This is a genomic window from Cryobacterium sp. TMB1-7 (assembly GCF_004402435.1).
GTDB lineage: Bacteria > Actinomycetota > Actinomycetes > Actinomycetales > Microbacteriaceae > Cryobacterium > Cryobacterium zongtaii.
Genome location: NZ_SOFZ01000005.1, coordinates 1 through 115,343 on the forward strand (window position 1 = coordinate 1; position 115,343 = coordinate 115,343).

At 62.2% G+C, this 115,343-nt stretch carries 104 protein-coding genes, 1 tRNA gene and 5 pseudogenes (1 of these 110 running past the window's edge); 51 read left to right on the plus strand and 59 right to left on the minus strand.

Annotated elements, in window-relative coordinates; genetic code table 11:
- Positions 1–122: 122 nt before the first annotated feature.
- Positions 123–971: an endonuclease domain-containing protein gene (locus E3O60_RS00360; RefSeq protein WP_134496741.1), complete on the minus strand. Its 849-nt coding sequence runs from the start codon at positions 969–971 to the stop codon at positions 123–125.
- Positions 972–1,089: 118 nt separating this feature from the next.
- Positions 1,090–2,451 (minus strand): DUF2254 domain-containing protein, encoded by a 1,362-nt coding sequence (locus E3O60_RS00365; protein ID WP_255455305.1) that lies wholly within the window; start codon positions 2,449–2,451, stop codon positions 1,090–1,092.
- A gap of 206 nt (positions 2,452–2,657) precedes the next feature.
- Between E3O60_RS00365 and E3O60_RS00370 the strand changes: the two genes are divergently transcribed.
- A complete protein-coding gene (locus E3O60_RS00370; protein WP_088455842.1) occupies positions 2,658–3,935 on the plus strand; it encodes a sodium:proton antiporter in 1,278 nt (425 codons plus the stop codon).
- A gap of 107 nt (positions 3,936–4,042) precedes the next feature.
- On the opposite strand, the gene E3O60_RS00375 is transcribed toward E3O60_RS00370, so the two are convergent.
- Complete coding sequence (locus tag E3O60_RS00375) at positions 4,043–4,852, minus strand: hypothetical protein (RefSeq protein ID WP_134408575.1); 810 nt, start codon at positions 4,850–4,852, stop codon at positions 4,043–4,045.
- Positions 4,853–4,968: 116 nt separating this feature from the next.
- Here E3O60_RS00375 and E3O60_RS00380 point away from each other — a divergent pair, with 116 nt between their 5' ends.
- A complete protein-coding gene (locus E3O60_RS00380; protein ID WP_088455840.1) occupies positions 4,969–5,346 on the plus strand; it encodes a hypothetical protein in 378 nt (125 codons plus the stop codon).
- Between the two features lie 184 nt (positions 5,347–5,530).
- Here E3O60_RS00380 and E3O60_RS00385 read toward each other — a convergent pair whose 3' ends face one another.
- Positions 5,531–6,277, minus strand: a complete 747-nt coding sequence (locus tag E3O60_RS00385; RefSeq protein ID WP_103461063.1) for an SDR family oxidoreductase — start codon at positions 6,275–6,277, stop codon at positions 5,531–5,533.
- A 101-nt stretch (positions 6,278–6,378) separates the two neighbouring features.
- Here E3O60_RS00385 and E3O60_RS00390 point away from each other — a divergent pair, with 101 nt between their 5' ends.
- Positions 6,379–7,248: a helix-turn-helix domain-containing protein gene (locus E3O60_RS00390; RefSeq protein WP_134496745.1), complete on the plus strand. Its 870-nt coding sequence runs from the start codon at positions 6,379–6,381 to the stop codon at positions 7,246–7,248.
- Positions 7,249–7,558: 310 nt separating this feature from the next.
- On the opposite strand, the gene E3O60_RS00395 is transcribed toward E3O60_RS00390, so the two are convergent.
- A complete protein-coding gene (locus E3O60_RS00395; RefSeq protein ID WP_166788931.1) occupies positions 7,559–8,764 on the minus strand; it encodes an NAD(P)/FAD-dependent oxidoreductase in 1,206 nt (401 codons plus the stop codon).
- 207 nt (positions 8,765–8,971) lie between these two features.
- Here E3O60_RS00395 and E3O60_RS00400 point away from each other — a divergent pair, with 207 nt between their 5' ends.
- Positions 8,972–9,853 (plus strand): RNA polymerase sigma-70 factor, encoded by an 882-nt coding sequence (locus E3O60_RS00400; protein ID WP_240632429.1) that lies wholly within the window; start codon positions 8,972–8,974, stop codon positions 9,851–9,853.
- A gap of 31 nt (positions 9,854–9,884) precedes the next feature.
- Entirely contained in the window at positions 9,885–10,619 is a 735-nt protein-coding gene (locus E3O60_RS00405; RefSeq protein WP_134496749.1) for a DNA alkylation repair protein, read from the plus strand.
- Between the two features lie 167 nt (positions 10,620–10,786).
- Here E3O60_RS00405 and E3O60_RS00410 read toward each other — a convergent pair whose 3' ends face one another.
- Genes E3O60_RS00410 through E3O60_RS00420 form a run of 3 tightly spaced genes read right to left on the minus strand, consistent with a single transcriptional unit; the run spans position 10,787 to position 13,447 of the window.
- Positions 10,787–11,182, minus strand: a complete 396-nt coding sequence (locus tag E3O60_RS00410; RefSeq protein ID WP_134408569.1) for a VOC family protein — start codon at positions 11,180–11,182, stop codon at positions 10,787–10,789.
- A gap of 9 nt (positions 11,183–11,191) precedes the next feature.
- Positions 11,192–12,874, minus strand: coding sequence for an AarF/ABC1/UbiB kinase family protein (locus tag E3O60_RS00415; RefSeq protein WP_134408568.1), 1,683 nt, complete (start codon positions 12,872–12,874; stop codon positions 11,192–11,194).
- 27 nt (positions 12,875–12,901) lie between these two features.
- Positions 12,902–13,447, minus strand: a complete 546-nt coding sequence (locus E3O60_RS00420; RefSeq protein WP_088455833.1) for a PadR family transcriptional regulator — start codon at positions 13,445–13,447, stop codon at positions 12,902–12,904.
- Positions 13,448–13,578: 131 nt separating this feature from the next.
- Between E3O60_RS00420 and E3O60_RS00425 the strand changes: the two genes are divergently transcribed.
- On the plus strand, positions 13,579–14,202 hold the full coding sequence (locus E3O60_RS00425; RefSeq protein WP_134496751.1) for a LysE family transporter: 624 nt from the start codon (positions 13,579–13,581) through the stop codon (positions 14,200–14,202).
- 49 nt (positions 14,203–14,251) lie between these two features.
- Positions 14,252–15,160 carry an isoprenylcysteine carboxylmethyltransferase family protein gene (locus tag E3O60_RS00430; protein WP_134496753.1) on the plus strand — a complete coding sequence of 303 codons (909 nt, stop codon included), beginning with the start codon at positions 14,252–14,254 and terminating at the stop codon, positions 15,158–15,160.
- 1 nt (position 15,161) lies between these two features.
- Here E3O60_RS00430 and E3O60_RS00435 read toward each other — a convergent pair whose 3' ends face one another.
- On the minus strand, positions 15,162–15,515 hold the full coding sequence (locus E3O60_RS00435; RefSeq protein ID WP_134408566.1) for a VOC family protein: 354 nt from the start codon (positions 15,513–15,515) through the stop codon (positions 15,162–15,164).
- A 114-nt stretch (positions 15,516–15,629) separates the two neighbouring features.
- Here E3O60_RS00435 and E3O60_RS00440 point away from each other — a divergent pair, with 114 nt between their 5' ends.
- Positions 15,630–16,523: a DUF808 domain-containing protein gene (locus E3O60_RS00440; RefSeq protein ID WP_134496755.1), complete on the plus strand. Its 894-nt coding sequence runs from the start codon at positions 15,630–15,632 to the stop codon at positions 16,521–16,523.
- Between the two features lie 97 nt (positions 16,524–16,620).
- On the opposite strand, the gene E3O60_RS00445 is transcribed toward E3O60_RS00440, so the two are convergent.
- The 5 genes from E3O60_RS00445 to E3O60_RS00465 all read right to left on the minus strand — a co-directional run bounded on the left by E3O60_RS00445 (position 16,621) and on the right by E3O60_RS00465 (position 20,958).
- Complete coding sequence (locus tag E3O60_RS00445) at positions 16,621–17,601, minus strand: SRPBCC family protein (protein ID WP_134496757.1); 981 nt, start codon at positions 17,599–17,601, stop codon at positions 16,621–16,623.
- 14 nt (positions 17,602–17,615) lie between these two features.
- On the minus strand, positions 17,616–17,969 hold the full coding sequence (locus tag E3O60_RS00450; RefSeq protein WP_134496759.1) for a helix-turn-helix transcriptional regulator: 354 nt from the start codon (positions 17,967–17,969) through the stop codon (positions 17,616–17,618).
- Positions 17,970–18,124: 155 nt separating this feature from the next.
- Positions 18,125–18,574, minus strand: coding sequence for a hypothetical protein (locus E3O60_RS00455; protein WP_134496760.1), 450 nt, complete (start codon positions 18,572–18,574; stop codon positions 18,125–18,127).
- Between the two features lie 57 nt (positions 18,575–18,631).
- Positions 18,632–19,288, minus strand: coding sequence for a response regulator (locus E3O60_RS00460; RefSeq protein WP_088455825.1), 657 nt, complete (start codon positions 19,286–19,288; stop codon positions 18,632–18,634).
- On the minus strand, positions 19,288–20,958 hold the full coding sequence (locus tag E3O60_RS00465) for an ATP-binding protein (RefSeq protein ID WP_370294264.1): 1,671 nt from the start codon (positions 20,956–20,958) through the stop codon (positions 19,288–19,290). Before E3O60_RS00465 ends, E3O60_RS00460 begins: the two co-directional genes overlap by 1 nt.
- Positions 20,959–21,174: 216 nt before the next feature.
- On the opposite strand from E3O60_RS00465, the gene E3O60_RS00470 reads away from it, so the two are divergent.
- Positions 21,175–22,653, plus strand: a complete 1,479-nt coding sequence (locus E3O60_RS00470; RefSeq protein ID WP_240632485.1) for an SLC13 family permease — start codon at positions 21,175–21,177, stop codon at positions 22,651–22,653.
- Positions 22,654–22,696: 43 nt separating this feature from the next.
- Here E3O60_RS00470 and E3O60_RS00475 read toward each other — a convergent pair whose 3' ends face one another.
- Complete coding sequence (locus tag E3O60_RS00475; protein ID WP_241980088.1) at positions 22,697–23,359, minus strand: DUF1801 domain-containing protein; 663 nt, start codon at positions 23,357–23,359, stop codon at positions 22,697–22,699.
- A gap of 85 nt (positions 23,360–23,444) precedes the next feature.
- Between E3O60_RS00475 and pdxY the strand changes: the two genes are divergently transcribed.
- Positions 23,445–24,296 carry a pyridoxal kinase PdxY gene (pdxY, locus tag E3O60_RS00480; RefSeq protein WP_088455823.1) on the plus strand — a complete coding sequence of 284 codons (852 nt, stop codon included), beginning with the start codon at positions 23,445–23,447 and terminating at the stop codon, positions 24,294–24,296.
- Between the two features lie 15 nt (positions 24,297–24,311).
- Here pdxY and E3O60_RS00485 read toward each other — a convergent pair whose 3' ends face one another.
- The 5 genes from E3O60_RS00485 to E3O60_RS00505 all read right to left on the minus strand — a co-directional run bounded on the left by E3O60_RS00485 (position 24,312) and on the right by E3O60_RS00505 (position 27,867).
- Positions 24,312–25,811 carry a sodium:alanine symporter family protein gene (locus E3O60_RS00485; RefSeq protein WP_103432370.1) on the minus strand — a complete coding sequence of 500 codons (1,500 nt, stop codon included), beginning with the start codon at positions 25,809–25,811 and terminating at the stop codon, positions 24,312–24,314.
- A 70-nt stretch (positions 25,812–25,881) separates the two neighbouring features.
- Positions 25,882–26,538, minus strand: coding sequence for a histidine phosphatase family protein (locus E3O60_RS00490; RefSeq protein WP_103479024.1), 657 nt, complete (start codon positions 26,536–26,538; stop codon positions 25,882–25,884).
- Positions 26,539–26,633: 95 nt separating this feature from the next.
- Positions 26,634–27,155, minus strand: coding sequence for a ClbS/DfsB family four-helix bundle protein (locus E3O60_RS00495; protein WP_088455820.1), 522 nt, complete (start codon positions 27,153–27,155; stop codon positions 26,634–26,636).
- Positions 27,156–27,284: 129 nt separating this feature from the next.
- Positions 27,285–27,665: a hypothetical protein gene (locus E3O60_RS00500; RefSeq protein ID WP_134496763.1), complete on the minus strand. Its 381-nt coding sequence runs from the start codon at positions 27,663–27,665 to the stop codon at positions 27,285–27,287.
- A 4-nt stretch (positions 27,666–27,669) separates the two neighbouring features.
- A complete protein-coding gene (locus tag E3O60_RS00505) occupies positions 27,670–27,867 on the minus strand; it encodes a helix-turn-helix transcriptional regulator (protein ID WP_088457937.1) in 198 nt (65 codons plus the stop codon).
- Between the two features lie 302 nt (positions 27,868–28,169).
- Here E3O60_RS00505 and E3O60_RS00510 point away from each other — a divergent pair, with 302 nt between their 5' ends.
- The 3 genes from E3O60_RS00510 (at position 28,170) to E3O60_RS00520 (ending at position 30,580) form a co-directional block, all read left to right on the plus strand.
- Positions 28,170–29,027, plus strand: a complete 858-nt coding sequence (locus tag E3O60_RS00510; protein ID WP_134496765.1) for a pentapeptide repeat-containing protein — start codon at positions 28,170–28,172, stop codon at positions 29,025–29,027.
- 56 nt (positions 29,028–29,083) lie between these two features.
- Complete coding sequence (locus E3O60_RS00515) at positions 29,084–29,545, plus strand: ATP-binding protein (RefSeq protein ID WP_198415674.1); 462 nt, start codon at positions 29,084–29,086, stop codon at positions 29,543–29,545.
- A 405-nt stretch (positions 29,546–29,950) separates the two neighbouring features.
- Positions 29,951–30,580: a hypothetical protein gene (locus tag E3O60_RS00520; protein WP_166788932.1), complete on the plus strand. Its 630-nt coding sequence runs from the start codon at positions 29,951–29,953 to the stop codon at positions 30,578–30,580.
- 75 nt (positions 30,581–30,655) lie between these two features.
- Here the strand turns inward: E3O60_RS00520 and E3O60_RS00525 are convergent, their stop codons facing one another.
- The gene (locus tag E3O60_RS00525) at positions 30,656–32,056 is read right to left on the minus strand and encodes a sugar porter family MFS transporter (protein ID WP_088455816.1); all 1,401 of its coding nucleotides are present in this window, start codon (positions 32,054–32,056) and stop codon (positions 30,656–30,658) included.
- A gap of 432 nt (positions 32,057–32,488) precedes the next feature.
- Between E3O60_RS00525 and E3O60_RS00530 the strand changes: the two genes are divergently transcribed.
- The 4 genes from E3O60_RS00530 (at position 32,489) to E3O60_RS00545 (ending at position 37,987) form a co-directional block, all read left to right on the plus strand.
- Complete coding sequence (locus tag E3O60_RS00530) at positions 32,489–34,390, plus strand: ABC transporter ATP-binding protein (protein WP_134496769.1); 1,902 nt, start codon at positions 32,489–32,491, stop codon at positions 34,388–34,390.
- Between the two features lie 1,653 nt (positions 34,391–36,043).
- On the plus strand, positions 36,044–36,529 hold the full coding sequence (locus tag E3O60_RS00535; RefSeq protein WP_198415675.1) for a dihydrofolate reductase family protein: 486 nt from the start codon (positions 36,044–36,046) through the stop codon (positions 36,527–36,529).
- A gap of 229 nt (positions 36,530–36,758) precedes the next feature.
- Positions 36,759–37,193: a hypothetical protein gene (locus tag E3O60_RS00540; RefSeq protein ID WP_134496771.1), complete on the plus strand. Its 435-nt coding sequence runs from the start codon at positions 36,759–36,761 to the stop codon at positions 37,191–37,193.
- 419 nt (positions 37,194–37,612) lie between these two features.
- On the plus strand, positions 37,613–37,987 hold the full coding sequence (locus tag E3O60_RS00545; protein ID WP_134496773.1) for a hypothetical protein: 375 nt from the start codon (positions 37,613–37,615) through the stop codon (positions 37,985–37,987).
- Positions 37,988–38,155: 168 nt separating this feature from the next.
- On the opposite strand, the gene E3O60_RS19040 is transcribed toward E3O60_RS00545, so the two are convergent.
- From E3O60_RS19040 to E3O60_RS00560, 3 genes are all read right to left on the minus strand, one after another.
- Positions 38,156–38,641, minus strand: coding sequence for an HXXEE domain-containing protein (locus E3O60_RS19040; RefSeq protein WP_370448627.1), 486 nt, complete (start codon positions 38,639–38,641; stop codon positions 38,156–38,158).
- 320 nt (positions 38,642–38,961) lie between these two features.
- A complete protein-coding gene (locus E3O60_RS00555) occupies positions 38,962–39,375 on the minus strand; it encodes a hypothetical protein (RefSeq protein ID WP_134496777.1) in 414 nt (137 codons plus the stop codon).
- A gap of 287 nt (positions 39,376–39,662) precedes the next feature.
- Entirely contained in the window at positions 39,663–40,292 is a 630-nt protein-coding gene (locus tag E3O60_RS00560; RefSeq protein WP_134496779.1) for a LysE family translocator, read from the minus strand.
- Between the two features lie 257 nt (positions 40,293–40,549).
- On the opposite strand from E3O60_RS00560, the gene E3O60_RS00565 reads away from it, so the two are divergent.
- Positions 40,550–41,062 (plus strand): GNAT family N-acetyltransferase, encoded by a 513-nt coding sequence (locus E3O60_RS00565; RefSeq protein ID WP_134496781.1) that lies wholly within the window; start codon positions 40,550–40,552, stop codon positions 41,060–41,062.
- Between the two features lie 293 nt (positions 41,063–41,355).
- Here the strand turns inward: E3O60_RS00565 and E3O60_RS00570 are convergent, their stop codons facing one another.
- The gene (locus E3O60_RS00570; RefSeq protein ID WP_134496783.1) at positions 41,356–42,576 is read right to left on the minus strand and encodes an MFS transporter; all 1,221 of its coding nucleotides are present in this window, start codon (positions 42,574–42,576) and stop codon (positions 41,356–41,358) included.
- A gap of 61 nt (positions 42,577–42,637) precedes the next feature.
- Here E3O60_RS00570 and E3O60_RS00575 point away from each other — a divergent pair, with 61 nt between their 5' ends.
- The gene (locus E3O60_RS00575) at positions 42,638–43,651 is read left to right on the plus strand and encodes a LacI family DNA-binding transcriptional regulator (protein ID WP_134480558.1); all 1,014 of its coding nucleotides are present in this window, start codon (positions 42,638–42,640) and stop codon (positions 43,649–43,651) included.
- A gap of 1,102 nt (positions 43,652–44,753) precedes the next feature.
- On the opposite strand, the gene E3O60_RS00580 is transcribed toward E3O60_RS00575, so the two are convergent.
- Positions 44,754–45,209: a hypothetical protein gene (locus E3O60_RS00580; RefSeq protein WP_134496785.1), complete on the minus strand. Its 456-nt coding sequence runs from the start codon at positions 45,207–45,209 to the stop codon at positions 44,754–44,756.
- Between the two features lie 827 nt (positions 45,210–46,036).
- Between E3O60_RS00580 and E3O60_RS00585 the strand changes: the two genes are divergently transcribed.
- The 9 genes from E3O60_RS00585 (at position 46,037) to E3O60_RS00625 (ending at position 54,381) form a co-directional block, all read left to right on the plus strand.
- The gene (locus tag E3O60_RS00585) at positions 46,037–46,438 is read left to right on the plus strand and encodes a hypothetical protein (protein ID WP_134480556.1); all 402 of its coding nucleotides are present in this window, start codon (positions 46,037–46,039) and stop codon (positions 46,436–46,438) included.
- Positions 46,439–46,557: 119 nt separating this feature from the next.
- Positions 46,558–47,016 (plus strand): hypothetical protein, encoded by a 459-nt coding sequence (locus tag E3O60_RS00590; protein WP_134496787.1) that lies wholly within the window; start codon positions 46,558–46,560, stop codon positions 47,014–47,016.
- A 282-nt stretch (positions 47,017–47,298) separates the two neighbouring features.
- Positions 47,299–47,586, plus strand: coding sequence for a hypothetical protein (locus E3O60_RS00595; protein WP_134496789.1), 288 nt, complete (start codon positions 47,299–47,301; stop codon positions 47,584–47,586).
- Positions 47,587–48,284: 698 nt separating this feature from the next.
- Positions 48,285–48,638 (plus strand): hypothetical protein, encoded by a 354-nt coding sequence (locus tag E3O60_RS00600; protein ID WP_134496791.1) that lies wholly within the window; start codon positions 48,285–48,287, stop codon positions 48,636–48,638.
- Between the two features lie 895 nt (positions 48,639–49,533).
- Positions 49,534–49,851, plus strand: a complete 318-nt coding sequence (locus tag E3O60_RS00605) for a hypothetical protein (RefSeq protein ID WP_134496793.1) — start codon at positions 49,534–49,536, stop codon at positions 49,849–49,851.
- 207 nt (positions 49,852–50,058) lie between these two features.
- On the plus strand, positions 50,059–51,186 hold the full coding sequence (locus tag E3O60_RS00610; RefSeq protein WP_134496795.1) for a hypothetical protein: 1,128 nt from the start codon (positions 50,059–50,061) through the stop codon (positions 51,184–51,186).
- Positions 51,187–51,542: 356 nt separating this feature from the next.
- The gene (locus tag E3O60_RS00615; protein ID WP_134496797.1) at positions 51,543–52,199 is read left to right on the plus strand and encodes a hypothetical protein; all 657 of its coding nucleotides are present in this window, start codon (positions 51,543–51,545) and stop codon (positions 52,197–52,199) included.
- Positions 52,200–52,656: 457 nt separating this feature from the next.
- Positions 52,657–53,691 carry a LacI family DNA-binding transcriptional regulator gene (locus E3O60_RS00620; protein ID WP_134496799.1) on the plus strand — a complete coding sequence of 345 codons (1,035 nt, stop codon included), beginning with the start codon at positions 52,657–52,659 and terminating at the stop codon, positions 53,689–53,691.
- Positions 53,692–53,781: 90 nt separating this feature from the next.
- A complete protein-coding gene (locus tag E3O60_RS00625; protein ID WP_134496801.1) occupies positions 53,782–54,381 on the plus strand; it encodes a DUF1349 domain-containing protein in 600 nt (199 codons plus the stop codon).
- Positions 54,382–55,704: 1,323 nt separating this feature from the next.
- On the opposite strand, the gene E3O60_RS00630 is transcribed toward E3O60_RS00625, so the two are convergent.
- Both E3O60_RS00630 and E3O60_RS00635 read right to left on the minus strand, forming a co-directional pair.
- The gene (locus E3O60_RS00630; RefSeq protein ID WP_134496803.1) at positions 55,705–56,088 is read right to left on the minus strand and encodes a hypothetical protein; all 384 of its coding nucleotides are present in this window, start codon (positions 56,086–56,088) and stop codon (positions 55,705–55,707) included.
- A 241-nt stretch (positions 56,089–56,329) separates the two neighbouring features.
- Positions 56,330–56,830, minus strand: a complete 501-nt coding sequence (locus E3O60_RS00635; protein ID WP_134480553.1) for a hypothetical protein — start codon at positions 56,828–56,830, stop codon at positions 56,330–56,332.
- A gap of 430 nt (positions 56,831–57,260) precedes the next feature.
- Here E3O60_RS00635 and E3O60_RS18780 point away from each other — a divergent pair.
- The 3 genes and pseudogenes from E3O60_RS18780 to E3O60_RS00645 all read left to right on the plus strand — a co-directional run.
- Positions 57,261–57,356: pseudogene (locus E3O60_RS18780) on the plus strand (sigma-70 family RNA polymerase sigma factor); the annotation flags it as partial.
- Positions 57,357–57,417: 61 nt separating this feature from the next.
- Positions 57,418–57,693 carry an RNA polymerase sigma factor gene (locus E3O60_RS18785; protein ID WP_134496805.1) on the plus strand — a complete coding sequence of 92 codons (276 nt, stop codon included), beginning with the start codon at positions 57,418–57,420 and terminating at the stop codon, positions 57,691–57,693.
- 140 nt (positions 57,694–57,833) lie between these two features.
- Positions 57,834–58,457: a hypothetical protein gene (locus tag E3O60_RS00645; protein ID WP_134496807.1), complete on the plus strand. Its 624-nt coding sequence runs from the start codon at positions 57,834–57,836 to the stop codon at positions 58,455–58,457.
- 273 nt (positions 58,458–58,730) lie between these two features.
- Here E3O60_RS00645 and E3O60_RS00650 read toward each other — a convergent pair whose 3' ends face one another.
- Together E3O60_RS00650 and E3O60_RS00655 are read right to left on the minus strand one after the other, a co-directional pair.
- Positions 58,731–59,825, minus strand: coding sequence for a CU044_5270 family protein (locus E3O60_RS00650; RefSeq protein ID WP_134496809.1), 1,095 nt, complete (start codon positions 59,823–59,825; stop codon positions 58,731–58,733).
- The gene (locus E3O60_RS00655) at positions 59,788–60,381 is read right to left on the minus strand and encodes an RNA polymerase sigma factor (RefSeq protein WP_241993178.1); all 594 of its coding nucleotides are present in this window, start codon (positions 60,379–60,381) and stop codon (positions 59,788–59,790) included. The genes E3O60_RS00650 and E3O60_RS00655 overlap by 38 nt, the downstream gene beginning before the upstream one ends.
- 480 nt (positions 60,382–60,861) lie before the next feature.
- Between E3O60_RS00655 and E3O60_RS00660 the strand changes: the two genes are divergently transcribed.
- From E3O60_RS00660 to E3O60_RS00705, 10 genes are all read left to right on the plus strand, one after another.
- Entirely contained in the window at positions 60,862–61,314 is a 453-nt protein-coding gene (locus tag E3O60_RS00660; RefSeq protein WP_134408947.1) for a hypothetical protein, read from the plus strand.
- A gap of 314 nt (positions 61,315–61,628) precedes the next feature.
- Complete coding sequence (locus tag E3O60_RS00665; RefSeq protein WP_088455423.1) at positions 61,629–62,030, plus strand: hypothetical protein; 402 nt, start codon at positions 61,629–61,631, stop codon at positions 62,028–62,030.
- Positions 62,031–62,263: 233 nt separating this feature from the next.
- Positions 62,264–62,857 (plus strand): RNA polymerase sigma factor, encoded by a 594-nt coding sequence (locus tag E3O60_RS00670; protein WP_134408949.1) that lies wholly within the window; start codon positions 62,264–62,266, stop codon positions 62,855–62,857.
- A complete protein-coding gene (locus E3O60_RS00675; protein ID WP_134496811.1) occupies positions 62,854–63,363 on the plus strand; it encodes a hypothetical protein in 510 nt (169 codons plus the stop codon). The genes E3O60_RS00670 and E3O60_RS00675 overlap by 4 nt, the downstream gene beginning before the upstream one ends.
- Positions 63,364–63,520: 157 nt before the next feature.
- Positions 63,521–64,222, plus strand: a complete 702-nt coding sequence (locus tag E3O60_RS00680; RefSeq protein ID WP_134496813.1) for a hypothetical protein — start codon at positions 63,521–63,523, stop codon at positions 64,220–64,222.
- 542 nt (positions 64,223–64,764) lie between these two features.
- Positions 64,765–65,394, plus strand: coding sequence for a hypothetical protein (locus tag E3O60_RS00685; protein ID WP_134496815.1), 630 nt, complete (start codon positions 64,765–64,767; stop codon positions 65,392–65,394).
- Between the two features lie 137 nt (positions 65,395–65,531).
- Entirely contained in the window at positions 65,532–66,287 is a 756-nt protein-coding gene (locus E3O60_RS00690; RefSeq protein WP_134496817.1) for a hypothetical protein, read from the plus strand.
- Positions 66,284–66,808: an RNA polymerase sigma factor gene (locus tag E3O60_RS00695; protein WP_134496819.1), complete on the plus strand. Its 525-nt coding sequence runs from the start codon at positions 66,284–66,286 to the stop codon at positions 66,806–66,808. Before E3O60_RS00690 ends, E3O60_RS00695 begins: the two co-directional genes overlap by 4 nt.
- Before the next feature lie 9 nt (positions 66,809–66,817).
- Positions 66,818–67,237 carry a hypothetical protein gene (locus E3O60_RS00700; protein ID WP_206750849.1) on the plus strand — a complete coding sequence of 140 codons (420 nt, stop codon included), beginning with the start codon at positions 66,818–66,820 and terminating at the stop codon, positions 67,235–67,237.
- Positions 67,238–67,247: 10 nt separating this feature from the next.
- Complete coding sequence (locus tag E3O60_RS00705; protein ID WP_134496823.1) at positions 67,248–67,802, plus strand: hypothetical protein; 555 nt, start codon at positions 67,248–67,250, stop codon at positions 67,800–67,802.
- Between the two features lie 220 nt (positions 67,803–68,022).
- On the opposite strand, the gene E3O60_RS00710 is transcribed toward E3O60_RS00705, so the two are convergent.
- The 5 genes from E3O60_RS00710 to E3O60_RS00730 form a co-directional block, all read right to left on the minus strand.
- On the minus strand, positions 68,023–68,691 hold the full coding sequence (locus E3O60_RS00710; protein ID WP_134496825.1) for a response regulator transcription factor: 669 nt from the start codon (positions 68,689–68,691) through the stop codon (positions 68,023–68,025).
- The gene (locus E3O60_RS00715; protein WP_166788933.1) at positions 68,688–69,866 is read right to left on the minus strand and encodes a sensor histidine kinase; all 1,179 of its coding nucleotides are present in this window, start codon (positions 69,864–69,866) and stop codon (positions 68,688–68,690) included. The genes E3O60_RS00710 and E3O60_RS00715 overlap by 4 nt, the downstream gene beginning before the upstream one ends.
- Positions 69,867–69,951: 85 nt before the next feature.
- On the minus strand, positions 69,952–70,731 hold the full coding sequence (locus E3O60_RS00720; RefSeq protein WP_134496829.1) for an ABC transporter permease: 780 nt from the start codon (positions 70,729–70,731) through the stop codon (positions 69,952–69,954).
- A gap of 10 nt (positions 70,732–70,741) precedes the next feature.
- Positions 70,742–71,494, minus strand: a complete 753-nt coding sequence (locus E3O60_RS00725; protein ID WP_134496831.1) for an ABC transporter permease — start codon at positions 71,492–71,494, stop codon at positions 70,742–70,744.
- A complete protein-coding gene (locus E3O60_RS00730) occupies positions 71,491–72,384 on the minus strand; it encodes an ABC transporter ATP-binding protein (RefSeq protein WP_241993179.1) in 894 nt (297 codons plus the stop codon). Before E3O60_RS00730 ends, E3O60_RS00725 begins: the two co-directional genes overlap by 4 nt.
- 611 nt (positions 72,385–72,995) lie before the next feature.
- Here E3O60_RS00730 and E3O60_RS00735 point away from each other — a divergent pair.
- A complete protein-coding gene (locus tag E3O60_RS00735) occupies positions 72,996–73,889 on the plus strand; it encodes a DNA/RNA non-specific endonuclease (protein ID WP_134496835.1) in 894 nt (297 codons plus the stop codon).
- Here the strand turns inward: E3O60_RS00735 and E3O60_RS00740 are convergent.
- Together E3O60_RS00740 and E3O60_RS00745 are read right to left on the minus strand one after the other, a co-directional pair.
- Positions 73,886–74,523 (minus strand): annotated as a pseudogene (locus E3O60_RS00740) (recombinase family protein). The gene E3O60_RS00735 and the pseudogene E3O60_RS00740 sit on opposite strands and share 4 nt — an antisense overlap.
- A gap of 213 nt (positions 74,524–74,736) precedes the next feature.
- Entirely contained in the window at positions 74,737–75,123 is a 387-nt protein-coding gene (locus tag E3O60_RS00745; RefSeq protein ID WP_134496837.1) for a hypothetical protein, read from the minus strand.
- A 653-nt stretch (positions 75,124–75,776) separates the two neighbouring features.
- On the opposite strand from E3O60_RS00745, the pseudogene E3O60_RS00750 reads away from it, so the two are divergent.
- A pseudogene (locus tag E3O60_RS00750) lies at positions 75,777–76,032 on the plus strand (recombinase family protein); the annotation flags it as partial.
- Positions 76,033–76,255: 223 nt separating this feature from the next.
- Here E3O60_RS00750 and E3O60_RS00755 read toward each other — a convergent pair.
- The 3 genes from E3O60_RS00755 to E3O60_RS00770 form a co-directional block, all read right to left on the minus strand.
- Positions 76,256–76,462: a hypothetical protein gene (locus E3O60_RS00755; protein WP_134496839.1), complete on the minus strand. Its 207-nt coding sequence runs from the start codon at positions 76,460–76,462 to the stop codon at positions 76,256–76,258.
- Between the two features lie 1,696 nt (positions 76,463–78,158).
- The gene (locus tag E3O60_RS00765; protein WP_134496841.1) at positions 78,159–78,665 is read right to left on the minus strand and encodes a hypothetical protein; all 507 of its coding nucleotides are present in this window, start codon (positions 78,663–78,665) and stop codon (positions 78,159–78,161) included.
- Entirely contained in the window at positions 78,662–79,267 is a 606-nt protein-coding gene (locus E3O60_RS00770; RefSeq protein WP_166788934.1) for an RNA polymerase sigma factor, read from the minus strand. The genes E3O60_RS00765 and E3O60_RS00770 overlap by 4 nt, the downstream gene beginning before the upstream one ends.
- A 1,763-nt stretch (positions 79,268–81,030) precedes the next feature.
- On the opposite strand from E3O60_RS00770, the gene E3O60_RS00775 reads away from it, so the two are divergent.
- The 5 genes and pseudogenes from E3O60_RS00775 to E3O60_RS19050 all read left to right on the plus strand — a co-directional run.
- Positions 81,031–81,600 (plus strand): dihydrofolate reductase family protein, encoded by a 570-nt coding sequence (locus E3O60_RS00775; protein WP_134496845.1) that lies wholly within the window; start codon positions 81,031–81,033, stop codon positions 81,598–81,600.
- Between the two features lie 131 nt (positions 81,601–81,731).
- Positions 81,732–81,980 (plus strand): hypothetical protein, encoded by a 249-nt coding sequence (locus E3O60_RS00780; RefSeq protein WP_134496847.1) that lies wholly within the window; start codon positions 81,732–81,734, stop codon positions 81,978–81,980.
- Between the two features lie 273 nt (positions 81,981–82,253).
- Positions 82,254–83,420: a hypothetical protein gene (locus E3O60_RS00785; protein ID WP_134496849.1), complete on the plus strand. Its 1,167-nt coding sequence runs from the start codon at positions 82,254–82,256 to the stop codon at positions 83,418–83,420.
- Positions 83,421–83,575: 155 nt separating this feature from the next.
- Positions 83,576–83,786, plus strand: a pseudogene (locus tag E3O60_RS19045) (leucine zipper domain-containing protein); the annotation flags it as partial.
- A gap of 55 nt (positions 83,787–83,841) precedes the next feature.
- A pseudogene (locus tag E3O60_RS19050) lies at positions 83,842–84,119 on the plus strand (transposase); the annotation flags it as partial.
- A 383-nt stretch (positions 84,120–84,502) separates the two neighbouring features.
- Here E3O60_RS19050 and E3O60_RS00800 read toward each other — a convergent pair.
- The 6 genes from E3O60_RS00800 to E3O60_RS19055 form a co-directional block, all read right to left on the minus strand.
- Entirely contained in the window at positions 84,503–85,855 is a 1,353-nt protein-coding gene (locus E3O60_RS00800) for an ATP-binding protein (protein WP_134496853.1), read from the minus strand.
- Positions 85,852–88,032 carry an AAA family ATPase gene (locus E3O60_RS00805; RefSeq protein WP_134496855.1) on the minus strand — a complete coding sequence of 727 codons (2,181 nt, stop codon included), beginning with the start codon at positions 88,030–88,032 and terminating at the stop codon, positions 85,852–85,854. The genes E3O60_RS00800 and E3O60_RS00805 overlap by 4 nt, the downstream gene beginning before the upstream one ends.
- Positions 88,033–88,818: 786 nt before the next feature.
- On the minus strand, positions 88,819–90,135 hold the full coding sequence (locus E3O60_RS00810) for a hypothetical protein (protein ID WP_134496857.1): 1,317 nt from the start codon (positions 90,133–90,135) through the stop codon (positions 88,819–88,821).
- Between the two features lie 182 nt (positions 90,136–90,317).
- A complete protein-coding gene (locus E3O60_RS00815) occupies positions 90,318–91,208 on the minus strand; it encodes a hypothetical protein (RefSeq protein WP_134496859.1) in 891 nt (296 codons plus the stop codon).
- Entirely contained in the window at positions 91,205–91,987 is a 783-nt protein-coding gene (locus E3O60_RS00820) for a hypothetical protein (protein WP_134496861.1), read from the minus strand. The genes E3O60_RS00815 and E3O60_RS00820 overlap by 4 nt, the downstream gene beginning before the upstream one ends.
- 12 nt (positions 91,988–91,999) lie before the next feature.
- Positions 92,000–92,194, minus strand: a complete 195-nt coding sequence (locus E3O60_RS19055; RefSeq protein WP_134496895.1) for a phage major capsid protein — start codon at positions 92,192–92,194, stop codon at positions 92,000–92,002.
- Positions 92,195–92,657: 463 nt separating this feature from the next.
- On the opposite strand from E3O60_RS19055, the gene E3O60_RS00830 reads away from it, so the two are divergent.
- Positions 92,658–93,989, plus strand: a complete 1,332-nt coding sequence (locus E3O60_RS00830) for a hypothetical protein (protein ID WP_134496863.1) — start codon at positions 92,658–92,660, stop codon at positions 93,987–93,989.
- Between the two features lie 317 nt (positions 93,990–94,306).
- Here the strand turns inward: E3O60_RS00830 and mobF are convergent, their stop codons facing one another.
- The 6 genes from mobF to E3O60_RS00865 form a co-directional block, all read right to left on the minus strand.
- Complete coding sequence (gene mobF / locus E3O60_RS00835; RefSeq protein ID WP_134496897.1) at positions 94,307–97,792, minus strand: MobF family relaxase; 3,486 nt, start codon at positions 97,790–97,792, stop codon at positions 94,307–94,309.
- 391 nt (positions 97,793–98,183) lie between these two features.
- A complete protein-coding gene (locus E3O60_RS00840; protein ID WP_134496865.1) occupies positions 98,184–98,726 on the minus strand; it encodes a hypothetical protein in 543 nt (180 codons plus the stop codon).
- A gap of 315 nt (positions 98,727–99,041) precedes the next feature.
- Positions 99,042–100,907, minus strand: a complete 1,866-nt coding sequence (locus tag E3O60_RS00845; RefSeq protein ID WP_134496867.1) for a UvrD-helicase domain-containing protein — start codon at positions 100,905–100,907, stop codon at positions 99,042–99,044.
- A 3-nt stretch (positions 100,908–100,910) separates the two neighbouring features.
- Entirely contained in the window at positions 100,911–103,046 is a 2,136-nt protein-coding gene (locus E3O60_RS00850) for an ATP-dependent endonuclease (RefSeq protein ID WP_134496869.1), read from the minus strand.
- 1,225 nt (positions 103,047–104,271) lie between these two features.
- Positions 104,272–105,141 (minus strand): hypothetical protein, encoded by an 870-nt coding sequence (locus E3O60_RS00860; RefSeq protein ID WP_134496871.1) that lies wholly within the window; start codon positions 105,139–105,141, stop codon positions 104,272–104,274.
- Positions 105,142–105,404: 263 nt separating this feature from the next.
- Entirely contained in the window at positions 105,405–106,004 is a 600-nt protein-coding gene (locus tag E3O60_RS00865; RefSeq protein WP_134496873.1) for a hypothetical protein, read from the minus strand.
- Between E3O60_RS00865 and E3O60_RS00870 the strand changes: the two genes are divergently transcribed.
- Complete coding sequence (locus E3O60_RS00870) at positions 105,999–106,412, plus strand: hypothetical protein (RefSeq protein WP_134496875.1); 414 nt, start codon at positions 105,999–106,001, stop codon at positions 106,410–106,412. The genes E3O60_RS00865 and E3O60_RS00870 overlap by 6 nt on opposite strands.
- Positions 106,413–106,592: 180 nt before the next feature.
- Here E3O60_RS00870 and E3O60_RS00875 read toward each other — a convergent pair whose 3' ends face one another.
- The 3 genes from E3O60_RS00875 to E3O60_RS00885 form a co-directional block, all read right to left on the minus strand.
- A complete protein-coding gene (locus tag E3O60_RS00875) occupies positions 106,593–107,780 on the minus strand; it encodes a site-specific integrase (protein ID WP_134496877.1) in 1,188 nt (395 codons plus the stop codon).
- Positions 107,781–107,786: 6 nt separating this feature from the next.
- On the minus strand, positions 107,787–108,041 hold the full coding sequence (locus E3O60_RS00880) for an AlpA family transcriptional regulator (protein ID WP_241993180.1): 255 nt from the start codon (positions 108,039–108,041) through the stop codon (positions 107,787–107,789).
- A gap of 178 nt (positions 108,042–108,219) precedes the next feature.
- A tRNA-Pro gene (locus tag E3O60_RS00885) sits at positions 108,220–108,296 on the minus strand.
- A 327-nt stretch (positions 108,297–108,623) separates the two neighbouring features.
- Between E3O60_RS00885 and E3O60_RS00890 the strand changes: the two genes are divergently transcribed.
- The gene (locus E3O60_RS00890; protein WP_134496879.1) at positions 108,624–109,094 is read left to right on the plus strand and encodes a hypothetical protein; all 471 of its coding nucleotides are present in this window, start codon (positions 108,624–108,626) and stop codon (positions 109,092–109,094) included.
- 100 nt (positions 109,095–109,194) lie between these two features.
- Here the strand turns inward: E3O60_RS00890 and E3O60_RS00895 are convergent, their stop codons facing one another.
- From E3O60_RS00895 to cmk, 4 genes are all read right to left on the minus strand, one after another.
- Positions 109,195–110,805: a chitinase gene (locus tag E3O60_RS00895; protein WP_134496881.1), complete on the minus strand. Its 1,611-nt coding sequence runs from the start codon at positions 110,803–110,805 to the stop codon at positions 109,195–109,197.
- Positions 110,802–113,126 (minus strand): glycosyltransferase family 2 protein, encoded by a 2,325-nt coding sequence (locus E3O60_RS00900; RefSeq protein WP_134496883.1) that lies wholly within the window; start codon positions 113,124–113,126, stop codon positions 110,802–110,804. Before E3O60_RS00900 ends, E3O60_RS00895 begins: the two co-directional genes overlap by 4 nt.
- Positions 113,127–113,757: 631 nt before the next feature.
- The gene (gene der, locus E3O60_RS00905; protein ID WP_088455769.1) at positions 113,758–115,278 is read right to left on the minus strand and encodes a ribosome biogenesis GTPase Der; all 1,521 of its coding nucleotides are present in this window, start codon (positions 115,276–115,278) and stop codon (positions 113,758–113,760) included.
- Positions 115,271–115,343: the final stretch of a (d)CMP kinase gene (gene cmk, locus E3O60_RS00910; protein ID WP_088455768.1), read on the minus strand. The gene runs 614 nt beyond the window's last position; the window shows 73 of its 687 coding nt (coding positions 615–687); its start codon lies off the right edge, out of view; it ends in the stop codon at positions 115,271–115,273. Before cmk ends, der begins: the two co-directional genes overlap by 8 nt.

A 115,343-nucleotide genomic window follows, 5' to 3' on the forward strand; every position in this document is an offset into this window, starting at 1 on the left:
AATCGCTGTCCAGAACACCCGACGCACAGCACGGGAAACAGGAATACGCATCATCACTCCAAGAAGTCAGAGTGTTGCGCTGACCCCTTGAGCCCGCGGCTCAAAGCATCCTATTAATCTCACTATCTCCTAACTTGCGTCGGGGCGAGGTGAAGACCCTGGGCCATGGCGTGGAGGATCTCCGCCTCGACCCGTGGCCAGTCGAAGAGGATCTGCCGGTAGTCGTAGCGCAGAACCGTGAAACCGAGGAGGGCGAGCCTCCGATCGTGCGCGATGTCTGCCCGCCGCTGCTCGGCCGTGGAGTGGGAGCTGAAGCCATCGCTCTGCAGTACGAGCCGCTGCCCGATCAGACCGTCGACGCGGTGCCCCGCGAGCATGACCTGCTGGCTGACCCGGATGTTGATGGCCGCGAGCCGGGAAACGGGCAGCGTCTCCAGGCCCGAATCGGCCAGCCCCGACGCGACCTCTCGCACGGCACGGGCCGCGGCACTGCGCAGGTGCAGCCTCGCGAGCGAGGCCTGGGTCACGAGCTTCTTGTTCAAAGCGGAGTCCCAGACGACGAGAGCGTTCTCGAACGGTTGGCACTCGGCGATGTGCACGAGGGCGTTCTCGATAGGTTCCACAAGTGCGAACCGGGCAACCGGTACCGGTCCCATACTCCAATGCACCCGCAGGGTTTCGGATGCCGGCACCGCCGTGTTTCTCGGCATGCTGACGTGGTTCATCCCGTCAGAGAGGTGCCACAGCTCAAGCTGCCGGGCAACGCTGAGGCACGCCACCCGCCCGCCGAGCGCAGCCGCGGCGCGCAGATCGGCTGGAGCCGTCGGCAGAGCGAGCCAATCACGGCGGATGCGTTCGCACTCGCCGCCGGCGATGCTCTGCCTAATCGAGTACCGGGTGAACCCCGCACGCAGCGCCTGAGCTGAGTGCGCAACGCCGTGGTGCCGGGCGAGCCAGATGCCGAGGTCCATCCGTATAGTGTCGTGGCGGCATCAGCTCCCGCGCAGAAACGATCTCGGCTGTCGAGAACTCGCCCCGTCGCGCCCCTGTGCACAACACGGCATGGCGCCGAAGGATGCGGTGTTCCGTCTAGGTCGCGCGGACGGGCGAGTCGGCGATGCGCGCCGTGACCTCGGCGACAGCGGCGCGCATCTCTCTGACCGAGGCGGGATCGTCGCCCTGTGCCTGCAGTTGCAGGTCCAGTGCGGCCAGCTGCTGCTGAAGGGCCGTCTGCACCTCCCCGGCCGAGCAGGTGTAAGCCAGATCGCTGACCAGTTGCAGAAACCTTCTCACCACCGAGGGGTCGTTGGCGCCGTAATGCCGCATCGGGGACAGCGCATCATGGATAGTGTCTGCCGCTGTGCGGGTAGCCGTCACCACCCGCAGGTTCCCGTCCGCATCGGCGAGGGCGCTGGGAAGCGCCGGCATCTGGAGCGTGCTGGCCACGATCGCGCTGAGGTGCCCGAGGGCATTCACGGCGGTGGTCGGGTCGTTGATGCCCGGCGACAGCGCGCGCACGCCGATGTCCACGATCTGCTGCACCCCGTAGTCGATGTCCTGCGCCGCGGTGCGTTCGTAGGCAATTGAGTACGCGCCGCGCACCGCATCCGCCACGTCGTCCGCGTCCGCCGGGTCCGTACCGTCCCCGGCCGGCCACCACACCATCAGTGGCGTGCCGGCGACGACGTTTTCCCCGACCCGCCTGACCTCCTGGAAGACAAGCGAGTGCGGGGCGGCGTAGGCCACCAGTGCCGCGTGGTCGCGGCCGGTGATGAAACCGCTCACCGCAGCCGTGACGGTGTGCGTCCCGACCGGGATCTGCATCGGCGAGGTATACGCCTGTGCGGCCTCATTGCCGGCACCGACGAGGTCGATGGTGCGGTTCGTTTCGGCGTGGATGTCCTTCAGCATCGTCTCCACCCGCAGCTGGGCGGCTAGGTGGGCGAGGAAGAAGACCAGCATGATGACGCTCACCAGGGTGAGCACGAACGCCGTCGTCACGGCGACCCGGGGTACGAACTCGGCGGCGTCATCCGTCGTCGCTCGCACCGACCGCAGCACCGTGATCGAGTATGCGAAGGTGCCGAGGAAAACAGCCAGGGTCGCGTGCACCTGCCGGTCCCTGGCGAACAACCGCAACACGCGGGGCGACGCCTGGCTGCTGGCCAGCTGCAACGCCACCACCGTGAGAGAGAAAGTCAGCGACGTCGCCGTGATCAACGAGCCGGCAATCGACGACAGCACCGACCGGGCCGTCTCTGCTCCCCCGTTGAATATCACCGAGTCCACGGCGGTGGGCAGTTCCGCGTCGATGAGCAGGTCAATGCGCGGAAGCACGAGCCCCAGCACCACAGCCAGTAGAATCGCCGCCACCGGGAGCGGCCACAACCGTGATTCCACCGACTCGGTCAGGCGCGCCCACCGGGCTCGACCAGCGCCTGAACCCCGCATCTCAGCCACAAATCACTCCCGCCGGGTCGGTTCTTCGGTGCACGTCCGGTCAGCATAGCAACCAGGTCTGATCGGGATTCCGGCCGTCGTAAGCCCGAAACGGGCGGTCTCGGCGCCCGCCCAACATCTAGGAACCAGGCGCATTCGGGTGTAGACGTGGTGCAGGGCAGCCAGATGCAGGCGCCACGATCGAGAGCAGGGTTCGGATGGTTGCGGCCACAACGGTGCTGGCGATCATCGTCATCTGGAGTGTGTTCTCGAGGCCGTTGGATCGACGGGGCATTACGTCGGCCCTCTTCTTCACCGTCGTGGGTTTCCTCGTCGGCACGTCGGCGCTCGGCTGGCTCGACATTGCCGTGGAATCCGAGGTCGCCGAGCTTGTGGCCGAGATCGCATTGGTGCTGCTCCTCTTCAGCGACGCCTCCCGCATCGACCTGCGGGCGCTCCGGCGAGAGCTCTCCTTGCCGACCCGCCTGCTGCTGATCGGGCTGCCGCTCACCATGATCGCCGGATCTGTGGTCGGTGCGCTCGTCTTCCCCGACATGGCGCTGGCCTCCGTGGTGCTGCTGGCCACGATGCTGGCCTCCACGGATGCGGCGTTAGGCCAGAAGGTCGTGTCCGACCCGGCCGTCCCCGGGCGGGTGCGGCAGTCCCTCGACGTGGAGAGCGGACTCAACGACGGCCTCGCCGTGCCGTTCTTCCTGGTCACACTCGCTATCGCCAACGCTGAGCTGGAGACCGACGTGCCCTCGGCGGTGATCAGCAGCATGGCCGCCCAGATCGGTTGGGGGCTCATCGGGGGCTTGGTCGCCGGCGCGCTGGGCGGGCTGTTGTTCCGCGCCGCCGACCACCGGGACTGGATCGGCCGGGAGTGGCGCCAGATCGTTCCCCTGGCGGCGGCGCTGCTGGCGTTCACCATCGCCGTGACACTCGGTGGCAGCGGATTCATCGCCGCCTTCGTGGGCGGCCTCGTGTTCGGCAGGTTCTCCGGCACGCGCGGGTCGGCCGTCACCTTGCTGGCCGAGGACTCTGGCGGCTTCCTCGCCGCCGTCACCTGGATCGGGTTCGGCGCGCTGGCCCTCACCCTGGCCTTCCCGTACATCACCTGGCAGGTCGTCCTCTACGCCGCGCTCAGCCTGACGCTGGTACGGATGATTCCGGTCACGATCGCCCTCGCCGGTCAGGGGCTGAAACGGCCCACGGTGGCGTTCATCGGCTGGTTCGGTCCGCGCGGGCTGGCTTCGCTGGTGTTCGCGCTTCTCGCCTTCGAGCGTGGTGTGCCCGAGGGGGACGTCGTGCTCACGACGGTTTTCGTCACCGTTGCGCTGAGCGTGATCCTGCACGGCCTCACGTCGGTTCCGCTGGTCGCCGCCTACCACCGCTGGTACACGGCGCACAGTGCGCAACATCCGGGCGCAGCAGAGGCGGTGCAGGCGACGATGTCCCGCCGCCGACGCCACCTCCCCGGTGCCCACGACGCCTAGCAGGGCCCCACCTTTTCCTCCACCGTCATGCGGCCGAGGAGGTCGGCGATGCGGTCGCCGATGAAACGTCACCGGCGTGTCAACGAGTATCGGCGCGCGGTGGGCCGTCAGCGAGCGGGCAGGCCGGCCAACGGAATCAGCTCCTGAATCCAGGCTTGGTACTGGCGAATCGTCTCGGCGTAGTCCTCTGCCACCCGGTCCAGGTCACTCTGGGAGGCGGCACCCGACGCGTCCGCGGTCATCAAATGCCGCCAGGACTCGAGCAACAGAACGATCTGGTCCGCCAGCGGCCAGCCACGGGCCAGGTGTTCGTTCGCTCCCGGCACGGCCACCATCACGGGCGCCCAATCAGCCATGGCCGTTTGCAGGCGCCGCCGGGCAGCCGATGTGGTGCGAAACATGTGTTGCGGGAACCCATGTTGCGCACAGAGCGCCATCAGGTTCGCCGTCACCTTGTCACGACTCACGGCGTCGTCCCAGACGCCGCTTTTCGGCGCGAAGTCGGGCTGTATCGACAGGGCGCGGAGATTCGCCAGATTTTCCTCATGATGCTCCGGGGTGAACCCGGGAATTCCAGCGGCATAGAGATCGGCTCCGACTACAGGGGCGAGGAGCATCCGTCCCACATCGTTCACGGTCTGGGCGAGACTGCGAAACGCCACCTTCGACATCCCGTCGTAGCGCAGCCTGTCCCGCGTCTCGGCACGTCTCTTGCTCCACGAATTGACGAGGCCGGCCGTCACGAACGCACCGACAACGCCGTACAGCGCGTCCCGGGAATTGCCGAAGTCCGCGGTGGCGTCTCGCAGCCAGCGCAGGTCGAAGAGGGCCGGGCTCAGCAGCAACCCGATTGCCGCGATGAGAAACCAGGTCTCGCGCCGGAATGCCCCACTCTTCACTGCCGTTTTCTCCCCCACGGTCGGCTCTTTTCTCATCTGTGCTCGTCACGGCCCGCTCCGCCCTGCCTGGGCACTCGCAGCCTACCGGCAGGTGGCAGCTATCCGATCGGCGCAAACCCGCGTACGGTCGCTCCATGGCGAACCTCATCGAGAAACTAGCGGAATCGGTGCCCTCCTGGGGTGCGAAACTGGCGTACGGCGAGAAGACCACGCTGGGCGGGCACGACCTGATCCCCGTCGCGCTCGTCGGCTTCGGCTTCGGCGGCGGCGAGGGCTCCAGCGAGATGCCCGACGGCGGCTTCGGCCCAGCCGGCATGGGCGTCGGGGAAGGCAGCGGCGGTGGTGGTGGCGGCTACGCGGTGCCGATCGGCGCCTATGTCGGCGGACCCGACGGGCTGGAATTCCGGCCCAACCGAATCGCCCTGATGGTGGTAACCGTGCCCGTGGTGGCGGCCGCCGGGTTGGCGCTCGCGCAGATCATCCGCGCGCTCAGAGGTGCCGCCCCGAGTTGAGCCGGTCTACGCCGGCGATTCGCCGAGCATCACTCAAGACCTCGCGATCTCCGCCTGACCCGGCGCATCCATCGCTGGGCCTTGTCCGGGGCGTGCGCGGCGCTCACTGCGCCCCCTGTCGGCGACCGCTACCGCTATAGCGGGCGCGGCCGCCCGTAGGAGGTGCAGTGAGCCGCCTGCCCTGTCACGCGGCGGGGTTCAGCGCCGCAATGGTGGCGGCGTAGCGCCCCTCGACCTCCGCGAACCGCAGGAACTTCACGGTATCAACGAGAATCTCCTGCGCGTCGGGCTGCGCTTCCAGAAGAGCCATAACCTCGTCGGCGAAGGCGTCCAGAGGCATGAAGTGCTCGTTCACCGAGTTGCCGGCCATCAGTTCGGTCTGCACGGCCGGCGGAACGAGCTCAATGACCTGCACGGATGTTCCGGCCAGCTGCATCCGAATGGTCTCGCTGTACTGGTGGATGAAGGCCTTGGTGCCGTTGTAGGTGGGGGTAAAGGCCAGCGGGGTGAAGGCGAGCCCTGACGAGACCGTCATCAGGGTGGCGTCTGGGCGGGTCTGCAGGTGCTCGATGAATGCGGCGACCAGCCGCAGCGGCCCGTTGATGTTGGTCTCGACGATGCGTTCAGCTACGGCCAGGAAACCAGCACCGCGCACATCCTCGGCGTTCATCACCCCGGCCATGGCGATGAGTACGTTCAGGTCGCTGTGCTCGGCCAGAATCTGGTCGCGGGCGGCCAGCACGGAGGCGGGGTCGGTGGTGTCGATGGTGACGCCCGACAGCCCGTGCTCGGCGGCGAGGCGCTGCAACACGTCGGCGCGGCGCCCGCCGATCACGACGGTATTGCCGGCGGCCCGCAATCGCAGGGCCAGGGCGAGTCCGATGCCCGAGGTGGCGCCGGGGATGAAGATGGTGTTTCCGGTGATGTTCATGACTCGAGTGTGTGCGGCGGCGACCGGATGCGGGAGAGGAGCCGTTGTCGTAGGACTGCCGGTCCCTGGAGAGCGGCGCGTCGGTGGCGGATGATGGACGCATGGACCAACCTGCTCTCGCCGATTTTCTCCGCTCCCGCCGGAGCGGGCTCCGCCCTGAGGACGTCGGCCTCCCCGCTGGGCCGCGTCGATTGGTCCCCGGGTTACGCCGCGAGGAGGTCGCCGCGTTGGCCGGGATGTCCGCGGACTACTACGTGCGGATGGAGCAGGCCCGCAGCCCGCAACCATCCGAACAGATGTTGGCGGCCCTGGCCCGGGCGCTGCGCCTGAGCAACGACGAGCGGGATTACCTGTACCGCCTCGCCGACCACAACGTGCCGGCGCGCACGCCACTGGACACGCACGTTGCCCCCTCCCTGATGCGGGTCTTCGACCGGCTCGAGGAGACCCCGGCGTTGATCCTTTCCAGCCTCGGTGAGACTCTGGCGCAGAACTGGCTGGGCGCGGCGCTTCTCGGCGACCACTCCCGGCACACCGGGCTGGCTCGCAGCAGCGTCTACCGGTGGTTCACCGACCCCACCGATCGGGAGATCTACCCGTTTGCCGACCGGCAGCGGCAGAGCCGGGCCCAGGTGGCCGGCCTCCGTGCGGCCTTCGGAGCGGCGGGCCAGCGCTCACGAGCGGGTGCGTTGGTGCGAGAGCTGAGCCGGGTGAGCGCAGAATTCACCGAAATCTGGGAACTGCAGGATGTGGCCACCCGCTTCCAGGACCACAAGACGCTGATCCACCCGGAACTGGGTCCGATTGAACTCGACTGCCAGACGCTCCTCACCGAGGACCGTGGTCAGGCGTTGCTCATCCTCACCGCGGCGCCGCGGAGCGAGGCCGCCGAGAAGCTGGCGCTCCTGGCCGTGCTCGGCCATCAGCGCTTCGCGCCGGCTCCCCCGACCGGCGGGCCAGCCCCCGAGTAGTGGTTTCGTGAGCTCGTTGGCGCTCACTGCGCCCTGTATGGCCGGGTGCACCTGCTGTAGAGGGCGCAACGGGCCATACGAGGTGCAGTGGTGCTCTCCACCGACGCCGACATGGACCGGCCGGTGTCAAAACCCCACCACCGCGTGTACCGTCATCGCCAACAGGAGGCTCGGTCGAGTCGTGAGGTAAGAGCGGAAGCACAGGGTTTCAGGCGGCTTTGTCCGAGGTTGCGCCAAGCAGACCGCGACTGGTCCCGACCGCCGCCGAGTCCCCGGTTGGCCCGACGACGCACCAACCTTGCGCACGGGACTAGTTCCTGAGGTCGACGGGCATCCTCTTCGGGCCAGAGGCCAGCATCAACGATCCGGGTCGGGTCCGCTCTCGTCGGGGCGAACCGGTCGCGAGGTATGCGCAGACGAATTCCTTCACCAACGCCCCGGCCCGGCCGGTGATGCGAATCGACCGAGGCCGGTCCGCCTTAGTGAGGAGCTGGATGATCGCCCTCTTCCGGCCGATGCTGATGCACTGAGCGCTGAAACCGACATCGAGCTTCGTCAGGCTCCCACCGCGCAGAACTGCCAGAACGTTGTCCGCCGCGTGGCCGCCAAGGGGCATGGCGATGGCGCAGCCCATCCGCAGGTGAGAACCCACGGACGACGGCGGGTGCACGGCGTCGCCGGCTCCGAAGATTTCAGGGTACGCAAGCGCACGGAGTTCCTCGTCGACCAGCAACCGGCCGATCGGGTCGACGTCGAGCCCGCTGCGTCGGGCTAGGTCGGGGACGGCGAAAGAGGCGGTCCAGACGGTGACGTCGCTGGGAAGAAGCGTGCCGTCAAGGAGTTCAACGGCATCGGCCTGGACCCGGCTGGCGCCGCTTCCTTCCATCACCTTGACTCCGAGCCTATTCAGCGAACGGAGGACGGACTTGCGGGAGGCCGCGGGGAGATGCGCGAGCACGGCGCCTCTCGACACCAGGGTGACCGACGCTGTCGGGTGCTGTTCCGCGAACTCAGCGGCGGCCTCCACACCCGTCGCCCCGCCCCCGACCACGACGATGCGCTGGCCGTCCGGGCCGGTGGCAAGCGCAAGGCGCGCGGTCTCCGCCCCGTCAGCGTTGCTCAGCAGGTGCGCGAACTCGTCCGCACCGGGTACTCCGAGCGCGGCCGTGCTCCCCACGGCGTAGACCAGGGTGTCATAGGGTTCGCTCGTGATCCCACCGCTGGTCGCGACGGAGAGCACCCGGGCAGGAGCGTCGATCCGCAGCACCGTGCCCAGGACGATCTCGATGCGGTCGTGCAGCATGTCGTCCAGTGGAATCGCGGCGCTCGTGCGCACCCCTGCGGCCACTTCGTGCAGGCGCACGCGTTCGATGAAGTCGGTGCGGGGATTCACCATTGCGACGCGCACCCGGCGGCCCTCGGCAGCCGTCAAGGACGCTTGCACCCGGTTTGCCGCGAGGATTCCGGCATAGCCGGCCCCGATGACGACAACCCTGTGCTCGGAACGTGTACTCATGCGGTCTCTTTCTCGAAAACGGGCGGGGTCACAAGTAATGACCGCCGCCTCCGCCGAAACGTGACACCTGGCGGCACTCGCGCGGGGCCCGTCACGAATCACCATTGGAAAGGGCGTAGCGGTAAGTTGATGCCGGATTGCACACCGAGCAGCACCGAACAGAGGATGCCGATGGGAGTTCCCAGTCGCGACGTTACCGCAGCAGAAATGGATGAGCTGGCGGCCGGGTTTGAGTCGATGCGCCCCCGGCTTTTCGGTATCGCCTACCGCATGCTCGGCAGCGCAGTGGAAGCAGAGGATGTCGTGCAGGACGCCTGGGTCAAGTGGCAGACGACCGACCGCTCGGGCATCCGCAGCCATCCCGCATTTTTGACGACGATGACGACCCGCCTCACGATCAACGTGGCGACGTCGTCGCGCATGCGTCGGGAGACCTACATCGGCCCGTGGCTGCCGGAACCGGTGTTTACCGGCGCCGATCCCGAACTGGGAGCGGAAAACGCGGAGGCCCTCGAAGTCGGGCTCCTGTTACTGATGGAACGACTGACCCCACAGGAGCGCGCCGTCTATCTGCTCCACGAGGCCTTCGGTTACACCTTCGGTGATATCGCCGCGGTAGTTGAGACCACGGAGGCCAACGCCCGCCAGCTCGCCCGGCGTGCCCGCCTGCACCTCAAGGAGCACAGCGATAACCGCGTAACCGTCGCGCAGAAGAACCGTCTGCTTCGCTCCTTCCTCGCCGCCGCTCAAGCCGGCGACCTGGAGGGCCTGCAGACTCTGCTCGCCGACGACATCGTCCTGTACTCGGACGGTGGTGGGAACGTCACCGCCGCGCGCCGGCCGGTCGAAGGTCCCGACCACGTGGCACGGTTCCTTCTCGGTACGGTTCAGAAACTACAGATGCATGTCGAGCTCCATGTCGCCGCAGTCAACGGCTCCGACGCCTTCGTGCTTCGAATGGATGGCGAGCCGTTCCTCGTCGGGGCCATTGGGGTCAGCACCCGCGGCATCGACCGGATCTTCTTCATCATGAACCCGGTGAAACTCGGCGCCGTGCGCAACGTCCCACTCGAGAGGCACCGGTCGTAGGCTGACAGCACGCGATGGAAAGGAGACCGCCATGGTCCAGACGACATCGGCAGTGACCCCGGCAGTGGCCGAGGTGATGGCCGAGCTGGCCGCGCTCGAGGACCCGCAGATCCGCGCGGTGAACCTCAACCACGGTGACGACCACGGGGTGAACCTCACCAAGCTGCGCGCGGTCGCCAAACGGCTCAAGACCCAGCCGGAGCTGGGCAGCGAGCTGTGGGCTACCGGGGACACCGCGGCGCGTCTGCTCGCCCTGCTGATCTGCCGGCCGAAGGCGGTCGAGCGGGATGAGTTGGATGCCATGCTGCGCGAAGCCGGCACACCCAAGGTGCAGGACTGGCTCGTGAACTATGTGGTGAAGAAGAACTCGCACGTCGAGGAGCTGCGCGTGCTCTGGTTCGCCGACGCCGACCCCGTGGTCGCCAGCGCCGGTTGGGCGCTGACCACCGAGCGGGTGGCCAAGTCCCCCGAGGGCCTCGACCTGGATGGGCTGCTCGAGCTCATCGAGGCCGAGATGAAGGATGCGCCGGAGCGCCTGCAGTGGGCGATGAACCACTGCCTGGCGCAGATCGGGATCGAGCATCCCGAGCACCGCGCTCGCGCCCTGGCCATCGGCGAGCGCCTGGAGGTACTCAAGGACTACCCGACGCCCCCTGGCTGCACCTCACCGTTCGCACCCATCTGGATCACCGAGATGGTCAGCCGCCAGAAGGCCAGACGACAGCCGGCTTCGAGTTGCGAGTCGAGCCGGCGGCAGCCCGGTTAGCGCCGCTCGACACCGATCGATCAGCCGCAGCGGTCCTGGGCTTGGGCGGTCTTCTTCCGGACTCGATTCCACGCGCTGCCGGCCTGGTGCGAGTGCAGCCGCACTGCACGTGTGGCACCTGCCGTCACCTGGAAGCTACCACCGCAGCTGAGCCGTGGGGATCGGGTTCAGAGTTCGTACCCGATGAGCCAGTGCAGTCCGTACCGGTCGATGACCTGGCCGTCGGACGCGCCCCACGGCTTGGGGGCGAGGGGATCAACTATCCTGCCGCCGACCGACAGTTTGTCGAACCAGTCGTGGAGAACCGCTGGTTCGGCAGTGCCCAGAAGGGCGAGGCTGGCGCCCTCGATCCGAAAGCTCTTCTCGCTCTCGGCCGCGTCGGAGCCGGCGAGAGCGACCCTGCCGCTGAGAACTCCGTGGGCTATGGCGTCCTCGGGGCCGTCACTCCGCCCAAAGTCCTGGTAGGTGTGCAGAGTGAGCTCGCCACCGAACACATCCGCGTAGAAGCCGAGAGCTTCACGCGCCGTACCGGGAAAACTCAGATAGAGCAGTGGCCCTGACATGCGCAGATCCTATCTACGCCCCGCGAACAGGGCGTGCAGCAGCGGAATGACCGACCCGATCATCAGGACTGCGCCGAGAACCGCATCGTCACCGCGGAGCACCGCGCCGGCGATGAGCAGGGCTCCGAACAGCACCGCCGACACCACTCGGCCGGCGGTGCGCTCCAGGCGCGCGACCCGCCGCTCGAGGCCCGGGCTCGTCACCGCCACAGTGCCGTCCCCGAGGCGGGTGACGATCGCGTCCAACCGCTTCGGCAGTGCCCAGGCGATACCGGCGTTCTCCAGCGCCTGTTTGCCGAAGTCCTGCACCACGTTGCCGCCCTCGTCGCGGATCAACTGCGACGCGTAGGGCTCCACCGAATCCCAGAGGTTGAACGCGGGGTTCAGCGAACTGCAGACCCCGGAAGTGAGCGACATCGCCCGGATGATCAGCAGAAAGTTCTCCGGCAGCTGGAACGGCAGCGCCCGCACGACATCCCCGAACTGGATGGCGAAGTCGCGGAACTCCCGCGGGTCCACCTCGCGCAGCTCAGCGAAGCCCATGCCGCCGAAGCGGGCGAAGAGCTGCTTCATCGCCTTCTCCAGCTCGGAGGTTTCGGCCGAGGGCAGCAGCACGCCCAGGTCGCGGGCCGCATTGACCATGCCCGTGCCGTCGCGCGAGGCGGCCGCGATGAGCATCTTCCGCAGTCCGCGGCGGGTGCTCGTGGGGACCTCACCCATCATGCCGAAGTCGATGAACGTCAGTCTCCAGCCGCGGCCGCTCGGATCGTCCGGCATCGGGGTGACGAAGATGTTGCCCGGGTGCGGGTCGGCGTGGAAGAACCCGTTGGTGAACAGCTGGTCGAACATCACGGCGGCGAAGACCGGAGCCACCTGCGCCGGGTCGATGCCCGCAGCGTCCAGCGCATCCGTGTCGGTGATCTTGATCGCCGTCACGTCTTCTAGAGTGAGCACGCGTCGGGTGGTGCGCTCCCAGACGATCTCGGGCACGCTCACCCGCTCGTCGTCGGCGAAGTCCTCCGCGAACCGCACGGCGCTGGTGGCCTCGTGCAGGTAGTCGATCTCCTCGAGGCAGGTCAGCGCGAATTCCTCGATCAGTGCCGGCGCATCCACCCGGTCGGAGACGAGGCGCACGTGGCTGAGCCAGCCGCTCACCCTGCGTAACGCCGCCAGGTCGACGTCGACGATGGCGTCGATGCCGGGCCGTTGAACCTTGATCACCACACCGTGCAGGCCGGTGTCGGCGGCATCGAGCGGGGCGAGCCGCGCACGATGAGCCTGACCGAGCGATGCCGCCGCCACCGGCGTCTCGTCGACCCACGCGAACGCCCGTTCCAACGGCATGCCCAGCTCAGCCTCGGCGAGCGCCCGGATCGCCGGGAAGGCAACCGGCGGCACCTCGTCCTGCAGTCCCTCGAGTTCGGTCGTGATCTCAGGCGGCAACACGTCCAGCCGGGACGACAGGAACTGGCCGACCTTGATCATCAGCCCGCCCAGGTCCACGGCGAGCACGTGGAAGCGTTGCGCGAAGCGGCGCATCCGCTTGGCGCGGGTGCGCTCGGCGACCCGCGCGAGCCCGATACGCGGCAGCAGCAGCTCGTAGAACCACGTGACGGCGAGGTTCCAGCCGGCGAATCGAAGGATGCGGCGGTACCGCGCACGGGTGTCCCCCGCGCCGGGGTTCACGCGCATTCGGACCCGGCGACCCGGCGTCACCCGCTAGTCCTGGGCGAGGATTGAGTAAATCCGGCGACGTGCCTCGTCGATGGCCGCAACAGCCTGCTGGATCTGCTCCGGGGTGCCGGTGCGACCGACCTGGGCGGCGGCCTGCGCGAGTTCGAATCCGGCCTTGGGCAGAGCGGTGAACTTGGCGTCCTCCGCCTCGGTCTCCGGCGCCCACGGCGCCTGGCCGGCAGAGGTGGTGGCCTCGGCGCGGCCCGCGTCGGTGAGCGAGTAGGTCTTGCGACCGTTGGACTCCTCCGCGCTGATCAGCCCCTCGTCGGCCAACAGCTGCAGCGTCGGGTACACCGAGCCGGCGCTGGGCTTCCAGGAGCCGCCGCTGCGTTCCTCGATTTCGTGGATGATCTGGTAGCCGTGCATCGGCTGTTCGACGAGCAGAGCGAGAACCGCAGCACGCACGTCACCGCGGCCCATGCGGGTGCCCGCGCGCTTCTCGAACTTAGAGCGCAGCTGCTCCATCGCTTGCCACATGCCGTCGACGGGATTGCCGCCGCCGAACCCGCCAGTGGGGAATGAATTGCCCATGATGACCTCCTCAGTGAAACGCTAACGATACTCAACGATATAGTCAGGCGCGGGCAACCGATAGGGATCGGAGGGTGTCAGACTCGACTCTCAGCGAACTCTCGCATAAGCGCAGAATCTAGGATGGTCGGATGCAGTTCTCCCTGTGGGTGGCCCTTGTCGGCGCGGGCGCCTTGATCAGCTTCACGCCTGGCGCGGGGGCCATCAACACCATGAGCAACGCCCTGAATGCGGGCTTTCGCCGTTCGATCTGGGGCATCCTCGGCCAGCAGGCCGCGTTGCTCATCCACATCGTGATCGTGGCACTCGGTGTGGGTCTGCTCGTGGCCAGTTCGCCGCTCGCGTTCAACGTCATTCGTTACGCCGGTGCCGCCTACCTGGTTTACCTGGGCGTCCGGCAGCTTCTGGCGAAGCCGGAGCTCGATTCCGCACAGACCAGAGCTTTGAGCGATGAGCCGCGTTCGTCGATGTTCCGACGCGGGCTGTGGGTGAACATGCTCAACCCCAAGGCGATCGTATTCTTCTTGGCGTTCCTGCCCCAGTTCATCCGGGTCGATCGGCCGTTGCCGGCCCAGTACCTGATCGTGGCCGCCACCGTCGTTGTGATCGACATTCTGGTGATGTGGTTCTTCTTCGCCGTTGCGGCGCGCTCATTCCAGCGATTCACCCGCGACGCTCGGGGTCAGCTGGTGGTGAACCGGGTCTTCGGCGTGCTCTTCATGGCCGTCGGCGTGCTGCTCGCGGTCATCCACTGAGGTCTCGGGCCGTCGGCGGTTGATGCCGGCCCGCCGTTAGGGTGAGCACATGCGATGGGGTCGAACCTATTTCGCCGTGCAGGCGATTGCCGGTGCCGCGTGGTGGTTCGCCGTGTTCGCGTCTCCCCCGGTGCGCGACGTGACCCTCGGCGGCCTCAACCCGATCCTTGTCGCCGCCGTCGACATCCCTATCTTCGTCGGAGCCTCGGCGCTGGCGGCGCTGGGCGTGCGGGGCGCCGCGGTGGTGAGCACTGCATGGACCGGCATCGTCGCCATCGCGCTCGCGGGGTATGCCACGGTCAGCACCGAAGCCGGCTGGGGCGTGGCCATCATGGCGGCGGCCACCGCCGGGTCCGCGTTCGCGCTGTGCCTCGTGGCACTCGGGCGCATCCCCACCGAGTGGATGATTCGGGGCCCGTTCGCCTTCCGGCCCGCCGCCGTGCGCTCTGCCGCGGCGTCCCACGTGGTCTCGACCTTCTCGCAGATAGCGGTCTTCTGGGGCCTGTTCCTCGTGGTGATCCCGCTCATCGCCGCGGTCCTCGAGCGCCGCTGGGCAATCGCCCTGCAGTTCCCGGCGTTCACCGTCCCCCTCGGCGTAGCCGTGTTGATGGCCGCCAGTGCTCTGGGCATCTGGTCGGCCATCGTGATGTCGACGCTGGGAGACGGCACACCGTTGCCCTCGGCGATGCCGAACAGCCTGGTCATCGCCGGACCGTACCGCTGGGTGCGCAACCCGATGGCGGTCTCCGGCATCGTGCAGGGTGTTGCGGTCGGCCTCATCCTCTCGTCGTGGCTGGTCCTTGTCTATGCGGTCGCCGGCTCGCTGCTCTGGAACTACGCCATCAGGCCGCACGAAGAGGCCGACCTCGAACAGCGCTTCGGCGCCGAATTCCGCCGGTATCGTGATGCGGTGCGGTGCTGGCTTCCCGGAGCGCCGGTGTCGCCGTCCCGCCCGTGAGTTAGGAAGGACGGGCGGCGAGTACGCAGAATTCGTTGCCCTCGGGGTCGGCGAGGACTACCCAGGAAGCACCATCCTGGCCGACGTCGGCACGGCTCGCACCTAGCGCGATCAGCCGCTCGACCTCAGTCGTCTGGTGGTCGGGGACGAAGTCCAGGTGCAGGCGGTTCTTCACGTTCTTCTCTTCGGGAACGGCGGCGAACAGCAGCGTGGGATGGGCTCCCTCCGCGGGTGCGATCTCCAACTCATCGTCGTTCTCGCCCACCACAACCCAGCCCAAAGCGTCTCGCCACCACAGCCCAAGCGCCTTCGGGTCGCGGCTGTCGATGACGACTTCTTCCCACATCAGTGACATGCCCATAGAGTACCCGGGCGATTACTCGACGCACCGGCGCCCCGCTGCGCAGTAATGTGGACTCCATTGCCGTCGCCCTGCACCAGGACGACACCCCGATCCAAGGAGAACCAGATGTCGGTCGGCTTGCTCGCCGTAGTCGATGACATTCTTACCGCCGCCCTCAAGGCGAGCGCTAAGACCGCCGGCGTCGTCATCGACGACGCGGCCGTCACCCCGCAGTACGTTCAAGGGCTGACGCCGGCGCGGGAGCTGCACGTTGTCTGGCGGATCGCCCTGGGCAGCCTGTTCAACAAGTTCGTCATCATCATCCCCCTCGCGCTTCTGCTCTCCGCATTCGCGCCCTGGGTGTTGCCGTTCCTGTTGATCCTCGGCGGCACCTACCTGTGCTTCGAGGGTGCGGAGAAGGTCACCGAGTGGTTCGGCGTGCATCACGCCGTCGCCGAGACCGAATCGCGGGACGAGAAGAAGCTGGTCTTCGGCGCCATCCGCACCGACCTCATCCTCAGCACCGAGATCATGCTCATCGCCCTGGCCAGTCTCGACCCCGACTTCGGCATCTGGATGACGCTCGGCGCTCTGGTGGTCATCGGCCTTGGCATGACGCTGCTCGTCTACGGCGCTGTCGCGCTGTTGGTGAAGATCGACGACATCGGGCTGTCCATGATGAAGAACTCCGCACGCCAGGTGCGCCGCACCGGCGCCCGCATCGTGGCAGCGATGCCCGCCGTGTTCAAGGTGATCAGCATCATCGGAACCGTCGCCATGCTGTGGGTGGGTGGTCACCTGGTGATCACCAACCTGGCCGAAACCTTCTGGCACGGCCCCTATGACGTGCTGCACGCCGTGACGCACGCTGCCGAAGCCGCTGGACCCGTCATCGTCTGGGTCACCGACACGGCGATGTCGGCCGTGTTCGGGGTCATTCTGGGCATGATCGTTGTCGGAATCGTTCTCGGCGTGTCGCGCCTGCTCAAGCGAAACCAGCCGGAGAGCGCCGCGCACTGAGGCGAGGCCACAACCTCGAGGTCGGCCTGTTCGTCCTTGCCCCTTATCACGCGGGTCTCACGCAGGAGAGTCGAAGCCGGCCGGGCACGCTAGCCGGCTAGGCCAGCGTCGGCTGCAACAGCCCCTCGAGGCGCCGGTAGCTGGTCTCCATGCCGTCGGTCATGCCGGTCGCCAGAACCGCGTCACGCTGCTCAGCGTTGGCGTAGGTGATGACGAGTGCGAGCAGGGTTCCGCCCTCCACTTCCGTGAGGGTCAGCTCGTTGAGCGTTGGCGGGAAGTCCATCCCGATCATCGCTTCGGTCGTGACCGCGCGGTACGGCGCCTCCGACTCGAGCAGCTCGCCGGTGAAGCCGAATCGCTCGTCGCCACCATCCCGCTGCCACTCGTAGCGGTAGCTGTCGCCGACGGTGGTCGCGATCTCGCACACGGGCATCGACCAACCGTCCGGACCGAGCAGCCATTGCTGCATGAGGGCGGCATCGTTGTGCGCACGCCACACCTGGTCGACGGTGCCGCGGATGACCCGAGCCACCCGCACCTGGGTGTCGCTGAGTATCTGCGCCTGCGCCCCGCACTCGGCGGCGAAGGATGCCAGGTCGGCCAGCACCTGGTCGATCTGGGCCATGGCCTCGCGGGTGCCCTCGAGCATGCCCATTTCGATGAGCTGCTGCATCTGCTCGAGCGAGTCGAAGCGCGACGTCGTCGTTAGGCGGCTGCCGCTGCTGGTCTCCTCGAACGCGAAGTCCATCCGGGTGGTCGGGAGGTCGGGGTTCGGCACTCCTGCCGCATCCGAGAACCTGTCGAGCACCTCGAACGTGTGCGGAGCGTCGGCCGAGGTCCAGTCCCAGCAGCCGTAGTGCACGTCGCCTTCTGGCCCGGTCATGGCATAGACGCTGCGTCCGCCGGCCACGGCGTCGTGCCGGAGGAACGTGGCCGGATAGGTCGGTGGACCCCAGAACCGCTCGATCTGGCGCGGGTCGGTGTAGGCATCCCAGAGCCGGCGGAGTGGGGCCGTGAAGTCGGCGACGATTGTGATGGTGAGCTGGTCGAGGTCTTTCTCGACAGTGGTGACGGGCATGATGTTCCCTTCGTTTAGGTGTCGGGTGGAGCCGGGTCGTCTTCAGCGAGCAGGATGTCGAGGCGGTCGATGCGCGACCGCCAGAGGTCTTCGAAGCGGTCGAGCAGGCGCTGCGCCTCGCGGATGCGGTCGGGGTTTCCCCGCACCCTCCGCTCACGACCACGCGGTTCTTTGGTCACGAGCCTGGCCTCCTCCAACACTGCAACGTGCTTCTGAACTGCCGCGAACGACATTTCATAGGAATCCGCCAACTGCGATACCGAGACATCGGCGACCAGCGTGCGCCGCACGATATCCCGCCGCGTCGCGTCCGCGAGGGCGCGGAAGAGGCGGTTTACGTCCTGATCGGAATACTCTAATACAACCATTTGATTGTATGATATGCGACGAAAACGAATCCCGCAACCACTCGGGCCTGCTGAGCCGGATCGGACGGTCCGCTTCGATTTCGGCCGCGAGGTCCAACACCCGTGCGAGAATTTTTTTCCTGTCGGATGTGTCAGGAATATCGACCAGTGCTTGCCTAGCCGCCGGTGAACATCTCCACGGCCGTCTCGGCATTCGCCTCTGAGCAGGCGTCCGACATGTCCTCGAGAGCACTGACCCATTCCGCGGACCCGATTCCAGATGTTCCCATGGCACCTAGGTCGATCGCCGGCGCAACGTTCTTCAGCGCGTCGGCCGCTTCGCTGACCGCGCCATCTCCGCTGGTGGGCACGCCATCCAGTACCCGCGTGGCAAGCCGGTACCAACCTTCTTGTTCCTGGGCCGCAATCCGACCGTCGCGAAGTCCAGCATCGGCGTTCGAGGTAATCGTCAGAACGTCATTGAACCCGGTACACGTCATGGTGTCGGTAGTGGATGTCGCGGAGGGCTGCGCCGCGGAAGGGGCCGTTTCAGAGCCGGTGCAACCGGACATGGCCAGCGCACCCACCAGTGCTGATGCTGCGATGACAATTTGACGACGACGCATCGGGCCTCCCCAGGACTCACGAACAACGTCACCCTACCGGACCTGCGAACGCTACGGTCAGCGTCGGACGCTGTACTGGTGCTCGGGGCGCCCCGTCGACCCGTAGCGGAGGGTCACTTCGACTTCACCGCGGGTTGCCAGCGCCGCGAGGTGCCTCTGCGCCGTCGCGCGAGACAGACCGGCGCGACCGGCGATCACGCTGGAGGACGATTCGCCGTCCTGGAGCATTTCAATAATCAGCTTCTCGGTGGTGGAACGCGAGGTGGAGGCCACTCCCCCGTCCCGGCCATGCAGCACCCGCTGAGCCCGTTCGATGGCGTCCTGGTCAAGTTGGCGGTCTTCTGCCACCAGGTTGCGAAACCGGCGATAGGCATCCAGCCGCTCGTTCAGCCTGGCGGGCTCGAACGGTTTGATGAGGTAGTCCAACGCCCCCGCGCGGAACGCACGGCGGACGGTGGCGCCATCGGACGCCGCACTGATCATGACCGCGTCGACGTCGATCTCGGCGACGAAGGCGATGCCTTCGCCGTCGGGGAGGTAAACGTCGCAGAGGACGAGGTCGGGCCGAAAATCACGCATCGCCGCGCGGGCGGCGCGCACTCCCCGCACTGGTTCAAGAGCGGTATAGCCGGGGCGCGCCGCGACGATGTCGCGATGAAGGCCACCGACATGGAAGTCGTCGTCGACGACGAGCACGTGAATCGTATCGGGCATCAGTCTTCTCCTTGTCGGGGGCGGGTCGGTGCCCGCATGACCCCGGGCAGTCGGGCGCAGAACACGGCACCGCTTCCGTCGTGACCGCCGGCGTCGGCAAGCCATACCTCTCCGCCGAGACGCGCGGCGATGTCGCGGACCAACGGCAGACCGATGCCCCGCCCATGCACCGCGTCCGGGTCGAGGTCGGTTCGCGGAACGTCGCTGAACACGCGAGCGCCGTTCGCCACCCCCTGCCCGGAGTCGGACACCGTCATGACGAGAGTGTCGGCGTCGTCGAGCAACTCCACGTCTACCCAGCGCGGCTGCTGACCGTACACAGCCGCGCTCACGGCGTTGTCCACGAGGTTGGCGAGCACGGTGGCCACATCCTCGGGCAGAGAGACGACTCCCCGCACCAGCGAGTCCGCCCCCACGGTCAGGTGCACGCCCCGTTCACCGGCTTGCGCGGTCTTCGCTTCCAGAAGCGACACCAGGAAGGGCTCGGTCAGGTGCTCACCGGTGGACGGACCGCCGGCGGTGCGGGACGCCTCCAACACGTCGTCGAGGTAGTCCCGTGCGTCGGGCACGCGGCCCGCATCCATCAGACCGGCCGTCACGTGCAGCCGGTTCGCGAACTCGTGGCGCTGCACCCGAAGAGCATCCGTCATCGACGCCACGGTTTCGAGGCGATCCGTGAGGGTCACGACGTCGGTCCGGTCGCGGATCACCGCGATCAGGCCCAGGTCCCGATTCGCGTGCGACACCGGGTGGGTGTCGATGTAGACCACATGGTTGGCGAGCACGACCGGTTCGGCCGCATCCGGTCCCCGGCCACCCGTCGCCGACAGCTTCCGCTCCCCGGCCAGGGCAGCGATCACCGGCCCGGGCAGGGCGAGGTCGTGGATCCGGCGTCCGACTAGGTCGGGGATGCCCAGCAATCTCGCGGCCGTTGTGTTGGCGACGGTCACGACGTCGTCCGGGCCCCACGCGAGCACCCCTTCCCCGACGCCGTCGAGCACCGCAGCCTGGTTCTGGACCAGCGCGGACAGCTCTTCGGGCTGAAGGCCGAGGGTGAGGTGCTCGAGGCGGCGGCGGAGGACGAACGACACGACAGCGCCCAGTGCCAGGGCAACGACGGCGGCCAGCGCGACGCCCCCGAGCAGGAGGGGAAGCTCTTTGAAGACACTGCTCGGGGCGAACCCGACGCTCACCTCACCGGTCGGTTCATCGGTGACGGGGTCGCGAACCGGCACTTTGGCGCGAGCGGACTCGCCGAGGGTGCCGGCTTCCCAGGACACCGTCTCGCGTCCGGCCAGAGCTTCGGCGAAGCTTGTGCTGACCTCCGCTCCGAGCAGCTGCGGATCGGGGTGTGCGAGCCGGATTCCGTGATCATCGGTGATCACGATGAACAGCGCGCCGGTATTGGCCTCCGCGGCTGCCGCCAGAACGGAGAGCGGTCCGCCGCGGAGGCTCGCGTTCGTCGGCGTTCCGGTGTCGGCAGACGCGCGGGCGACATCGGCGCGCACATCGGAGTCGGCGGCGACCGTGCGTGCGATCGACAGCGCGGAGGTCTCGGCTTCGGCCCGGAGCTGTTGCACGCCGATGGCGACGAAGACACCGGTGCAGATCGCGACGATGACGGTCACGCAGGCGAGCTGCCACAGCAGCATCTGCGTCGAGAACCGCACCTTCGCCTCCTTGCGGCGCATCGAGCACAATGCGCAGAACTAACGATATGCGCAATACGTGCAGCAAAGCGACTTACGGCGCGTGGCGCCGGCGGCCTACCTAAGCTTCACACTCATCGTCATACGCTTCGGCAATGACCGCCGAGTGGGATTCGCCCGACTCGGCCGCACAATTCAGACAAAGGAGTCGATGTGCTTGTCATCCTCGGATTCACCATGATCCTCACCTTCATGGTGCTCATCATGACCAGGCGGCTCACGCCGATGGTCGCCCTCATTCTCGTCCCCACGATTTTCGGTCTCTTTGCCGGCGCCGGTCTGGGTCTCGGCGACATGATCATCGAGTCGATCGGGGATCTCGCTCCAACGGCGGCGCTGCTCATGTTCGCGATCATGTTCTTCGGGATCATGATCGATGTCGGGCTGTTCGATCCACTCATTCGGTTCATCACCCGCTTCCTCGGCAATGACCCGGCCAAGGTCGTTCTGGGCACGGCGATCCTGGCCGGCGCAGTGTCGCTCGACGGCGACGGGTCGACGACCTTCATCATCACCACCTCGGCGATGCTGCCGATCTACCTGCGGATGGGCATGAGCCCGGTCGTGCTCACCTGTGTTGCCGGCCTGATGAACGGCACTCTCAACATCGTGCCGTGGGGTGGCCCCACCGTGCGGGCCGCCTCGGCTCTCGGCGTGTCACCGACCGACATCTTCGTGCCGATGCTGCCCTCCCTCGCGACGGGCCTCATCATCGCGCTGGCGTTCGCCTGGTTCCTGGGGCTGGCCGAGCGCAAGCGCATCGGCTCGCTCGAGTACTCCCCCGCAGCGCAGGCGGATGCCGCACCGACGGCGTCACCGACCTTCTTGCGCGGTATCTTCGGCGGCAACCGCATCGTGCGCGGCACAGACGTGCGGCCCGGAGCGGCCGCAACACTCGATACCACGGGCATCCTGACGGTGCGACCGGGCCAGCGGATGCCGGCGGGCCGGGCGACCCTGGCCAAGCAGCTGACGATGGAGGACGAGCGCGACACGGCGATGGCCGACACCATGCTGAGCGCGGACCGCCCGACGCTGCGGCCCAAGCTGATCTGGGTGAACTTCGCGTTGACTGTCGCCGTCATGGTGCTGCTCGTGCTGGATGTCATGCCGCTGGCCTACATCTTCATGGTCGGCACCGGCGTGGCCCTGATGATCAACTTTCCGAAGCTCCGCAGCCAGGCCGACGAGATCGTCGCGCACGCCCCCAGCATCGTCGGCGTCGTCTCGATGGTGCTCGCCGCCGGCGTTCTCGTCGGTGTGCTGAACGGCACCGGAATGGTGACGGCCATGGCCGACTGGGTCGTGCAGGTCGTGCCGGCCTCGATGGGTGAGTACCTGGCGGTCATCACCGGAGTGCTCTCCATTCCGATGACCTTCTTCATGTCCAACGACGCGTTCTACTTCGGCATCCTCCCCGTGCTCGCCGAGAGCGCGGCGACCTACGGCATCGACCCGGTGGAGATGGCCCGCGCCTCGATCATCGGTCAGCCTGTTCACCTGCAGAGCCCGCTGGTGCCGGCCATCCTGCTGCTCGTCTCGCTCGCCAACGTCAACCTCGGCGACCACCACAAGAAGGTGCTCTGGCGAGCGTGCGTGGTGTCGCTGGTGATGCTGCTCGTCGGCGTGCTCGTCGGCGCAGTTCCGTTCGGTTAGGGGCCCCTCCCTGCGGCGGGCGGGCGTCGTGCAAGCCCCAGGATCAATCCAGGCTCTTTCGCTCCGAAACCGGGGGTGTCTTCACTCGATGCTCGCTGTGATCCTCAAGGTCTGGCTCGGCCCGCAGAGCGTCGGCGATCTCCTCCTCCGGACGCGGCGCGATGGTCTGGTCGGCCTCGAGCTCCGGGACGGACGGCTCGTCGGGGCTGGGAATGTGAGTCTTCTTGCCTCCCAGACCCGGCACCGACGTGACTTGTGTCATCCAGGCCGCGATCTGGTGTTCGTCGAGGTCGTCCACGGTCTCGAGTTCCACACCCCGCGTTGACTTGCCCATCCCTACCGGCGTCACCGGCGGTACCGGCTCGAGCGCCGCGCCATTGATGAACATGAGCTTCACATGGCCGGCGAAGCCACCGGAGCTGAAGCACCAGCCGTCGCCGACGCCGTAGTACGCCATGCCCCACTTCACGGAGCGCTGGAGGTTGGGCAGCGTCGTGGCCGCCAGCGCGTCGACTGCTTCGGCTATGCCGCGCTGTGGCTGCGGCAAGCTGGCGATGTAAGCGAACACAGGTTTGTCGCCGACCACCGCTTTGGCGGGGCTGGCCCGGCCTGTCATGGCATCCGGGAGTGTCCAGGCGGACTCGTCGTGTGCCGACGTGCCCGTCGCTGGTTGATCGTCGCTCGTGCCAGAGCCCTCACTGTCCATGGCGCGATGATAGTCCTCCCATCAACGGCCATACCGACGAGCTCCCCGGCGGCCCGGACTGTTCGAAGGGAGGAAGATTGACGTTGTGAAGATTCTCTCGATTCAGTCGGCCGTCGCGCACGGCCACGTTGGCAACTCAGCGGCCGTGTTCCCACTTCAGCGCATCGGGGTCGAAGTACTCCCGGTCAACACAGTGAACTTCTCCAACCACACGGGGTATGGCGCGTGGCGCGGATCCCTCATCACACCCGAGGATGTGCATGATGTGATCCTCGGCATCGAGGAACGTGGCGTGCTCCCCCAGATCGACGTGGTGCTCTCGGGATACCAAGGCGGCACCGGGATCGGCGACGTCATCGTGGATGCGGTGCAGCGGGTGAAAGCGGCGAACCCCTCGGCCATCTACGCGTGTGACCCCGTGATGGGCAACGCGAAGTCCGGGTGCTTCGTGGCGCCCGAGATCCCCCACCTCCTGCGGGATCGTGTGGTCCCCGTGGCCGACATCATCACTCCGAACCAGTTCGAGTTGGGATTCCTCACCGGCACCGAGCCATCGACGATGGACTCGACCCTCGACTCCGTCGACCTCGCCCGGGCCATGGGACCGAGCACCGTGCTCGTGACGAGTGTGGAGCGGCCCGACCGCGAGGCCGGCACCATCGAGATGCTCGCAGTGGATGCTGCGGGCGCGTGGGTCGTGCAGACTCCCCATTTGCCTTTCAAAGCGAACGGATCGGGTGACGTCACCGCGGCACTCTTCTCGGCGCACTACCGCGCGACAGGTGATGCGGCTGTGGCGCTGGAACGGACCGCGTCCAGCGTGTTCGATCTCATCGAGCTGACGTATCAGTCGGGCGAGCGAGAACTGCAGCTCGTGCAGGCGCAAAGCTTCTACGCTCATCCGCGCATGCAGTTCTCCGCCCAGCGCGTGCGCTGACGAGGCGCACAGGCTCTATCGCGGCGTGCGGATGCCGTCGCGGCGCTTGGTGGTCTGGCCGCCGGTCGGGTACACGCGGATCGGACCGGTGACGCTGAACTCGTCCTCCCAGCATTCGATGCCGGCCACGTCGGGAAAGAGCGCGCGGGTGAACACCGGGTCGCGGCCTTCTCGTCGTTGGCGGGTGTAGTCCTTGAGCAACCGGAACGCGATGCCGGAGAGCAGGCCGATGGCGATGAGATTCGTGAGTGCCATGAGTCCCATGACGCCGTCCGCGAAGTTCCAGATCAGGTCGGCGCCCGATACCGATCCCACGAGCACCGCGCCCACGACGAGCACTCGGTACGCGGTGAGCACCCCGCGCCGCTTGGTGATGAATTGGATGTTCGACTGGCCGTAGTAGTAATTGCCGAGGATCGAGGAGAACGCCAGCATGAAGATGATCACACTCAGCGCGATGTTCGACCACGCGCCCAGAGTGCCCACCAGCGCGCCCTGAGTGAGACCGATCCCTCGTTCTGCTCCCGCCAGGTCGGGTACCGACACGAGGATGATGAACGCCGTGATGGAGCACACCAGGAAGGTATCGAAGTAGACCCCGAGGGTCTGCACGAGTCCCTGCTTCACAGGATGGGTGACCGCGGCACTCGCCGCCGCGTTCGGCGCAGACCCCAGGCCCGCCTCGTTGGAAAACATGCCGCGCTTGACACCGGTGAGGATGATGTACCCGAACGCGGCACCGACGACCTCGTTGAACCCCCACGCCGACGTGAAGATCTCGGCGAAGACCGGGCCGACTCGGTCGAGATGCAGAGCCACCACCACGAGCCCGAGCAGCAGATACGCGAGCGCCATGATGGGCACGAGCACCTGGGTGACGTGGGCGATCCGCCTGACTCCACCGAAGACGACGAGGCCGGTCAGTACCGCGATCCCCACGCCGATCGCCCACGGCAGCCAGGGCACATCCCCGCCGATGCTCGCGGTCACCGTCGCCGAGATCGTGTTGGCCTGCAACGAGCTGAACGCGAATGGGAAACAGACGATGAGGATGACCGCGAACCACACGCCCAGCCAGCGGGCCTTGAGTCCACGTTCCATGTAATAGGCGGGCCCACCGCGAAAGCCCTCGGCGTCCCGCACCTTGAAGAGTTGTGCCAGCGAGGACTCGATGAAGCTCGACGCTCCCCCAACGAACGCCATCATCCACATCCAGAACACCGCCCCGGGTCCTCCGACCGCGATCGCCGTGCCGACACCGGCGATATTGCCGACCCCCACTCGCGACGCCGCCGAGATTGTGAAGGCCTGGAATGCCGAGATCGACTGCGGCTCACCCGCCGCCGTCTGGGGCGTCTTATCGGTCAGCGTCCGGAACATGTCCGGAATGAGCCGGAACTGCACCACCCCTGAGCGGACGGTGAAGTAGATCCCCAGGCCCACCACGACCGGCAACACGATCCAGGTCCACAGGTTGTCGCCCCAGGTCAGCAGCCACTCGTTCACAGAATCCATCTGGCAAGTATGGCGAACATGCCCCCCAAACGGGAAACCGGTTCCCAACCAGTGGATTCGGTGGAACGTGCTAGGACTCCGATGGCTCCATGGGCAGTTCGGCTCCGTAGTTCCACGACAAGATGGCCGGCTGCTCGCGGTAGTAGCTGAGCACGGAGACCGATCCAGCATCCAGCGTGATTTGAGCACCGAATCGAGGGGCCAATCTCAGGTACACGGCGGTCAGGATGCGCAGGAAATGGCCGTGCGCGATCAGGGCGACATCTCCCTCCACCATCGCAGGCAGTACCCGCGTGAGCACCCGCGATGCGCGGGCGGCGACCTCCTCGACCGTCTCACCGGGCGTGTCACCACGAATCACGCCGTGGGTGAATGCGCTCCAGTTGTAGCCGAGCTCGCTGCGGATGTCGCGCGTCGTGCGCCCCTCGTACCCGCCGTAGTCCCATTCGACGAGTAGCGGATCGACATCGGCATGCAGGCCCGCGAGCTCGGCAGTGCGTCGCGCACGCTGCAGCGGCGACGTCAGCACGAGCGAGAAATCGTAGTCGGCCACCAACCTGCCCGCGCCGCGGGCAAGTTCCTCTCCCCGGGCCGTGAGCGGAACATCCGTGAGCCCAGTGTGTTTGCCGCTCTTCGACCACTCCGTCTCCCCGTGGCGCAAGAGAATCAGCTTCCCGGACGGGTTATCCGGAGCGGGGTGGTCGGGCAGCGGATCGATTGTAGACATACGGCCACAGTAGTATCGCTCCCCGGATTTGATGCCGAGCTGGTGCATTGTGACTTGGGACAAGCGTTTCAACGGCCCAAGCAGGAGCCCGGCGCCTAGCTCGGGGGCGTGAGGGGTGCAGCCCGGAGCCAAGCACGAAGGCGTCCGCGGGCGTTCACGTAGGGCGAGGATGAGTTCAGCGAAATCATGCGTCCCATGGTCCATTTGCCGTACCACGGGCGCCCGTACAGCTCGGCGTCGGTGTAGTCCTCGATGAGTGCCAGGAGATTGTCCTTGGCACCGACTAGGTGGGCCCTGAGCTCGTCCCACGTTTCGTCGCGGTAGGCGTCGTAGTAGCGCTGGGCGAGCAAGCCAAGCTGGTTCCATTTAAGGCCGGCGGCGGGCAGCTCATCGGGTAGCCCGGCTGCGCGGCGTGCGTGCCAGGTGGCGACCTGCTCGTTCCAGCCGATCAGGTAGGAAACCAGTTCAGCAGGACTCATCATGGTGTTTTTCGCATGCCCCGGAAGGACCTGGTCGTAGACGAGCGACGGTGGGATCCGATCGAGATCGGCTTCGAGCTGGGCGAACGTGGTGCCGATCGCGGCCACAAGGTCTGTCTTGGAGCTCGGGACGGCCATGGATTCCCTCTCGCAGATACGCCTGCGGTCAGACGGTAAAGAGTTGCAACTGCACTCTTTCACGAGAATTCGCCGTGGCGAGAGGGTCTAAGGACCCGCTGCGTGCCGACTTGACCGCCTCGGCAGCGTCTAACTGCGCCGCACGGCGATCGAGTTGGCCATGCCCCACACGATGCACAAGGCGACCACATGTGCGGCGGCCAGTGCAACCAGCTGGTTGAAAACCAGGGCCAGCACAAACTCAAGGAAGGAGAGGATCAAGGCAGCGGCACCGACAGCGGCAAACCCCTGCTTGGCCAGGAGGCGGTCTCGTTCGTCTCGGTACTCGATGGCGTTCAGCCGGGTGATGTCGCGAGACTCCGGGCGGCGCGCGTAAAGCGCAGCACCGAGGCCCGCGGCGCCGCCGGCGACGAAGACAAACGCGGCGAACCAGTTGTGTGTGAGAGCGGTCGCGATCGCCCCCGCGAAGAGCGTGAAGGCCAAGGCGATATTGACGGTCGAGATGGGCAAGCGCTTAGTGGGATTCAATGTGGAACACTTCCTCAACGGTGGACTCGAAGAAACGGGCTACGCGAACGGCAAGACTTAGCGACGGATCGTAACGCCCTGTTTCGATGGCGTTGATGGTCTGACGAGAAACCCCCAAGGCTTCGCCAAGGGCGGCCTGGGAGAGGCCAGCGGCTTGACGCCTTGCTCTTACCTGGGATTCCATATGACAAGCGTGCTTTACTATCTGGTTTGTGTCAAGCGGGCTTGTCATATGTCCCCATTCGATGCAGCAGCCCGTCATGGACGATCGGCTTACCGGCGTCCGCGTCTCCGCCAAGGGCGCAACGCGTTAGCCTGTCCTCAGTGATACTTTCTTTCTCTCTGTGACCCAGAGCCCTTTCAGCGACACCAGTTCGCTCCTCGAACGAGGGACGGTGATTTCGTGCGCCCGGAAGGGGAGCTCCTTGCGGAGTTCCCCTGCACCCTGGCCCCCTCTCGAAACCACCTTAGAAAGACCGTTCACTCATGACGTCCACCGACTCTTCCGACGCGAGCACTGACGACCGCTCAACCCTCCGCGCGAATTGCGCTGACTGCTTCGCACTTTGCTGCACAGCTTTCGGCTTTCAAAGGTCCGCCGACTTTCCGATCAACAAGCCGGCGGGAACCCCGTGCCTGAATTTGGCAGACGATTTTTCCTGCTCCATCCACCACTCCTTGAGAGCACGAGGCTTTCGCGGGTGCACCGTATTCGATTGCTTCGGTGCGGGCCAATACGTGTCGCAGAAACTGTTTGGCGGAACAAGCTGGAGGGAACGCACCGACACGAGCGCCGAGATGTTCAGTACTTTTGCCGTCGTCCGGCAGCTGCACGAGATGCTCTGGTACCTCGCCGAAGCCGCCGAACGGGCAACCGCCTCGGAGCTCTCAGGGCCGGTGGCCCAACTTCGACGCGAAATCCTGCGAGCCCTGGACGGCGATGCGTCAGAGATACTCGCGACTGATGTCGATCGGATTCGCTTAGAGGTCCGGCAAGCGTTGATCGATGTGAGCGAGGAGGCGCGCGGCGGCTATGCCGCCGGTGCCGAAGCCGACGTGAGCGACGACCTGCATCCGTCAGCGGACCTGGTCGGCCGCGACTTGCGATCGATTCGTCTGTGCGGAGCTGATCTCCGCGGCGCCTACCTCATCGCCGCGGATCTTCGACGAGGCGATCTGGCGGGGGTCGACTTGCTCGGTGCGGATTTGCGCGACGCGCGGCTCGAGGGTGCGGACCTATCGAGTGCTCTGTTTCTCACACAATTACAAGTCGATGCAGCTCAGGGCGACGACACTACCGTCCTGCCGGCTGTCCTCAATCGGCCGCGGCACTGGCTCGCCTAGGCGCTCGGACGTATTGCGCCTCTGAGGAGTGGGGTGGACGACATAGGATCGACGGCATGACCCGTGTCATCTTCATGTGTGGCCCGGCTGGGTCGGGCAAGTCCACGGTTGCTCGCCAACTAGAGTCCGGCGGCATGTCACGGCTGTCCTTCGACGAGGAGGCTTGGCGCCTGGGAATTCGTTCCCAACCCTTGGCCGAGGATGTCAGGCGCGAGATCGAAAGCCACCTGGTGCAGAAGCTTCTCGACCTCGTGATGACCCGCTCAGATGTGGTGCTGGATTATTCCTTTTGGTCGCGGCGCATGCGCGAGGAATACCGTGCCATCATCCGTCCGTTGAGTGTCGAGCCGGAGACGTTCTATTTCGCGACGCCACGAAGTGTGGTCCTGGCTCGTGTCTGTGCTCGAGCGGGACAAGAAGCGAATGACGTTCAGCTGCCCGATCATTTGGCGGCCGCCTACTTCGATAACTTCGAGATCCCCACCCCTGATGAGGGGCCCTTGACCGTCAGCACATAGTCGAGGGGGAATTAAGCGCACTTGTGACTTCCTTCTCACAGACCACGGTAGCTAGGCCGCGTCGTCATGACGATCAGTGTTCGAGTGTGAGCAGCGCCTTCTCCCAATGCGGGCCGAGGGGTTGCCAGCAAGCCCGTTCTGGCGGCGCGCAGTGTGCTGTCGGGTGCGCCTGGTCTAGTCCACCGATCATAGGCGGCCCACCCCCTGAAGCGGGGATGGTCGGAGTCGCTATGAAGCCATCGGCCTCTGCCAGTCTTGGTGCATGGAGATTCGCGCTGGCTGGTACGTACGAAGCGAGGAACCCGGCCGGGAGGTTGAGTGTGGGACGGCGAATGGTGGACGGGTGCGAGCGCCACGTGAGCACGGAGGCGTCCTGTGAACGTGTACGGACACCCTCCTGAGATCGTGGGGGTTTTCGAGCCGGAGTTCGAGGAGTACATGCACTACATGTATCTCCCGATCCGAATGCCGGAAGGGAACGGGGTCTGGGACGTGCGCGTTCCCCGCCGGCTAGGGTTCGCATCGGAGATGATCGCACGCGCGATCGCGATCGAGGAGGAGCGGAACAATCGGTGGGACTACATCTATCTCACCGCGCGCCGCGGGTGGGCCACCCCGGGCAACCCGCTGAACCGACCCGGCTGGCACTCCGACGCGTTCGGCAAATCCGACATCAACTACGTCTGGACTGACCGTTTCCCAACCGTGTTCGCCGAGGGGCCATTCGAGCAGATCAGCGACGACCACGTCCGCTCGACCGAACAGTTCGAGGAGCAGGTCCGCAGCAACGACGACATCCGTCTGGTGACCTACGGCGACCGGGTGCTCATGCGCCTGGACTCGTCCGTCATCCACACGGCGCCTGCGATCCCAGCTCCGGGAGACAACCGATCCTTCATCAAGGTGTCGTTCTCGAACGAGCGATGGAACCTGGGCGGCAACAGTCACAACTACCTCTTCGAATACGAGTGGCAGATGTTCGATCGCGCCCCGATCCGCAACGATCCGGCGCGAGCGAACGCGGATGCAGTATGAAGGTCCGCGCCGTGCGTGACCGCACTCTCGCGGGCTCCGCCGACCGCGAATCGTGGCTGACCTGAGTCACCTGATTCACCGGCTCCTCTCCTGAGAAGCGAAGACATTCTGGGTCGGAATACTTTTGGTTTCGATGTCCTCCAGCGTGCGGCCACGAGTTTCGGGAACACGAGTCCGGATGAAGATGACACCAAGAATGCAGATGGCACCGAAGATCGCGAACACCGCGTCCTGGCTCATCAATGCGGTCATGATCGGGAACAAGAGACCGACAGCGAACGATCCGATCCAATTGAAGGACGATGCGATACCAGAGGCCCTGCCGCGAATCGCCATTGGGAAGATCTCTCCAACGATCACCCAGGTGAGTGGGGCCCACGTGAACGAATAGGCGGCCACGTAGATGCTCAAGAACACCACGATCATCATCGGGTTCGCGTCCTCCATCACCGTATTGAGTATCGCGGGCAGAAGGAAGGACACACCCATGATCGTGCCGCCCACGGTCAGCAACAGGCGTCGGTTGAACTTGTCCGCGATCACCAGGAACAGCAAGGAGCCGAGCACGAGGATCACGCCCTGGATGATGGGCCACAGCAGCGCCGAACTTGCCGAATTGCCGGTGGCTTTTTCCACGATCAAAGGGATGTAATAGAAGATCGCGTTGGCACCTTGGAGCTGCTGGAACGCGGCGACACCGACCCCCGCAATGACGAGATACCGGTACTTGCTGTCGAACAACGTTGCCAGTGAGGTGTTGCCTGCCGTCCTCTTCTCGACTTGAGCCGTTTCCTTGATCGATCTGAGCTCGGCATCGACCTCGTCGGGGCGGCGAATGTAGCGAAGCACCGTGGCTGCCTCGTCTTCCTTGCCGACTTTCACCAGAAACCGCGGCGATTCGGGCAACCGCAACACGCCCAAGTACAGAATCACAGCCGGCACCGCGGCCGTCGCCAGCATCACTCGCCACGCCCACGCTTCGGGCAGATCCTTCAGGGAGAAATCCAAGATGTATGAGATCAGCATGCCGGAGACGATCATTGTCTGATTCAGGCCGGACAAGCGTCCACGCAGCCGCGCGGGTGCAAGCTCGGACATGTACGCGGGAACCGATGCGGAGGCCGCGCCGACCGCCAGGCCCAAGAAAATTCTGGCGATGACCAGATAGGTGACGCCATCCGGCGGCGCTAGGCCGCAGAGAATGGATCCGAGCATGAAGACAACCGCTGCGGCGAGAATCATCTTGCGCCGTCCGAATCGATCGGAAAGCTGTCCGGCCAGAGCGCCACCAAAGATGGCGCCGAACATTACGCCAGAGGTTACCCAACCGATGATGGCGGCATCGTCAAGGCCCCAGTCGCTTTGCAGGAACGGCAGAGCTCCAGTCATGACTCCGATGTCGTAGCCGAAAAGGATGCCTCCGAACGATCCGAAGAAGTATATGAATTTGCTGTCGATCTTTTTTTCATTGTCCATGATTCACTCCGAGTGAGGAACTGGTTTCAGCCCCTGGTGATCACTAGGAAGGATGGCTGGCCGGGACGGTCGTCTCGGGCCAATGCCGTCGTGCGAATGAGCGCGTCCTCGGCGATGACATGGAGCGCGGCACATTGCAATGTGCTGAGTTATTCTCTATCGCAGCTGTCCACTCTGACGCATGCCTTCCCGGCTATGGGACTTGGATGCAACACAGGTGGGCTCTCAGACCCAAAGTGAGCGCTAACATCAAGCTGTTTTGTAGCCTAGCTCACAAAATTTCGGCATCGTGACGTTGACCGGCTTGGGTCGAGGCGCTGGTTCTTCACCCGCCGGCTGGTCATCACCCGCAGCGATGGCATCGCCCACCAACACGCAGAGCTCGGGCAAGCCGCCATCTAAGCTGGACTGTTGCCCACGGAAGGAACCTCAATGAGCATGGAAGGCGCGGCCTGGAGCTCGCTGTACAAGATTTCTACCGCCAGGGACGGCAAGCACGGCTTCTCCCGTGAGTCCGTTCGGCGGATCTTGACGTTCGCGGTGCCCTACCGGTCCAAGCTGCTGATCTTCATCACCCTCTCCACCGTGGGAGCTTTCCTCGCGGTCGCGACGCCGGTACTCGCCGGCCAGGTGGTCGACGTCATCGTCGCCCAGGGTGCGGTCAGCACGATCGTTTGGCTCGCCGTCGTCATCGCCCTCGTGGCCGTGGCCGACGCCGCCGTGTCCCTCGTGACGCGCTGGTACTCGGCGCGGATCGGCGAAGGCGTGATCCTGGACCTCCGCACCGCCGTCTTCAACCACGTGCAGAAGATGCCGATCGCGTTCTTCACCCGCACGCGGACGGGCGCCCTCGTGAGCCGCCTCAACAACGATGTGATCGGCGCTCAGCAGGCCTTCAGCGGCACACTGTCCGGCGTGGTCACGAACCTCGTGGCGCTGATCCTCACCCTGATCGTCATGCTCAGCACGTCCTGGCTCGTGACGGTTCTCGCCGTGATCATGCTCCCCATCTTCCTGGTACCCGCGCGCCGCATGGGCAGCCGCCTCGCCGCGCTGCGCCGCGAGGCCGCCGATCACAATTCCGCCATGAGTACGCAGATGACCGAGCGCTTCTCGGCGCCCGGTGCCACCCTCGTCAAGCTGTTCGGCCGGCCCGACGAAGAGGCCGAGGAGTTCCGCGTCCGCGCCGCCCGTGTCCGCGACATCGGGGTCCGGACCGCGATGCTGCAGTTCGTCTTCTTCACCGCACTGATGCTCGTCTCCGCTCTCGCCCTCGCGCTCGTGTATGGGCTCGGCGGCTCCCTCGCACTCGCCGGCCAGCTGAATACCGGTGACGTGGTCACGCTGGCGCTCCTCCTCACCCGCCTCTACGCGCCGCTCACCAGCCTCGCAAACGCACGGGTAGAGATCATGAGCGCGGTGGTCAGCTTCGAGCGCGTCTTCGAGGTGCTGGACCTCGACCCACTCATCAAGGAGAAGCCCGACGCCGTCGCCGTCCCCGAAGGCCAGGTGTCCGTCGAGTTCGACAACGTCCGCTTCGCCTACCCGTCCGCGGACAAGGTGTCCCTCGCCTCTCTCGAGGAGGTTGCCACGCTGGACACCCGCGGCGGCGAGGAGGTGCTGCACGGCGTGTCCTTCAGGATCGAGCCGGGGCAGACCGTTGCCCTCGTTGGTACGTCTGGTGCCGGCAAGTCCACAATTGCGCAGCTCCTCTCGCGCCTGTATGACGTCGACAGCGGCGCCGTGCGCCTCGCGGGGACAGATGTCCGCGATGTCACTTTCGCCTCCATGCGGCACAGCCTGGGCATGGTGACGCAGGACGGCCACCTGTTCCACGAGACCATCCTCTCCAACCTGCGCCTCGCGAGGCCGGAGGCGTCCGACGACGAGGTGTGGGACGCCGTCCGCCGTGCGCGGCTCGAGCCGCTCATCCGGTCCCTGCCGGACCAGCTGGACACCATGGTCGGAGAGCGGGGCTACCGGCTGTCCGGAGGTGAGCGCCAGCGGATGACCATCGCGAGGCTGCTGCTGGCCCAGCCGCGCGTCGTCATCCTCGACGAGGCGACAGCGGCGCTGGACTCGACGTCTGAGGCCGCCGTGCAGGCGGCGCTCAGCGAGGCGCTCGAGGGACGGACGGCGATGGTGATCGCGCACCGCCTCTCCACCATCCGCAGCGCGGACCTGATCCTCGTGGTTGAGGACGGCTCGATCGTGGAGCGCGGTACGCACGAGGAACTGCTGGCTGTGGGTGGGCGGTACGAGGAATTGCACCGGACCCAGTTCGCCGTGCAGAAGAATGTTGCGGCCGATGAGGAAGCGTTGAGCCGGACCTAGTCGCTGAGCACCCGAGCCATGCACTTGCTTCTTTTGAACCAGCGACCCCCTGAAGGCTACAGCCTCAATTCGGTTGGAGCCGAAATTGTCCGGAAACCCTCGGATTCCCTTGTGTTTACAGGGAACCGGGCGGTTCGCTACCTACGATTGTACTCGGTCAGATTGGGTCCCCTGGATTTGAAAGTGATGGGTAAATGATGGCCATTTGAACCGCTTTTTGGACCTCCGATCGAGGCGCTGAAGCCACCGAGGGGCGGCCTTCACCGCTGTCTACATCCTGGTCGGCAACCGTCTAAGCTGCCGATACGTCGCCTTGACGAGGATTTCCCGTCACCACCGCTATAGCGGGATCATGGAACCAACAGGAGCTAACCGGCCTTGGAGTGTCGATGAGAGAAATCATGAGACTTCTGAGTGTGGACATCGTGTTCACTCTCATAAGCGGAGTTGCACTCCTGATCGTCCCGGTCATGCTGACGTGGTGGGTGATCGCACAGATAGTGAATGCCCAACGCAAGAATGCAGGACTACAGCGATTCGCAGGAAGATGGCACTTTCTCCGCTTCGGCCCTGCGGCTCCGCTACTAAGCCTGAGCGCCTTCATCTGCGGAGCGGTGCCAGTCGTAGTTGACCGGTCCAGCAACGTTTCAAGCTCAATTCTCTTCCCGTGCATCGCCTTGAGCTTCACCGGCTTGATGGCGTTTCTCATGTGCATGCTTCTTTGGTCTTACGCCAGTGACCCTGCAGAATCAGCGGTAGCGGATTAATCGCTCCGATCCACCGGTCGTTGGGTTGCCCGCGATCCGATCAGCGTGCATGGGCATAGGTCACCGCAGATATCGAGAACAGCCCCCAAGAAAGGGAAGTTTGAATGGCCAGGATGTTCAAGTTCAGCGAGGGTGACCGCGTAGATTGCCTCGACTACCATGGCCCACTCGGAGCGGCCGGCACGATTCTCAAACGGTGGGAAGAGAAGGGTTTCCTCGTCTATCGGGTTGCATGGGACGGTGGGAATCCTGACGGCCACGTAGAAATCGAAAGCACTTTGGTGCCCCTCGAATCACCCCAGGAGTAGCCACCGTCTCGATAACTTGTCTCACTGGCGGCATCGTCCAGCGGGCGCAAGCTCAGGTTCGTCCGACACAGCGAGTTGCGCTCGTCCCTCGGGCGGACAGAATGCGCGAGTTGGATCGAGCGAATCTCACGAGCCACCGGTTTGCGAAGGCCACGGAACCAGCCGACGTGGCATCAGCTGCGATCGGACTTGAACCGGCGCCCGGCTGAAGTTCTGGCCTTAATTTGGTCGTTGCCGAATGTCTCCGAAAACCCTCGGATTCCCTTGTGTTTACAGGTAACCAGGCGATTCGCTGGTTCCAATTGTAGGTCATCGTTTTGGGTCAAATAGAGATGAATCATATGAGTAAATGATGACCCCGTGAGCCGACTTGAGCGCTCTCACAAGCCCTCTCAACCTCTCCCCCGGAGGCCGCCGCGAGTGATCGCGCACCGGACGGTGATGGTGATTAGTCGTGCGCTCGGTCGGCGGTCTGGTTCGCATCACGGGCGGCGCAATATACTGGGTGCGATTTCGATCAACGTCACGCTCGACGGCTGCTGCCATCACGAGGCAGGACTCCCCCGGACGAGGAGTCGATGCGCTACTGGACTGCTCAGCTGGAGCGAGCCGATGCCCTGCTGTTCGGCCGGGTGACCTACGAGATGATGGCGTCGGCGTGGCGGAAGCCGGCCACGGGCACGTGGCCTGACTGGGTGGATGAGTGGCAGAAGCCGTTTGCCAAGACCATCGACCGGGCGCAGAAGTACGTCGTGTCGAGCACGATCAGCGGGGTCGATTGGAATGCCGAGCTGATCCAAGGCGACTTGGGGCAAGCGGTTCAGCGGCTCAAGCAGGAGTCAGGCGAGGGCCTGTGGGTCGGTGGCGTCACTCTCCCCCTGGCGCTGGCAAATCTGGGACTGATCGACGAGTGCGAGTTCCTTGTGCAGCCAGTCATTGCCGGACACGGACCGACGCTGCTCGCCGGCCTGCATGAGCACATCCAGCTCGAACTCGTGGACCGCCATGAGTTCCGGTCGGGGGCAGTCGCCGTGCAATACAGGCCCACGCGGCGTCCTGATTGACGCGACGTGTCCCGGCACGAGGCGCCTCCGCGGCCGAGTACCGACCGACCCTGCCGGCCCCACGACCCGCCGAGGTGGCCAACAGCCTCCTCGAAGAGCTCGTCAGCTCGTATCGGCATGCCTGTGTCTACCAAGTAGCCGCCGGAGCCGGCCCCGACAACAGGTTGGGGTCCTCTAACTGATCGCGCCGCAACTACGTGATATTAGTCTCACACCGAGAGGAGGACCCATGAAGAAGCAGGCAAGCCAGGCCGAAATAGACAAGGAAATCAGGGCACTGCGGGGGCAAGCGGTCCGCCTATGGACCCTCCGCAAGTCACGACTCACCCTGAGTCTGTTACTCCCGATCACCGCAGTCCTTGTGATGTCGGCGGGCGTCTACATCACTGATATGGCCGTCGATATTCCTGCGGGCCCCGGATTGCTCTCTGCTTTTCAGGGGCTCCAGACGGTACAAGGGCTCCTGAAGATCGCCTTCGCCGTCGAGGCGGTGATCATTCTCTCTTGTGGAATCTGGGTCTACATCGAAAGCGTACGGCTTCGGTTCAAGCTCAAGAACATCGGCCTTACGATGCGCAGACTCGACCCGAATGCAGGGCTACTAGCGACGGGGCTGGAAGAGATTTTACGCAGCGAGAACCCTCTCAGCGAGCTCCGCAGCTGACCTCTGCTCGGCCCTAGCACCGGAGCGCAACCACGCACCCACAAGGCTTTCAAAGCGCCAAGTATCCGCTGGGCGGTTTCAACCGGACGACGCAACAAGGGCTATTCTTCTCACGCGGGATGAGACGTGCGTGCCTCAGCTTCTGTGCGCGGTCCCCCAGCCAGCCCCTGAACCCACGGCCGCGTTGATTCCGGCAACCACGGATGCGCACCGGGTGATCATCGCTAGGAGCAGTCCCCACAGCGCCCCCAGAAGGGGGCTGAAGCACCATCCGTCTCCAACACCGTAGGGCCAGGATGCGAGACAAGTCGCCCGCCGCTCGTCGTGTCTCGAGGAACGTCGGTCACGTCTCGAAACCCATGGGTTGCGATGCACCTAGGTTACGAGACGGCTGTCAGCGGCCTGCTACCTTCATGGGCATGGTGGACCCTGTGCAGTGGATTGAACATCGACGTGGCGGCGACGGGGAACTGATCGGATGGATGGTACCCGACGGCGAGGGATTTGTTGTCGTCGATCTTTTGGGCCGAGAACGCTCTGCTGTTGTGGACTGGCTCACCGCCGAAGAAACGCTTGACGAAATTGGATTGGGGTTTCTCGCCGATCCCTTCGAACTTCAGCTTCCTGATGGGCGATGGCTGCAGGTTCGCATCGCCGAGCTCTCCCCTGAGGGGATCCGGGTCACGCGCGATGATTGGGGCGCCACTGACGTACAGGATCGCGAATTCGAGCTGCCATTCCCGATGCCAATAGAGCTACGTCCACGAGCCGACTGGCCGTCAATCGCGGAGTGAGCGGCGGTTCCCTGAAGAGTGTGGACTCGCATAGGTCGTTGCGAAGCTCTAGGGCGTCGAACCTTCAACCGCCGCGGCTCCAGGAATGCTCCCACCGTCTCGTATCCGATGGGTTGCGAGGCGCTCAGGTTACGAGACAAACGCTGTTGGGTGGTGGTCCCGTGACAGTCACGATGAAGTTCGGGACCCGGGGCATGCAAGTCTGGCGAAGAAATGAGATGCAAGAGCTGCGCTCAACATCAGGGCAGCTCCTCGCGCGGTGTCGCCCGCGGTGAGAGGCGTGGCACTGCGCCTGAGGGAGGCGCGGGAAATCCGGGCCCCGGGAAGCATTACGAATGGTGCGGTAACCAGTCCGGCGGTGTATCGCTTGAGAACAACGGAGGCCAGGACGTGGGTGGCCACATGCGCTTCTAAGCCCGCTGTGACAGCGCGATACAGTCGTGACTTGCCGTTGGTCTGTATACCCCGAGCGCACGCCCCTCCGACGAGCAAGCCCATTAAAGCAATGGCGATCGCGGACTGGGCCGGAGTTACCAGAATGCGGGAGGATCCCAACCGCGCGGCGATGATCCTTGATGTAGCCGGGAACGTGAACGCTTCCTCCGCATCGTGTATCAGCCACGCAATGAAGAGCGATGCTGCGGGGGTTCGCATGCCAACGGGTGTTCTCTTCACGGGGGAATCGTACTGCGCAACAGGAGCAACCCAAGCACGAACGATTCTGGCTGTCCGAGCCAATCAACGACGATTCAGACGGTTTCTGGTGCCGCATATCCCATAGGTTTCAACACATTGAAGTTACGCGCCACGTCGCATGTAGATGGATGCTTTGGGTGAGCTGCTTGGCGCCCAGTTCCCCGCTGCGAATAGCCGGTCTGCCAGGCATCCATCCGACTTCCGCCAAGTCATCCGCCCCTGCGTATTCGAGACGTGTCTCGACCTCCTTCTGGTCGGCAAGGGGCGACTGTGGAGCCCTACTTCTTCAGTGCGAGGTTGTCTGCTACCTGGTCCCACTCGTCTGACGACGGAAAGTCTGACTCGGCATTCAACTGAGCTTCACGGCCGCCATCCACAAAAAGGGTAATTGGTAGCGAGGTGGAACAACTTTGCACCCAAGCTTCATCAGAGACGTGGATGGTCAAACAGACTTCTCCATCCACAGGTGATTCGGAAGCGAAGTACCGAGCGCTCTCCTCTTCAAACAAAAGGCGAGAGGAGCTCGGGATCGTGGCTGCAGGGCCGGCAGGGAGCTTGTCCGTCTCGGCCTGGGGTCGATCGAACGCCGTCACGTTGGCGCTCGCCTGGGCGCTACAGCCGGACAATAGCGCGAATGAGGCGGTCGCTATCAGAAAAAAGGCTGTGCGTCTGTTCAAGAGCTGCTTCTCCATGACCTCATCATGGCAGCACGAACACCTGATTGATCCCCAAAAATTCTCCCTGTGCGGCAGAAGTCAGGTCGCGCCACCATCCAGGCCCCCGGGTGGCAGAACAGGCGATGCCTAGTCTCGTAACCAATGGGATATGAGGCAGCTAGGTTACGAGACACACACCATGTTGGATCGCTTCGACCAGTGTCGTTTTCCGTGCACGGCTGCACGAATCTTGATACTCGTTTGCACAGCTCGCCGGGGCCGCGGTTTGGTCGAGGCCCAGGAGAAGCGGCCGGCTCGTGGCTTTAGGCGCGGCGCGCAGTGAGCGAATATGCCGCTAGCCCGAATAAGACAGTTCCAGAAAAGCGCTCCATGGTCTTCATTTTGAAGCCAGGTAGGAGACGTCGGACTCCGCTGCCGGTTAGAGCCCAGATCAGGTCTGGGAGCGATGCCATTGCGATGAAGATTAATCCGAGGACGCTCATCTGCACCCAGGCTGGGCCGGCACCTTCCTGCACGAACGGTGGCAAGAACGAAAGGAAGAACACAGCTGTTTTGGGATTGAGCACCCCGACGAGCAGGCCGCGTTGGAAGGCCTTCGCGGGTTGGACCCTTCCACCGGCGGCCGCGAGGTCCGCGAGCAACGTGTTATTGCGAGAGCGCCATGCTTGAATGCCCAACCAGATCAAATAGCCCGCCCCCACGACCTTGACAACGGTGAAAGCCGTCGCGCTGGCGGCGATAACCGCGGAGATGCCGATGACCGCTGCCAAGACGTGCGCGACGTATCCCAGCTCGACACCCGCGACTCCGCTCAGTCCCGCTCGACGCCCCGAGCTCAGCGTGGTGGTCAGGATGAACGCGACAGAGGGGCCAGGTGCCAGGGCTAAGGGTAGGCAGGCTGCCATGAAAAGGAGAAAAGTGCTCGTTTGCATTAGGTGCTCTCCATCCGTCAGATGGGGCGAGGCTATCAGCACAGTGGGTCGGCAGTGTTTCGGGCCGCAGCCCCGACGTTGCAGTCGCCAGAAGGGGTGCTGCCGGCCGTCTCATTACTCATGGGTTTTGAAGCACTCAGGTTACGAGACGCTCCTGCGGGTGAGACCCAACGTGAGGCCGCACAGGCACTTAGTCGAGGCGCGATAGAATTACCCAGTACCGAATCCTCCGCCCCGCCAGGTGGAGGTTTTTTAGTATGACCACTTCTCAGCCAGGCCCTGCCACCGTGTCTCTGGCGCACGAGGGCGATCGGCCCACTCTCGAACGACTTTGGACCATGTTCCGGCACGAAATGTCCGCCCACTCCGGAGTGCTCCCGAACAATGACGGCCGCTTTCGACAAGAGCGGCTCGATGCCGCCCTCAGCAATCCGGAATGGGCCGGCTTCGTCCTCAGGCTGGGTGGCGCGCCTATCGGCCTGGCTATCGTGCGCGGCACCGAATCCACGGAAAGGATTCTGAGCAGCTTCTTCCTCGTCCACGGCGCGCGCAGAGCTGGTCACGGGCGAACTGCCGTGCGGGCAATTGTCAGTCAGTATCCCGGGCGATGGGCCGTCGCGTTTCAGGACGTGAACTTTCCTGCCGCCGCATTCTGGCGGGCTATCGCTTCCGAGTTAGATGAGGGATGGACGCTGGATCATCAGGACGTACCAGGCCGCCCCGGCTTCGCACCCGATTCGTGGGCCCGGTTCCGCGTACGCGACATGTAGACGGGCACTCATATGTCGCTCGGCAGAACCCTACCTTCATGAGACCAAAGTCCACGGGGCCCTACGTGTCGCGTAACACATGGGTTAAGCGACGAGTAGGTTTCGAGACACTTACCGTTAAAGTCCAGATGCTTCATGCATTCGTGAAAACAGGACTTTTGGATCTGGCCGACGCCGCAGCGGGGGAACTCCCAGTTAGCGTGGAATGCACCGAGCGAGGGATAGCGGAGACGGCCACGCGTTTCGACGCGTCGCCACTGCGGGAGGCTTCACTGCGAGCCCGCCCCTCTGGCCTAGTTCTTGAGCCGCACTCTGAGTTTCTTCCGACGGGCGTACCCGGACAGGTGGAGCAGGGGTAAGGACAGGGCTGACAGGACGACGCCGAGTGCGGCGACTGCGACCATAGCGCCGCGCAAACCCGTCGCTTGTGACCAAACGCCGACGTAGACCGGTCCGAGGAGAAATCCGATGTAGGAAACCGTGGTCACAATGGCGGTGGCTCTGCCGCGATACGCCTCATCCACCCCCCGGGACACGAGGCTGAGCATCGTTGGGTACAGTGCCGCTGTGCCGGCCGCGGCCACGATCAGCCCGAGGATGGCGATCGGAACGGTCGGGGACGCAGCGAGAATCAGCGCGCCCGTGGCCGCTGCAAGGGATCCCAGAATCAATATAGGTCTCTCGTTGCTCTGTTGGATGCGCCCCAGGGCAAACCGCGTGACGGCGACGACACCGGCGAAGACGGCTGGCCCGACGGCGCTGAACCCGGGGCCGGCGCCGAGCTGGTCCTCGAGGAAGACCGCACCCCAGCTCTGGTGGGCATTCTCACTCGCGAACGCGAGTGCGCCCAACACGCCGACAAGCAAGAGCGGCGTGTAGCGCAGGCGTAGGCCGCGGCCGGAATTAGGTTCAGCCGCCCACGGGGCCGTGCGAGCCGGGTTAGCCGCGCCCTGTGGTGCGAGGGAGCGCAGAACGCTCACGCTGGCTATAAGTGACAGGACAGCCACGACCAGGAAGGGGGTGAATACTGGTGCTCCGATCCAGGAGGAGAGTCCTGTCGCGATACTTGCCAGCACGACGAAGCTCGAGAACACGCCTCCTGAACGCATGATGATTGCGCTCCCCGACGCTTGCTCGGCACGGCCGGCGATCGAGTTCATGGCAACATCGGTGGCCCCACTAGCCAGGCCAACCACGGCGAGCCCCACACAGAGGGCAACGAACCCGTGTGCGGTCAGCGACACACCGAACCCGGCCAAACCGAGGGCGACGATCGCCGCCACCGCGAAGCGGAGCCCCCACTTGTCCAACGCCCGCCCGGTGACCAACATGGCAGGCAGTGCCCCGGCACCAATGAAAAGAAGAGCGAGGCCCAATTGGCCATCGTCGACATCCGCTTGCATCCGAAGGCGAGGGACGCTCGCTCCCCACGCACCCCAGAAAGAGCCGAAGGAAGCGGCAGCGAGATACGCGGCGAACACCAGTTTGCGCACGGGTAACGTTTCGGAAGACATGTGTGTGACGTTACACAGTTACAATGGGGTTATGCAATCACTCCCGCAGCGTCGCCCCACAATGAGCCAGGTTGCCGCGCGAGCCGGAGTGTCGGTGATGACGGTTTCCTACACGTACAACCGCGCCGACAGAGTCTCGGCCGAGAGCCGGGACAAGGTGCTGCAGGCTGCCGCCGAGTTGGGTTACGCGGGCCCTGATCCTGCGGCACGGTCCCTGCGCTACGGCAGTACCCGCACACTTGGAGTCATCCTGGGCGAGCACCTCACCTACGCGTTCGACAACCCTCAGGCCGTCACATTCCTGGCCGGCATCGCAGAGGTCTGTGCGGATCGAGGATACGGAATGCTGATCGTGCCCACTGCCGGAGGCGCCGAAGACAGTCTCCGAGTCAGCGAGGCCGCCGTCGATGCATTCATAATATGGACAACGACCGACGACGACCCCGTGCTCGACGCAGTTTCAGGAAGCGGTCGGCCTGCGGTCATCCATGGTGGGCCTGCCCGCGCGGGCTTCAAGCTCGTGAGCATCGACAACCGAGCGGCCGCCTTTGCAATGGGCATGAAGACCTTCGCCGGTGCCCACCGCCCCGCAATCCTCAGCTTTCCCCTGGATTCCTCGCGAAAGACAGTGCTCGCTGCGGGCATCGACCCCGACGCCGTGCGGTTCCCCGTGACCAGGCAGCGCCTCCTCGGGTACAGGGATGCAATTGAAGCGCTGGGGCTTGACTGGAACGACGTGATTGTAGGCGCCGCGGCAACCAACAACGAGGGCGAAGCCCGCTCCCTCGCCGAGCGAATGTTCGCCCTAGAGCACCCTATCGATGCAATCGCGGCGATGAGCGATGACCTGGCACTCGGCGTCCTGGGCGCTGCGACAAGCGCACAGCTCGCTGTCCCCGAGACTCTCTCTGTAAGCGGATGGGACGATTCACGAGCGGCCGCTCTCCACCAGCTGAGCTCGGTTGCCCAAAACCTGAGAGCCCAAGGGACGCTGGCGGCCAGGCTGGCTCTCGGTGAGGAACCCGAACCAGCCCCAGATGACTGGTCAGTAGTCGTCCGAGCGTCAACTGGGTAGCCAGCGACTCAACGGACCGAGCACGGCCATACCCTGATCAGACGGATGGGCGTCAACCGTGAGCCGTTTTTGCGATCTGACGACCTCTCGTAACCCGTTGGTTGTGAACCGTCTTAGGAGTTGAAGACTGGGGCAATGGACGGTGCTTTTGGTCCCAGTGCTAGCAACTACTCTTTCAGCGGCAGCGTGTCCCCACTGTCCGCAAGATACTGGGTCGCACCCCTTTGCTTTGACCAGCCGAATCGATAGGAGCCTTGTGTCATTCATCGTTCAGACCGGCAGGGTAGTCGACCCGGGGCCTATTCAGGATGACGACGGGTTCCTTTACGGTGGGTGACCATTGTGTCTGGCACGGAGAGTCTCGCCGAGTTCGAGGGAGAAATCTCTTATCGGGTACTAGTAATGGGCGACCACACAACTGTTGTTGGCAGGTTGACCGAATCGGGCGACCAGCCGATTCTGGTCTTCGCGGGTCGGTATACCGCAGTGGCTGACGCGGATGGGAAGGTGACCCACCAGGTCGACGCGAGCCATGTAGGTCTCTCGTTGAGTGACCCGGCGTTCGAAAGTACGGGGTCGAGCGCCGCTCCGCCTTGGTATTGAGCTGCTCGGTTCGATGACTCGAAAAGCATGGGATTTGAGGCAGTTAGGTTACGAGACAGCTCTCGTTCTGGCTACATGCGATCGAGTGGATGAGCGCGCCACCCCCATCTACGTGAAGCCTGCGCCCATTATGCTTGATTGTCTCACTAGCTCGGGGCGACCGCCCAAAGCGGTCCGTCGCCACAACGGTCCGGGACGTCAGCGGTCGAGACGTCCCGACTCGTTTCGCCGCCACCAACATCGATTGTGTCGCCCATGTGGTATGTGACCCCGTTCAGGACTCAGAACTCTCCGTCCCCAGAGATTTCGTCTTCCGGGAAGACAGGGATCGTGCCGTTTCGAGCCGAACACATCTATTATCGAAGTCCAGGACGCCCGATAGCGCAGCCGCGTTCCCCGCGCCCGAACTCGCATCGTAGGTCACAGCGCCATCATCCAGGTTCGGGAGTCGCGTGCAGCCGGCAAGGGCCAAGACAATGCAGAGCAGCTGTCGCTTTCGCTACGTCTGTTGCGTCTGTCGGCTCCGCAACTCAGCCACCAGTCGAACCAATTCCACGATCCGGTCGCGGCTCGAAAAGTTGAAGATCCCCCATCCTGATTGGTTTGGCACGATCGGAAGCTGGAGGTCGCCTTCTGGTGTGCTTACCTGTATATCGATTCTCGGAATCGACCGGACACCCAATGCGAACTCTCCTTTTTCTACTGACGTGACGTTTTGCCACGGAATTTGCACGAGCAGCTTCAATGGTCGATGTCCCGAATAGACTTCTAAGCCGCGATCGTTAGCGACAATCGCGAGAATAGATGCCTTTTCCGATCTAGGCGCACCGAGCTGCAGCAGCGCTTCCCAAAGGCCTGTTCCATGCCTCTTGTCGACGTTGAGCACGAGATTGTTGGGTTGTACTTCCGAGAGCTCGCGCACTCTTCGATTAAGGCGCGTGCCGTAGAGGATCATCCCCAAAAAGATCAAGAGGGCGAGTCCCGCGATAATCGCAACGGAATAGACGAACGCAATCGCGTTCTGCGACTCATCTAGCTTGTCGGCGCGATCGACAATCGTAAAAATTCGGCCAGCTATGAAGATTGAAAACAGTACGACGAAGACGAAGAACGAGTTTCTTAGTCCTTTACCCGGGGACGATGGCTTACTGATTGTGGCTCCCCTTTCTTACTAGACCGTGAGGATGGAGGGCCAGTGCGGCTTAGCCCACGAAACTCGAACTTAGGGAGCCCGCCAGGAAACCATAGCGTTCGCACTGCTCGCCGCCCAAGCGGTCGCCCGAGACGCCCCTTTTCATGCGCCCAGCGATCCTCCCGCGCGACCTAACGACCAACCTCCGCTTCATTTCAACAGCGCGCTGCGAAGAAGACTCGCGTTCTAAACCGATTTCGTGAGCGACGGCGCGCTACAGGGGTGTCGAAGTCTTCTACATTCACGGGTACAGGAATGCCTCCGCATTTCCCCAGGCCGCGGGACAGCCTCCTAACAAGTTCTCTTGTCTCGAAACCCTACGGATGCGGGACAGGTCCAGATATGAGACAAGGCACCTGCCGCTCGTCGCGTGAGCAGGCGAACTTCGACGTCTCGTAACCCATGGGATATGACGCACTTAGGTTACGCGACCCTCAGACCGCGCTCATTCGTGGGCATTCATGATTGCCAAATGCGGTCTCAACGCGGGTGCATTGCGCCGAGGGGGCGACTACTGCTGTGGGAGGCTGACTCCCATGGAGACCATAAGTCAGCGACAGACAACTAGGTGCGATCCCGGGGCAGTCCTATTGACGATGGTGCTCGGCGTTTGCTTCGGTCTCGTCTCAAGCGTGGTCTGGGCTGTTGTCGGTCATGTCATCAACGCCAATGCCAACCCCGGCCTGGCAGCTCCTTTCATTGGTCTGGAACTGTATCTCGCCGTAGTCGGTGGCTTGTTGTTGAGTTCGGTCGCCGTCGTTGGTGCCGCTGTCGCGCTGGCCATTGCGGACCATCACCTGAAGTCATCCCGCTTAGTACAGGGAGGCATCGCCGGTGTGGGAGCGGCATTGGCAGGGCTCGGACTGCTCGTCTACCTCGGTCCAACGATCGTTCTGGACGGCGGTGGGGCTGCGGGCATACTCGTCTTCGTCGCCGCTGCCTCGTGTGGGCTGATGTGCATTCGAGCGAGCGCGCACAAATTCGTCAACTAGCCCTCGTCAACGCTCTAGGACGTCTCGCAACCCATGCGATATGAGGCAATGAGGATATGAGACAGTCGGCAAAATTGCGAGACGCTCTGACTACGACGCGCCACACCTATCATGAGGGCATGGGGAAGCTGAGTGCTCGATACCGTGTGGCCGCTGTACTGATGATCATTCACGGTGGGCTGATGGAATTCACTGTCTTCCTCGCGGTTTTCCCCCTTCTTGCGCTCGGCGTCAACCTCGGTTCAGCTGGTCAGTATTTTTCCTTCAACGTCCCCTATTTTCAGGAACATCTCGTTGAGATGATGGTGCTCAGCGGGGTATTCGGCGCCACGCGCATCGTCGGAGCAATCGGAGTGTTGCGAAATAGACTCTGGGGCTTTGCTCTATCCATCATCAATTGCGTCGTGACGATGGTGCTTATGGTCTTTATGCTGCCTGCGGGCATTGTCGATGGAATCCTTGCCAGCGCGTCGCTTCTACTGTTGCTGACGGCCTACTTCGGCGCGCGAGAACTTCTTCCGCGAGAGCACCTCATACGCTCAGCCGAGGTCGCGAGCCCAGGAGTCGAGAGCGTCTAGAAACCCGAGAGATATGAGCCGCCTCACTGTGGCCGAGTGATCCCCCGATGCGCTCGATTAGTCTCGTATCCCATGGGATATGAGGCACCTTGGTTACGAGACACCCCGCTCCATTCCGCCCCGCGGCGAAAGCAAACGCTTCACCTGGCGCGATGGTGCCCTTTTATTGCTTGGTGAATCCCATGTTGCTTGCGTTTCGGCGGTTGCAAAGGATTTCGCCGACGCGGTGTGGGCGGCCATACGGGCCATCACGCTTTGATAGGTTCTGAGGACCTCAGCTTCTTGAAGCTGGATCCGCGCCTTGCATTCAACCCGGATGAACGGTTCCCAGTGGCTCCAATAGTTCAGGTTCTCTTCGGCCTCGTCTTTGCGGCGTTCGGCATCTTCTTGATGATCAAGAGGGTAACCGTGGCCCGTCTAAACCGCGATGCGTTGAGGGCGCTTTTCGGCCGTCTGGGTGAACCGTCAGCGCGCAGTTCCACTCCCCGAAATATCGCTATCCCGGCGGCCTTCGCTGTGGTCATCGGTTGTGTGATTGCAGCCAACGGCGTTATCAAACTCATTCCGTGACTTGGTGACGGAGAACTGATGGTTTCGATCTTTAGCGTTCTTTGCCTTGCACTGGGCGTATTCTCCGCCTGGCAGGTGTGATTGTGTTGCTGGCACGACGACGCATGCTTGCCCCTACACGAAGACGCTATCAAACCGTCAGCGCACGACATCGCAAACAGGGGCGGGAGGGAATCTTCCCTTCATTGATGCCGACGATGACTCTGATCGTCGCGTTGGGCGCGACCATGTGTGCCCTCGCCGCGCTTGCCTTGTTCATTGGTTTCACGGGATCGCGCTGACGATTCCTCGGAGCGTCTCGTCCGTGTCGTCCGCACCGATCGGTCATGTGAGCAGCGGCTGGTTACCGGAGCGCTTCGTATCCCATGGCTCCTGATACACATCGGATATGAGACACATCACGGGCAAATTGTCGGCTGGATAGTCCAAGTCCGGGGATAAAAACCTTCGGCACGCTCCCAGGCCGGGGCGCAGCGCCACGCAGCTAGGGTGCCTAGTGTCTCCTACCGCATGGGTTTTGACACACACCGGTTGCGGGGCACCTCAGCCGGTCATTGCGCCTTCCGCTTCTAACCGCAGGGGCCGCTGTGAACGCAACATGGAGAGTTGTTTCTCAGCGCATAGAGGGACAGCAATTTAACCCCGCTCCCCGTAGCATCCATGTTCTGTCCTGCAGTCGATGGTCCTAGGGTTGCCTTGTGCGATGGAAAACAGCGGAGTTTTGGGGCGACTATGGACGCGTAGCCAAAATTCACGCGGGCCCCTGGGCCGGACGGTTCCTGTTCGCCTACCCAGAGACGGTTGAGGGTTGGTGGACGATTGTCGTTGACCCTAGCTTCAACTCGGGTGCACCGGGCGACCTCTACATTGACGATGTAAATTTCCTGGCTGATCTCGAGCGAGACGGCGAATTCGAGTGGCTTGCTCTCGGCGACGCGGAAAAGCGATTTGAGCAAGACCACTTCGGCTGGCGGAAGGAGCTGGACCCCGAGACGCGGACGCTGTCGGGTCTCCAAGCCCTACGGCGCAAGCTCGGACGTGCAGAAGGTTGACCGGCGGCGTCACCGAACATGTGTCTCGAAACCCTACGGATGCGGGACAGGTCCAGATATGAGACAAGGCACCTGCCGCTCGTCGCGTGAGCAGGCGAACTTTGACGTCTCGTAACCCATGGGATATGAGGCACTCAGGTTATGAGGCACCCTAGCGGCATCGGCTCATACAGTCGCGGCGAGACTTCAGAACCCTCGCTGGCCCCGCTCAATGTCGGCTCGCACGTCCGACATCGCTCGAGCTAGTTCTGGATCGGAGCCTTGAAGATCCCGAGCAGCGGATGGGCTGAGCCGCCGCCGCGAGGACAGCAGGTAGAAGGCCGCCAGAATCAAGAGAGCGAGCCCGAGACCACCCCCAGCGATGAGCACAATCATGAGAGCGCCGGCAGTCATAGGANTACAGCTCAGCGCTCTACCCGGGCGTGCGGTGCCGTCGCATATCCCACGGGATACGAGGCACGAGGGTTATGAGACACACGGCCGCAACTCCGACATGACCCGGCCTCCCGTACCCTGGCGTCAATGTTCAGCTTCATTGTCGCGTTTTCCTAAGATCCTGCGACCCTCACCTCGCAGCTCCCAGTGGCCGGCCCGGGCGGGTTTGAGCGCGCCATTTGAGTTGCGAAGACCCCTCGGGCCGCGACTTGCTTCGGCGTCACCACGTGTTTTGCACTCGTCGTGCCCACCGATTGGGGGTATGTCGCTATTGCGTGGCGCCCTCCGTTGCGACAACCTCACAGGTCTGCGTTTAATCCTCGCCCCGCTACTGGTGTGCCTCTCGATCCTCGTGATGGGATGCTCTTCAAATGCGCCCAGCCTGAGTGAGTCGCCTTCCCCAGACGTGTCGGCGGCGCCTAGCGGCCCCATCGCGGATCCTGTGGAATCGTCTGGGCCCGTGCCGATCACAGAGAAGAACCTCTTCGAGATCTGCATCGCTAAGGTGCTCGAGGCTGGGCAGCTTGCTCCAGGCGACCCGGCAAACGTGAGCTTTGCGCCGCGGGCAGAGGAAATCACGTTGACGCGTGACGATGGCTACGTAGGTGTCTACTTCCTTGTGAATGACGGCAATAACCCCAACAGCACCCAGTCCGCAGTGAACTGCGTTGCGAAGGGAACACTTCAGCAGCCCGATTGGTACACGTACGGCGTTGGAACTTCTTACGCGACCGACGACGAGGCGATTCACTTGTTACAGATGGTCCCCCAAGCCTGACCTCCGGGCGGTAGTGAAACCGAAGCATTACCTCAACACCTTGCCCGGCGAGATCAGGCTCTGGCGTCTTCTAACCCATGGGATATGAGCCATTTGGGTTATGCGACAAATTGGGCGCCGGTCCGTTTAGTGTGTTTTCTCTCTTCGAAGAGTCCGGGTCGCCGCGTCGACCGCAACCCTAAATCCGTCCACCGTTAGTGTCGGGGTATGCGATCTCCGCGCTTTCGCGCCTCTGCCAGTCTTCTCATCATCGTGTCCGCCTCGCTGGCTTCGTGTGCGATTACCCCAGAGCCAAGCGCCCCAACAAAGCAGGTCACAACGGCCGAGCCCGCGGACACAACAGCTGAACCCGCTGACGCATCACCACTCACGTGCAGTGATCTGGTAACACCCGACGCCACAGTCGTCGCCCTCATCGGCGCCGACGGTGTGACACCCGAGGTGACGGAGGCAGTGCAGCCCTCCCATGCCCTTGAGCACGCGTTACTGACCGGAGCTGGCGGCCTTGCCTGTTCCTGGCGCGTGGGAACGGGACAGCTGGGTATTGGTGCTGAACAAGGCGACTGGGCGTATCTGAGCGTTGAGGTACTTCCTGATGCGGCGGCGGACTGGGTTCCTCCGTATGCCGGCGATGTTCCCTCCGAAGAGCACCGAACAGTCGGTCAGGTCGAGGCAACGACAAGCGCCGGCGAGACCGGATGGCGGATCTCCGCACCCGTGGCCTCCGCCTGGGTCGATGTGAGGGTCACGTCCTCGGGTGTCATTACCGGGGGGAGCCGATTCGAGAACGCGCCGTTAGACAGCGTTCTCGATGGGATGATGCCCGCCGCCGAACAAACCTTCGCGGCCGTAAAAGCGGCCACAACCGAGCAGCTCAGCTTGCCAAAGCTCACGTTCCGCGAGGACGAAGCACGTTGCGACGGTGGCCTTTACCAGTTGGGCATTGAGAATGCTTTGGACCTCGACGGGGCATCGGTTGAGTACAGGCTCCTCGATTCTCGCGCAAAGACCATCGACGGGCTCGCCAGCGCTGTGGAGGCGCGCATCGGCCTGTTCACGTGCGAACTGTTCGCGGAAGGGTTCGGGACCACCGAAATCACCGTCGTGCGCGACTTCGAGTCGACCATCGGACAGTTGGCGGCGATGCCCGACATGTCGTCGGCGCTGGAACCGACCGTTTTGGACGGGTCGGTAGACGGCGAGACGGCATTCCAAGCACGTCGTGAGGATGGGCCGCGCTCGCCCGTCTATTTCACTCTCGGCCAGACGCTCTACGGAGTCTCGTCCGACGGAGCGACCACGGTCGCCGAGGCGATCATCGCCCAGACCCGATGAGAGACGCCCCATCGATCAATGCAGGAACGCGGCCTAGAAAAACCCAGTGGGCAGGGCAGGCCTTGCCGCTGCTTTCTGCTTTCAGGGATGCATTCCGGTTGGTGGTTACCTCTCCAAACACATCGGAAAGTGCAAGAGCGACAGTGCGACACCGAACTCACCGAGTAATCAAATCCTCCCTGGCGCTTTCTGTCGTGTGGGCACTTGCGGGTTGCTCGCCGGTCATTCCCTTCGAGTACCCCTCAGAACGGTTCGAAAAGCTCCTCGCCAAAGAGCCCGCGGTAGAGGAATTCGTTCAGGATAGATTGCGGGCGGGACCCCTTGAACCCTTCTCCGCGTACCAATACACCGTGACCATGTCGGCTGATTCCACGTCGAGTGAACTCCGTACAATCTCCCGAGAACTTACCGACTGGATCAACGAAAACTACGCACAGCAGGACACCCGGATTCATATCCGATTGCACAGCGGAGAAAAGTCCATCGGTCTCAGTTCGGTCAACGAGGCGAACGATGTTCGTCTTGACCTCGTTGAAACGGCCATGGAGACCGGTCTTTTCGCGGCTGTGTCGCTCCGTGCGCCGTGGCAAGGTAGCGAACTGAGCGACGATGAAGGATACGAGTCCGTGAACTTGTTGGTGTTACCACGAAGAGCGACAACGCCTGGTTCGGCACTTATATCCGCTGACGCGCTTATCAACGCTGCGGGGTTCACCCGGAGCACGTCGACTGTGATGATGGGTGACTTGGACGAGTACGCGGGTGCCAGCGGCTCCACATTCCGAAGCACGGTCAGGACCAACTCTTCAGGGCCTCTGCCTGAGGGGTCTGAAGCCTGTATAAACGCGCTTTTTGCGCTGACAGACATCTACTCATTCAACGTTGCTCTCCCGGCATCTGACTTTGGAAACGACATCTTCGTCTCTGACGAGAAAGCGCCAGGTGTTCAACAGTCGCTAGCGGACCAAGGGTGTGACCAGGTCCTCGCGCCGATCGGCTACCAACCTGAATAGTCCGACTCGACAGAGCAAGCGCGACCACTTTAGACCCAAGCGCAAGGGCGGGGTCGGCGCGGGTCCAGCCTCCTCAACGCTCGAGTGTCTCGCCCTTCCATGGGCGTTACGCAGACCACATGTACCAGACGCCTCACGCTCCAACTTTGCGGGCCGCGAGCCACGTCCTTGTCTCGAATCGCATGGGATATGCGGCACGTGGGTTACGCGACACTCGCTAGGACGCGACCTTGTACGGAGGCACGTGGCGTCGCTGCTTGCTCAGGTACGCGATAGTGGTCTGCTTTCCTTGTGAGGTGCTACATTTCAGGCTCGACGGTGGAAGCCATGGCGCTCATCGCGATGCCTTACCTAGTGGGTTCTCGTCCTCCGTTTCCCCGGCCCAGGCGCTTCAACCGAATGGGCAGCGTGCAGCACCCGGCGCCTCCCATGTGTCCAGAAACGAATAGCGGCCCCAATGTCCGACACGACCCGACCAACCATCTACGACGTGGCACGCAAAGCCCACGTCTCTCACGGCACCGTCTCCCGCGTCATCAACGACCGCCCCAACGTGGCTCCGCGCACGCGCGCACTCGTACACGCGGCGATGAAGGAACTTGGGTTCTTCCGGAACGAATCCGCCTATCGCCTCAAATCGCCCAGGCCCTTGGAAGATCGGATTGGCGTCATCGCCGAACAACTCAATGAGGTTGGGCCAAGCGGCAATACGGTTGCCGCTCTAGCCGAGTTGCAGTCTGCCGGCTACCGTTTCGAACTCGCCACAGTGCAAGGAGGCGACGTGGCGGCATCCGTGTCGCAGGCGCTTCGTGAGTTCGAAGGATCGACGTGCGGAATTCTGGCGCTTGCGCAGTCTGCGGAGATGCGGGAGTCGCTTCTTGACTACCGTTCACTGGTTCCTATGTATATCGATCGGTTTCTCGACCGGGGTACGCCGAGTCAGCCGGGAGCGGAGGAATTAATAGGGCGCGTCGCGGCCGAGCACCTGTGTGAGCTTGGCCATCAACGAGTGCTGCATCTGCCGGGACCACCCGGGGCTCTCTCCGCTGGGCATCGACAGGACGCGTTTGTCGCGCGAGCCAGTGCACTGGGCATGGTTGTCGAGATCGGCCAAGCCGGCGACTGGACGTCCGCATCCGGATTTGATCTTGCTCGCACCATCCGCCCGGACGCGTACAGCGCAGTCTTCGTCGCCAATGACGCGATGGCTATCGGTTTGATGCACGGCCTACGCGGCCGCTCGATCGGTGTGCCCAGCCAGCTTGCTGTGCTGGGAGTGGATGATTTGCCCGAAGCCCGGCACTTCGATCCGCAGCTGAGTTCCATCCGACACGGCCTGGCCGCGGAAGGGCAACTCGCTGCGCAAACCTTAATCTCGGCGATTCAGGGCAGTCCTGAGCCCGACCCATCACATTACCTGCGTGTCCACGTCGTTGGCCGTGCCTCGACCGCTTCCTCCGGTGCCGACCCTCGAGAAACCCGTTATCGATAACAGCTCCTAAAGTCCGCCGACGAGTATTGGATTTCCTTTACGCTATCGACGGCGCTGTGTACGGCGCCCATGATGGGGAGAAGGAATTCAATGAAGGTAGCTGTGCCGGGGGTTCCTCCGCTCGAATGGGTCAACGGCGAGGGAGTTGCCGAAACGCCAACAACCGGCGTCCTCGTCGTCACCGCTGCCGCAGGCGCTGACTGGACCAACGACGCCTTCGGTGGACCCCAACAACACGCAGCGTCCTTGCTCGGATTCCTCCCACCGGGAGACTTTTCCTTCTCAGTTCGCGCTCGGGTACTGACCGAACGAACAACTTTCGACGCTGCAGTCCTGGCGATCTGGGGCGACAGCGACCATTGGGCAAAGCTGTGCTTCGAATACTCACCCCAGGGCCAAGCAATGGTCGTGTCCGTGGTGACAAACGAATACTCGGATGACTGCAACTCAGCAGTTGTCTCCGCGGACTCGGTCTACCTCCGCGTTGTTCGCTCCGGGTCGGGTTGGGCCTTCCATTCTTCCGCCGACGGTCACAAGTGGGTTTTCGTGCGCGTCTTCCGCCTCACCTACGAGGGCCCTGTGCATGTGGGCTTTCTCGCGCAGGCCCCCATGGGAGACCAATGCGTCACCGAGTTCAAGAACATCACCTACAGCACCAATGTGCCGTCAGATTTTCGAGACGGGAGCTAATTCCGCAGGTCACCAGACCGCTAGAGAGACACCGCAGTGCAGGCGTCTCCAAACGTTACCAAGCGACGCACAACGATACGTCGCCACGTGCGCTAGTCGAGCGCCGACATCGTCCCTGATGTCTCGAAACTTATGGGATACGAGACACGTGAGTTACGAGACATCGTGATCTGAACGGTGCCATCAAGGTTCGCGGTCGACTGCGTTTCGGCGCGGTGGCTGGTCAGACCGTGTGCGTTCCTGAAAGAGCTAATCCATATACTTTTCAACCACCGAGCTCGATGGCGGGACGCGGGACTCGATGAGGCCAAGAGCAGCCGCGAACTGTGCGTCTTTGGCCGCTCCGATGGCGATCAGGCCGGATGTTTGCGGGCATATAGGCAGCGCGAAGTCGCGACCGTTTACTCGAACCCAGAGGATTATCGCTCGATCGGTTAAGTAGGCGAAGGTCACGCTCCCGAACTCCCAGGAGGTGGCACATGACCACGAGATACGCGCGACGCACTCCACTCGGCCATGCCGCCACCGCCAGAGTTCGAACTTAGGCCCAATGTCCACGAACACAAGGAATGCGCCGGATCGTGACCAGCCCGACGCGAGCCTGATGCCTTTGAGAGATTGGACTGCCATCACCAATTCGGGCGACGATGAGGTCACCACTGGCTCGTACCCCGCTTTGCGAAGCGCCCTGGCGAGCATACGGGCGGGGCGATACAAATACCAGAAATACAAGCCCACAGCGAGGAACGCACTCAACACGAAAATTAGAGATGCGGGAAGTGTGGCCCACAGCTGGGCGGGTGTCTTCCCGATAAATCGTGCTGACAGGCCGGGGAGGACCACCGCTGCACTGATCCCGACGAAGCTCAAATACACTAGCCAATTTATGCGCGTAGGCCGCGGGAGCCGATCCTTCTCGCTCAACAGATCCCCACCGATCTTGGGCACATGAGTCTCACCGCGCCTCTCTGCTCACTGGTCAATCTACGGCACTGCTTGTAGGGGCGCTCGCCTCCTATCCCTTGGGATAGGAGGCGACTCACGGGGCCACCTGGTTGGCCCCAGGGGTGACCCCGGTCCCGTATGCCATGGCGTGTGAGGCACTTCGGTTACGAGACTTTTCATCGCGACAAGGTCGTACCCGCCGGAAGGATCGTTTGAGGCCCTCTTTGCCGAGACGGCAAAGTCTGCGAAGACCGCGCCGCGATGCCGCCTCTGGACCAATACGATCTCTTCATGGTGACATCACGGCGAGGGAATCAGTTCCGACCGGATTGGCGAACCGAACACGCACTTCACACAGGCCTGCAACCACTAGAACCCCTACCCGCGCTCCTCATGCTGTTTTCTCGAGCACTTCTGCTCTGGATACTTATCCCGCTCGGATTCACCGTTTGGGTGCTCGGGTCGCCGTGGTTTCTGCTCAAACATGTCTCGCTTGGACAATCCCTGGGTTGGCTCGATCTGAATCTCTGCGTTGCGCTCCAGCGCGGCCCACTGCGACCGTTCATCGCGAAGCCACGAGTCAAATGGATCCCCGGAAGCAAGATACACCAAACAGAACACCGAATACGGATGCTCGACCTCTGGTGAACCGACCGCTGGCCCGTCGCACACAGGCAGGTTCACCAGGATGGCGCACGAATCGCGTTGCACCGGATTCCAAATCAGCTCAGGTTCGCTAGCGCGGGGCATGTCGATTCCCATGCACAGTGTGTGGAGCCTGCGGAAGCGGTCGTAGAGCAAACACGACGGTGATTCTGTCTCGGAACCCTACCGATGCGAGACAGGTCCAGATGCGAGACAAGTCAGCTGCCGCTTGTTGCGTGAGCAGGCGAGCTTTGACGTCTCGTAACCCATACGTTTCGAGGCAGTGTTGTTGCGAGAGTGCCGCAGCGTGACGGGAGAAGCTCCCGTGTCTGTCCGATTGGCCAGCGCCATAGTGCTGCTACTCAGGGGTATCGAAGTCCTTTACATTCACAAGAACAAGGAAGGTTTCGGCATCTGGGCTGCACTCATCGAAACCCGTGAGCTGTGCCGGGTCCGAGAACTTTTCGAACTCCTCACGAGCAACGAGGTACCCCCTGCTTCCGGTCAGTTTCTCGCCAATATAGACAGTTCCATTCGCATCACCGACAGAAGTCTGGTCGGGCAGCAGCTGGAATCCGAGCGGCCAGATTATGGGGTACACCACACCCCCTGATAGTTCTAATGCAACGCAACCATCAGCTGTTGCGACCGTACCAGCGATGTCCCGATGCTCGTACTCTCCAGGGATCCTGCCAGTGATGATCCGCGGACCGCTGCCCGTTGTTGCACCGCTGTCGGTGACGGTAGGGGATTCAATACCGGTCGGATCGACACAACCCGGAAGGAAAAACGTCGGCACCAACAGCGACGCGGCTCCCCAACGCCTAAACGTCTTAGTGCCACCACCTACGCTGCGCATGGGGCTGAACCTAGCAGTACCTCGATTGGAGATTGTCAAGCATCTCAAAATGCCAGCCACGGCGGCATCTTGGAAATCGGACGCACGACGTCGGGCACGGCATCCTGCTGTCTTATAACCGTACCGATGCGAGACAGGTCCAGATGCGAGACAAGTCAGCTGCCGCTTGTTGCGTGAGCAGGCGAGCTTTGACGTCTCGTAACCCATGCATTTTGAAACACTTGGGTTTCGAGGCACTTAGCGCTTCTGACCTTTTAGCGTTGGCGTCGGATTTGGTTGGAACCAAATCCGGTGGTGCCGGACACTTCTAAGTATGAGCACCAGTGATTCAGTTGAGTGGGACCTAGCTCTCGCCGGACGCGGCGAGGCGTTTGGCCGCGTGTATGACCGACATCACGATCGCGTACTACGTCACAGCCGGCGTCTGGTGATGAATTTTGTTGACGCAGAGGACGTTGTTTCTCTTGCGTTTCTGGAAGTCTGGCGGAAACGAGATTCTGTTCGTTTCGTTAACGGATCGCTCTTGCCCTGGCTGCTCGTCGTCGCAAACTATTCCGCGAAAAATCTGTCTCGTAGCGCCCGCCGCCATGAAGCACTCCTCCGCCGGCTACCACCCATCCAAGACGCCCCTGCTGCTGTGGACGAGCTCAGCGACATCGAACTGGCTCTGTCCCGGCTACCCGGTTGCTGCACGTCAAGTCATCACTCTCTGTGTGCTCGAGGGATTCAAAGTAAGCGAAGCGGCGATCGTGCTCAACGTCCCGGACGGCACAGTCGAATCCCGGCTCTCCCGAGCAAAGAGAAGGTTGGCTCAAGAATTTCTAACCGGACCGGTCCCAGCAACCGCGGAAAGGACATCATGACCAACCACTCCTCGTCTCAAGCTCGACAAGAGGCATTTCGCACCCTGCTTATCTCACAAGTTGAAACTGATGCGCTCACCGGCGCCCCCCAAAAGACCTCGTCCAAGTGGCTCCCCGCAACCCTGGTGACAGTTGGAATCGTGATCATCGGCAGCCTCGCACTCGGGAACCTCAATGGTCAAGAGAGCGACACGCCCCTGGCAACGGCCGGCCCTGTCGCAGTCAACCCGCCGGACGCTTCCGGCGACGAGACCGTCGCTAGCGACCCAGCAGAGCTTGCCGCTGGCGCACAGCTCGTGGTTGTGGGAACGGTCATTGGAGTAGAGGAGACGCAGGCTCCTGCCGAGGTGCCACAGCCCTATGGCGTGGTGAAGACGTTCACACTCGTCCTCTCCACAGACCAGACGATACAAGGCACTGCGGAGCCGGGACCGGACGGTTTTTTGCGTATAGTCATCCCGTCTTTCGCCACCAGCACTGGCGGACTATCGGTCGACGAATACCTCCAGCGCATCCCTCTAGGCAGCGAAATAGCTGCCTACCTGGAACGGGGTTGGCCCGCCAGCGGGGGGATGGTGAATACAAACCCTGAGTACGCAGCAGCCGACCAGGTCCCGCTATACATTCCGACCACCAGCCAAAGCCTGGCGGTGCAGGTTCACGAAGCCTCCGCCGTGTTCTGGCCGCTCACAGGAACACCGAAGGAGGGATCAATTCGTGACGCGTTGCCGGGAGGCACCCTCGTCCCTCTGGCGGGCGATTGAATCAATGGGCGCGACGCGCTCAGCTCTCCATGGCACCGTTGACGCGCCGCGAGAGCGTCATAACGCATGGGTTTTGAAGCACTTGGGTTTCGAGACGCATCGCTCCAAGCCGCTGCACACGTGCGCTCTAGTTCTTCAGGGGCGCAATCGTGGTCTGCTCGTCGGAAGAAGACTCCGCCAGCTTTCGTTTGACCAGGGCGGTTAGATCGACGGAGGAGCCCAGCCGGAGGTTGACACCGGCTGGGTCGGGCGTTGAGGACTGATTGCGGGAGATCATCCCGGCAGGCCCATGTGTCCGTAAACGTTGCCACCCGCGGGGGCTTCGTCCACCACTGTGGTGGTCACAGCCGTCCATCCCACTATCGCTCCCACTGGGAGCGGATAATCGCCGCCGAGCGCCACGACGGTCGTTCGTTCCCCGATCATTTCCCCGGTTTCGGGATCGATGATCATGTCGAGTCTGGTCTTCTGACCCGATTCCTGCCGACCAATGGCAATTCCTGTGCGTCCGTTGAGCGTCGCGACTCCCTCAGTGATCATGACGCCGGGGATCATGGCTGCGGCTTCGTAAAGTGCTCCGCGGAGGTCTGCTGGAATTCCGCCACCGCGGAGGGTGTCTGAAATCCAGACGAGCGCTTCACCGTCAGGTGAGGGGCCCTGGCCCAACGTAATGCGGTAGATGTTGTTGAGGAGCTGGTATGGGTCGCGGGGCAGAGCCGCCAGCATCTCGACGTCAGAGCTGGGGCTGCCATAGAAGGCGCCGCCCGCGGCTCGCACGTTTTCCTGGTAGTCAGGGCTGCCGCGTTTTGCCAAACTCTGCTCCCACTCCGACTGCATCGCGGCCTCGGACTCAGGCCCGAAGGCTTGATACGGCTTCCTCATACCCCGCATCCAGACCCAATCGTCATTGAGATTGGCCGGGATATAGAGCTGGTCCTCGGTGATCGTGAGGAAGAAAATTTCGCGGCCGTTCTTGCCGGCGGGGCCCAGTCCGTTGTAGACCGCGCTCGTGTCCACCCGGAGATACTGACCTGGCTTGAGCACAGGGTCTGCTGTGGCGATAGTCAGCGCCGACGCTTCGTTGAGCACGGCAGCCGCGGCGGGATCGGCGCCGCCGCGCCAGCCGGCGAGCCCGATCATGTCGCTCATGATCAGGCCAGTCACGAGCGTGGCCGCCACAGCCGTGCAGGCAGCCGAATATCCAACTCGGCGCAGAACGGGCATGCGCCTGGCGACGGACGGGCGGGATGCCGGACGGCGGGATTCCTCAATGTGCGCCAGCAATGCCGCGCGACCGGAGTCGAGTGCTTGCTGACTCGGCTTGGGTGGGTTAGTACGAGCGCTGCGGAGCAGTGTCAGTTCGTCCATGAAAGGTCTCCTTATCGGTAGCAATGTCGAGAGCGGAGCGAAGCAGTCGACGCGCCCGGTTGAGCCGGGAACGCACGGTGCCGAGAGGAATTTCTAAGGCATCCGCGACGCCTTGGTAGTCGAGATCTCCCCAGGCGTAGAGCAGCAAAGTGTCTCGGTCACCCACCGTCAACCGCCGCAGCGCACTTTCGATCCGTTTAGCGGATCGCGCCGCGTCCATCCGTGCGCCAGCAAGCTCGATCGCGTCAGGCACAACGTCAGCCGCGATTCCTGCGACCATGCCTCTCCACGCGACTGCCTCCCGCCGGGCATGCTGCTTCAGCAGCGTTGTGGCGATGCCCAGCAGCCACGGAAGAGCGCTGGTAGCAGATGCGTCGTACCCTCGCCGCTTGTCGAAGGCGACCAGGAAGGTTTCGGACAAGATATCGTCCGCGACCTCCGCGCCGATCCGGCGAGCCGCGTATCGGTGGATCGTCCCCGCATGCCGGTCGTACAGCGCCGCGAATTCTTCCGGGCTGCCGATCGATCTCTCGATCACCTCGTTGTCTGTGCTCACACTAGGTATTGCTCATTCACCGATAAATAGTTCACGATTCGACCATAGAAGCTGAGGACCGGCCCGCCGCGCAGACCTGAGCTTCCGCGCCACTCCAGCAGGCTCCATCAGCGAAGGCTTCGGTGTCTCGAAACCCTACCGATACGAGACAAGTCCAGATGCGGGACAAGTCGCCTGCCGCTCGTCGCCTGAACGGATGATCTCCAACGTCTCGTTTCCCATGGGTTATGAGGCGGTCTTGCTTCGAGACACGTGCCCGCAGTGCGCTCGAATCACCGCACGCAACGCTGTGGGGCGTCAAGGCACTCAGGAGTGCGTTCCGGTTTGGGGCTGTTGGGAACAGGACAGCGCGTAACGGACACTATTTATTAGGGCTCCGAAGGAGCGCAAGGATCAACCGGGCAATAAGCTGCGGCCAATGAGCGGGGACGATAATTCCTTGATCTCACACCGAAGAGCACCAGTCTTGAGGGGCAGTTGATGAAGCACAAATACAGAAGCATCGCAGTGATAGTGGTCGCGCTTGCCCTGTCTGGTTGCGCTGGAGGGGCCATTAGCACCGGGGCGCCAGCGTCCTCGCCCGTGGCCGGCGAGGAATCTGGCTCCACTATTGCTTTCGTCGACGGTCTCTTGACGTACGAGGTCACGAGAGTAGGCGACAATTTCATCGCGCTGGGGGCCGCGTACGCGGGAGAGGTTTCATTCGAGGACGGATGTCTTCTCGTCGGTGGTGCGCCGTTCGTGTTTCCCCGTGACGGAACGAGCTGGGACGGAACGACTCTCAGACTCAACGGCAACGAGTTCGTTGTTGGCGACCAAATATCGGTGGGTGGTGGCGGTGGGCTCGAGGGCCTAAAACTCCCTGAGAATGCTACTGACCAGTGCGGAGGTGAGGCACCCATTTTTGTCTCCACAATCGACGACAAGAGCTGATACCTGAAGACGGCAGGACGGTCCTGGCTGACTCGTGAGTATTGATGGGTACCGCATAAAGGAACGGAGTAGCGGGGCAAGGTGACCCCCACCAGGGCGATTTCCGTGACTCGTATCCCATGGGTTTCGATACACGGGGGCTAGGCGACGTCGGGCTCTCAAGGAGCCCTCCGATGACGCATGAAGACTCTGACCAGACCTGGGCGCATTGGACCCTGCAGCCTAGGCAAAATCCGAGCGATCCTGGCGCAATGGAGCAGGTAGGTTGAGGACATGAGCGCGCGTGGTGGCGTCGTCGTGAGGAGCAGGCGCGGGTGAACGACACTGAATCTTCCCGATGTAGTGGTTCGGCCCGCATTTTTCAGGCGCTCTGGATTGTGGGCTACCTGATTGGCACCAGCACGCACACCGTCGATCTCTTGCTGGGTGGCACAAACGCCTATTCGTCCTTCCCCGATCCTCTTCGCCTGTTCTGGATCTTGCTGACGGTTTTAGATCCGCTTGTCGTCGTTCTCATATTGCTCCAGAAACAGGTTGGCGTCGTCCTCGGTGTTGTCGTCATCGTCGTCGACGTTGGCGTGAATGCCACGGTTTACGCCACGATCGGAGGCCTTTCACTCTTTGGCGTACTCTGTCAGACGCTGTTCGGCATCCTGATACTCATCACGGCTCGACCACTATCCGCCTGGTTTGCCGCCGTCAATCGATCAAAATGACTCACGGGCACAGACGTAGCCCGCGAGCACGTGCTGGGCGCAACAAGGGAATTGTCGCGCCCATGTCTTGTATCCCATGCGATAAAGGACACATAGGTTTCGGGACACACTCAGTGCGAGGCCCTCTCCGCCAGACGCATTGAAGGCAAGCGCACGCGTCGACGGGTCTGCGCCTCGCCATGCCGTGGTTTTTCCGCGATGGAACCACGTTCGGCGTGCGGACATTATTAGGTATGACGGCAGCCCGGGGGATTAACGAGTACGAGGTCTGGGCTCGCGCCGTCGACGGGGATGCGGGGGCGTTCGGGGAGCTGTTTGATGAACACCGCGACCGAGTGTTCGGCCACGCCCTGCGCTCGCTCGCGTCACGCCACGATGCTGAGGATGCCACGGCAATCGTGTTCCTCGAGTTGTGGCGCCATCGACGTAGGGTACGCGTGGTTAATGGCTCGGTTATCGGCTGGTTGTTGGTGACCACAAACAACGTCTGCCGCAACCAGGCCCGTTCGGCGAGGCGCTACCGCCTGGCCCTGGCGAAACTCTCGCCAGAAGCGGCGAGCCCAGACCCGTCCGACGACCTGTCGCTCGAAATGGACCGCGCCCGCAATGCGCCGGGCGTGCGCGAGGTCTTCAATCAGCTCAGTGCGCGGGATCAGAACATCCTTACGCTCTGCGTGCTGGAGGACCTGACCACCGCAGAGGCAGCCCTGGCTCTGCGCATCCCCATCGGCACGGTGAAATCTCGGTTGTACCGAGCAAAGAAGAGAATGGCCGAGTTGATGATGCAGTCTGCACCCGACGCGAGAGAACAGTGGAGTCTGTCATGAGCCAGGACCGAACAGGTCGACTTGATCGACCTTCAAAGTTTGACCCGCGCCGTAGCGATGAGATCCGACGCCTTCTCACCGGCCAGGTGGCGGCAACAGCCAGGCCTCGCAGGGCCCGACTTTCGCGCACAGCGTTCTCGCTCGCTGCCACGGCGGCTCTTCTGTTCGCCGGCGGCATCGGTGCAGGCGCCGTGGTGGCCTACGACCAGCTCTCCATGAGTGTGGATGCTAAGAGCGCAGTCCAACCCGATAGCCCCACATCCGCGGAGCCCTTGAGCGGCATCGGCGCCTATGTCATCGACCTTGTGCCGATTCTTATTGTGGATGGTGAGGTCGGCTACGCACATCGGGACGCCCTCGAAGCGGCCAACCCGCTTGCGGAGTCCCACCTTTCGGGATCCGCCAGCGCCGATTCCGAAGCATCCACCACTCTTGTGCCGATTTATCTTGCGGATGGTGTCACCTTGGTGGGCTCTTTCGATCCTGCCGCATTGATCCATCCGTAGCCTCACTGCCGGCAGCGTCCATGCTTCTGATCGGAAGCCCAGTTGGCCGTTCCGTTGCCCAATACACGCGGTAATGACCCACGCGGGACACCCAGATCAAGTCGGATTGACACCCATTGATGCGCTGCGGACATTTCTAGGTTAAAGAAGCAACCCAATGATCAGAGTGCGGCAGATCGAGGCGATGCCACTCGCCACGTCGGCGCGGCGCATGCCCACATCACCACAAAGGGGAGAAGAAGTGAAAAAGATCGCGTCCTGTTTCATCGGTCTTGGACTGACGGCTCTGGCCGTGTCCGGGTGCGCGGCAGCTTCCGCTGAAGGCATTGAGCCCACCGCAGCCTCGCCTGCCAACTCGCTCACGCCCGCCGAAGTCGAAAGTGCAGCCGTACCGAACGAAGAATTCTCGTCGGCTGTGGGTCCGGTCTTGGAGTCGTTTCCGAACGACTACGCCTTCTTCTACTTCGACAGCGAACATAAACCCGTCATCGGTTTCACTAATGAAGCGGTACCCGCGGTTCTAGATGCGGTCAAGTCGACGGGGCAGCCAGCGCATATCCTCGAGGACTCCGGGTTCACCGATGCTGAATACAACGCAACAGCCGAACAGCTTGTCGCTGACCTGCAAGCGACGTGGCCCACGACTGTTCCATTCCCCATGATCGGTGCGCGACCAGACTTTGGTGTCGGCGTGATTGGTGTCACCCGAATTGCCGATGAGGGCAGCTCGGATGCGGCCCGGTTGATCCAAGAGTCGACCAGGTTGATCGAAGAGGCAGATGTCGGGTCACCGTTCTCGATTCAGGTCGATAAGAACGTACTCGGGCCAGGAAAGCCGGCCACCGCGGTTGACCGATAGGGATCGTCCAGCAGACGTTCCTCGAGTGGATCCACACACCTGTGACTTTGCGCTCTGGCAGCGTTTTTGGCGCATCGAACTGATTGCGTGCGCCGGTCCAGAGCGGCGTCAGCGTCTTGCATCCCATGGGTTTCAAGACAGGTAGGTTGCGAGACAGATCCGGCTGGAGTGCCGTTTAGGTGACTAATTGCTGATTTCGAATGATCACTTATGAATGATCCGCGGCGCGCGCCATCAGTGTCAGTCGTGCAGCGCCGGGCTGCCTATCAGAAAGGTGCCGATGCCCAAGGACAAACGCCGACACCGTGAGCTCATAGCGCAGCGCTCCCGCCAGAACCAAAAAAGCCCCCGGCCATGTGACCGGGGTTTTTAGTGTGCCCACTTGTGGCGCTTGAAGCTCAGGTACTCACGGTTTTTGCTCAGGGCTTACTCAGCAAACCAGTCGGCTATTCCCTGAGCCAGGGCAGTACGCTCCGAAGCACAGCGACGGTCCTGCTCGACGAAAGGGCACGTCGGACGCTAAATTCAAAGGGGTACTCGGCATGAACAAGATCATCTCCTGCCTCATCGGCGTGAGTCTGTCAGCACTGGCGCTGTCCGGTTGCGCAGCGGCTTCCACCACGGGCGCTGGGTCGGCCGGAGTGGCCAGTGTCGAGCCGAGTGGACTCGCCCTCATAGACGAACCCGCTCCCCCTTCCGACGCTGCAACTACCGCCATGAATGAGTTCGTGGCCTTGAATCAGGCGCCGCTCGGAGATGCTACGGCGCTCATCGAAGAGCAGTTCCCCAACGAGTTCGCCTACGCCTTCTTCGATGACTCCAGCGCCATGCACGTGGGCTTCGCTGGAACGGCGCCGGCTGGAGCAGTCGCACTCCTCAAGGGCACCGATCTGCCCTACGTCGTCATCGAGTCCGTGGGCTTCAACGCAGCGGAGTATCAGGAAGCGGCCAGCAGTGTTGGGGAGCAGACTCGGAAGTACGTCACTTCCGACCGCCAGGTGCAGATCTCTCAGGACTCCTCTATAGGACCAGGCGCAATTAAGGTGAGCTTCCAGTCGGATGACGCCCAGTACAGGAGCGACCCCGGACTTATGAAATCCATCACGGTCGACACACCCTTCAGGATCATCTTCGACTTCACGAACACCTCCCCCATCAGCACCCTCTTCTGAGAGGCAGCTCGTGAATGCGCCGGTCGAATGCGAAACCTACGTTACGTTTCGGCTGGGGGGAGTTCCTGTCGGCAAAGAGTCCAAGAGCGACGTGCAGAGATTTGTCACGTTATGTCAGTTGCCCGACATGAGTAGGTATGAACGATTCAACGGATGACGCAGAAGCCCGAATCCGGGCACTGGGGCACGTTCGTGTCTCGGCTGGAGCCCACGATGCCACGCAGGCCCTGACGACCCTGCTCGAAGACCCCGAGATCCGGGCTGCCAGCGAGCCCGCCCGCCGACGCCGGTTCGCCGGCTTCACTCGCCGTCACCGCCTGGTCATCGGCAGTCTCATCGCCTTGGTCGGAGTCGGTGTAGCGATACCGGCAGTCGGCAACTCCTTGCATGCCCGCACCGGCGTCTTCGGGGACCCGTCCAAGAGCACCGAGGTGGACGACACCGAATGGATCGACCCCGGAGCCGACGATGCAGGTCAGGTCGTTCTCGACGCATACCCGGATTACCTGACCTTGCCACCGGGTATGCCGAAGAACGCGGCTATCGCCGACGTCTCCCGTTGGATGGCGAAAGTGACGGCGGGGGGCGGGGCGGGTGAGTCTCTCATGCAGGAGGGGCTAATTATCCAGATCTATGAGTTCTTCGGAATGTGTGCGTGGACGGACGTTTGGTTGTCAGCTGAGGCTTCCGGGGACGAGTCCATCCAAGCCCTCGCCACAGCCTGGATTGCGGATCCCGACAACTACCGGCAGTTCATGGGCGTTGCGGCGCCGAGTGCTTTTGACCGAATGACTGACGTCGCTGCGGCCGCCGCAGCCGGTGAACCGCAGCTCGTCGAGGAGACGTACGCGGAGAATGACTGCGCTGTCCGGATGGACAGGATCAAACGATGACCGGCGCAGCGGAAATAGGCGCTCCGGACCGGGTGGCTCCGAATGTCGAAGAGTTCATCAGATCGATCGCCGATGAGGTGCTCGCCTACTTTGCTAGACGAGTGACCCCGCATGAGGATGCCGCGGATTGCCTGTCAGAGACCCTTCTTGTCCTGTGGCGCCGCCGCGATACCCTGCCCCAGGTGGATGCCGAACGACGCGCCTGGTCCTTCGGTGTCGCGCACAATGTCCTGGCCGCTCACCGGCGAAGCGGCGCGCGGCGCCTCGCGCTCACCGGACGCCTGCGGGACGAGCTGAGCGTGTGGCCGATCGCACCTGAATCCAGCGATGACGCGGCCATCACGGCACTTGCCTCGCTCTCGGCACGCGACCAAGAGCTGGTCACACTCGTCGTCTGGGAGGGGCTGAGCATCGCTGAGGCCGGCATCATCATCGGTATCCGACCAGAAGCGGCTCGGGCCCGGTACTCACGAGCCCGCCGCAGCCTCCGGACACGGCTTCGCCCCGATGTACACGGCTAGGCTCCAATCGTGACAGACCCTTGGGACGATGAGCAGAGACGCACAATGCAGGAGTCGGTCGGCTCTCGGACAGGTTCGACCCTCGTCGGTGCCGGTCTAGGCGGCCTTTTCCTTTGGAACTTCATTCTGGGCTTTTACATTCTTGGGAGTCATGCCGAGGAATACTACGAAACGTGCCTCAGCGCGACGGAGGGACGACTGGTGCACATCAACCGGTCGACGTTTCCCACCCAGATCTGGTGCGAGGTCGAAGGCGATGCACACGCAGGCACGGTGTACTCCTTCTGGCAGTCCTTGGGGCTCAGCACGGTATTTGTCATTCTGGTCCTGATCGTGCTCTATGGAGTGTGGATGATGGTGCGCCAGGGGAAAAGAACGAAAGCGCTGGAGGCACAGTGCCGAAACTATTTCCTCGATCCGCGACCATGAACCCGCCGTTGTGAGTATCCGCGGAGAGATCGTCATTTCGCATGTCATAGGGGCTGCCGTCGTCGTGACGGTCCTGCCGGCCACCCTGGCGGCGGGACAAGCGGCGTCGATTTTGGCCAATGCCATCCTTGGGTACAATGACACCGTAGTAGCTCAATCGGCGCTGACTTACGTAGTCTTTACGGCCGTGCTGGGAGCGGTCTTGGCCGTTCTAGCCTCCGCACGGTTCTCCGAAAGCCGACGGCGGATATGCGCTGCGTGGGGTCAAAAGGCCGCGATCACAGCGGCGGCGGTATTCATCGCGCTCTTCGGGTTTCTTACGCTCGGTTTCCTCCAGATCGAACCCGCGAACCCGCTGACTCAAAGGCAACTCGTTTCGCGAGACGCACGGAACTGGTTGCTAGCAATTAGCTGCCTCACCTACATCGCTGCTCTGGCCTGGGGCCTTTTCTCTCCCGCGACAAAATTGAGGCAGCGCCGGCGGCTGCTTCGGTCGGCCGCCGAGGCCGCTGCTGCCTCGCTACCAGGCCTCGTCGCGGCAATGTGGTTCGTGTGGCATGGATGACGATTCGCCAAGATCGTCCCTTCAACCCCACCTTGTGGCCGGGGTGGACGTAGTCGTCTCGTAACTCATGGGTTTCGACACACTTAGGTTACGAGACAGTCGGCGGCCCTACTCGAGGAAGGGCAGCTGCCGCCATCCCATATGGGGAACCCTGAATGGGCACGTCGAATGATTTTTCCCGCGTTGCTCGCAGATCGCGCTGATGGGTCGACGAGGAGCACTATTGATCTGTAGCAAGGCCCGTGGTGTAGGCGAGGATGACGAGCTCGACGCGGTCGCGGGCGTCGAGTTTGGTGAGGAGTCTCCCGACGTAGGTCTTCACCGTAGTTCCGGCAAGGGTGTAGCGGGCTGCGATTTCGCTGTTGGTGAGGCCTTCCGCGATCGCTGTGAGTATTTCGAGTTCTCGCTCGGTGAGGCTTGCGATTCGCGTCTTGTCGGGAGCGTTCTCGGGATCTTGCTGTGTTGATTTCGCGGGTGCGAGTTCGAGCATTCTGCGGGTAATGCGCGGAGTGACGACGGCATCGCCATCGTGCACCGCGCGGATGGCGGACACGAGCTGAGCGGGAGTTACGTCTTTCAAGAGGAACCCGCTGGCTCCGGCTTCGAGACCGTCGAAGGCATACTCATCGAGGTCGAAGGTGGTGAGGATCAAGACCCGACTTTTCGGGTGGGCTGCGGTGATTGCTCGGGTCGCCTCGATGCCGTCGAGTCCGGGCATTCGGATATCCATGAGGATCACATCAGGATGGTGTTGTGCCGTCAGTTCGATAGCTTCGGTTCCGTTGACAGCTTCTGCGACGATGCTGATTTCCGGTTGGGGGCTCAGCATCATGGTGAAGCCCATGCGAGTGAGCTCGTGATCGTCGACGAGGAGAACGCGAATGTTCATGATGGCTGTGCCGTCTGAGTATGCAGGATCGCTGTGACGTGCCATCCGCCACCGGGCGCGGGACCTGCCGTGGCCGTTCCGCCGGAGAGAGCGGCCCGTTCGTGAATCCCCGTGAGGCCCTGCCCGCGGGAATGTGTATCGCTGTTCTGTCCAATTGCACCTGGTAGTTGTTCCCCGTTGTCGTGAACTTGTACGGTGATGCTGGCAACGGCATAGCTGATGGTCACCTCGATGCCGGTTGCGTTCTTGCTGTGACGCATTGTGTTGGTAATCGCTTCTTGAACGATTCGATAAACGCTTAGCTGGATGCTTCGGTCGCCGACGCTCTCGCCATCGGTCGTCAGCTTGGTGTTGTACCCGACGGCTTCTGCCGTAGCGAGGAGCTCAGGTATGCGCGAAGCATCCGGTTGCGGTGTTCGGGGTGCTGCGCCATCAATACTCCGAAGGGCACCCACAACTGTGCGGGTTTCTCCGAGTGCGGTGCGAGCGATCTCGTTGATGCGACGTATCCCCTGCCTGGCAAGGTCGGGATCGGAGTCGAACGATGTTTCCGCACCGTCGGACAGGTTGATGATCGCGGTGAGAGTGTGCCCGACGACGTCGTGCATCTCTCGGGAAAGCGTGGACCTTTCGGTGATCCGCCCAAGCTCGACGCGCTGTTCTCGATCTCGTTGCGCATCCTGAGCACGCGCGGCCAGTGCGTCCTGGTATCGGCGGCGCAGTCCGATCAGAACACCGATAAGGCCAGCAATTACCTGCAAGCTGAGACTGATGATCAGCGTCGTGGCAGCGACCTCAGTGCTTCCTGCGCTGAGGCTCGCGATGCCAAGAACAGTGGTCGTTGCGACCAAAGTAGCTCCGAACGTGAGCCACGCCATTCGTGCCGTGACATACGCCGTAGCCGCGTAGAGCGCGACCGGGGTTGCACCGGCATCGAGCAGGCCCCCTGCAGTCGTTTTCGTCAGCGCGAGAATTCCAACGATCACGAGCACCAAGACCGGGTGCTTCCGACGGAAGAGCAGTGCCACCCCGATCGCTATCGTCGCGCCGATGGACAGCACAACCTGCCACAACGGCAGCGACCCGAAATGCGCCGTGTGTACGAGGCCCGGGAGCAGGAGGGCGAGGTAGCCCAAAGCGACCGCGAAGTCGACGATGCGAGGATGACGAGCCAAGAAACGGGTGGGAACCGTAGCCCTGGCGGGTGCCGTCTGGGGTCCTGTGCGACCGTCTGGTGCTGTGCTGTGCGTGATTGTCATTTCAGTATTCCCGTCGTTTCAAGTATGCCCAGCCCGCGAATAGAACCAGGCCGGTCAGCACTGTGTTCGCTATCAGGAACGGAATGAACTCTTCCGGCGACGGCCCGGTGAGGGTTCGCACATGCATTCCGACGCCGATCTGGGTGTAGGGGTAGACCGCTTGCAATACGAGGGCTGCGAGCGTCAATACGAATCCGGCAACGGTGCCGACGAACCCGATGGCCACGGTGCTCGCGAAACTCTTCATGAGCAGCCCGATGACCAACTGCAGGCAACCAATCGTCATCGCCCCGATCCATCCCGCGCATGCGAGCAGCGTGAATTCACCGACAACATGCGGGGAAAGCTCGAAGCCGCTGAGGAGGCCCACGGTGAAGAACGCGACGAGATAAAGCAGCTGACAGGCCCCGGCGAAGGCGGCCATCAAGAGGATCTTGCCCGGGTACGTCACTCGAGCCGCTGCCCCGTACGAGGCCATCCGTCGCCAGTTACTGTTCTCGTGCTCCATTCGCGTCATAGACGCGGCTTTGATGCTGATGATGAATGGGAGAAAGAGCAACGTGTAAAGCAGTCCGGATTGCCCCCAAACTGCCATCCAGGTCACCCCTTGCTCCTGAAAGATGGCGATGTTTTGGAAGTAGTTCGCAACGCCATTAGCCAGATTCAGGCCGATCAGAAGGACGACGACGAGATACAGCAGCCACGCCCGTCGCGTTTTGACTCGTTCCCCGCCCAGCGCGGCCGTGAACGCCCGCGCAGAGCTGAATGTTGGGGTTGTCATTATTGAGTTCCTAACCTCTACTGCGCCGAGAAAATATGCTCTGACAGGCCAACACTGAGACGACACCGACCACAGCGACGACCAGCAAGTGCACGCCGATTCCGGGAACCATCGGGAACCCGGCGATGCGTCCGTCGATCACGTCCATCCGCACTGGTGTCACGAGACCCACGTACTGCCAGGGCAGAAACATGCTTATCGCCGCCGGCATGAACCCAGCGAACGAGCCCAAGAGCCCGCCGATGATTCCCACGGTGAGGGTGACTGCTTGGCGAGTGAAAAGCAGCGCCAGGAGAAGCTGGATGCTGATCACTGAAACGTTGGACAGAATGCAGCCCACGAAGAAGAGTCCGATCAGCGACCAGTCGGCAGGCACACCTTGAATCGCGCCATAGCCAAGCACCGTGAGGAAGCCCATGATCGTCGCGATAGTTGTCAGGGTGAACACCGTGAAGAACTTTGCGCGGAACAAGCCTGACCGCGATTGATTGGCTGCGAAAAGCACTGGCAACATTCCACCGTCGTGTTCCATCGCCGCGATCCGGGATGCCAGCACAGTGGCCAGGATCGGAGCGAAGATCCCATGAATCTGTGACACCTGAGCAATCACGAACGCTGAATCGTGAGGCACAGCGTCATCATGGCTGAGCGACATCGTCAACGCCATCAACGCCCACAACAGCTCAAAACCAAGAACGAGAACAACAGTCAGCCACAGATATTTGCGGCGGAGCTTCCTGAACTCCATCGTCACCGAATTCACGCCGCACTCACCGCTTGGGCATGCTGGGACGTCATGTTCAAGAACACCTGTTCCAACGGCCGCCGGCGCACCTCGACCCGGAACACCTGTGCAGCGGACGAAACGAGGGTGCTCACGAGCCGTGCGATGTGCTCATCCGCGTAGACCGGGAGCATCAGCTCATTCCCCGAGACTTGCTGAATCTGCCACCCGGCCTGCCGGAGCATGGTTGCAGCGCCGAGTGGATCACTGACTGTCACCACCAGCCGCCCGGCATCTTCCAGCTCGGACAGCGGCCCCTGATACAGCAGGCGACCGTGATCGATGATGCCCAGGGTGGACACCATCTGCTCAATCTCCGACAAGAGATGACTCGACACTAAAACCGTTATCCCGAACCGTTCCGGCAAACTAACGATCAGCTCACGCATCTCGTGGATCCCGGCCGGATCAAGACCATTCGTCGGCTCGTCCAGAATCAACAGATCCGGCTCCCCAAGCAAAGCCATCGCCAAACCGAGGCGCTGCTTCATCCCCAGAGAATAGTTCTTGACTTGCTTCTTCTCTTGACCGCTCAGACCAACGGTGGCGAGCACCGGAGGCACTGACGAGACAGGCAGATGCTTTATCCGCCGGACTAGATCTAGATTCTCCGGACCCGTCAAATGCCCATAGAAGGAGGGAGACTCGATCAACGACCCGATCCGCGGCAAGATCGACCGCTGATTCGCACCCAGACTCTGATCAAAGATCTCAACCGCTCCCGATGTGGGGCGCACCAAACCCAACAGCATCTTCAGCGTCGTGCTCTTACCCGCACCATTCGGTCCCAGAAATCCGAAGATCTCACCGGCACCGACCTGCAGGTCCACACCCTCCACCACCGGGACGCCCCGGTAGATCTTCGTCAAACCACTCGTCCGAATAATCGGCGTCCCCTGGGATCTAGTGCCCTGCATCGTGTTCTGTCCTTCAACTAATTGAGACGCAAAAACTCACGTTCATATCAGCAAAGAACATCCGCACGAAAGATACATCTAGCCACGGTAGACAATCGCCGGCCGAGAAATGCTTCCCTTGGTATACAGACCGCCAAGAATTGGCGTCGTCCGTCTGACCCCTGTCGGGTGAACAGCCCGGCTTACGTAGGCTCACTTTGGGGCGTCCGACGTAGGCGTTTCCTACGTCCCGCAAGCCGGACCCCCGACGGACACGCCCCCGAGACAACTGGGCTCCGCATCGCGCTGGTCGGGAGGTGCCCGTAAGACCCGCCCGTTGAGGATTCACGCTCAGGTGCCTCTAACGCGACAGGGGTTCAACCGTTCCTGCTGTCTCGTAACCCTACGGATATAAGACGTCTCGTGGCCGTGATCTGGGCTTCTTCTAAAATCGTCCAGATCCCGCGACGGCCGAGTCATTTAACCACGTCGCATAACCTCCTGCGGAAATTTCGGTACCCTTCGTTGGTTATGAGACACCCTGTCGACGCTCAAATGTCGGCTGCGACTGCTTAGCTATCGGCATGAACGCTGCCACAATCTCTCCAGCTGGGTACGACGACACCTTCCTCGAGTTGCCGCTGCAGCTTCCCGCACCGAACAAGGGCACCATCACTCGCGAACTGACCTACACACACTTCACCGTCCTCCTGGAGCCCGTCCGTCGCCTTGCCATCGCGACCGGTGTCAACATCGACGGAAACCACCTCGTCGACGTCGACCGCGGCGATGACTGGCACTTCGACTCGCGCATCCCCACCAACGAACAGACCGGTGAGGCCATCTACGCGAAGAACGACCTAGACCGCGGGCATCTCGTCCGGCGCCGAGACCCGGTCTGGGGCGACGCCGCAACCGCCCAGCAGGCCAACGCTGATACCTTCGCCTACACCAACGCCGCCCCGCAAGCCGGGGCATTTAACCAGTCCAAAGAGCTCTGGCTCGGACTTGAGGACCATGTCCTCACCTACGCACGCACCAACGAAAGCCGCATCAGCGTTCTCACCGCACCTGTGCTCTCCATTGAGGATCCGGTTTACCGCGGCACCGGGATCCCGCAATCATTTTGGAAGATCGCGGCCTGGACCACCACGATGAACGGTTCCACCGTCCTTCGATCCGCCGGGTTCGTCCTAGACCAAAGCCCCCAGCTGGCCGATATCGACCTTGACGCTGCCGGCCGTCGAGCTCTCATCGACGGCACTCCCCCGCCCCTGGGCCCATACCGGACGTACCAGGTACCCATCGTGGACATTGAGGTTCTCACCGGTCTGAACCTGACAGTTCTGGCTGAGGCGGATGTTCTGGCACCCCTGCCCGCCTTTCGAGACGATGCCGGTCATCGAGAGCTATGGGTTGAGCTGCCTGAAATATCAGAAGTGCGCCTCTTACCCCGACCGGATCGCCTGCCGGCCTAGCTCGCCGCAGAAGCCCGCGGCTTAGTTCTTCTAATCAGGTTCACACCGTCTGGGCGCAGTTCTCCGGACGGCGAGACGTGACGGTAGAGAGTTTGCCGGGTGACACCGAGCTCCTTGCAGAGGTCACCGATATGGGTTTCTTTCTGTCCCATGGCGGCCATAGCGAGGCGAACTTTGGCCGCTGTCATCTTGTATGGCCGGCCACCATTTCGTCTGCGGGCCCTCGCCGCGGCGAGGCCGGCAATAGTGCGCTCGGAGATGAGCGTCCGTTCGAACTCTGCCAGGGCGGCGAAGATACCGAAGACGAGCTTCCCTGATGCGGTCGTGGTATCGATGGCGGTGCCCTCACCAGTAAGGACCTTCAACCCGATCCCCCTCCTTAAGGTCGCGCACCGTGTTGACGAGGTGACGGAGATCGCGGCCGAGCCGATCGAGCTTCCACACCAGAAGGGTGTCGCCGTTGCGGAGCCCCTTTTAGGCACGCCGCCAGTTGGGGGCGGTCATCCTTCTTCCCCGACGCCTGGTCCTCGTAGAGATTGTCCTTATCGACGCCGGCCGCGACGAGAGCGTCGCGCTGCAGGTCGGTGCTTTGAGATCCATCAGTCTTGGAGACGCGCATGTGCCCGACGAGCATGGCGGAACCCCTGTCATTTATGCCGCCGAATACGTGACAGACCTCTTCGTTCCTCCTAGCGAATGGAAGTTGTCACTTAACCAATCACTCATTCTACGTTCCGTAAACACACGTAACCTTTGATTGCGTTATAGAGCTGCCCGGCGGGTCAACCGTGGCAAGACCTAGCGGCTGTCGGAGACCCGTACAGCACCGAGGGCGCAGGTCTGAGTCTCACACCGGCGGCGGAGGTGGCCCGGGAAAGTGATGTCTTGGTAAATGCTGACGAATGACTTGTTCGGTCAGCTCCACCTGCAGCGGATCCGCGCAGTGCATTCCTAAATCGATGAGTGAGGCGTGAAGCTCATACGGTCCGGCGTGCACGTCAGCCCACTGGCTGGAATCGATCTCGACACGCACTCGCGCGTACTCACCTGAGTCCAGCGGCAATGCAGGGTACTGCCCGGCCACATACCCAAAATAGACGCCACGCTGCGTGCCACCAGATTGTTGGAGCGCCGCGAAGACCATGAACGAGTCCCCTTGCGGAAGCCAGCGCTCGGGCCCGGTATTGATGATGTCGATCGCGAGCAGTTCGAGATCCGGTGCCGAGCGGGTCACCGCCGGCCAACGCAAGGCAAGCCCGCCGGCACGGTCCTTTCGACTGGGCCGACGAAGCTGAGATGCCGGATGCAGGCTCAAGCTGGGTTGGGCTGAGTCACCTGCTCCACGCACAATGTGACCAAGCCGCCACCACTGACCCTCATCATCAGCGGGAGCTCCAATAAGCGTGACGGTCCCGTTCGAGGTAGCAAGCACACGCCATCCCCGTCGGGGCGTGCCCACCGGCAACTCCCCCGTGACCTCCACAGCGAGATCAGTAACGAGCGCTTCGAGACCCCGGCCCTCTTGCTCGAGCAAGCCCAGGTCAACCGAAAGCATGCCAATCTGCGGACGCACATCTAACGGATCCATACCCCATAGTCACACACGGCAGTTGTCTCGTCCCGTGGATCACTTGCAAGCCCCACCGCTGGGAACCACACCACTCACCGGGACGTAGCCCACGCTGAAGGACAGCATTTCTGTTTCGCTGAAGCGCTCAATCGCAACATATTCAGCTCGCCGGTTGACCGCAATCAGCTGCCGAGCGTGTCCGGTTGAACTCAAGGACCCCAGCAACAGGACTGTCAAACAATCCAAATACGACGCTATTCAGACGGGACGAGATGGATAGGCCGTACGCCCAGTTGAGCTGTACCCCAGATGTGCGCGCCGAGTACGAACGCGAACTTATCGTCGAGCGGGTCAATGCCGGAATTGCCGCCGCCAGGCTGACCGGGACGCGCTTCGGTCGTCCGCTGTCCGATCCGGTCGTGATCGCCGACAAGCTCCACTCTTAGCAGAAGCCCGAGCACACGCCGCACCGGCAAGGACGCAGCGCAACTGGGCGGATGGAGCCGCGCCACCCTTTACCGTCACCAGCAAGCCAAAGCAGCCCTAAGAGCACGAAGCCGTCCGACGGCGTAGAGCGGTGTCAGACTCGTCGGCACGCACTGCCTGGCGACACGCTCCTCCTTCGAGGACTGGCTTGTCTATTCCATCGAGGCTCCTCAGCCCAGTCGAGAGTGACAGTCAGTTCCTTCTAGTCGCACAGGTAGGTGGCGCAACTCAAAGCCTCCATCAATACAACACCCAGGCATGGCCGGGTGGGGTGACTGCCCCTGAACGGGCCAGTCACCCCTAGTTTCAGCTACAAGTGTGATTTCTCTCTGCGGCGAACGATGAGCGCGGCAAGGCTCAGCAGCGTTGTGAACAGAGCGAGCAGCACGACGAGGTTTGTTCGTACGGTATCCACGACGCCGCCAGCGAAAAATACCGATAAGGCGACCGCGGCAGTGGCAATTGCGAACAGCAGAGCGCCACCAGCAAGAACACTGACGATCCGACGAGTAGTCATGTGATTCAGCCTACTGACCCCAACAACTCGCGGCCGGAGAGCCACCGATGTTCAACCAGATCCCACCGTTACTACTGAAAGCCTGGCAAGTGGCCATGGCGGCCGCTCCGAACCCGATCACAGCGGTAACAAGCCCTGCGATCGGCGCCGCGACAGCCCCCACCCCGACCAGCAGGAGAGCTGCAGTCACGGCTCCAACTCCGGCTGTCCCAAGTCCGGCAGCTGCAATGATTTTGCTTGTGTTACAGCTGTTCGCCCCGAATTGAAAGCCCCATGGGGGGTATCGGCCGTTGTAACCGTTTTTACCCGAGCAGCTGGCTGCCAGGGCCGCGACCCGCTCTGATCCAGCCGAGGGTGCAGCCTTGACAGTGCCGACCACTGTCCATCCCTCGGACTCGAGGACAGCAGCGTAGTCCGCGATGCTTTGGGATGTCGCACCATCCTGGGCGGCGGCAGCCGCGTCAAAGACGAGGGCTTCGGTGTCGGTGGATCCGATCACAGCAGCGATGTCCGTTTCGTCCTGGACGGTCAAGGTGACCGGCGTCCCGCCGGAGACGACAGGTGTCGGCGGAGGTGTTTGCGGTGCGGCATTGGCCGCAGAACTCGCCCCAAGAACAAGAGCGACCACTGTAGTGGTCGTTAGAAGGAGGGCCTGCCACTTGCGGCGGCCAGTATTAGCGTGCATCTGTGGTCCCCTTTGAATAGCGTCGGTTTTGTTTCTTCTCTACGGGATGTCCGGCTAGGTCCGAAAGGTTCATGGTGGAGATGATTTGCAGGCGGTAGTCCCTGTGCCCCTAAGCGATTAGCTGGTTTCTTGTCGCGAAAGCTAAGTCTTCTACGACACCGAACGCAGCCGCCGGAGTGCAAAAAACGAGGCGTTTTCGCTGATATCCCGTCCGGAACTGGGTCCGCGATCGAGCGGCCGGGGATGAAGAAGCAACTCGACCACGCCGAACCGATCGACACGGTCCTCGTGTGCGGGTGAATAGCCCGTCAGGTCGTCGCCGTAGGTCGAAGTACCGTCGCCTGGCATCAAGCCCGAATTGCTTCGCCGCAGGGTTTGCCAGGAGCTGTATCGAGTGAACCGTTCCGGTTGTCCGGACATCTCTCTGTGAAGGGGAAACACCCCAGTCATGCAGAGGAGCTCATATGGGCAAAGTAAGTAGGCGCGGGACTTTTGCGGTTTTGGTCATAGCAGGTGTGCTGTCATTCGGGCAGGTATCCAGCGCCATGGCGCAATCGATACCCGACGCAGCAGAGGTGCACTGCGCGGCAGAGGTCACACCAATCAACGAACCGACGCTCCCGACCGATCCAGTCTGTTTCGGTACCGAGGTCGAAGCCGCAGCGTATATCGAGAGCCTTCAGCCGCAGGGCTGGGCTGCGCGCGGAGCCACCGCATCAACGATCGTCGGGACGGTGTATCAGGGCGCAAACCGAACTGGTTCCAGTCTGACGCTGTGGGGGGCGAATGGGTGCGCCGGTTCAGTATTTGGGTTCTCTTCGCTGGAGTCCGGTTGGACCAACACCATTAGCTCCGCCAGCGGACAGAACGGGTGTTGGGTCACTCTCTACACAGCGGTGAGCTATGGAGGATCCCGGCTGAATTGCACGCCATATTGCGCCAGTCTTGGGAGCTGGAATGACAATGTGAAGTCGTTGGTTTTCCGTCCAAATGGAACATTCGGATAGCGGGTTACCCCACCAGGGGTGCGAGCCCGACTATCTGGCAAACGTTCGCCGTTTCGCCGGGTACGACGGCCGCACTCCCATCACGCATCACACACACCTGCAGCTCCGGAACCACACCGGGCTTATTGGCCGGTTTGGTGGGTTCGAAATCGTTCGCGAGCACTCCTTGTTCCCACATGGCTGTGCAGAGCGTGAGAGCATCCCGGGCTTGGCCGCGTCCGTTGCTGTCCGCGATCGTCGCTGACGAGCCAGGGTAGGTGCCATCAGGGTCTGCGCTCATTGAGCTGTAGCAATGAACGATCGCCGTGTTCTCCACGCTCTTCTCCTGCAGCAGGACCGTGGCACCCGTGGTAGCGACGCCCGCGACCAGGAAGAAACCAGTGACCGAGACCAGGATCCGGCGACGTCGACGTTGGATCCGCCGGGCGGGTTCGTTCCGGAGAGTGTGCAGAAGGAGCCCACGAATCGCGTCAGTTCTCTCAGGGGTCATCTCAGGCTCAACGGAGTTCATCCTGGTATCCCTTCTGAGGTCAATTCGCCGGCCGTATGTACTGTTATGTCCGACTCACCTAGATAGGTTCGGAGTTTTCTGCGCGCACCGTTCAATCGTGACTTTACTGTCCCTATTGGCACATCAAGCACCCCGGCGACCGTAGCCATCGAGAGCTCCTCAACAAGGCACAAGTCGACAACAGTCCGCTCGACCGTGCTTAATCGGCGCAGCGCCTGCGTGAGTATGTTGGCTCGCTCTTGCAGGTCCAGCCGGTCGTCAACATCGGGAACCGGATCAGCCGCAGGAGCAATTGGAAGCTTGGCGAGAAGCCGGCGATAGCGTCGCGCGGCTCGGTCACTGTTCAGAGTGAGGTACGTCGTGACGGAGAGCAACCACGGCAATAGCGAACCATCTACGATTCGCACTTTCTCGCGGGATCGCCAAGCTTCCAAGAAGACCATGGCGACCACATCCTCCGCATCATGCACGCTGCGAAGACGGGAATAGGCCTTCCGGAATATTCGGGCGCGATGCCGATCGAAGAGGACTGCAAACGCACTCTCCGTGCCCGCCACCGCTTCAAGCCACAGCGAAGCATCCGATACAGCGTCGCCGTTCACAAGCCCCTCCCCCCGGACACTTTTCAGACTAGCCGGTCAATCATTGCCCAATCCAAATATGCCCCGAACTAGGGGCCAAACCGGAAGGGGTCCGTTGCAAACCCATCAGCCCAGATTTGAACCTTTGGGAATCACCCGGACATACCAGGGAGAACCACTCCTCAAACTGATCCCCCCTGGAGACACTGATGGCTGAATCACGAACAATCTCCGTCGATATAACGCACCTCGTAGAGGCAGCTCTCCACCTACCGGATCCTGAACGAGATGCCCGATCAAACCCTGTCGACGGCGCCACTCATCCAGCTTTTAGCGCGCAGTAGTTTGTTCATTCACGAGCTTGATTGATCCCGAGTCCGTCCTGTTTCTCATTGGCGTACTCCTCGTTCTCAACCTGAGCGTTCTGGGTAAGATCAAGACCCTCGAGCGCAAGACCACTGACCGAGATGACTCGGGAGGCACATGCAGATGACCGACACCGAATATCGCCACTCTTTGAAACGACGATTGTCCGTTCTGTTCTCGCCTATCCGTCTCGCCCTCTTCCTGGGGTCTGTGGTGTGGCTCATCGTGTTGAACGTGATCTACATCAGTAACTCCGGCAGTCCGTCATGGGCTGGTCCCGCCTCGGCCTTTCCGATCCTGATGTGGGTGACGGTCATGCTAATGACGGACAGCCGTTATCGGAGGGCGGGGAACGGAAGCTCTTCACCGAATCGGCCCAGAACGCGTCCTCACTAGCAGGGGAGGGTGGCGACGGGACGGGACATTTTCGTCGCTACCGTCAAATTCAACCGCACCCTCTTTATAGTTTTCAGGCGCTCTGCGGCTTTCCATCAATTCAACGGATATCAGGGCGTCCGGTAGTGCTCTCCGAATTCCGACGGCTGGCCATTCCCTACCGCGTCCGTTTCCCCAGTCAAGGCCGAGAGCATCTCATGATCCCGGCTCCTGTCCGAAGATGCATGCCAGCCTGCATAGGTCCTGCGAGTTCGACGTAGATTACTGGGCCAGCTAACGCTAGGCGGCTACCACGGAGCGCGGGTTCCGATTTAAGTCTTCGCCGCGACATCAACGACATGAAAAGGTTCGTGGAGCGCGATACACACGAGGAACTGCTGGCTGTGGTTGGGCGGTACGAGGAATTGCATCGGACCCAGTTCGCCGTGCAGAAGAACGTTGCGGCGGACGCGGAAGCGCTGAGCCGGACCTAGTCGCTGAGCTCGGTGCCCCTGCCCGAGCGTCTCGGAAAGTCGTCTCATCACGTTTGGTGTCCCACCGCTCTACATGGGGTTCTTCGAAGCGGAACAGGATGGAGACGTCCAATGCCCAATTGGCCTGCACCCGTGCCATGCACTTGCTTCATTTGAACCTGCGACCCCCTGAAGGTTCTGGCCTTAATTTAGTCGTTACCGAATGTGTCCGAAAACCCTCGGATTCCCTTGTTTTTACAGGGAACCGGGCGGTTCTCTGCCTCCGATTGTACGTCATCGTTTTGGGTCAAATAGAGATGAATTAGATGAGTAAATGATGACCTTGTAAGCCGCCTTGGGCGGTCCCATGGGCCCTCCCAACCTCTCCCCCGGATGCCGCCGCGAGTGATCGAACTCGGGCGGTGATGGCGCTCGCTCGGCTGTATGGTTCGCATCACGGACGGCGCTATACACTGGGCGCGATTTAGTGCGTCGATCAGAAACGGATCCGTCACTCGGTTGAGCTTGGTCTAACGAATGTGGGGCGCCTATCAAAGGAGAGCAAACGAGATGAGACCACTCCGATACTCCATCAACGTCACGCTCGACGGCTGCTGCCACCACGAGGCAGGACTCCCCCCGGACGAGGAGTCGATGCGCTACTGGACCGCTCAGCTGGAGCGCGCCGATGCCCTGCTCTTCGGCCGGGTGACCTACGAGATGATGGCATCGGCGTGGCAGAAGCCGGCCACGGGCACGTGGCCCGACTGGGTGGAGGAATGGCAGAAACCGTTCGCCGAGACCATCGACGGGGCGAAAAAGTACGTCGTATCAAGCACACTGAGCGAGGTCGATTGGAATGCCGAGCTGGTGCCTGGCGACCTTGCACAAGCGGTTCAGCAGCTCAAGCGGGAGCCAGGCGAGGGCCTGTGGGTCGGTGGCGTGACGCTCCCCCTAGCCTTGGCAGATCTGGGACTGATCGACGAGTACGAGTTCCTGGTACAGCCTGTCCTTGCCGGGCACGGCCCGACCTTGCTATCCGGTTTGCGCGAACACATCCAGCTCGAACTCGTGGACCGCCAGGAACTCCGGTCGGGGGCGGTCGCGGTGCGATATCGGCCCACGCGAGCTACTGCCTGATGTGATTTGTCTTGGCACGTTGGACGCTCCCTTGGGACGAAATGACGGTTCCCGGTGGTTTGCCCCGAGGTGCAGTGCATGGTTCGGCATCGGCTTCGTATGACTCACTCGCGGTTCCCTAGTGTTCGAGTATGCAAATCGAGATAATTGCACGTGTGCTCGAACTAGCCGTGGAAGAGACGGCTACGACCGCGGATCTGCTCACTTTTATCCCGCAGCTAATTATCGGCGTGCTTTCAGTACCGCTCGTCGTAACAGCGATCTCGGCCATTTTCAGATTTCTTTCTCCAGTAACGCGTCTCTCGACTCGCCTAAAGCGCGACCTCGAGCTTTTCAAAGAGATGCCAGAGGGCAGCGCGACGGCTTCGAGTTTCCTGTGAATCGCATAGTTGAAGCGCTGTCAGATCGCCACGAGCCCAGAGTTGCCCATCTCGAAGGACAGTCATATTGTCCAGCGCCGCGGTAGCAGTTGGGGCTGCCGCGGCAGCCACCGCCTTACTACTTTCGCGTTCCAGCAGAGAAACCTGACTCCAAGAACCAGATGCGGCCCCAGTTTTGGGGCGGTGCAGTGAAAAACTACACCTCGCCAGTCGGCCAAGCTGGGACTGATTGGCCACTTAACGGGCGTCTCTGTTGGAGTCCGTCGTGTTGATGTGATCGACGCCACAAGTTTTGTGGTCCGAATTGAAAGTCGTGGACAAATATTGGGTGACCTGAACCTATCCTTCCTAAACAATCTCTTGTCAGGCGCTCTTGGCGCCGTCTTGGGCGCCGCTGCCAGCATCGTCGCGCTTTTGGTGACGAACGCATACACGCGCAAAGAGAATCTGAAGTCGCTTGCAGCGCAAAAGGCACAGTTCGAAGTTCAAGGTGGTCAGTTCGTGACCGAGCAAACGCGTTCCCGCGAACAATTCGAACGACAGCTCCAGGGCGATAGAGACTTATCACGGGAAGCACGCGAACTGGAGGCAGTAGCAGACCTGCTCACCTACTTGCAGGAGTTTGATCGCTCACCCTTAGACCTCGGCAACGCCCACCGACTCACTGCTCTCTGTAATCTGTTATGGCTGAACGTTCCGGCCTTAGTCGCCGACGGTTGGTTGGGTCAAGATAACGGACGAGGTCACGGGCAATCGCCTGCTCATCGTCATCCGCTGGCTGCTGCGATCGTGACGCGTGCAGCTGCGCTCACGCTCGCGCAATCATTCCCCAACACTGCGAGCTTCAATGACGGGAGGCCTGGTGATAGCCCCAGCGTTTTGGGCCTAGTCACTGAAGATTCGACGGCCGATTTTCGTTTGGACGTCGGGAACGTAGCTCGCGAAATGCTGCGGTGGTCGCGTCTAAGTGATGACGAGAAGATTGTGCTCTTCGCGACACTTGTTGAGGACGCGACGAAATTCTCAACTGAGACGCTCACTCTCGCGAACGTCCTCCTGGGCGGTAACGCACTTCGTCCAGTTGTCGACTGGTTGGTGAAGGAGCCGGAACTATCTGAACTAGTGTCTTACGCGGAAGAATTGGGCAGCCCCACGGATTCTTATCTGAGTGAGATGGCGCTCTATGTTCTTGAAGTTGAGGTGGACGTGGAAACGCTGCCTCGCGCGCCGAAACCACAACGAGAGGTTAGATTGCGCCGGCTCGACAATGGGCATTGCGCTGTAAGCTACTTTGCCCCGTCGTTCGTCGACGTAGACATATTTGTCGGGGAAAAACTTGAGGACAGCCATGCTCCTGAAGTTATGGTTTGGGACGATTCGGCTGAACTGACCGTTCGGCTCAGGAACGAACTCCAGCGAGTCCGGCGGGACGACGAGTGAGCTTGCATCCGGCTTTGGGCGCAACCGGGGGCCCGATGGCTGGCTTCTCAAGCTTCTTGGGTAATGAGCTGACAGCTTGGTGACACTCGGGGTTGAAAACGGCGATCCTCCGGTTCTAGTGGAGATGTCAAGTCGCCACAAACACGGAGGACCTCATGCCCCACGCGAATCCCCGGCTGACCCTCCATGGAAGGTCGTTGCTGATCGAACGGGTGATAATCGAAGACAGCCCGGTCAGTCACGTCGCTAAGGAACTCGGCATTTCCCGGCAGAACGCTTGCGGTGGATCAACCGGCACCAGCCGAAGGCACAGCCGTTCTCCAATACCGGTGCTCCCGGCGCGAAGCCGCCGTCGTTGTCGCCCGACTACTCAAACTCACCAATGTCACCGACTGAATCGGCGTCGCAAGAAACCCTCCATCAAGAACTGATCGACGCGGAGGCGACTGCGTTCATGGGGGCCGCCCCGTTCGAACGCACCACCCATCGCAACGGCTCCCCCTCACAGACTTTGTCGACCGCTGCCGGACCTGGATTTGAAGATCCCGACGGGCCGGGTCGTTGGTCCCTGCCTCGCTGGAGCGTCGCCGGCGGGCTACCCAAGCCTTGTTCGCGGTGATTGAGGCCTATGTTCACGGTGTCTCGACCAGCAAGGTCGACGACCTGGTCAAATTACTTGGCGCGGACACCGGGATCTCCACTCAGTGGGTAGTCCCGGCTGGCCACGCGCCAGGACCACAGCTTGGCAATTATGACCTGGATCGAACGGACCTGACACCGCCGCCGACGAAAACGTGTTCTGGTCAAGTCTGACGCTCAAAGAGTTCGAGACCATCGTGCTACTCAGACCACGTCCGCGGCCCAACTAGAGAAGCCGCCAAGTGACTCTCAGCAGTCCCGGATGCGGCGGCGAAGATCAAGCGGATGCAGGAGGGGAACGCAGAGTTGGGGAAGGCCAACCGAGTTTACCTCTAGCGTTGGCGGCGCGAGCCTTCGCGCGACCCGTTACTGCCTGTGGGACCGGAGGGAGCGCTCGCTCGTTTTCTTTAGCGCCAGTCCACGCGCAGGTCCCGCCAACAACGTCAGAGCGTACTAAGCCGTGAGTTCTCGTATTGGGAGATCGTCGTGAGGATCTCTTCTGCAAACAAGCGACACTGAGTCCGCTGGACTTCCCCTAGGACTTCTGCACGCCCGTGTGCAAGGGGAGCTCGATACTGAGACAGTCCAGTCAGAACATTTCGCCAGTACGGCTTGTCGTGCGTGCTGAACACCGGCACGAATGAGTTCCATTCGACCTGCATGATCTGCCAAAGGTCTCCCGGGTAAGTGTACGAGAGCAAGGGGGCTTGGCGAGAAAACATCTTCGTGTCGCGCGATTGCTTAGCCAGCGCCTCAGACAGAGCCGTCTGAACGGCTTTGTTCTTTTTCGCGACTTTGGGGGCCCAGTCCTCCCCGTGCGCGTCGCTGAGCGTGTTGTCAATCAATCCCCTCAGGCGCACCTCAGCATTTCCCAGCACACCCCACGGGTTCATACTCCAGGTCCGGTGACGCAAAGCATCGCGAAAGTGGTGTAGTTCGGCCAGAGAGATGGACCCCTCAGTACGTTCACCTTCCACGGAGACTACGCCGAGCATCTCCAGTTCTTGCCTCTCAAAAAGGAGATCGTCCACGATCGGGCCGAGGACATATTGTGCGGCCACATCTAGGAGCCGCAAGTCTGCGAGGTGATCCAAGACGCGCGACGCGATCTTGGCCCGCTCCATGTCTCCCGAGGGATCAGGAGAGACGTCCGGGCGAGTCGTCAACCAATACTTGGCAAGCACAGGATGTCCCCCCGACCAGCGAAGGCACTCGACTCTCTCCGCGAGAGTCAAGCCGTTTGTGCCGGGCCCAAGATCTTCGAGGTCATCAACCCCGAGGCTGCCTAGATACTGGGTATAGCAGACGCCTGCGAGCGTGGAGATACCGGAGACCTTGGTTTCGATGGATTCCAGAGAACGGCGGGAGATCATTAGGGCGGTGCAGCGGAGGGACTCCGGGCGGTGAACCAGTTCGCGGAACAAGAGCAAGAAATCAAGGGCGTCGTCGAACTTCAGGACACGATCGAACTGATCCAGTAAGAAAACGAAGTGCTGATTCGAGGATATGAGACAAGATCGAAGTGTGCGCCAAACATCTCGGACAGCCGCGGAGGGTGACTTCGAATGATCATGGGCGCAATTGAGTCCGAGAAGCAACTCGACGAACACGTCCTTGCCGGAGGAGGTGGTGGAAAGGTCAATCCTGATGACCGGCTGCAGCGTGTCATCAAGCAGTTGTTTGACCCGATCGCCGATCCAGGACTTTCCGGAGCCTGGGCTCCCATGTATTGCGACGTTGGCGGGAGCCGTGAGCAAGGCACGTACTCGCTCGGGGATGTTCCTTCTAGCAGTCATCGATGATGTCTCCGCAGGTAGTCGGCATAGAGCAGGACGCGGATGGAAACCCCGTTTTCGTTGTGGTGAAGGACCTCGCGCAGGAGCAGATCGTCGAGCGCCTCGTTTTGCCTCGAGTCAAGCTGGAGGTCATCGATCGCAACTGGGCTGTTCTGACTACCCGACAAATTTGCAATTCTGCGGAGCACGATCAGCGAACGTGCGGTACCGTCGGGCTCTTCCTCGCCTTCGACACCCGCCATCAGCGTGTGAGTATTGTCAGCGGTGACAAGGCAGTCGAACTTATGAGCCTCAATGCAGTCGCGACCAAATAGCAAGCTCTCAACAGCCTCTTCGACATCACTTTGAGTAACTTCGGAGCGGTTGTGGGAGTTCACAAGTGTGATCACACGGTCGCAAAGAATTTGAGTGAAGAACGGATGACCGCCCGTATACGAGGCAATCGTACTGAGTGCGTAGCCTGTATAACGGCTGCCGTCCTCGGGCGTCCTGATGGGTAGATCCGCCAGTCTCTGAGCTTCGTCGATTGTTAGATAGTCGAGCTTTCGCGTTGACATTACGCTGAATTCATTCGGGTAAGAGTCCAGAAATCTTGGCATCGTGTCCTGGCCGATTAGAAGCGCCGAGAACAGTCTCGATTCGAGAAGGCCCTTGAGCTGGCGCATGAAATCCTTCAGCTCGTTGTGCTCCGACGGATCGATGCCACGACGTCTCAGGATTTCGTGAATGTAAGTGAACTCATCTACGACCACGACAAACGCAATACCGGTCGAGCCGGTCGATCGAAGCACTGACCGTCCTGCTTCCAATGCTCTCTGGAAGCTTCGCAAAGGTCGACGCTCAATCGCTGCGGTATCGGGCCAACGGTCCAGAAGCAGCCGAGACGTCTCCGCGGGAAGAGCACGATCGATTTGGACGCGAAACTGGTCCAGAATCTCCTCGACGAAATCGATGGTCATGCTCCGGCGGTCAATAGTTCCCATCGATAACGCGGCAACTATCGCTTGCCTATCGAGCAAGCGTTTCTTGACCTGCTCGAGGACGCTCGACTTACCGGTTCGCTGCTGCCCGTATAAGGCGAAACAGGTTCCCCCGGGCGTCTTGCCCAGATCGCGGACGAGTTCGTGGATCAACGCATCTCGGCCGAAAAACATCTCGGGCTTGGAGACGGGGAGGCCGCCGGCGTAAGGGCGGTATGGATTCGGAATTTCCGACTGCGCCTCGTTGCCCTGAATACTCAGTAACAGCGTCTGTCGTGTCGATGCGTGAGTTTGACCATCAGGCGTTCCGTACGTGAGGTGCGCGTCGATGCGGATGTCTGCCCGCGCCCCCTGTTTGCGACTATCCCGGAGCCGCACGGTGACCGTAATTGTCTGACCCCCGACAAGTTTCCGTATGGTTGGAGTTCGGCCAATCAGCCGCAAGTTTCGAAACTTGTCAAGGACCACTGTCACGTCGCTGAGTTCTGACGCCGATTGATCCAGCGTGATTCTGACAGGCAGATCAAACTCGTGATCGTATCCTCGCGTGACATTCACTCGATCTCGAGTGACGATGAGTGGCGGGTGTTCGGCTTTCGTGGTGATCCGTCGCCAATGGTCTTCGTGTTCCGCGATCAAACCGTCCAGCGCACGTTGTAGGGCGATCGCCAACCTGCCCGACGAAGAACGACGCGATCTTTCATTGGCTTGGCGGATCGCGTCAACCGCACGGTTCCGTGGACCAGTCGCACTTGCGTGGTCGTTGTGTGTCAGTTGCTTTTCAACGGCCATCGCGACTCGCAATACGGCCTCAGTGCGACGCTTGTTGAGTGACGATGAGACGTCGCCGTGCACGTCCTCGAGCTGGACTCGTAGCAGTTCGACACGCACCGACGCTCGCGGCTCACTTGGAAGGGTTTCCAGTGTGCGCTGTATCGTACGCGCTATGTCACCCTGCGTCCGAGCAGTGGAATCTAGCGGCGCTCGCCCTTGCTTTGGCGGGGTTGAACTGTCTGCCGGGGTGATACTGACCACAGCGTTCGGTGGCACCGATATGGCCCGCCCGTTCGGCATCAGTAGGCGGATCTCATCCTGGTTGAAGGTCGTCACCTTCGCCTGGACGCGATACGTCGAGCGGGCGCCAATTAGCTCGAACTCGGCATGCAGACCCGCCATCAGATACTGGTGGCCTATCAAACTGTCTCCTTTTAGCGCAGACCTCGTTCAGGCTGAAGTGGCCACTCGCGACTGTGGGCCATGTATCACCGACCTGCCGCAACCCAAATAAACCGCTTCGTCGCGCTGAAGGCGGCGGTGACTTCGTCCGCTAAGTGACGTCGTCGTGTATATCCGGTCTTTAGTTGCCGCTGCGAACGGTTATCCGAAGTGACAAAGCGATGGCGCCTAATCTATGTCCCGAGACCGGCGAAGGGCTCGCCCCAGTTCGGGGAAGATTCAACTGCGACGGCCGGTCCCACAGCGTGCCGTCCGCGTCACAACCGAGGAGTCGTGCCGCCTGATTGGGCCTGCCCGAACCCTAGGAACGCAGGCGCTTGCACCGGGACTGGCAGTGGGCACCCTCGACTTGCTCAGGTGCTGTCGCAGCAGCGCAGACGGCAAATGCGGCTTCGCCTTGGCTGAGGTCTTGCGCGTCGAGTTCCAGCCCTTGGATCCTAGCCAGGACGCCATGTCCTCGTAGCCCTGTTGCCCGTGCGCGAATCTTTCCGCCGTAGCCCGATCGATGTCGTTGGTCCCGAAGGGGCCGAGCAATGTGGCGAGATTGGGCTGGCCCACGGCGGACCGCGTCGGCGGTGAACGTGGGGATGGCGACAACGCGGGCGGACTTGGCGGTTTTGGGGTGGTCCTGCCGGAAGGCCTGCTCGCCCTTGCGGCAGATGATGGTGCCGGCCAGACGGATGGAGGGCACGGGGAAGCCTCTGGCCTTGGAGTGCGTTGGAGCCTGTGGCCGCCATTCGAGTAGGGTCACGCGATGCCCTGGGTCCCTCCGACCCCAGGAAGTCCCATGAACTGGAAAATCTGTCGCCTGCGAACATCTGGACGAATTCGAAGCCCTCTCGGCTGCGCGTCAGTAGGTTCGATTCCACGAGCGTGAACATACCCGTGGCAAACGGATTCGATCAGCGAGAAGGTGCCGGCAACTAGCAAGTCGCACATTGGTCCGGGGGTGATGAATACTTCAGGCCCGCTGCTAAGGCGCCACATGTCGAACGCGGGGCTTGCCAGCTCCGTACTCCGCAAAGCAGTGAGCGCGTCGAGCGGGTCAGACCAGCCGGGGGTACTGCCTCGATACTCGTACATAGCGTATGAGGTCGTCTTCTTCCATTTATGGACTCCGACGTCGATCGGGAGGGTGCGTGAGCCGACTCCGTGAGTGAAGTTCCGAAGACCTGCAACCGCGCTGATCAGGTGGACGTCTTCGGGGGTGAGATCGAATCCGGAGCCAAGAGCCGACGTGAGCGCCGCGCGCCAGTCTTCACGTTGAAACCCGACCTTGCTGCGATGGCTTTGTATCGACATGGATGAGTCAAGGAAGCGCGCCATCGCGTCCAGTGCGCTCGTAAGAAACAATAGGAGCGAGTCGACCTCGGCTGACATCTCGTCGAGTTGTGCGTGGCTCGGGTGCTGGAGCGCCATCCGCCAGACGGTGTCGCGTCGTGCAAGCGTTGAACCGAGTTTGCGCTGGACTGCTTCGACCAGATTGCGCTCCGCTTCGGACATTGTCGTCTGCAGGCGGTCCGCGACGACCGTGAGCGACGGTACATACTCTTCAGCGATCACCGAGTAATAGTGCGATGCCGGCCTGACCACCTCGGTGAGAGTCGGACTTATGGCTGCGGGCGCGTCGTCGGTTCCGCGTAGATACAGCGAGACAACTGCGATAGAAGCCGCGCCACCACGGACCTGCAGCCTGCCAGACGCCAGTGGTGATTCGAGAAGCTTTGCTCTGTCGGTGATCAGGATGTCTACGCCCAGTTCTTCGGCTACTGCGTAGAGCAGAATGTCGTTCTCTTCGACATCGGTTGATGCGGCATTCTCCAGCATCAAGGGAAGGTACTTCAGACTGTCAGTGAGCAGCGAGCTTTCTGACACGGTGGTCTCCGTGGCCGTGAGTATCGATCGCGCCGCGAAAGGACCGTCTTGGGTGGGCTGCCCGACCGTGACCCACCCGATAGCCGTGGGCGGGTAGAAGTCATCGGGGGTGAACTCCGCATCGGCGGGCGGTCCATTGTCGCGGTAGTTGACAACTTCAATGCCGTCACGCCGAAGCAAGAGATCCAAGAGGATCTCGGAATCTGCGACTGTGTCCCGATCGACGAGTACTCTCAGCGCCCGTGACGGTGTTGCTCTCAAGCTCCAGATGCTCTCCGAGCTATTCCCCCGTTTAGTCATGGTCGAACTATCTCAGAAATCGAGCGGTGCGCCACGGGGAGCGCCTGATGGGCGCATCGTCGTAGCGCGTATCAGACGGCTGGAGTCGAGTCATCAGAGATGGATTCGATCGCCGCGACGGCACGAAGTTTGGCGGTCCGCAATAGTTCTTGGTGCCGCGTGTTCTCGCCAAAGGCCTCAATGAGAGCGTCCATCGGCGCGGACATGCTGACGACGATCTCTGTCGCCCAGTTCATCACGAGTTCTCGCGGAGCGATGAGCCTTTCGATCGCTCCTTTGTCACTGCGTGCCACGAAAGAATTGACGCCAAGACGAAGCCCGTGCGCTATCGCCGACAGGTCTGAGTATCGTTCTATGCCGCTCTCGCCGTCCAGGTGGTGGTTCAACAGGTCTGCAACGAGTTGACTGAACTCGATCTTCATGGCGGGTGGAAGATCGAGCCGCTTCAACTCGTTCTGGTAGTGGATCCTCTTCTCTTTGGGATCTACCGCATCGCCGTCGTTTGTATGGAGAACAATTTCATAGCGTTCTGGGTATTTTAGCTCGGCATGCAACAGCGAAATCACCCGATGAGTCAGTGTTCCTGGCCATTCGGCAGACAGCAGAAACCAACTACGCGAAAACGCTTCGAGTGCGCTTCGGGTGAGGGTCGCGAGAGCAGTCGTTCGAACCTGGTTTGCCCTGAGTAGAGCTACTAATGCTCGAACGTGGTCGAAACCGTTCAGATTTGAGTATTGGACGTAGAGGAACGCGTCGAGTACGTGCTTCTCCCCCGAGTCTTGGTCATAGGAGTAAAAGATCCCGCTGGCGTACGAGTCAGAAGGAGGCTCGCTCCTAAAGCACTCGGCTGTGATCGTCTCGCTCGCGATAGTCAGACCGAGCAGGGCGCTCGTGATCGTCTGAATGTCAGCGCGTGAGATCGGGACAGATCCCGGGCCGTTGGTCTCAATTCCCGTGGTCATTCTCGGTCCTCACTGTCTGCGGTACCTACCGAACCGAGGTCACGATCCACGTTCAACACACGAACCACCGGATCCAGCTGCGCGAGGACCACTGCGCCGCTCTCGACGAGCAGGCGCCCCGATTTCTGGCCGAAGTTCACGATCGAGCCGTCGGCGAAATGAGCCGCGAGGACCACGGACATTTCGATCTCGCCGCCGGCTTGCAGATGCTCGACCATCGCCCGGTGAAGCCTCCGGCTCGTGAGCGCGCGCTTTCGGTCGACCTTGGCGTTGCGATACTGCATCGCTCGGTTCGCGACGTTCTTGCCCTCTCCGATATAGACGACGCGTAAACCGTCACCGTCGATGCCGAAGTCAAATCGATAGATCCCCGGGGCCGACGGCAGCGATGGGAAGCTCGGGTAGCCCTTGGCGTCGAGAACCATGGAGCCGGCGCATTGCCAGGTGTACCGGAAGGTGAGCTCGGAGCTGTCTTGGGCTTCGAGCGTTTTCTGATCGAACGCCCGAGCTGCGGGCTTCGAAGGTCGAGGTGCGATCCACGTCCCAGGGCTCGGCTGGGCGTCCTGCCCGACTACGAAGCCAAGTCGCTGGAGTTCGCGCCTTGCGCGGTTCGACTTCACGCTCGGCTCTCCTGTTGCCAGCGCAAATGCCTGCGTCACTGGCCACCGGATGCCGTCGACTTCGACCCAGTGCTTCTGGACTACAGAGGGCATGTTGCCGGCGAGGCTAGCTCGGATTAGAGCGGCGGTGATCAGCAGGCCCGGTTCGTGAGTGTTCATTGAGTCCGTATCCTACTGACGCGCCAGGCCTCCAAACCCTTCTCCAATATCCTCTTTTGCCGAACTCGCCTCAGAGGAGTCGAAGATGTACCGGCCGGTCGAGTCCCGCAGCTTCTTGATCACAGTGAGCGTCGAGTTACGCATGAGCCACGCCGCCGAGTCGGAGCGGGCGTACGGGGACGCGAGCGAACCCTGAAGGTCGATCAGAAGATCCGCGCGACGGCGTCCGCCTAGCGTTTGTCATCGCAGCGGGGCGAACGGCGCTTCAGCCGGGCCGGCAGATCCGCGCGAGAATGACGTCGAGTGTGCGGATCAGTGGAACCGAATTCAGACAGTCCAAGTCTGGATGGCTGAGGATGGGGTCATACCTGTCGACGGAGGTAGTCGTTCTGGCTTGCTGGACAGGCGGTGCGGGATTGCAGCTGGCGACGTAGTTGCCAGCCGCAGGCACACAGAGAGGTTCTCCGGTTGCGGATCCAGCCGGTGCGATCGCGTCCCTGCGCAGTACAGCTAGATGTGCACGAGCTCGTTTTGCATGCACTCGTCTGAGAAAGGACTGCGGACATTTTACCGAGGTGGAACCCATACTGGAGGACAAATGCATACTTGCAACCGGCGCCTTGCGCCGGTCGTGCACTCGTACCAGTGAAGCGCGCCGTAATCTAGCGCCATGGAGCTTACCAACCGCGAGATGGCAACTCTGATTCTCATCGGCGTTGCAGGAGTTGCTCTGCTGTTGCTTACAAAGGACCGACACGGGATCCTTGCCAGCGTATGGGATCTGCTTAGAGCCTTCCTTCAAGGGAAGATTCTCATCCTCGTGGCTCTTTACATCGCCTACGCCACTGGATTGATTATGCTCGCGTCATTAATTGGCCTTTGGGAACTCGGCATGCTCAAAGACACCATCGTGACTGCACTGTTCGTCGGACTACCCTTGGTATTTAACGCTCACAAGGTGAGGTCCGGAGCGAAGCTAGTCCGCTCGGTCGTCGCAGAGACACTTGGCGTCGCGGCCCTCATTGCTCTCTACCTGAGCCTCTCTTCGCTGTCCATTGGCGGGGAGCTTATCCTCCAGTTCGCTGTCATTGTGCTCTCACTGCTATCAGTCGTCGGCAAACGAAAGCCGGAGACGAGGGTACTTGCACTTGGATGCGATTTCATTCTCGGCCTCATTGGCATCGCAATGGGAATACTCGCTACCGTCACGCTCGTATCGACCTGGGCCGAGATTGATTCAATGGACCTCGCGCGCTCAGTCGGCTTGTCAATTTGGCTGCCCCTCTTGCTATTGCCCTTTGTCTACGTTCTCGCCGTTTGGATGAGCGCGGAGAGGGTGCTCACAATCCTCCCGTGGCATAACCACAAGGTGGATCCCCCTCTTCGCGTCAAAGCGGCGTTCATTATCGGTGTTCACTTCAGTGCTTTCTATGCCAGCAACTTCACTGGTCTGTGGTTAGGGCGACTTGCGCGTCAGACCACATTTCGGGCGGCTCGGGCAGAAATGCGGAGTTACCGCGCGAACATTCGTCAAAACGTGGCTCTCGAACGCGAACGTGTAGAACGACTGGGGACATTGGCTGGAGTCGCAGGAGCAGACGAAAATGGGCTCCGACTAGACAGACGCGAGTTCGCTGCCACTAAAAAAGTCCTGAGGCAGATCTTCTATATGCAGATGGGATGGCATAGAAATCGCCTGGGTCGTTTCCGGTCAGACATCATCGATGTCCTCGGTGACGTAACGAAGGATGGCTTACCTGCCCCACATGGTATTCACCATCACATCCGCAACGACAGTCAAGCCTGGTACGCATGGCGCGAGACTCCCGGCGGGCGGTTTTTCGGGATCGGTGGCCACGAGGACCTAAGTTCCGAATGGCAGTATGACGGGGATTCGCCCCCGGCCTCGTTTCCGGGCTTGGGCAGCGGATGGAACGATGCAACACGAAACCCCTCACGCCCTGAGTGGGGTGCGAATGATGACCCAATCCGCGTGAGGTAAACGCATACGAAACGGGTGGTGGAATGTGTCCGCCGGTACCGAGAATCGAATTGACCGGTTTGAGCGGATACGTCCGCTCCACAGGTCAGAAGTCTGCTTGTCGGCCCCCATCGCGCACAACAGAGAGGCATACGCCGCGCAACCGGCCTCTCCGATTTCTGGCGGAATGAATCTTCGGGACACCAAGTCTTGGCCGCACTTTTTCAAAATGCACTCTGCCTGCACTATTTCAGAACACCCGTAAACGCGCGGAAGTTGAGGGTCGAAGACGTATCGTCGAGGGAATTCAGATCCCACCGGTGCCCAGACACTGGGTATCACATGCGGATGCGCGCAGGTGAAGGTCCTGTCGCGCGACCCGCGCGCGGTGTCGCATAGGCGTCCTGTTCCTCAGCCATGCGCTTGGCGGCCGCTAGCGCGCTACGAGCGTTAGCCGCATCCCGTCGTTGAGCCTCTGTCTGCGGGGCGATGCCAAAGGTTCTTGTGCCGACTATTGCATAGCGGTCTCGGTATGCGGCCACAGTGCGCGCTTGCTGTCTCCAACTGGTTAACTCCTGCCGTCGTGTGACGGCCCCGAGAGCCCGGGCCCACGTGGCGCCCTCGAACAATGCTTCTTCGAGTACGGCGCTTGCTCGGGCCTCGATCAGGTCGCTGCGCTCCTTGAGGGCGTGGCGCATCTCCGCGTTCATGGGCCCGATTGCTTCAGGGATGAGCCCCACGATAAGCCGTGGCCTCCGGCATGCTCGAGTGGCGCGGAAGTCAAACGCGACTTCCGACTTTATCCGGGAGCACAGGACGGCCGCCACATCCTCGGCATCCTCCAACCCACGTGCTGCAACGGCGCGAGTCAGCAGGCTCTCGACGTCAAGGTGATGGGCTTCAGCTCGCCGAAACTCCGCCGCCAGGACCCCGAACACAGACGACTTGATGGCCGCCTCCGCGTGGAGGGATGGGAGCCCACTGCAGCGCACCAATGCCGTCCATCTGTCGTGCTGCGCAGCCGACGCGATGGTCTCGTACTCTGCCGCGAGTTGCGCAACGGAGCCCCATCCATTCTGCTCCGCCCGGAGAGCCTCGTGTGCAGAGAGTTCGGCGCCAACGTGCCGCAGAACCCCGTAGAGGACGCTGCGTGCCGTGGCCTCCTTGTCTTCGCCAGGGTGCGGCCCGAGGTGCGCAACATCGGGCCGGTCGAGTGATGCGTAGGCGGAGTTCGTCTCGCGACCTCGCGTCATCGCCACGTAAAGGTTCTCGCGCGTCATACCCAGGGTGACGACGACGTGAGCGGTGTCCGTCGTTATGCCTTGCGCACGATGCGAAGTGACGGCGTAGCCGAGTTCGAGGTGGTGCTTGACGTAGTCCGCGGGAAGCCGCACTGCGCTCCCCCATCGGTGGCCGTGTCGGCGGACGTCGACCGAGCCGTTCCGGCGCACCCCAGCCACGGTCCACCGGTCTCCGTTACGCACCCAGGTTCGGGAGGTGAGCAGCTGCCGGTCGTTTCGGCGGGTGATCACCGTGTCACCGACAGCCGCACGGTTTCCGTCGTGGAGGGAGACTTCTCGGACCGCGTCGATGCGACCTTCGAGGATGAGCTCGGTGCGGGCACGCGCGTTCAGTGAAACGACCTCCTCGTTCGAATCGGTGATCAGGACGGTTGCCCTGCCTGCTAACGTGTCCGCGCGCCAGGCCGTGTAGGCGGCATCCATCATCGACTCGGTGTCACCGCCGCTCACTCTGCCGTGTGCGATGTAACGGTCGATCGAATCGGGGTCGCCCCGGCGCAGTCCGAGGGAGGCTGACTTCTCCCACTCGTGTGCGAAGCGGTGCACGTCGACGAGCTCGGGGGCATCCGCCCGGCTGTGGACGAGCATTGAGAATGCGCCTCCGGCGTCCACCGAGTGGAGCTGCGCGTAGTCGCCAACCAGCAGCACCTTGGCACCGGCGCTCGCGGCAAGCGCGGTGATCCGATCCAAGGACAGAGTGCCCGCCAAGGATGCTTCGTCGACGATGACGAGCTGGCCGGCGCGGAAGGTCTCTCCGTGGTCGAGATGGTTCTGCCACCACTTCGCCAGGTTCTCGGTGGGGATACCGAGATCGTCTGCCAACACTTGAGCGGCGGCGGCCGACGGAGCGAGCCCCACCACGGAGCCCGCAAAATACGCTGCCTCCCACGCGTGCCGAAGCGCGTTCATCGCAGTCGTCTTGCCGGCTCCGGCCGGCCCCACCAGAACATCAACAGCTCGCCCCGAGCCGGCGATCGCACTGAGCGCGGCGACCTGGTCGTCAGCAAGCACGACGCCACCCGGCAGCTGCCTGAGTGAGATTGCACGAAGCGCGGCCAGGGCGATTCGGGGGCCGGTCGTGTCCGCGGCGCGCTCCCGCAGCCGAGCCTCGGCGTCGAGTAGTTCCGTCGAGGTGAAGAGGGTGGTGTGCTTCGGTCGGAAGACGGAGGTGCCGTCGGCTCGCAGGAACGAAGTAGGGCTCGGCGCAAGCTCAGGTGGAGTGATGCGGAGCGAGGCCCGCTCGGCGGCATCAACGACGAGGCCGATGACGGCTTCGCGATCAGATTCTGAGGCGAATCGCTGATGCGCCAGCTGGCGTGCTGCCTCGGCGGCGAGATTCCAGTGCCGCCAGGTCGCACGCTTCTCGCTCACCGATGTCATCACGCTCGAACCGATCTCATTTATCGCCTCCCGGGGCACGTCCTCGGCACGCAACATAGGGGCCGCCGAAGTTGTGGCTGCCGTGAACGCCCACTTCGTTGCGTCCTCGCCGAGCACTCGCTCGGCTCGTTCGCGCCAGGCCGCGGTGAGTTCGGCAAGCGAGCGTACCTCTTTCGCGGGCCTCGTGGAAAGCGTCGCCTGCGCGCGAAGCTTCGTGATGGTCACCGGGCCGGGCCGGCGACCGTGCCGGCCCAGGTAGGCGTCGATCAGCGCGTCGGTCGCGATGTCGATGTGCCGTGACCGTGAGGAGAACTCCGCGACGAGTGCCTCGGGAACTGAACTGATCGACAAGGCGGGGTGGCGGTCCCTCCCCCGGTCTCGCATCTCCCACCGCAGGCCCAGCGATCGCGTCAAGGCGTCCGCAAACAACGATTCGTGTAGCTCCGAGAGAGCGACGACGGCGGCGTGCATTGGGCGGCCGTCGAGCGAGCGCCACTTGCCGTCGAGCACGGTTTGGACCTTGTTGCTGATCACCACGTGCGTGTGCAGGTGCGGGTCGCCGGCTCGGCTGTCGAAGTGGTCGAACGCGGTGGCGACCAAGCCCGTCACATCAACTTGCGCCACGGCTCCGTCGTACGCGGTCGTTCCTGTTCGCGTCGCCGCGACCTCGCGTTCCATGTACGCGACTACCTCAGAAACCGCCGCATGATGCGCCTGCACGATCCGCGCCTGCGTGGCGGCGTCGGCCACGCCCCAGAGGATACTCGCCGACTTCGGGATGGAGAACGTGAAGTCGTATCCGGCAACCGCGCGCCGCCGAGCGCCAGTCTCCTGGGCGTTGCCGGGCGGCGCAGAATCAGCTCGACTCTGGTATTCGGGATAGGCGCGACCGATCCGTGCCCCGTCGACCGGGTCTCGCCCCAGCCCAATCAGTCTCTGCAGGTGATCCTCCGTGACCTCGGCGCCCTCGAGGATGCGCCCCGAGCCGAGTCCCGGAAGACCCCTTCCTATCCAGCGGCCCGGTGGCGTTCCCTTCGCACTGTAGTAACGCGTCAGCGGCGTGGACAGCGAACGCTGACCGTCGCCGGCGGCGACAGTGCGCAGCAGATACTTGTAGCCATCGCCGGCGCTCATCACCCGCATCGACACTGTCACCGGGGCCTCCTCCGTTGTTACCTAGGAGGTGTGCCGCCTCGATCTGCAAGAGGCGTGGCAATCTGAATTCTGAGGTTCGGCGGTCGCTCGGGGCGCCGTCTCCCAATGAAGGTGACGTCGGCGATCCGGCTGCCGGCTCGTCGAGTGCGGGGCAGGCAAGGATTGCTTGAGGCTAGGTCTGTTTATCTAAGAGCGCGTTTGCCGAGTCAGGACATCACCGTGCGGAACGCGATGTCACTCGGGATATCGTGTTCCCGACACCGGGGGCGACCCTCCCTCGAGGCTTGGAACTTCAAACGTGCCACATCTGTCGTCCGGCTCACTTCCCCCAGCAGACAGTGGGCGAGTTGCAAAAGCGAGCCGCACGACGCGCTCCAAGTTACAGACGGAACGGTCGCGGGTTAACGACCCATGTGATCGGCGCAAGAGGCAGGTAGAAGACCGCCGTGGGGATTTGGGCGAGGGCCGTCGAGAACCAACCATGGACGTTGTCACGTGACGATTTGTACCGGCGCCAGAGATATTCGTCATACGCCCGGCTGCCCGCCCACAGGACAGCGAGAGCAAGGAATATCCACAAGGGGCTCGGGTCGTTGCACGCGGCACACAAACTTGCCCCAATGACGGCAAGGGCCGCTCCTCTGGAACGATACGAAGTCGTGGCCACGCCCAGGACGACGGCACCGAGCCCGACCCACCGCAGGACATCCGCGCGTTCGGTGATCCATTTGCCCAGAATCACAGCGGCATCAGCTGCATCCGCAGTGCCGAGCCAGCCGAGCAATGCCCCTGCGGCCTCCACGGGTGTCTGCCTGATGACTAGCCCGCCAAGTGTCGCGAGACCAGCAAGAGAGGCAATGATCCGGAATAGGAAATCCCACCGAAGCTCAAGCGCGCGAGAGATTCCGCTTAGAACGTCCACAGTTCTCCCTCGCAGTTGACTTGACAGTGAGCTTAGGGCCACCCACCGACGTTGGAACGCTTTCCTATGTAGTCGGGCGAACCGGATGTGGCAGCGTCAACCCATTCGAGCTGGCGACAACGGCCTCAGCACGGTCGAGCCGCGCTCCAGCACGGAATGCGTTCTTACGCATACCTCCCGTTGTTCAGCACCCAGCTATTTGGCGGGATCATGACATCCCACACATGACAGGCTCTGCCTCTAGAGATCGCTTTAACGAACTCAGGTTCGATGGCGAGGCAAGCGACGGAGCTCTAGCTCCAATCGGTTCGGGAATTAGCCTGCCGGGACAAAGATTGGCACGGTAGATAGTGCTCCCTCGCCATTCCCCAACGCTCCCCAAAATGCGCTGGAATCGTATTCGTACGCCAGCTCACCGAGCGGCACACTCGTTGAGTCGTATTCGCCCCGCCGCCCCCGAGGCCTGCCCCGTTCGGCGATTAGGTGAAGGTTCTTTCGCGCCCGGGATGCGATCACATAGAGCAGTTTTTTAGCGCCGTTTTCCTGATCTTTGTCGTTGAAGTGCGGGACCATGCCGTCCAGAAGTGCATACGCGATGACTGTGTCGAACTCAGCTCCCTTCACTCCATGAATGGATGAAACCGTGATCCCGGTCCGTTCTCGAAAGACGCGCCTAAAGACGGTGATGTCCGTCATAAACGGAGCGCCGTCGTTCACCATCCGCTCTATCCGAGCCGAAGAGCTGGCGAAGAAGGCATCGTGTTGTTGCGAGAGACTTGGGTGATCCCCCATAGAGATATCGAGCAGTCCAAGAAGGCGCCGGAAGTACTCCCTCAGGTATTCGAGACCGTTCGTCTCATGGACTTCGATACCGTTCGACTCGAGAAGCAGCGATCGTGAAGAAACGCGGCTGACGTCGGCACCAGCTGCAAGAAGATCGCTGATGACATCCTGCGCCCAGCGTAGGCGCCGCATGTACATGGTTGGCGACGCCTCTGTCAGGCCGATTCGAGCAAGTTTGTACCAAAAATTATCGCGGTCCCGGGAGAACGGAACCAGCCCAGGACCGTCGAATTCGTACTCAGGGAGTGCGGTGACAAGATTTCGCGTCACCGACGCCAGGTGCGTCCACCAGGGTGCAAGGATGCAGACTTCATGCGGGTCCACTCCGAGAATCTCGATGTTGTAGCGAACCAGTCGAACTAGCTCTGCTTCTAAGCCTTCGTGGTGGAGAATCTCGTTGAACGTGATCAGACTTGGGTGATTCTTGTCCCGAGACGCTGATTCAGTTCTGGTCTGATGGACATTGAAATGTGAGAAATAGTCTACGACGCGGGCTGAGGAGCGGTAGTTCTTGACGAGTTGTCGCTCAGTCAACTGCCCGCCTATAAGGTTCCGGAAATGGTTGGGTTGAATTGGGATACCACCCAGAGATGTGAAAATTGCCTGATTAGGGTCTCCCACTATGAGCGTGCGCGCGGTTCCGTTGCTTGCCTTCAGGATTGCCCCAAGCATGAGGTACTGGATCTTGGTCGTGTCTTGGTATTCATCGATAGCGATGAACGAGAAGAGCTTCCCCAGAATCTGACTGATCTCGGGTCGATCACGGATTAGTTCGTATGAATAGTGCAACAAATGCGCGAAGTCGACTTGGCGGAAGAATTCGAGTTCACCGAAATAGCGAGACAGTATCCTACGAATCTCCGGATGGAGCCAGGCTTTCCCGCTCTCGAGTTGAACGCCATTCTCGTCAAAGTGATATCCGCAGTCATAAGTTGTAATTTTCGGGTTTGACCCAACGCAAAGGCGTTCAAGCATGGCTTCGGTCTCGTACGCATTGATGATCTGGAAGCCGCTGTGCAATTTCGGGTGATACACGCCATAAGGCTTGAGAATCCACTCGAGACAAAATGAATGGATAGTTCCGATCCAAAGTTTGTCGGTGTCAACTCCGAGTGAGGCAATTCGTTCTTCGATTTCGTCCGCGGCACGATGGGTGTAGGTAATCGCTGCGACAAACTGTCGATGATCTGGACCGAGTTGGCTCAGTTCGCTGGCCACTTTGTAAGTCAACGTTCGAGTTTTCCCGCTCCCTGGGCAAGCGACCAGAAACACATTCCCCGAATCGGACAGTACGCCCTCTTGATCAGAATCGAGCGATCCCGGGGACCACGTATCCATTCGCTAGTACCGTGCGAGGACGTCGAGGATGCTGTCCTCCGGAAAAAGGATGGTCATCGCTGAAGCGAGAGACCGAAACGTGATGAGACTGGAGCCAAAAGTCTCAAGAGTGTTTCGAAACTCGTCGCGCGCCTCAACCGTGTAGGAGTCTGATTCATCGAGAACTTCAAGGCGATAACTCAATATCGTGTACCACATCTCATCGCTGATCAGCGGATGAGCGAATGCCAACGCATCGAGGATGTACCCGGGAATCCTCACTTGCTCATCGATCTTCTCGCCCAGCAAGATTGCGTACCATCCCTTGCCTTCGACCTCTGCGAGTTGCAGGGCCGCCCACCGCGCCGTGGTTGGGTCCTTGGAACTTAGAGCGGACTTGACGGCATCGCGAGTTCTTGCGAGCTTGTAGATGTCGCTCACCCCGCGTCTCAGAATTGCAACGTTTCCGGAGTCGGCGAAATCAACTTCGAATGTGTGTGCGGCATAGAAGACGCCGACCCAAGGATTATCTTTCACGAACGCGTCCAGTCGTGTTGCCCGTGCTACTCCGGCTTCCTGAGAACGCTTCGACCGAATGCGGAAATTTCTCGTTTTCACTGTGTCTTCGTCCGTCGGGACCAAGTCGATGATCGACGCATCCTGATCAGTGATTATCGCGCACCGCTTGCGGATGCGGACAGGGTCGAACAAAATAGCGACATTCTCGAATCCCGTGCTTCGAATATTGATGAGGCTGATACCGAGCTCGTCCAGACCTATCCCCAATACGGTCTTTATCAGGATAGGGATGAGGATTTCTTCAGCATCGCCCTCCACCAATAAGACACTTCGAGCGAAGAGCAAATTGCTTCTGACCGCGTCAAGATACCGGCTCACGTTTCGGATTTCCTTCGCGTCAAGCCCAGACGACGGCTGGAAGGCCTCGCACTTACCATTGACGCGGCCAAGTATGTTCATGCTCTTGACGTTGCTTACTTCCGAAATTTGCGGCGAGTGGGTCGAGAAAATAACTTGTGTCGAGGCGTAGCTCAAGCGGTCAAAGAGAGTTTTCTGGATATGGCTATGGATGTGCGCTTCTGGCTCTTCGATCAGGAGAAAATTCGCGATGGGGTATCGGGAATTCTGATACTTGAATTCCAGCAGTTTAAGAGTGAGGTACATGAGATTGGCGCCGCCAAGGCTCATTTCAGCTATCCCCCCTTCGTAATGAGCGTTATCTTCCCCGACGAACAGCTTGAGCGATTGGAACAACTTATCGGCGTCGTCGGGAAGGGCGGACTTGATAGAAAGGGACGTTGGCGAATAAGCCTCCCCCACGGCATCAAGAAGCGTCTGTTTGATATCGGTGCGCACCTCCTGAACATCCGGCCAACCTTCAATCGCCGCGTTGAGGTCCCGAACTTTCGATGTGATCGCACTAAACGAGTCTTGATCGACTTCCCCGCTCTTGTGGCGCAGCAATGCTCGGAGCGGATTAGAGCGGCCGTTTTCAAAGTCGGACACCACGTCGCGGAGAGCCTTGATGAAGGTGAAAGAGATTTCCCTCGACACGGAAAGCTGTTTCGGTAGGACAACACCCAATTCACCGAATTCTGTCTCTGAGTTGAAGACGGCGGTTTCGAAGTCCCCGACGATTCGTCGGTACTCCTTCGGATCGTTGAAGTCGACGGTGCTCCTACCAGTGAAGATGATTTCGTAATCCTCCTCACCGATGTCCGCCAAGATCGCCGCTAAGGACGCCGTGTCCCCATCCGACAAAGCAGAGAGCGCACGACGAACGGATTGCCGGGGTCTATAGATCAGGTTGTATGTTGCACGATCAATGTCGCTGCCATCGAGGACTCCGACACCATGGAGGAAGAGCGCCTGAATCGCTTCCGCCTTCGAGACGTTCGAGAATTCCATGCTGATGACGATCCAGTGGCCTCGGTGGTCCGTGAGACCCCGGTAGAAGTCTTCGGCGTTCATTCGATACGCAGATGGGATCATCTCCCGGTCAAGGAGCAACCGGATGGCTCGAAAGAGATTGCTCTTGCCTGCCCCGTTTTCACCAATGACTGTGTTAATCCCTTCGCTGAACTGCAACTTAGCGTTGGGGAAATTCCGGTAGTTGACAAGGCTCAACTTGGAGATGTGCATGGGTGTCCTCTCGTGATCGACACATTGAAACGAGGTCGTCACGAGCATCGGGCCAGCCGGCACGAGGTGCCCTGCACCCCCGCATGACTAGCTGGAGCAACTCATCCGTCTCTGCGTTCGCTCCGAAGGCGAAACCTGCAGCGACACGGTCGGGGCATGGCTTTGATCGAAGACAATCACAGTTGAGTTGTGCGTGCCCATAGCCTCGCACGTGAGGGGGCCGTTTCTGCGCTCGCCACGCTTGATCTCCTGGTCAAAAGTGATTATCGCGGATTGTGCCAACCGCGAATCCCACCCGGCGTCACCGGGTTCTCGGTACCTGCTCAATCCGCGTGTTAACTGCAATCAGTCCAAGCTGTTGACGCCAGCGACTTGCCGGGAGCTCCACATCTTCATGGCCGCCGGCATCAACCCGTTCCGAGAGGCTCTGAGCGCATGTGATCCAACCCAGGTGACCGCCATTACGGTCTGTCTTGCTCAAAATCTTGTCAGCCAAGTGCCGCAGCATTCCGCCAACGACCGCTAGTTCGCATCCGATGCGAACCTCGACGGCTTCCACGCACCCCGCGCCACTCGGACTTGGCTACGAGAGGTGTACTTGGCTCTCGGACGAGCCCTGATGATTTCCCCGTGTTTTGCGAGGTCATCCAACGGTAGGTCGAACTCCCAGGCGAGTCTTTCATTCTGACCCAAGGTGAACGGAAACTTGGGCGATGCTAAGGCTTTCTCGGGCGGGCTGAAAAGAGATTCGATACCGCCACCTCCGTGAACGGCTTCAACAAAGAAGCTGTCGCCGTTACCCCGATCCACCTCCCACGAAGCGTCGACGATTTGTGTCGCTTGGTTGCCCGCGTTGAATATTTCGATACTGAATCCCGCCCGCCGTGATCGACTCACTCCGCTCAACCACTGAGCCCCTTTCACGCTCACGACGGGCCTGTCCCAACGAAGAGAACGGTATGTCGTCCAACCAACGGACGTTAGGGAGATAACGATCGCGAATATTGCCAACAAGTCAGAGGAAGTCACACAACTAAGAATGGCCTACGTGCGGCAAATCGAAGGTCAGCGCTTCTTGCCACCGATACCTGGCACGTACGGGACTTGTTTCATCCAAGCCGCGACCTGGAGTTCGTCGATGTTCTCCACCGATTCGAGCTCCACACCCCTCGTCGACTTGCCCTTCCGACATACACGCAATTGACTTCCTTCTGCTTGTGGTCCCCTAGTCGTTCTCGCTATCCGAGATCACCCCCAGCGTTTCAAGCGCGTCGCGTGCTGCTGGTATCTGGGGAGCGCTGGCCCCCGTGAACCATTCGCCGGAACCTTCGCGCCGCTCGATCGCGCGGAGATCAAGGTGTTCGTATGGCAAGACTGGTCGCCCAGAAACCGACAGGCCATTGGCGGTGCGTACCGCGAAGTGCTCAACTCGTATTGAGCGATACACCTTGGATACCTGCACTGGACCGCCCACGGATTCCTCCTTTGCAGACGAATCTTGGGTCTGGCGATAAACATACTCGAGGGGATGGTAGTCCATCGGACCGGATATGAGTCCCTTGTTGTAGTCCCGAGCCAGAGCTCCCTGAAGTCTCCCGCCTCCGTCTCCTATCGTCGCAAAACGAGTCCCGCGTCCGGGGCTACGAAGGGCCGGAGGTAGTCGACCCGGGGTGCCGTTGCCAGTGAAGCGCCAACTATCCAAGTCGAAGGTGTACCGGTAGATGCGGAAGCCGTTTAGTCTCCACGACCAGCCAGCGAGAAGGAATTCACATTTAGGCGCTTCGCGGGAGGCCTCCCCTTTCGCTTCGTCCAGGACTGCGTTCAACACCTTCTCAAGGTGCTTTGCGAACTGTGGAAGATCAAGGGTTCGAAGAACCGATCCGTTGTAAGACCGGGTCGTGGCAACAGCCTGAAAAACCAGCGGCAGCGCCCGCCAAGTGTCCCCAGCGAAGGCGAGGAGCGCGTCGTCGCGACCAACATCGAATATCTTTGCGCAGGCATCCCACCGCTCACCGCCGCTAAGACGACTGTCGCTAACGACAACCATTTCTGACAGCTGTCCCACCTGACGTTCCCAGGCCACTACTGATGTCACCTCGAGATACTATCGCCCCCTCTCTCTGCCATGCCGTTAGACACTGCGGGGTATCCCTGACCTGGCACCTGAGTGCTCCTCCTCAATCTCTAAAGCGCGGCTCTCAGCTTGAGCTCGCACCCATCACCTCTCGATATCGAGATTGCTGAACCTGGACGGACCTCTCCGTCCGATGCGCACACGGCCCGGCCTGGACTCGCCGGTACTACGCGACGTTTGCTGCGAGTAGCGGGCGCCATGGTGCCCCGACGAAGACTGCAAGTTCAGTTGCCGGCTACGTTAAAGGCATCAGATATGGCCTCGACGGTCTCGCACGGGTAGGCCTCCCGGCACCCCAGACAGGTACCGACTTCGTCCGCGTGGAGGTCGAGGACCGCCAAGATGGCCTTTGCAGGCTTTGCCTTGTACCGCTCGGCAGAGACCCGCATCTGTTCGCGGACACTGGTGAGCGTGGCGGCCGCGCGCGGCTTGCGCACATACTCCGGCACATCCGGGGCACACAGCCGGCAGCGTGTGTACTTCCTGGTGGACGCGGCGAGCACCCGCCGGTCGACGAAGGCCGCCATCCGCGGGGAGTCGCCGTGCGATAGTTGCTCGCGCCAGTCGTGCCGGGTCGCGCCCGGCGCCATCGCTTCCCAAGCATCCCGTCTGGAGGTGTGGAAGCCGCTGTTCCGGCACGCCAGGGTGTGCACCTTCGCGAGGCTGGAAAGGATGAACGCATCGCCGGTGGCGACCTGTCCGTCCACATACTCCTGCTCGGAGGCGATCAACCGCATTAAATACGCGTCGAATTCCTCGTCAGGGACAATCTCGAACAGGTTGGTGTCGCACGGGTCAATGGTCCTATTACCGATCAGATGCATGACGCAATCGTCGCAGACACGCCCGGGATTCGCCTATGGGGTGACCAATGGGACACCCCACCCTTCAAGGACCTGGTGCCGCGTCTCGAGGCCTACGCCTTGGATCATCTCCATGCCAAGGTCGAGCGGGCGCTGGCCCTTGCTGTCGAGGTGGAACTCACGTGGACAACAAGCCCTCAGGTGACCGCCAGAAGCAGTAACGGATGTCATTCAGCTTCGCGGATGAATGATTGCAAACACTCGATCCTCGGCGCAAAATGGAAGGTAGTTCTTCGAAGGCCCGCACGTTGCATCGACGACCTGATTCTCGAGCTTTCGGTAAAACTCCAGATGGCACGGTGTGGCCGCTGCGGCATCACCGCGGACAGGCGCAATCCCACGAAACCTCGTTTGCGGACGACGAAGTGAGATTTGCGTCTGAACTACAAAACCCCAGATGGCGAGGCGCCGCCACCGTGGCGGCACCGTGAAAAGTCAGCATCCATCGCGAACGCACGGTCAGGAAAGCCGTGGCGCTCGGGCCACAGGTTCAGGTTGAAGAAGCGAAAACCCAGATGGTGCGGTGCTGCCACCGTGGCAGCACCGTGATCAGTCGTCATCTTTCGCGAACGCCCGATCTAGCAGCGCGGCGGTGGCCGGGTTCACCAGCTCGCTGCGTTGGATGTAGTGCATCACCGTTACCCTGGTGTCCGTGTGGCCGAGCAGTTCCGCGGCGAGTTCGATGCTGGCGTTGGTGTTGACTGCGGTGGCGACCGTGCGGCGGAACATGTGCGGGGTCACGCCGTTGATACCGGCGCCCTCTAGCACCTGTCGCAGTTGCCGGCGCACGTTCGCGGTCGTCAGCGGCGTGCCGTCACGAGACTGGAACAGCAGGTCATCCAGACCCATGCTCCCGACCTTGGCGAGCCGCCGGCGGACCGCGTCGGCGGTGAACGTCGGGATGGCGACAACGCGGGTGGACTTGGCCGTTTTGGGGTGGTCCTGCCGGAAGGTTTGCTCTCCCTTGCGGCTGACGATGGTGCCGGCTAGGCGGATTGAGGGCACGGGGCTGGTGATATCGATGTCCCGGCGACGGATAGCCAGAACCTCACCGATTCGGGCCGAGGTTCCGAGCATGACCTCGATCATCGCGCCGAGCTGGCCGTCGGGCTTGGGGCCGGACGTGTGGTCGACGGCGCTCTCCCACTGGGCGATCGCCGCACGGATCACGTTGACCTCCGGGGCCATGAGCGCGGCGGGGACGTGCGGCTCACGGTGCAGGCGGGCAACGTGGTCCATCGGGTTCCTCGGCAGCACCTCGTGCCGCACCGCCAGCTCGAGGGCAAGCCGCAGCACGACCCGGGCCTGTTTGGCGCGATTGTAGGAGATCTTCGCGAGCTGTTTGATGAACTTGTCGCACCGGGCCACCCCGATCTCCCGCAACGCCAGGTGGTCGAAGGCGGGTGAGACGAGGGTGCGCATGTTGCGCTCATACAGGTTGCGGGTGGTCCGGGAGATGCGGTCCTCCAGGTCGATGTCCTCCAACCAGTAGGTCACCAGGTCACGGAACAGGCTGTCTGGCGTGAGCGACGTGTCGGCGGGTTGGAACAGGTCCCGGTCGGCGAGCTTGGCCTTCAGCGCCCGTTCGGCGGCCTTGGCGGTGGCACCGGTGCCTTGCACCAGGCGCGCGTGGCCGTCCCAGTCCCGGTAGCGGGTCCGCGCCTCGTAGCGTCCGTTCGGCATCTGGCGGGTGCTGATGTCACCGAAGGTGCCGATGGTCAACCGTTGCCGGGGCATCTCAGCTCACCGCCGATCGGTGCGCCTGGGCTCGCTGGTGGGATCGCGCTGCTGGGCGATCCAGGCCCGCACATCGGAGATCGCGAACTTGAGGTGCTTGCCGAACCGGTATGCCGCGGGGCCTTTGCCGTGCACCCGCCAGTCGTAGACGGTGGAGATCGGGATGCCCAGGTAGGCGGCGAGCTCGTGGACGTCCATCAGAGGCTCGAGGCCCCAGTCGTCGGTGGGAGGAGAGGTTGGGTTCTCGTTGTGAATGCTCATACCTAGAAGGTGTGCATGGCGATCCCTGACGTTCGGGAGGAACCGAAACGGACCTCAGTGCCCCGCACGACAGGGCCGGCTCAACGGCAGAAATGGGCTGAAAGTGATGGGGTAGTGATGGGAACATCAAATCTCTTAACCAAAAAAGTCCCGGAAACCCTTGAGTTTCCGGGACATTTGGTCGGGCTGACAGGATTTGAACCTGCGACCCCCTGACCCCCAGTCAGGTGCGCTACCAAGCTGCGCTACAGCCCGCCGTGCCCGACAGATTCCCGTATGGGCATCCACCGGAGGCAACTGGAATAGCTTACCGCGTCGGCGGAGTGCTCGCGTTCACTTTTGGGGTGTATCTGGGCGCGGGGTGCTGGGAAATGCGGTTGACAATGTTGCAGAGCGACGTAGTGTCTACCGGAGACAGGGCACCGGATCTCGACAGGATCGGTCAGCGCGTGGGATCGGTCAGCGGGTGGGCTCGATCAGCGGGTGCGACGACGATTCTCTGCTCACACATAGGTTGTCCATAGGAATGATGCGTAGCGTGACGCGAGGTCGTCACCGGCCGCTCATACAACGAAGGAAGTTATGTCCCAGAACAGCTCACGTCCCCTGTCCAAGTTCAACCTCGTCTTGGCACTGCTGTGGCTGGTCGACGTGGTCGTGACCGCCGCGGGGTACCTGATCCTGACCTCCTCCAACGCCACCCAGGCCGAGTTCTACACCTCGCAGTCCTCCGACTACGTGGCGTACTTCTCCGCCCAGTCCGGCAGCGGTCTCGGTGCCACCCTGATCGGCACCGGCATCCTGGGCTTCATCATCACCCTCGCGGCCATGGTCGTGGCCCGGTCAATCGCCAAGAACGCCGTCGTGGCGCCCGCCGCTATCGATGACGAGCCGGACTTCGACTTCGATGAGACCGACTTCGACTCCGCCTCCGACACTGACGAGAAGACTGCCGTGACGACGCCGGCTGCCGCCGCGCCGACCGTTGAGGCTCCCACCGCCGACACCACCTCGGGCGACGAGCCCACCGACGAGCCCAAGACCGCTCGCTAGCTCCTCCGCGCGCAAGCGCTGACGTGGGAATGCCCGGGGCGGTGCCCTAACCACCGCCCCGGGCATATCTATGTTTGGGCCTCCCCCGCCCAAAAACCTGTTAGGAGAGAGCTTCGAGGAGCTTCTGCACCTCGGCGTCGGGCAGCACGGACCACGGTGAACCGTCCGGGTCCGCGGCCGCGGCATCCGGGCTCTCGCCCTGATTCCACCATTTACTCTCGTAGGGAACCCCGTCGAAGAGGATCAGGGCGCTCTTCTCGTAGATGGCGGTGCCGTCCCAGGTGGGGTACGTGCCGGCGGGCAGGGTGGGCTTGGGGATCGGGGTCTCCCCCGGCATCACCGGGCCGATCAGCACCCACGGTGTCTCCCACTCGTTGAGCACCGGGTTGTCGGGCAGGTCACCGCGCGTCCACCACTTGGTCTGGTAGACGTTCTTGTGCCAGACCACCTTGGTGCCCTCGAGGTAGGAGGATTCCTCCGTCCAGATCGAGTACGGGCTGGTGTCGGGGTCGTCGACGATCGACTCGATCTCCTTGGCCTCGTCGGTGGTCACCGACGCCGCCGCGTGAACGGGGCGGCCGGTGAAGCCCTTGCCCAGCACGTCCACGAACTTCTCATCGCCCTGGTCGATGCCGCTGCAGGAGTCCGACACCCGGGTGAGGTCGGCGTAGTTCGATCCGCAGGTGGTGTCCCGGTTGAGGGACCACAACGACATCCGGCCGATCTTCTGTTCCCGCGCGAACGTGTTCACGGCACGGGCGTCGTCGAGGTCGAAGACCTCGTCGGGCACGTCGTTCTGGCCGGCCATGGGCGTCATGCCGATCTTCGACCACACCGTGGCATCCGTCAGCTGGGTGCCGGCCCGGCTGTACAGGGTGCCGATCTGCCGGTGCGCGGCCGTGACGGCGCGAATGGATGCCTCGGCCATGGTCTCGCCGGCGTCCTTGCTGCTGCCGTAGTCCATGGTCATCAGGTTCACCCCGGCCAGGTCCACCTTGGCGTCGAGCATGGCGGTGACCGCGTCGGTGCCGTCTTCGGTGAGACCGAAGGTGCCCACGGGCAGGGTCAGCCACACCGCAAGGTCCTCGCCGTCGGCGCGGCGGTCGGCCTGCAGGTCGGCGAGCGCGGTGGCCCGGCGTTCGGCCGCCGCACTGTCGGTGAGGTTGTCCCCCTCGAGATCGAGGTCGATGGTGGTCACGTCGTACCGGTCGAGCACCGCGGCGTAGGCGGCGGTGAGCTTCTTGGTGTCGGTGCAGCCGGTGCCCAGTTCGGTGTTGAGCAGGCCGCCGAAGGAGACGATGACCTGACCGTCGAGCTGGGTCACCCGGGCCAGCCGGCGGTCGAGGTCCAGCTCGTCCGCAGCCTCATCCAGGGTGTAATAGGTGCCCCAGCTGGGCGTGCAGGGCTCCTCGGCGTCAGCAACGATGAATGAGAGCACCACGTCGCTGCCGGCCCGGTCGGCCGACGCCTCGAAGTCGTAGGTGGGGGTGGCGGTCACGTCGACGTAGCCGGCGAACCAGGGGTCGTAGGCCTCGGCGGCCTGCGCCGAACCCCACCACTGCCAGCCGAGGTAACCGCCGCTGGACAACGCCACGACAAGCACCACACCGAGGAAGACCCGCACCACCGAGAGGCGCCGACGCGGCTTGGCGACCGCGGTGACGGTCTCGGGGGCGGTGGGCGCTGGTGCGCCGGGTTCTACGGCGCTCATTTGAGTGCTCCCTGCTTGGTGCTCTTTGAGCCGGGCTGGTTCACGAACGGTCCGGTGATCACTTCCACGTCGCTGGGCAGCTCGCCGACTGCGTGGCCGTGATAGATCACCGCGCGCCAGTCCAAGACGGGCTCCAGCGGTTGAGGCGCCTCGACGGCGACACTGCGGCGGGGGGCGCGTTCGACGAACATCCACTGGGTCAAGCCGAGCCAGACATCCACGATCGAGTTCCAGAGACCGATGTAGGCAGCAATCGCGAAGACGGCCAGCAGGGCGTTGAACCCGGCGAACAAGGCGTTGCCCCAGTTCCCTTGCGACACATCGCGCCACAGGGTGAGCGCGGAGAACGCGACGATCACGTACGGCACCACCACGAACAGCAGCGGCGCTGCCGTGCGGTTGCGCACCTTGGGGGTGCGGGCGAACGGGATCTTCTTGCTGGTCACGGCCTGCTGCATCGACTTGAGCACCCCGGCGAGGTTCACCGGCAGCAGGATCAGGTTGAAGCCGTAGATGCGCAGGATGTCGCTGAACTTGTAGCCGCACGACCGCAGGTCGCTGCCCATCGCGAGGAAGTACGGCACGGCGGCGAGCACAACGACGGGGCTGAGCAGCCGGCTGTCGTAGGGGTAGGCGAGCAGGAAGATCAGGCCGAAGCTGGCCCAGGCGATGCTGGCCATGTAGTTCACCCGCAGCGCCAGTTCGATCACGCTGATCGGGTGGCCCTGGCGGCGGCGCTCACGCATCTGGCGCCAGAGCTTGGGCAGGATCAGCAGACCGCCGTTGGCCCAGCGGCGACGCTGCACGATGAGCGAACCGAAGTCGGGCGGGGTGGCGCTGTAGCTGAGTCGCTCGGGGTAGTTCGTCAGCGACCAGCCGTGGGTGCCCAGGTCGATGCTGGACTCGGTGTCCTCGATCACGGTGCGGTCCTGCACGTAGCGGCGCACCTCGAAGCCGCCCACGGTTTCCACCTCGACGATGTCTTCCAAGGCCACCTTGCGGATCACGGCGTTCGCCCCCACCCAGAAGGTGGCGCCGTAGTGCGACAGGCCCTGGTGCAGAATGTGCTGGATGTCGGTGGTGGCGCCGGCGAGCCGCTCGATGCGGGTGGGGGCGCCGCGGAACGACGAGTACGGCGTCTGGGTGACGGCGACTCTGGCGTTGTCGGGCTGTTCGAGGAAGTAGACCAGGCGCAGACAGTAGTCGCGCAGCAGCAGCGAGTCGGCGTCGAGGGTGAGCAGGTACTCGGAGTCGCGCACCACATAGTCGGCTGGTGCATCGTCGGCGACCGGGCGCAGGATGGTGCCGTCCGGCCCCTCCTCGCGCTGGAACCGGCGACCCATCAGACCGATGTACGCGTTGAGGTTCATCGCCTTGTTGGCCTCGTGTGACAGCGACGAGAACAGTTTGCGCTCGAAGGTGTCCAGCTCGGCGGAGAAGGTCCAGAGCAACCGGCGGTGCAGCTCCAGCATCCGGGCGGCGCTGGGGGCGGTGCCCTCCCGCGCGGCCGCGGTCAGCGCCGCGCCGGTGAGGGAGAGTTCCGCGGCAAGGCCACCGAGCACCTGCTCCACGAAGAAGGTGTCGACGTGGTCATCGATGGTCTCGGCGGAGGCCATCGCCTGCAGCCAGCGGGCAGCCCACTGGTAGCTGTCGGCGAGGCGCTGCACGGCCCGTTGGGTGGGCTGCTGGTCGTCAGCGAGTTCGATCTCGCAGATCAACAGCTCTTCGGCGAACCGGTTCTTCGGTACCGCCAGGGCCAGTTCGATGTCCCGGGCTATGCTGCGGGAGGACCGCAGCTGGGCGGCGACGGCCGGGTCGGTCGGGTGCGGCGGGTCGTCAAGCAGCAGAACGATGCGCAGGTCGGGATACTCCTGCAACGCGGCCGACCACAGAGTTGCCCGCACCACGCCGTGTTCCTCGCTGTAGGAAGGCACCAGCACGGTAAGTGAACCCTGGTGGTTGGCGAAGTGTCCGTCGAGTTCGGCACGGGGTACCCGCACGTGGTCGCGGAACCGTTGAAGTGCACCCTGCCGGGCTACCAGGTACAGCAGCGCGGAGAAAGTGAGGAAGGTCACCACGATCACGTAGGAGACGGCCTCGGTGGTGAACCGGAAGCTCTCGGCGCCGTTGTTGAGGAACTGACGCAGGATTGTGTAGATGACGTACGCGAGCCAGGCCAGCACAGTGCTGATGATGGCGAGTCGACCCCAGATGATTTTGGCGTCGCTGGGGATGTCGTGAACGGTGGGAAGGGGCTGGGTGCTGCGTTCGGCGCCGAGTTGGCGTTTGCGGGCAGGCGAAGCTAGGGACTTCGAGGGCACAGTGAATTCATCCTTGGAATAGGGCCAGGGATCTCGCTGGATCAGCGGTCGAGAGTTCGGGTTCTCGTTTAGACCAGGTCACAACGAAATGCAGGGACACGGAAATGTCGGAAGGGCTACGTGGTGCGCCCAGCGCCGCTCTAGGAAGCGGACGGCTGAGGGGGAAGAGGAAGCTGGAGCGGCCGCGAGCTGGCGAGCGTTCCGCGGGTTTCGGGGCCGGCGGATGCTGCGGATGATGCGGTCGAACCTGGGCGTGAGCTCGATGTACTGAGGAATGTCGAAGTGGAGCACTCCGGTGTGGATCACGGGCCGGGTGAGGCTCGTTGATTGGGCGGTGCCGGTGGAACCGGGTGGGTTCTGCCAGCAGTTAGAACATAAGACAATGTCACCGGCGCGGGAAACCCCCTCGTTTGGGGGTACCTTCAACCTCAGCTTGCGGGTTCAGGTTTCCGTTTCCGCACCAGCGCTGGGATCGGGTCGCTTGGGTTGCGTTGTCCTTAGGCGGCCCTTGAGCAAAGCTTGCGCCAACCGTGCGGCGTCATGCCGCGGGCACACACGAAAAAGCCGCATGCCGGCATCCGAAGATGCGGCACACGGCCTGATCGAACCTGCCGGGTAGCCGGCGGTCGGGTTAGCGCTTGCGCTTCTCGCGCACCCGCATGCTGATGTTGATCGGGCTGCCGGCGAAGCCGTAGACCTCACGCAGACGACGCTGGATGAACCGGCGGTAGCCCGGGTCAAGGAACCCGGTGGTGAAGATCACGAAGGTCGGCGGGCGGCTGGAGGCCTGGGTGCCGAACAGGATGCGCGGCTGCTTGCCACTGCGCACCGGGTGCGGGTGCTCCGCGGCCAGCTCGGCGAGGAACGCGTTGAACTTGCCGGTGGCAACGCGGGTGTCCCACGACTCGAGCGCGAGCTCGAGGGCCGGAACCAGCTTCTCCATGTGACGGCCGGTCTTGGCCGAGATGTTCACGCGCGGGGCCCAGGCCACGTGCGCCAGGTCCTGCTCGATCTCACGCTCCAGGTAGCGGCGACGGTCGTCGTCGATCTGGTCCCACTTGTTGAACGCGAGCACCAGCGCACGGCCGGACTCGAGAACCAGGTCGATGACGCGCACGTCCTGCTCGCTGATGACCTCGGTGACGTCGATGAGCACCACGGCCACCTCGGCCTTTTCCAGGGCCGCGCTGGTGCGCAGTGACGCGTAGAAGTCGGCGCCCTGAGAGAGGTGCACGCGACGACGGATGCCGGCGGTGTCGACGAAACGCCAGACCTTGCCGCCGAGCTCAACCTGCTCGTCGACCGGGTCGCGGGTGGTGCCGGCCAGCGCGTTGACAACAACACGCTCTTCGCCGACGACCTTGTTCAACAGGCTGGACTTGCCCACGTTCGGGCGTCCCAGGATCGCGACGCGGCGCGGGCCGCCCACTTCCTGCTTGGCGACGTTGGAGATCTCGGGGAGCTTCTCGAGGATCGCGTCGAGCAGGTCGGCAACGCCGCGGCCGTGCAGCGCGGAGACCGGCCAGGGCTGGCCGAGGCCGAGCGCCCACAGGCTGGCCGCTTCGGGCTCCTGACGGATGTCGTCGACCTTGTTGGCGATGAGGAAGACCGGCTTGCCGCTGCGACGCAGCAGCTTGACGACGGCCTCGTCGGTGGAGGTCGGGCCCACGTTGGAGTCCACGACGAACATGACGACGTCGCACAGCTCGATGGCCAGTTCGGCCTGCATGGCCACGGACGCGTCGATGCCCTTGGCGTCGGGCTCCCAGCCGCCGGTGTCGACGAGGCTGAAGCGGCGTTCGTGCCATTCACCCTTGTAGGTGACCCGGTCGCGGGTCACGCCGGGGGTGTCCTCCACGACGGCCTCGCGGCGGCCGAGGATGCGGTTCACGAGCGCGGACTTGCCCACGTTGGGGCGGCCGACGATCGCGATGACCGGCAGGGCCGGCAGGTACTGGATCGCGTCGGGGTCATCGGAGACCGAGTCGAGAACGTCGAAGTCCTCGTCGTCAAGGTCGTATTCGTTCAGGCCGGTGCGCAGCGCGGTGGCGCGCTGAGTGATCAGCGCGTCGTCCTCGTCGAGGTCGGTCAGGCGCGATGCGATTTCCGGGTCGAGTTCGGGGATCGTCGTGTCGTCGAATTGATTAGTCATGCGAGTTCCTCGCGGTATTGATGACCTCTACAACCGCGTCAATGGTCTGGTCGAAGTCGAGATGG

Coding starts and splice junctions, on each gene's coding strand:
- E3O60_RS00470 (WP_240632485.1), top strand. CDS start 21,175: ATGATCCTCACCTTCATGGTGCTCATCATGACCAGGCGGCTCACGCCG.
- E3O60_RS00615 (WP_134496797.1), top strand. CDS start 51,543: ATGTCGGCTGATTCCACGTCGAGTGAACTCCGTACAATCTCCCGAGAA.
- E3O60_RS00380 (WP_088455840.1), top strand. CDS start 4,969: ATGGCGAACCTCATCGAGAAACTAGCGGAATCGGTGCCCTCCTGGGGT.
- E3O60_RS00360 (WP_134496741.1), bottom strand. CDS start 971: ATGGACCTCGGCATCTGGCTCGCCCGGCACCACGGCGTTGCGCACTCA.
- E3O60_RS00845 (WP_134496867.1), bottom strand. CDS start 100,907: ATGGATACGTGGTCCCCGGGATCGCTCGATTCTGATCAAGAGGGCGTA.
- E3O60_RS00650 (WP_134496809.1), bottom strand. CDS start 59,825: ATGGACGAACTGACACTGCTCCGCAGCGCTCGTACTAACCCACCCAAG.
- E3O60_RS00780 (WP_134496847.1), top strand. CDS start 81,732: ATGCAAATCGAGATAATTGCACGTGTGCTCGAACTAGCCGTGGAAGAG.
- E3O60_RS00560 (WP_134496779.1), bottom strand. CDS start 40,292: ATGCAAACGAGCACTTTTCTCCTTTTCATGGCAGCCTGCCTACCCTTA.
- E3O60_RS00365 (WP_255455305.1), bottom strand. CDS start 2,451: ATGCGGGGTTCAGGCGCTGGTCGAGCCCGGTGGGCGCGCCTGACCGAG.
- E3O60_RS00490 (WP_103479024.1), bottom strand. CDS start 26,538: ATGTCTACAATCGATCCGCTGCCCGACCACCCCGCTCCGGATAACCCG.
- E3O60_RS00720 (WP_134496829.1), bottom strand. CDS start 70,731: ATGACAACCCCAACATTCAGCTCTGCGCGGGCGTTCACGGCCGCGCTG.
- E3O60_RS18785 (WP_134496805.1), top strand. CDS start 57,418: ATGAAGCACTCCTCCGCCGGCTACCACCCATCCAAGACGCCCCTGCTG.
- E3O60_RS00475 (WP_241980088.1), bottom strand. CDS start 23,359: ATGGACAGTGAGGGCTCTGGCACGAGCGACGATCAACCAGCGACGGGC.
- E3O60_RS00895 (WP_134496881.1), bottom strand. CDS start 110,805: ATGAGCGCCGTAGAACCCGGCGCACCAGCGCCCACCGCCCCCGAGACC.
- E3O60_RS00735 (WP_134496835.1), top strand. CDS start 72,996: ATGAACGCTGCCACAATCTCTCCAGCTGGGTACGACGACACCTTCCTC.
- E3O60_RS00370 (WP_088455842.1), top strand. CDS start 2,658: ATGGTTGCGGCCACAACGGTGCTGGCGATCATCGTCATCTGGAGTGTG.
- E3O60_RS00610 (WP_134496795.1), top strand. CDS start 50,059: ATGCGATCTCCGCGCTTTCGCGCCTCTGCCAGTCTTCTCATCATCGTG.
- E3O60_RS00395 (WP_166788931.1), bottom strand. CDS start 8,764: ATGAGTACACGTTCCGAGCACAGGGTTGTCGTCATCGGGGCCGGCTAT.
- E3O60_RS00800 (WP_134496853.1), bottom strand. CDS start 85,855: ATGACTGCTAGAAGGAACATCCCCGAGCGAGTACGTGCCTTGCTCACG.
- E3O60_RS00830 (WP_134496863.1), top strand. CDS start 92,658: ATGGAGCTTACCAACCGCGAGATGGCAACTCTGATTCTCATCGGCGTT.
- E3O60_RS00495 (WP_088455820.1), bottom strand. CDS start 27,155: ATGGCCGTCCCGAGCTCCAAGACAGACCTTGTGGCCGCGATCGGCACC.
- E3O60_RS00575 (WP_134480558.1), top strand. CDS start 42,638: ATGAGCCAGGTTGCCGCGCGAGCCGGAGTGTCGGTGATGACGGTTTCC.
- der (WP_088455769.1), bottom strand. CDS start 115,278: ATGACTAATCAATTCGACGACACGACGATCCCCGAACTCGACCCGGAA.
- E3O60_RS00765 (WP_134496841.1), bottom strand. CDS start 78,665: ATGAACTCCGTTGAGCCTGAGATGACCCCTGAGAGAACTGACGCGATT.
- E3O60_RS00530 (WP_134496769.1), top strand. CDS start 32,489: ATGAGCATGGAAGGCGCGGCCTGGAGCTCGCTGTACAAGATTTCTACC.
- E3O60_RS00620 (WP_134496799.1), top strand. CDS start 52,657: ATGTCCGACACGACCCGACCAACCATCTACGACGTGGCACGCAAAGCC.
- E3O60_RS00405 (WP_134496749.1), top strand. CDS start 9,885: ATGGTCCAGACGACATCGGCAGTGACCCCGGCAGTGGCCGAGGTGATG.
- E3O60_RS00815 (WP_134496859.1), bottom strand. CDS start 91,208: ATGACCACGGGAATTGAGACCAACGGCCCGGGATCTGTCCCGATCTCA.
- E3O60_RS00535 (WP_198415675.1), top strand. CDS start 36,044: ATGCGCTACTGGACTGCTCAGCTGGAGCGAGCCGATGCCCTGCTGTTC.
- E3O60_RS00450 (WP_134496759.1), bottom strand. CDS start 17,969: ATGGTTGTATTAGAGTATTCCGATCAGGACGTAAACCGCCTCTTCCGC.
- E3O60_RS00390 (WP_134496745.1), top strand. CDS start 6,379: ATGGACCAACCTGCTCTCGCCGATTTTCTCCGCTCCCGCCGGAGCGGG.
- E3O60_RS00690 (WP_134496817.1), top strand. CDS start 65,532: ATGAACGATTCAACGGATGACGCAGAAGCCCGAATCCGGGCACTGGGG.
- E3O60_RS00695 (WP_134496819.1), top strand. CDS start 66,284: ATGACCGGCGCAGCGGAAATAGGCGCTCCGGACCGGGTGGCTCCGAAT.
- E3O60_RS00445 (WP_134496757.1), bottom strand. CDS start 17,601: ATGCCCGTCACCACTGTCGAGAAAGACCTCGACCAGCTCACCATCACA.
- E3O60_RS00430 (WP_134496753.1), top strand. CDS start 14,252: ATGCGATGGGGTCGAACCTATTTCGCCGTGCAGGCGATTGCCGGTGCC.
- E3O60_RS00875 (WP_134496877.1), bottom strand. CDS start 107,780: ATGCCCCGGCAACGGTTGACCATCGGCACCTTCGGTGACATCAGCACC.
- E3O60_RS00890 (WP_134496879.1), top strand. CDS start 108,624: ATGTCCCAGAACAGCTCACGTCCCCTGTCCAAGTTCAACCTCGTCTTG.
- E3O60_RS00510 (WP_134496765.1), top strand. CDS start 28,170: ATGACGTCCACCGACTCTTCCGACGCGAGCACTGACGACCGCTCAACC.
- E3O60_RS00865 (WP_134496873.1), bottom strand. CDS start 106,004: ATGCATCTGATCGGTAATAGGACCATTGACCCGTGCGACACCAACCTG.
- E3O60_RS00675 (WP_134496811.1), top strand. CDS start 62,854: ATGAGCCAGGACCGAACAGGTCGACTTGATCGACCTTCAAAGTTTGAC.
- E3O60_RS00460 (WP_088455825.1), bottom strand. CDS start 19,288: ATGCCCGATACGATTCACGTGCTCGTCGTCGACGACGACTTCCATGTC.
- E3O60_RS00775 (WP_134496845.1), top strand. CDS start 81,031: ATGAGACCACTCCGATACTCCATCAACGTCACGCTCGACGGCTGCTGC.
- E3O60_RS00580 (WP_134496785.1), bottom strand. CDS start 45,209: ATGATCCTCTACGGCACGCGCCTTAATCGAAGAGTGCGCGAGCTCTCG.
- E3O60_RS00385 (WP_103461063.1), bottom strand. CDS start 6,277: ATGAACATCACCGGAAACACCATCTTCATCCCCGGCGCCACCTCGGGC.
- E3O60_RS00415 (WP_134408568.1), bottom strand. CDS start 12,874: ATGCGCGTGAACCCCGGCGCGGGGGACACCCGTGCGCGGTACCGCCGC.
- E3O60_RS00455 (WP_134496760.1), bottom strand. CDS start 18,574: ATGCGTCGTCGTCAAATTGTCATCGCAGCATCAGCACTGGTGGGTGCG.
- E3O60_RS00755 (WP_134496839.1), bottom strand. CDS start 76,462: ATGACTACTCGTCGGATCGTCAGTGTTCTTGCTGGTGGCGCTCTGCTG.
- E3O60_RS00555 (WP_134496777.1), bottom strand. CDS start 39,375: ATGGAGAAGCAGCTCTTGAACAGACGCACAGCCTTTTTTCTGATAGCG.
- E3O60_RS00820 (WP_134496861.1), bottom strand. CDS start 91,987: ATGAACACTCACGAACCGGGCCTGCTGATCACCGCCGCTCTAATCCGA.
- E3O60_RS00410 (WP_134408569.1), bottom strand. CDS start 11,182: ATGTCAGGGCCACTGCTCTATCTGAGTTTTCCCGGTACGGCGCGTGAA.
- E3O60_RS00625 (WP_134496801.1), top strand. CDS start 53,782: ATGAAGGTAGCTGTGCCGGGGGTTCCTCCGCTCGAATGGGTCAACGGC.
- E3O60_RS00565 (WP_134496781.1), top strand. CDS start 40,550: ATGACCACTTCTCAGCCAGGCCCTGCCACCGTGTCTCTGGCGCACGAG.
- E3O60_RS00570 (WP_134496783.1), bottom strand. CDS start 42,576: ATGTCTTCCGAAACGTTACCCGTGCGCAAACTGGTGTTCGCCGCGTAT.
- E3O60_RS00435 (WP_134408566.1), bottom strand. CDS start 15,515: ATGTCACTGATGTGGGAAGAAGTCGTCATCGACAGCCGCGACCCGAAG.
- E3O60_RS19040 (WP_370448627.1), bottom strand. CDS start 38,641: ATGCGAACCCCCGCAGCATCGCTCTTCATTGCGTGGCTGATACACGAT.
- mobF (WP_134496897.1), bottom strand. CDS start 97,792: ATGCGGGTGATGAGCGCCGGCGATGGCTACAAGTATCTGCTGCGCACT.
- E3O60_RS00590 (WP_134496787.1), top strand. CDS start 46,558: ATGGGGAAGCTGAGTGCTCGATACCGTGTGGCCGCTGTACTGATGATC.
- E3O60_RS00670 (WP_134408949.1), top strand. CDS start 62,264: ATGACGGCAGCCCGGGGGATTAACGAGTACGAGGTCTGGGCTCGCGCC.
- E3O60_RS00425 (WP_134496751.1), top strand. CDS start 13,579: ATGCAGTTCTCCCTGTGGGTGGCCCTTGTCGGCGCGGGCGCCTTGATC.
- E3O60_RS00710 (WP_134496825.1), bottom strand. CDS start 68,691: ATGAACATTCGCGTTCTCCTCGTCGACGATCACGAGCTCACTCGCATG.
- E3O60_RS00525 (WP_088455816.1), bottom strand. CDS start 32,056: ATGGACAATGAAAAAAAGATCGACAGCAAATTCATATACTTCTTCGGA.
- E3O60_RS00515 (WP_198415674.1), top strand. CDS start 29,084: ATGACCCGTGTCATCTTCATGTGTGGCCCGGCTGGGTCGGGCAAGTCC.
- E3O60_RS00545 (WP_134496773.1), top strand. CDS start 37,613: ATGGTGGACCCTGTGCAGTGGATTGAACATCGACGTGGCGGCGACGGG.
- E3O60_RS00505 (WP_088457937.1), bottom strand. CDS start 27,867: ATGGAATCCCAGGTAAGAGCAAGGCGTCAAGCCGCTGGCCTCTCCCAG.
- E3O60_RS00540 (WP_134496771.1), top strand. CDS start 36,759: ATGAAGAAGCAGGCAAGCCAGGCCGAAATAGACAAGGAAATCAGGGCA.
- E3O60_RS00660 (WP_134408947.1), top strand. CDS start 60,862: ATGAAGCACAAATACAGAAGCATCGCAGTGATAGTGGTCGCGCTTGCC.
- E3O60_RS00685 (WP_134496815.1), top strand. CDS start 64,765: ATGAACAAGATCATCTCCTGCCTCATCGGCGTGAGTCTGTCAGCACTG.
- E3O60_RS00485 (WP_103432370.1), bottom strand. CDS start 25,811: ATGGATTCTGTGAACGAGTGGCTGCTGACCTGGGGCGACAACCTGTGG.
- E3O60_RS00400 (WP_240632429.1), top strand. CDS start 8,972: ATGGATGAGCTGGCGGCCGGGTTTGAGTCGATGCGCCCCCGGCTTTTC.
- E3O60_RS00850 (WP_134496869.1), bottom strand. CDS start 103,046: ATGCACATCTCCAAGTTGAGCCTTGTCAACTACCGGAATTTCCCCAAC.
- E3O60_RS00420 (WP_088455833.1), bottom strand. CDS start 13,447: ATGGGCAATTCATTCCCCACTGGCGGGTTCGGCGGCGGCAATCCCGTC.
- E3O60_RS00630 (WP_134496803.1), bottom strand. CDS start 56,088: ATGGGAATCGACATGCCCCGCGCTAGCGAACCTGAGCTGATTTGGAAT.
- E3O60_RS00680 (WP_134496813.1), top strand. CDS start 63,521: ATGATCAGAGTGCGGCAGATCGAGGCGATGCCACTCGCCACGTCGGCG.
- E3O60_RS00635 (WP_134480553.1), bottom strand. CDS start 56,830: ATGCGCAGCGTAGGTGGTGGCACTAAGACGTTTAGGCGTTGGGGAGCC.
- E3O60_RS00440 (WP_134496755.1), top strand. CDS start 15,630: ATGTCGGTCGGCTTGCTCGCCGTAGTCGATGACATTCTTACCGCCGCC.
- E3O60_RS00870 (WP_134496875.1), top strand. CDS start 105,999: ATGCATGACGCAATCGTCGCAGACACGCCCGGGATTCGCCTATGGGGT.
- E3O60_RS00880 (WP_241993180.1), bottom strand. CDS start 108,041: ATGAGCATTCACAACGAGAACCCAACCTCTCCTCCCACCGACGACTGG.